Genomic DNA, 102,924 nt, shown 5'->3' with positions numbered 1-102,924 from the left:
CTTGACCAATTCACTGCGCGATTTTCCTTGCTGATAAAGTTTAACCATTTGTGCTTTGAAATCAGCACTAAAAGAGCGTCGTGCGCGTTTTTGTTGATTCATCATTTTTTCTTTTTTAGAGTTAAGTTTACCTTACCCCCTAAAAAAGTTGTATGAATTAGTGTAGCCTATCCATTGTCTGTGCTTTATAAATTAAGGGATGAGTTTGAACCTTTCGATGAGTTGAATACTTCGATTGAAATTTTGGAAAATTTAAAATCAAAATTATAAGTTTTTGAAATATGTTTGATATGAGTATTTTATTTGGCATGAATTCTGAGATTTATGTTTACTGGTGCGATAAAGGGATAGTATTTGAGTCGCTTTGTTTTAAAAATTTTGATATTGAATAGGTTAATATTTTCTGCTCTTATTCTGTGGTTGTACTCTTAGGGCTATTTATAAGTCTGATACTGTTGCATCAGGCTGATTTCTGTGCTGATATAAATGGAAATATTTTGCCGGTATGGTTTGGGTTAGCCATACGCCATTATCGGCCAGATAGAATTTATAGCCTGCTTGAAACATGGTTAAAGCGTTTATTTGCAAAATAATGGGTTTTCCATGACGCGCGCCGACTGTGGCTGCGGTTTCGGCATTGGTAGACAGATGTACATAATGACGGCTCCCCGGTAGCAGCCCTTGCTGGTTTATTGAGTTTAAGAATCTTGTAGCTGTACCGTGATATAGAAATTCAGGGGGTTTCTGCTCGCTATATGCTATATCAACCTGTTTGGTGGAGTGTCCTTGCGCTGCGCGGATGTTCTGGCCATTTTCGGAAATGGTGAAACGTTTTTTATCGCTGGTCTGTACTATTTGGTCAATTATTTCTCTGTTTAATGTTTCTCCGTGTAGATTTGCCTGTTTTATTAGGATATCGATGTTTACCCACCCATCTGGATTTAGGGTAAGACCTATGGCTTCGGGCTGGTGTCTTAATATGTAGCTTAGAAATTTACTGGTCTGGTTGGTTTTGTTCGTCATTTTGGTTTTCCATTTGTTGATGTTACTGATATTGATTTTATTGCGGAGATAATACATGCTTTGACAAGTGGCAGCCATATGCAGATGCTGCAATGTGTTTCGGATATTGTTAATGATGATAAGAAGTTTATGCGGTATGTGGATTCATATAAACGGGAATATCTGCAATTTGCTTTGGCTTTTGGGATGAGTTCAATTAGTGGTGTTATGAACGGATAGATGTGTAGTTTATCTGGAGTTGAATGAACAAGTTATGTAACTGTGGGTAAGCTATGTTTATAGAATATAAGGTTTTGTTGAAATATAATGATTGTTTATGTTGAGCAAATATTATTGAATGATTAGGTGAGCACTAGTTTGCTGTGGTGACGCTGGATTATATTTATGAAGATGATGTGATTAAGAATATTTTAGATCAGAAACAATAATATTCCGAACAGGTTATTGCGGAAATAGACTCGCTTTTTCTGGCGTGGCTTCTTTCTATACAAGATGCACTGGATGATTTTTTGGATGGTGAGTGGTAAATGATTCAGTTTAAATGGTTATAAGCGGGTGGATGTTTTATATGTAAAACGGGCTGAGGTTGATAAAATCTCTCAGCCCGTTTGTTGTTAAGGAGGTTAAGGAGTTAGTACGGCTCTGCCTTTGATTTGTCCTTTAGCGAGTTTGTCGTATATTTCTAGGGCTTGAGACAAGGGATAGGTGGTGTATTCGATGTCGATAAGGCCTTTTCTTTTCAAATCCAGTACTTCCATTAGTTCGACGCGTGAACCCCAGTAAGGGGTACTGAGTGATGCGCCCCATGGCTGGTTCATGCAGTGCCAATCGAGTTTGCCGCCTCCCAGTCCGACTACTGTCCAGTCTCCGTTTAAGCCGACTGTTTGTGCACCTAAGGCCAGAGTTGGATTATTACCTACAAAGTCGAGTACAACGGCACATTTTTTGACGCCAGTGATGTGGGTAATTTCTTCGACGATGCTATTGGTGTCTCTATCGGTACGGACTACGTAATCTGCACCGTATTTTTTGGCTAATTCCAGTTTGTCGTCGGCAATATCACCCGCAATAATGGTGGCAGAATATACTTTTTTCAGGATTTGTACGGCCATATGTCCTAAACCGCCAATACCTATGACGAAGACGAAAGATGAGGGTGTTATTTTGCTGCTGGAACGTTTGATTGCATGGTATGGGGTTAGTGCTGCATCGGAAAGGGGGGCAACTTGTTCTGGTTGCAATTCATGCAGGGGGATCAGTAAACGACTGGACGGGACAATCATGTATTCGGCCATGCCGCCATTGGTACCCAGACCGCCACCGAGAATGGGAGATTCGGACTGGTGTTCACAGTAGTTTTCCATGGATTGTTGACAGGGTGCGCAGTGGCCGCAGCCCCATGGTCCATAGACCATGACGGCTTCGCCTATTTGAAAGTCTGTAACTCCTTCGCCCAGCTCAGCAATCCAGCCGGCGTTTTCGTGCCCGAGGGTAAATGGTGGTGCTCCATCAGGTATGCCCATATGAATCAGGTGTAAATCGGAATGACAAACACCTGCTGCGCCGATTTTAATTAGTATTTCACCAGCTTTGGGCTTTGGTTTTTCGATTTCGTCTATGCGTATATCATTTTTGGCGTGTAATCTGACGGCTTTCATGGTTCCTCTCTTTCATCTTATTGAGATAGGTATGTAGATAATTAGTTAAGCAATTTCTTTAATTAAAGTCAAGTATTGAATAATTTTATTAGTTATATTTAATGTGTTCACTATTGACAGATGGCGGTTAATTATTTTTATTGCTTGTTAAGCAGATGTTTTGGTAGGAGTTGAATAAAGACAGGGCTGCCGGATAAATCCGGCAGCCCTGTCTAATTGGTTTTGTTTATTTTCTTGCAATGATTATGAGTTAATGCTGATAGCCTTTATTGTATTTTTTCTCCAGCGATGAGAAGAACCAGCTTAGGGCTATGGTCATAATCAGGTAAATGATGGCAATTGTGTAAAGCGGGGTGTCGTAGGTAAGGTAACGTCCGGCTGCGGCTCGGGCGGCAAAGGCGAGCTCGGCAACGGCGATGGCTGAAAGCAGGGAGCTGTCTTTAAGTAGGGTGATGAATTCGTTCCCAATCGGTGGCAGCATGCGACGGATGGCTTGGGGCAGGATGACGTAGCGCATGGCTTGTGTGTAGCTGAGACCAAGGGAGCGAGATGCTTCAAACTGGCCGCGATCAATTGATTGGATGCCTGCGCGGAAGATTTCGGTGATGTAGGCACCAGAGTTAACGGAAAGTGCCAGTATACCGGCAATGAGTGCACCATAGTTGCGGCGCAGTTCGATGGCGAGATCGCCGCTGATAATCAGGCCGTCGGTGGGGTTGATAAGGAGCGGAAACCAGACGAAGTACCAGATGAAAATCTGTACGAATAAGGGTGTGCCACGAAAGATGGTGACATATAGTAGTGAGATCTGCCGCAATACCCATACTAGGGCTCGCACGGGTAAGCCGCCTTTTTCTATGCGGATTACGCGGGCAATGGCACATATTAGGCCAAGTAAGGTGCCCATCAATGTGGAGATTAAGGTGACGCCAAGGGTGGTAAGTGCGCCGTAATAAAACATTTCGCGGTATTCGTAGATGATGTCGAAACGAAAGGCCATTGTGTTACCTAATGTGGTTTTTGAGATGTTGCATGCAGTTGGCTGTGAGAAGCCTTAGCGCTAAATAACCGCTATTTTAGCAAGAAATGCTGTTTTATCTGTATGAAATTTGTTTGCTATTGAGAATAAAGCAGATTTGCAGGTTGATGGGGTGGGAAAATGCTGATTAATTACGCTGGCTAAGGTTGGCTGAAATGTTTACAATGGTGCGTTTTATTATTTGATTCATTCAAGAATTGTATGCAAGTTTGGTTGGGGAGCGGGCAGCAGCCGGGTTGGTCTGGCGGTACGGCAGTAACAATCGGTAATTTTGATGGGGTGCACTGTGGGCATCGGCATATTTTACTGCGTTTACGTCAGGAAGCCTGTCAGCGCGGGCTTGGTTCGGTAGTAATGATATTTGAGCCGCAACCTCAGGAGTTTTTTGCGCAGCAGGCAGGGAAAACTTTGCCTTTCCGGTTGACGCCTTTGCGCGATAAGTTGAATTTGCTTGCTGCAAGTGGTTGTGTGGATGCGGTATATGTGTTGCGGTTCAATCAGCAGTTTGCATCTATGCAGCCGATGGATTTTATCAGGCAGATGCTGATGAAACAGTTATCTGCGCGCTATTTGCTGGTGGGTGATGATTTTCGTTTTGGCGCACACCGCAGTGGTGATTTTGCTTTGTTACAGGAGCAGACTAGTTTTGTAACGGAGCGTACGCCATCTGTGCTGGTTGAGGATGTGCGTGCATCCAGTACGGCGGTACGGATGGCGCTGGCAGCTGGTAATCTGGCTTATGCGCGGTTGTTGCTGGGACATGACTATACGCTCAGTGGCCGGGTGAAGCATGGTGCTAAGCTGGGGCGTGAGCTGGGTTGTCCGACAGCCAATATACATTTGCCAGCTTTGCATTATGCGCTAAACGGGGTGTTTGTGGTGGATGTGGTTGGTGCTTTCGGGCGTAAGCGGGGCGTGGCCAGTTTTGGTAAAAATCCAACGGTATCTGCGGGTAGTCAGCAGAAGCTTGAGGTGCATATTTTTGATTGTGCTGATGATTTATACGGGCAACGTTTACAGGTGCATTTTTTGCACAAGTTGCGTGATGAGTTGAAGTTTGATTCGCTGACGGCGTTGCAGGCGCAGATTTTTGCTGATATGGATGCGGCGCGAATATGGCAGGCTACCTGAATTGCCAGATGGTATTTGGGTGGCCGTAAAAAATTGTTGAATTGTATTGTTATTGTATTATTAGATAATTAGATATATTTTGAAGAGAAGGTCATGACTGACTATAGTAAAACTGTAAATTTGTTGGATACGCCGTTTCCGATGCGCGGTAATCTGGCTAAGCGTGAAGGTAGCTGGCTGAAATCATGGTATGAGCAAAAACGTTATCAGAAGCTGCGCAAGCTGGCTGCCGGACGGCCAAAGTTTATTCTGCATGATGGCCCTCCATATGCCAATGGTGATATTCATATTGGTCATGCTGTGAATAAGGTGTTGAAGGATATTATTATTCGCAGTAAGACGCTGGCCGGATTTGATGCGCCTTATGTGCCGGGCTGGGATTGTCATGGTTTGCCGATTGAGCTGATGGTAGAAAAGAAGCATGGCAAGAATATTCCGGCGGCAAAGTTCCGTGAGTTATGCCGTGAGTATGCGCACGAACAGATTGCGCGGCAGAAACAGGATTTTATGCGTCTGGGTGTGCTGGGTGACTGGGAACATCCTTATCTGACTATGGACTATAAGACTGAGGCAGATATTGTGCGTACTCTGGGCCGGATTCAGCAGGGTGGTTATTTGTACCGTGGTGAAAAACCGGTGCAGTTCTGTCTGGATTGTGGTTCTTCTTTGGCGGAGGCCGAAGTAGAGTATAAGGATAAGGTGTCTTTTGCGATTGATGTGGCGTATCAGTTTAAGGATAACGCTGCTGTGGCGCAGGCTTTTGGTTTAAATGAGGTATTGGGTGAGGCTTATGGTGTTATCTGGACGACAACGCCATGGACTTTGCCAGCCAGTCAGGCAATTTGTGTAGGGCCGGAGGTGGTTTATCAGTTGGTTGATACGCCTAAAGGTAAGCTGGTACTGGCTAAGGAGCTGGCAGAAGCTGCTTTTGGTCGCTATGGCTTTGGTGCTGATGATACGGCGGTACTGGCTGAGGTAGCTGGGCGGAAGCTGGAAAATCTGCATTTGAATCATCCATTTTTGGATCGGGATATTCCGGTGTTGCTGGGTGAGCATGTGACTACTGAGGCTGGTACCGGTATGGTACACACGGCACCGGCGCATGGTTTGGATGACTATTTTGCCTGTCTGCGTTATGGAATTCAGTTGTATAACCCGGTGAATGCTGAAGGACGCTATATCAGTGATGTGCCACGCGTGGCTGGTATGACGGTCTGGGAAGGTAATCCGGTGGTGATTGACTGGGTGGCTGAAGAGGGTAAGTTGCTCTCTAACGGTAAAATTACGCATAGTTATGCGCATTGCTGGCGCCATAAAACGCCTTTGATCTATCGGGCAACCGGTCAGTGGTTTATCGGTATGGATAAGGATGGTGCTGATGGTAAAACGCTGCGTAATAAGGCCATGGATGCGGTTGATGCAACTGAGTTTTTCCCTGCTTGGGGTCGTGCACGTCTGGAGGCGATGATTGAAGGGCGTCCGGACTGGGTGGTATCTCGTCAGCGTTACTGGGGTACACCGATGGCGTTTTTTGCGCATAAGGAAACTGGCCAGCTGCATCCGCGTTCAGCTGAGTTGCTGGAAGAGGTAGCTAAACGGATTGAGCAGCACGGGATTGAGGCATGGTTTGCGCTGGACAAGCATGAATTGTTAGGCGCAGATGCAGACGAGTATGACAAGTTGCCGGATACGCTGGATGTATGGTTTGATTCTGGCAGTACTCATTATGCGGTATTGCGCCAGCGTCCAGAGTTGGCTTGGCCGGCTGATTTGTATCTGGAGGGTTCGGATCAGCATCGTGGCTGGTTCCAGTCTTCGTTGCTGACTGCCTGTGCTACGGTTGGCAGTGCTCCGTATAAACAGTTGTTGACTCATGGTTTTGTGGTGGACGGTAATGGGCAGAAAATGTCTAAATCTGTGGGTAATGTGGTCGCACCGCAAAAGGTGAATGACAGTCTGGGCGCGGATATTCTGCGTTTATGGGTGGCATCTACGGATTATTCTGGTGAGCTGGCAATTTCTGATGAAATTCTGAAACGAGTTTCTGAAAGTTATCGTCGCTTGCGTAATACGCTGCGCTTTTTGCTGGCCAATCTGAGTGATTTTAATCCGGATACGGATGCTGTGGCTGTTGCTGATATGCTGGAACTGGATCGTTATGCTCTGGTACTGGCACAGCAGTTACAGGAACGTGTGGCTGGTGATTATTTTGCTCGCTATGCATTCCATTTTGCGGTACAGGATATTGTGCATTTCTGTTCTGAGGATATGGGTGCTTTCTATCTGGATATTCTGAAAGACCGTTTGTACACGATGCAGGCTGATAGTCATGGCCGTCGTAGTGCGCAGACTGCGCTGTATCATATTACGCGTAATCTGGTGTTGTTACTGAGCCCGATTCTTTGTTTTACTGCTGAGGAAGCATGGGCGGTATTGACAGGTGATGATGAGGACAGTGTGCTGTACCATACTATGCATGTGTTCCCGTCTATGGCAGAAGCTGAGGTGGCTGGGCTGATGCAGAAATGGCAGGCGGTGCGTGCGGTACGGGATACGGTGAATGGGGCAATTGAGTCGTTGCGTGCTGACAAAAGTGTTGGATCTTCATTGCAGGCTGATGTAGCTATTCGGGTGCCGGCGCAAATGCTGCCTTTTGTAAGTGCGCTTGGTGATGAGCTACGTTTTGTGCTGATGGTGGCTAAGGTAACGGTGGAGGAGGGCGCTGAGCTATCCGCTACTGTGACTGTGGATCAGGGCACTAAATGTGAACGTTGTTGGCATTATACGGATGATGTTGGTACAGACCCGCAGCACCCGACTATCTGTGGTCGTTGTGCGCTTAATATTGATGGTGCTGGTGAACAACGGTTGTATGCTTGATGCAGGATGATGGCTCTTTTGTTGCCAGTTATGCTGGTATGATTTGAATAACTCAGGCGTGGCAGATTTGGTCGGTCACGCCTGTTGTGGTTTTGGGTAAGGTTATGCAACGTAAAAAAATGTTTTTGTATGGTGCAATTATCATTTTGGGTTTGATAGCTGATCAGTTGTCGAAGTATATGATTTTGCAGCATGTGCAATATTTGGAAAGAATGCCGGTCATACCGGGTTTTTTTGATTTGACTTTGGTGTACAACCCGGGTGCAGCGTTTAGTTTTCTTGCTGATGCGGGTGGCTGGCAAAAGTTCTTTTTTATGGGATTGGCGCTGATTATCTGTATTTACTTGCTGCAAGCTATTATCCGGGATGAATTCGGGGCGATGGGCAAGTTAGCTGCTGCGCTGATTATCGGAGGCGCTATTGGTAATGTAGTTGACCGGCTGGTGCATGGGCATGTGGTTGATTTTCTGCTGTTCTACTACCATAATTGGTTTTATCCGGCATTTAATGTTGCTGATAGTCTGATTTGTGTTGGGGCGGTGTTGCTGGTGCTGGAAAGTATTTTTCATCAAAAGAGAAAGGCAGTCTGATTGATTTGTCTGTGGTGAAATCGGCCAGATAACGGAAAGTTTAATGAGTAACAAGAAGATTTTGCTGGCCAATCCGCGTGGATTTTGTGCTGGTGTTGACCGTGCTATCAGTATTGTGGAACGGGCACTGGAGGAATATGGTGCACCGATTTATGTACGGCATGAAGTGGTACATAATAAGTTTGTGGTCGATAATCTGCGTAATAAGGGTGCAGTATTTATTGAAAATCTGGATGATGTGCCGCCGGAAGCAACGCTGATTTATTCGGCTCATGGTGTATCGCAGGCTGTACAACAGGAGGCGGTGGCACGAGGTTTTCGTATTTTTGATGCTACCTGCCCTTTGGTGACCAAGGTACACAAGGAGGTGTCACGGCTTGATGAGCAGGGCTATCAGATTGTGATGATTGGCCATAAAGGCCATCCCGAGGTTGAAGGGACGATGGGGCAATTGCCGCCAGGTGCGATGTTGCTGGTGGAAACAGTGGCTGATGTGGCCGGTTTAGAGGTTCGTAATGAGGACAAGCTGGCACATGTGAGCCAGACAACGCTTTCGGTTGATGAAACCAGTGGGATTATTGCTGCGTTGAAACAGCGTTTTCCTAATATTAAAAGTCCGCATAAAGAGGATATTTGTTATGCAACCACTAATCGTCAGGAAGCAGTAAAGAAGCTTGCTGCGATCTGCGATGTGGTAATTGTGGTGGGTTCTCCCAATAGTTCGAACAGTAATCGTTTGCGTGAGGTTGCAGCTTTACTTGGTGTTGATGCTTATATGGTTGACAATGCCGGTTGTCTGCAAACGCAGTGGTTCAGCGGGAAGCAGCGGGTAGGCATTACTGCCGGTGCTTCTGCACCGGAGGTGCTGGTGAATGATGTTGTACAGACTATTGTTTCTTGGGGGTACCCAACAGTGACTGAGGATGCCGGTGTGGAGGAAAATATTATGTTTGTGCTGCCGAAAGAACTGCGTAGTTCATCATGAGTACGCTTGTTTTATCCGGTAAGGGTGTGTATCAGCGCGCTCATGATGATGGCAGGATGCTATTGCAGGATATTGATTTTCAGCTTATGGCTGGCGCGCGTGTGGCTATCAGTGGTGCATCAGGGGCAGGAAAATCGGTTTTTTTGCGCACAATTTCCTTGCTGGATTTACCTGCTGCGGGTACGTTGTACCGTTATAATCAGCCTGTGCGCTTAAATGCACGCTGTATTGCGCAGCATCGCAGCCAGATTGCCTATGTCCGGCAACAGGCTATGCTGATTCCGGGTACTGTACGCGATAATTTGCGGCTGCCTTTTACTTTGCGTTTTTATCAGCAAAAGCAATTTCAGCCAGATTATGTGCAACAAGTATTGCAGAATTTGGGCAAGGATGAAAATTTTCTGGAGCGTGATGCAACGGATTTATCTGGTGGTGAAGCACAATTGGTATGTTTGCTGCGCATATTGCAGTTAAAGCCACCGGTTTTGTTGCTGGATGAACCAACCGCTTCGCTGGATGAAGACTCTGCCCGTGCGGTACAGAAACTGGTTAATCAGTGGCAGCAGGATAATCCTGAGGCTGCTTATATGTGGATTTCGCATAGTGAGCAGCAGGTGATGGAAGTAGGCGATGAAATCTGGTATCTGGATGCTGGTAGGATTACTCATACCCGAAAATCAGCACAGGCTGGGAGGTAATGATGCAAGGGGCTAATGATATTAGTATTGCGGAAATGGCTTTGGCTTCGCTACTGATTCTGGTGAGTGCCGGTGTTTCATTATGGCTGAGGCTGGGTCTGACCAAGCGTATTTTGGTGTCGGCAGTGCGGGCTGTGGTGCAATTATCGATTGTTGGTTTGCTGCTGAAATGGATATTTGCGGCTAATCAATGGTATTGGGTACTGCTGATTATTGTTGTCATGACTGTGATAGCCGGTTTTTCGGCGCGTTCGCGTGGTAGCTATGTTTATCGTGGTCTGACGCGGGATGCTTTATCTTCGGTTTGGCTGGCTTCGTGGCTGAGTGCGGCAGTAGGGCTGTATGCGGTGCTGCATATTCAGCCGTGGTATTCACCGCAATATGTGATTCCTATTTTAGGCATGGTGCTGGGTAATTGTTTGACGGCTGTAGCTTTGTGCTTGGATCGGTTAACGCAGGATTTACGCCAGCAACAGGCGCGGGTTGAAGTGATGCTGTCTATGGGGGCAACAGGCTGGGAAGCGTATAGGGATACTGCGCGCTCGGCGGTAGTGGCCGGTATGTTGCCAACGATTAATCAGTTAAGTGTGGTAGGGCTGGTAAGCCTGCCGGGTATGATTACTGGGCAGATTCTGGCTGGTGCTTCGCCGGATCAGGCAATTCGTTTTCAGTTGCTAACTATGTTTCTGATTTGTGCTGGTTCGGCTGGTGGCTGTTTGTTATGTGCGGTGTTGGTCTATCGCCATGTATTTAATCGCTGCTGGCAGTTTTGTAGCTGGCGTTTGCAACGCCGAAAAGTGGAAAAGGTTTAGGTTTTCCAGTTGGATAAGCTGGTTAGCTATGATGGCAGATCAATATTCTTTATTGTTAATCTAAACTCTAATTGATTAATTTTTGCAGGGTAAGTAGTGCACAAAATATGCTGTAATTTCGATTTTAGTTTCCATTTTTAGAAGTTAGTTGTTTAAAGCACTGATTATTAGTTTAGTCAGTGCCATTTATTTTGTTGTTAAGTGTTATCCGTCAAGTTTAAATAGTTAATTTGTAGCTATAGTCTAATAAACTGATTATTTGTTCGAATGGTACCGAACCGTCTAATAATATTGTAAGCCAGTTATTTTTATTCATATGATAAGCTGGAAATAATCCGGAACTATTTTTGATGGTAGAAATGAGTTCTGGATCGGATTTGATATTGAGTATTTCCACTTTGTCATTAGTGTTAATGCCTAATTTATTTTTCTCAACTACCATAATTAAGCCAAACCATTTACGATTACTCTTGTGTCGAAGTACTTTATAATCAGGAAATTTCTTAAACGGATGATCAATTTGAATATCAGTCAATGTTTGGGTGTATTCAATTAATCTGTTTTTAAGGCTCATGATTATTTCCTTTTTTCAATTCACTAAAGCTAATGTTTACTCCGTAGAATGGCTAATCGGTTTGGCTGCAAATAGTTGAGTGCTGTTGCCGAGATTAAATTGTTGCTGGCATTGTGGTGGTTGGATGTAGTTAGACTCAGGCAGTTTCGTCAATCCATGCTTGCTGAATTGCTTCAAGTATGCGTTCGCCACAGTGTTCAGGTTTGTCATCAAATTCTGGTAAGGCCAGTATCAGTTCGCGCAGTTGGGTAAAACGAATGTTGACAGGGTCAATGTCTTCGTGGCGGTCTGCCAGTTCTTCGGCAATGCGGTGTATATCAGTCCATTTCATGGTGTAAATCTGTATTGATGCGGATGATTGGCAAGGGAATATAAAGTTTCAGGGTGGTTTACCGATACGGTTTAATTTTAATGCTCTTCACGCGCGTGGTTAATGGTGTATTTGGGGATTTCAATTGTGACGTCATGGTCAGCCAGTTTTGCCTGACAGCTCAGGCGTGAATCTGCTTCCAGCCCCCAAGCCTGATCCAGTAAATCTTCTTCCTGTTCGGTTGGTTCAGGCAGGTTGTCGTATCCTGTTCGAATAAGAACATGACAGGTTGTACAGGCACAGGATTGCTCGCAAGCGTGTTCAATTTCAATATCATGCTCAAGTAATGCATCACAAATGCTGGTTCCTGAGGGAATGTTGTCTAATACTTTTCCTTCAGGACAGAGTTGAGGATGAGGCAGTACAGTAATTTTGGGCATGGTGGTTCCGTATTTCTAAATAATGCAGGCGTGGCTGGTTTTAAGAAGTGCAATTAGCCACGCCGAGGTTGGTATTAAATCAGTCTTTGAGCTTTCAATACAGCGGTGACGCCGTCATCAGCTTCTACGCGCTGATAAAATGCATTCAGGTTATGGTATTGGCTCAGGTCAATTTTACATCTTTGCGCCCAGCGCATTTCTATATAAACGTAAACATCGGCAATACTGATGCTGTTCCCGGTTAAGTAATCCTGTTGTGCCACAACTTGATCAATTCCAGCAAACATTTTGGCTACTGCATCACAGGCATTGGTTTTAAGCTTGTTTTGTGCTTCTTCGCCCTCAATCATTCTGGCTGCACCAAAAATAGGTTTGAATCCTGAATGTAAATCACTATTGGCAAAAGCTAACCACTGACGTGCTTTGGCACGGGCTTTAGGATCATTGTTGGCTGCGACACCATAAATACCTTTGTCGGGCGCAAGGTCATTAATGTAATCGATAATGGCTATGTTCTGGCTAAGTGCCCAGTTACCGTCTGTAAGTAAAGGTACTTGGCCTTGTGGATTCAAGGCCAGATATTGTGCCGATTTAACGGTGTCGCGACCTACTTCTTCAGCAGTGTATTGCAGCCCGCTCCATTGCAGGGCCACATGTGGGACGAATGAACAGGTACCAGCTATGTAATATAGTTTTAACATTTTGTTATCTCCTATGTATAGGCAAACATTTTGATGTGTCTGCGGGAAAATCTCAGATTTCACTGACGTTTTTGCCTTGTAGGGCGCGCTGAATATTGCGGTTCATGCGTCTGGCCGCAAACTCATCAGTTGCGTGACTCAGGCTATGTATGGCATCGCGGATATCCTGTGCATGGCCATGCTTAATCTGGTGTTGGGTTTGGTCAAGTGCTGTCTGAATGGCCTGCTGTTCTTCGCTGCTGAGTAAATCAGCATCCAGTGTCAGGGCGCTACTAACCGCTGCAATAATGCTTTCTGCTTCTACTGTGGCTTCAGCACGGGCACGCTGCTGGGCATCCGCCTGTGCATGAGTAAAACTGTCTTTCAGCATTTGGGTAATGACGGTATCGTCTAAGCCATACGATGGTTTCACTTCAATATGAGCTTGTACGCCTGTGGTTTGTTCGCGGGCAGATACCGATAATAAGCCATCAGCATCGACCTGAAATGTTACCCGTATGCGAGCTGCTCCGGCCGCCATTGGTGGAATGCCGCGCAGGGTAAATTGTGCCAGACTGCGACAATCGCTAACCAGTTCGCGTTCGCCTTGAACCACATGGATCATCATAGCCGTTTGGCCATCTTTAAAAGTTGTAAATTCTTGAGCACGGGCAGTGGGCAAGGTGCTGTTACGCGGAATTACTTTTTCTACCAGCCCACCATAAGTTTCTAGACCGAGTGATAATGGGGTTACGTCCAGCAGTAACCACTCATCATCATTTTTATTGCCGGCCAGTACATTAGCCTGCATGGCCGCTCCTAGTGCCACTACTTCATCGGGATTGAGGTTATTCAGTGGTGTTTGACCAAAGAAAGTTGCTACAGCCTGCTGCACATGTAGCATACGGGTAGCACCACCTACCATGATTACGCCTTTGATATCAGTTTTGCTGATATTGGCATCACGCATGGCCTGTTTAACTGGTTCCAGTGTTTTGGCCACCAGTGGCTGGGTTAGCTGATGGAAGGTATCGCGACTGATTTCAGTGAGAATCTGCTGGCCATTGGAGAGGGTAGCTGCAATGGTGGTTGACGCTTCATTGGTCAGGGCTTCTTTGGCTGCACGCGAGAGCGATTGTAATAGTGCACTGTCCTGCGCATTTAATTGAGATAGTTTATTCTGTTCCAGCAACCAGCAGAACAGACGCTGATCGAAGTCGTCACCACCTAAGGCACTGTTGCCATTAGTTGCTTTAACTTCAAATAAGCCGCGGCTTAGGGTTAAAACTGACACATCAAATGTTCCGCCACCAAGATCGTAAACAATGAATGTTCCTTCTGCGGCATTATCCAGACCATAGGCAATGGCAGCAGCAGTTGGCTCATTAAGTAACCGTAAAACATGCAAACCTGCCAGCCGGGCGGCATCTTTGGTTGCCTGACGCTGTGCATCGTCAAAATAAGCTGGTACTGTAATTACGACACCGGCAAGTTCTCCGCCTAAGCTATTTTCTGCCCGCGTTTTCAAAACACGCAGGATATCAGCGGAAACATCAATCGGGGTTTTATTACCGGCGCGAGTGTGAATACTGATGATGCGCTCATCATTCGTAAAATGATAAGGTAAATAGCGGGTTTCAGATTGATTTCTGATATCGTCTAGGCTACGGCCAATCAAACGTTTAGCTGAACTGATGGTGTTAGCTGGGTCAATGCGCTGGGCTTTTAATGCGTCTGTTCCTACTTCCGGAGGACAATCCTGTTGATAACGTACAACTGAGGGCAGTGTAATCCGCCCCTGTTCATCTGCAAGGCATTCTGCATGGCCACTGCGTATGGTTGCCACCAGACTATTGGTTGTACCTAAGTCAATACCAACAGCACGGCGGTGTTCATGCGGGGCAGAGGATAGGCCGGGCTCGGCAATTTGCAATAAGGCCATAATCTGAATTTTGTCCTGATTTTAAAAATGACTTAACGATTTGATTTTTTTCAAACCATGTTTGCTGCTATAACGATGATTATATCAGGGCAGTGCTGCCTGAATTTCTGTCTGTAATTTCTGTAAAAAACGCCCCAGACGTACCAGCTCGGCCGCTTTTTCCAGTTGATTCTGCGTGAAAGCGGTAATCAGCTCCTGATTCAATTTGTTTTGCTCCTGCTGAATCGTAGCAGCCAGCTCATGTAGTGTTGCTGCATCCGCTTCGGCTCGGGCGTCTTCCAATGTTTCACGCCATTGCATTTGTTGCATTAAGAAATCGGCTGGAAAATGAGTGTGTTCCGGTGCATCTGCGTCAATATTCTGCTGTTGTAACAGATATGCGGCACGATCTAAGGGATTGCTCAGGATACGATAAGCTTCGTTTATCGTAGTGGCCAACATCATTGCCTGTTTCTGTTCGAAAGCACTTTTGGCTGCAAATTTATCTGGATGGCACTGTGCGGCCAGCAGGCGATAATTCTGCTCCAGCTGTTTGTCGTCAATATCAAACTGTTCAGGTAATTGAAAAAGGGCAAAGTATTGGTTCATGCAGTTCACCTTGTGGTGACAACAGGGTTGGAGTAGAAATGGCCGAACGATAGTGGCTGTGGTTTTCTGGCAGATTTAATATCTTCAGAAAAAACAGCTATTGATTGCTTAAACGTGAAAGCTTTCACCACAACCGCATTCGTCTTTGGCATTGGGGTTGGCAAATTTAAAACCTTCCTGCAAACCTTCTTTGACGAAATCAAGTTCAGTTCCATCCAGATAGACATGGCTTTTGGGATCAATAAATACTTTGACGCCGTGTTGCTCAAAAAGTAAGTCTTCTGGCTGGATTTGGTCAACAAATTCCAGCGTATAAGCCATGCCCGAGCAGCCACTGTTTTTAACACCAAGACGAATACCTTCGCCTTTACCACGTTTGGTCAGATAGTTACTTATGTGCTGGGCAGCTTTTTCAGTCAGAGAAATCATGTTTTCTCCTGTTTAAAACTTTTCCTGAAATTTAACGCAAAGCATATTCAGGAATCGTTATGATTACGATTAAAACGGCGTTTATATGAAGAGAGAAAAAAGCGTTTAATTTCTATTTTCTCTTCACAATTAACGCAAAAGTGTGTACCAGAATATCGAAGCTGGTGTTCAGCTGATATCGGTTCACTGCATTCCAGACAAGACTGTCTGGTACGCATTTTGGCATAGTCTGGATTTACTGTATTGATTTCATGATCATCATTTTTTTCAGTAGAGGATTCATTATCATTTACGGTACTGCCAAAAATCATCATACTACTCGTTATGTTTTTTCCGATAATCAGCTACAGCAGCCTTGATCGCGTCTTCGGCCAGAATAGAGCAGTGAATTTTTACCGGAGGTAAGGCCAGTTCTTCAGCAATAGCACTGTTTTTAATGGCCAGTGCTTCATCCAGACTTTTACCCTTTACCCATTCAGTAATCAGGCTGGAAGAGGCGATGGCTGAACCACAGCCATAAGTTTTGAATTTAGCATCTTCAATGATACCGTTATCACTTACTTTGATTTGTAATTTCATCACGTCTCCACAGGCAGGTGCGCCCACCATCCCTGTGCCTACATTCTGGTCGTTCTTTTCAAAAGAACCGACATTGCGTGGATTTTCATAATGATCAATGACTTTATCACTATAGGCCATAAGAGTGTTCCTTATATTTTTGTCATTTTCGGCTTCGATAAAGATTCTTTGCCGTTAAATTATCTGTTAAGCACCAATCTGCCGATGTAAACACGGCAGTAGTCAGCTAATCAGTGAGCTGCCCATTCAACTGTATTCAAATCAATACCTTCCTGATGCATTTCCCATAATGGTGACAGCTCACGTAATTTACCGATTTTGGCTTTAATCAGTTCTGCGGCATAATCTACTTCGGCCTCAGTAGTAAAGCGCCCGAAAGTTATGCGCAGTGAACTGTGAGCCAGTTCGTCATTGCGCCCTAATGCACGCAGTACATAGCTTGGCTCTAGGCTGGCCGATGTACAGGCAGAACCACTGGAAACGGCAATATCCTTAACCGCCATAATCAGGCTTTCACCTTCAACAAAGTTGAAGCTGATATTCAGATTCTGATAAACACGATGTTGCAGGTCGCCATTGATATACACTTCTTCCACATCTTTAATGGCATTCAGAAAGCGCTCGTGCAGTGCCTTGGCATGAGCATTGTCCTTATCCATTTCCAACCGAGCCAGACGGAATGCTTCGCCCATACCGACAATCTGATGTGTGGCCAGCGTACCGGAACGAAACCCGCGCTCATGCCCGCCACCATGCATCTGCGCATTCAGGCGCACACGCGGCTTGCGCCGTACATATAAAGCACCAATACCTTTAGGTCCGTAAGTTTTGTGTGCCGACATGCTTAATAAACCAATCTGATTGGCTTTTACGTCGATGTGCACCTTGCCAGTAGCCTGTGCTGCGTCAACATGAAAAATAATGCCTTTTTCGGCACAGATGGCACCAATCGCCGCAATATCCTGAATCACGCCAATCTCATTATTCACCCACATGACGCTCACCAGAGTTGTATCTGGGCGAATAGCTGCCTCTAGTTCGGCCAGATCAATCAGACCATTTTCCTGTACACCCAGATAGGTAACTTCAAAACCTTCGCGCTCAAGCTCGCGCATGGTGTCCAGCACGGCCTTATGTTCCGTTTTGACCGTAATCAGATGTTTACCCTTACTGGCATAAAATTGTGCCGCACCTTTTATGGCCAGATTATCGGATTCAGTTGCGCCAGATGTGAAAATGATTTCTTTTGAATCAGCACCAATTAATGCTGCAATTTCATTACGCGCATTTTCTACTGCTTCTTCTGCTTGCCAGCCAAAACTGTGGCTGTTAGAAGCCGGATTGCCAAAGAACTCAGTCAGGTACGGAATCATTTTTTCTGCCACACGCGGGTCAACCGGTGTAGTGGCTGAATAATCCAGATAAATAGGAAGTTTTACGGTCATTGTCGTGTTCTCTTTAATTTAATATTCATGGCAGCGCAGGAGTTAATGCAGATTTATCAGAGTAATCGGCTGCTCAAGGCTGCTTTTTTGTTCGTTACTATTCTTACGGTAGGTTTCTTGGTTCAAAATACATTGCAAAGTAATCCCACGCAGATAGCTGTCTATGGTTTTGTTCAAGTTGGCCCATAAATCATGCGTTAGACAAGGAGTACCATCCTGACAATCAGCGCTGCCGCCACATAACGTCGCATCCAGAGTGTCTTCTGCCGCAGCAATAATGTCGGCAATATTAATTTGAGCAGCATCATGACTTAAAACATAGCCACCACCCGGACCACGAATACTTTCTACCAGCCCGGCACGGCGTAATTTGCCAAATAACTGCTCCAGATAAGACAGGGAAATGCGCTGGCGTTCGCTAATCGCCGTTAGGTTTACCGCACCAGATTGCGTATGCATGGCTAAATCCAGCATGGCAATAACAGCAAAGCGCCCTTTGGTGGTTAAACGCATGACAAAACCCGAAATAGATTGACAATAGATGAATTATCTAATACCCGACAATTTTAGTCAACTTTACTTATGGTTAAATCAAGGAATTATGCTGGAACTAATCTTATCTAAAATGAATAAAAGCTACTGAATATCCGCCAACTGTGGCCGCCAAAATGCTTTAGGCGATAACACTGGTCTGATGATTTACCGGTTACAGCCATTTAATCAGCGTGGTTAATCGCTTTTGCCCATTCTGATAAAGCCAACAAAATCGGACTAAGCGACAGGCCTTTATCAGTAAGCGCATAGTTGACCTGAATCGGCGGTTTATCCCCTTTTACTGTTCGAGAAATCAAACCATCTCTTTCCAGTTGTTTGAGCTGTAAGCTTAACGTCATCTCCGTAATATCGGGTATGTTTTTTCTGAGCTCACCAAATCTTTGTGACTTGTCACGCAAATAATAAAGAATCACGCCTTTCCACTTACCGCCAATCAAATTCATGGCCAGACTAATGCTGCAATGATAGTTTTTACTTAGATAAGAGATAGTACAGCTGTTTATCGAATTCATGATGCCATTCAACTCTCAAATTTGATAGTTATAGATTTTTTTGAAAAGAATGGATAATTATGGCACTTATGATTCTGGCTCACCCGGATTTTGATCATTCAATAGCGAATAAGGCAATCAGTGCAGAGTTAGTGTTAAAAATGCCTGATCTTGAAATCAGGAATATTCATCATTTATATCCTGGCTATCAGATTGATATCAGCGCCGAACAGGCGGCCTTACTCAGGCACAAACTTATTATCCTCCAGTACCCGATGTATTGGTTTAATATGCCAGCCATTTTAAAAATCTGGTTTGATCAGGTATTCACTTATCAATTTGCTTATGGTTTCAAAGAGGATAAACTGAAAAATAAAAAATTATTAGTAAGTATGACTGTTGGGCAGCCAGAAGAGAATTTTAAATTAGAAAATCATTTTCTTATCAATGATTTTCTGCAAACTGTGAAAAAAAATCAGCAGAATATGCGCAAATGGATTATTTAGGCTATATTGCTTTGTATGGTGTTTCTCCTGTAGCAGAGATAGCCAAAGAAGAAAGGATAGCAAAAACAAAACAGCATAGCCTGAAGTTATTTAATCTTATTCAGCAATACCGCTAAATATGTAAAGATATTTCTAATCGTGAATATGCTGAAGATAAGCTGTAATCAGCGGAACCACTTGCGCACAGTATCAAGGCCACCAAAGCGCACGCTGATTGAAGTAGCGGCCTGTGTTTTTGGTTTTGCATGATAAGCCACACCAAAGCCGGCCGCCTGTAGCATCGGAATATCATTAGCTCCATCACCCATGGCCACAACCTGCAATTTGTCCAATCCAAGTTTATCTCTATATTCAGCCAGTAAATCAGCTTTAGCCTGTGCATCGATAATCCTGCCAGCCAGTTCACCGGTTAACGCATCATTTTTTACCACTAACTGATTGGCAAAAGTGTAGTCAAGCTCGTATTGTCGCTGCAACCGTTCAGTAAAATAGGTGAACCCACCGGAAACCAGCATAAACTTCACGTCATACTCATGACACTGCTGTAACAGCCATTGAGCACCCGGTGATAATTTCAGCACATTTTCATATACACGCTGTAGCTCAGTAACCGGTAACCCTTTTAACAACGCTACGCGCGCACGTAATGATTGCTCAAAATCAATTTCACCATGCATAGAGCGTTCGGTTATAGCCGCAACCTGTGATTGCAAGCCCACACCGGCAGCAATTTCATCCACACATTCAATCGTAATCAGCGTGGAATCCATATCGCTGATAATCAAGCCCAAATCAGCAAAACTCTGGTCTGGCACAATGGCAAAATCAATCTGCTGCTCAAGTAATTGAGCCTGCACTGATTGAGCTAACTGAAAATCGGTACTTACCGGCAGACGCAGTACAGAATCATTAAATGTATACTCTGGTGTTGGCGGGATAATCGTATGTAAAGCGGATAAATCACACTGGCGCAAAGCAGCGTTTTGTAAAACCAGAACTAAAGACATGACAAATACACAGCTTGACAAAAATAGCTAGTATAGACACCGGCGTCATGGTTGACAATAAACAGCCAGAAAAGAAATCACCGTCGAAAAAGAAGAATGATAGTGAGGATAAATTTAAATTTAATTAACATATTAAAAAAATAAAAAAACATAATTTACACTACATTCTTAAAATCTAAAGAAAAAACACAAACCAATTTGTACAATGCAGCTTTTTGTCCAAAATGGCGGTCATGCAAGGATAAATTAATATCCAGAAATTTTAATATTATTGCTATCATTCTGGGTCGCATCTTTATGGAGTTATTACATGCAACACCCCTCAACCACCTCATCGGCGGTCGATCAATACCGGGAGCTTACCATTCGCGGTATGATCTTAGGTGCGTTAATCACAGTAATATTTACTGCATCTAACGTGTATCTGGGGCTGAAAGTTGGCCTGACATTCGCATCATCCATACCTGCTGCCGTGATATCCATGGCTGTACTGAAATGTTTTCAGGGCTCAAATATTCTTGAAAACAACATGGTGCAAACACAGGCATCCGCTGCCGGCACCTTGTCGTCAATCATTTTTGTTTTACCTGGTCTGCTAATGATTGGCTACTGGCAGGGATTCCCATTCTGGCAAACAACTCTTATTTGTATTGCCGGTGGTATTCTTGGTGTTATCTTCACTGTTCCATTACGCCATGTGCTCGTAGTCAACAGTGATTTGCCCTATCCGGAAGGTCTGGCGGCAGCCGAAATTCTCAAGGCTGGTGACCACAATCAACCACAGGAAAGCGAAGACGACACACCGCAAAGCGGGGTTAAACAGATTGTTGCCGGCGGCATACTATCAGGTATTTTCAGCTTTCTGGTTAGTGGCTTGCGTGTAGTCAGCGAAAGTGCCAGTGCCTGGTTTAAAGTAGGCAGTGCAGTGTTTCAGGTACCAATGGGATTTTCTCTGGCCTTATTGGGTGCCGGCTGGCTGGTTGGCATTACCGGTGGTATTGCCGTATTGCTGGGTATGTTTTTCTCATGGGGCATCGCTGTACCGTATTTCACCAGTACTACCCCTATGCCAGAAAATGCTACGATGGTGGATTTCGCCATCAATCTATGGGTCACCAAAGTGCGCTATATTGGTGCCGGTGCCATCGCTGTAGCCGCAATCTGGACATTAATCACCCTGTTCAAACCCATGCTTGAAGGCATGAAATTATCTTTTCAGGCCTTTAGCTCAGGCTCAGATACTAACCAGTCACAGGAACGGGTAAATCAGGATTTATCACCCAAAACCATGTTGCTGATAATACTGATAACCCTGATTATTCTGGTTGCTACCTTTTACAGTTTTATTGCCAGCGCCCCGATTTCTTTTGGTCTGGCCTGTGCTTTGGTGGCCTGTGCCACTGCTATGGCCTTTATCATTGGTTTTCTCGTGGCCGCAGCCAGTGGCTATATGGCCGGCCTGATTGGTTCCTCTTCCAGCCCGATATCCAGTATCGGTATCGTGTCCATCGTTATCATATCTCTGGTATTTATGGTAATTGGCCAGTCTAGTGGTATTTTTGCCATGGCTGGCGGCAATCAATTTATGACCGCACTGGCGCTGTTTACCGCATCAGTAGTCATGGCTATTTCCACTATTTCCAATGATAACCTTCAAGATTTAAAAACTGGCCATCTGATACAAGCCACACCGTGGCGGCAGCAGGTAGCACTGATTATTGGCAGTATTGTTGGTGCCATCGTTATTTCACCAGTACTGGAACTGCTCTACAATGCTTATGGTTTTACCGGAGCCTTGCCACGATCTGGCATGGATCCAACTCAGGCACTCTCTGCCCCGCAGGCAACCCTGATGACTACTATTGCCAAAGGCATTTTTTCGCATAATCTGGAATGGATTTACATCAAGGCTGGTGTATGTTTAGGTATATTCCTGATTGTTCTGGATATAGTAATAAAACGTCTTCGCCCAGGCTGGAGCATACCTCCACTGGCAGTAGGAATGGGTATTTACCTGCCTGCTTCCGTTAATATGCCTATCTTTATCGGCACCGTACTTTCATATTTCTGTATGCGGCATATCAGAAAACGTTATACAGATCCGAAAATTCAGGAACGTGAATTGAAAGCGACAGACCGTCGTGGTACCTTATTAGCAGCCGGTCTGATCGTGGGTGAAAGTATCGTTGGCGTAGCAATGGCGATGATAATTGTTGCTTCCATTGCCTTAGGAGAGGGTGAAGCACCTCTGGCACTGAATCTGCACAACTGGGATAAAATTGGTCAATTATTGGGATTGGTTTTCTTTGTTTCAGCTATAATGATACTAGTTAGACAAATTATGAAAAAATAATTGTGTTATTTAAAACCATAAAAAACAGCGCCTTAAAAGCGCTGTTTTTTATGGTTACTTACAAAAAGCTATTAATTCAATCTTTTATTACGGTTATAAATCGTTTCAAATATTAATTTATATAGTGCTCTATCCATTTGCACAAATAGTGTTATCAACTCAATTATTTCTGATCTTGAAAAGAATAACAATACTTAGTAAAAAATAAAATCCAATTTAATTCGATTTTGGCACGCCTACAGGGATTCGAACCCCGGTTGCCGCCGTGAAAGGGCAGTGTCCTCGGCCACTAGACGATAGGCGCATAAATATTAAATGGGTGTGGATTATTCCTTAAGTGCGCATATATGTGCCAATTAATTTATGTAGTCAGGCTTATATCTTCGATATCTGACATTCGGTAGATAATTTTAGCAGATTTAGCTACTACAATAAATAAGTTTTAATACAATTACTATATTGGCATTTTGTAGATTTTGATATTGCTTTATTTATCCTGAGGCAGAATTAAGAATTTTAAAATTATATTTAAATGAACTCTTTTTTCACAAATTAATAATTAACTTAAGGTAAATATAACTTAAATCTATTTAAATAAAAACTTGGCTTATTAGTATAAATTTGCTATTATATTATTAATATGTAAATATTAATTTTTAAAGGTGGTTGAAATGGTTTATTTTACAGTTACCGCAACTGATGGTAATAAGGCAATTATTAATGGTAATATGATTAATAAAGTGATTGATTATGGTTCCTATCGTGCCATATACCAAGGCAGTGATACTAATCACTATGCAGTTCGGGATAGTTTATCTAGCATTCAGGCTGCTTTGAACAGGTAAGCAAGAGCTATACAGGTTTAATTTTTATCTTTTGATGGGGGAATAAAGAGAATGAAAACTGGTTTAACTTACATTGCAATGATAATGTTGTTCTCATTCTCAATTAGCAATGTATTTGCATATAACCCCTCTCAGTTTGATAAAGTACGCTTAAAGCAGAGTTGTAAAAACGAGCTGGAATCACCGTTTAAAGATTTTGCCGGTACGCCCAGTTGCGATAAGCTGAAAAAAATCGAAGCTGAGGAAAATCAACCCACTTACCGGATAATACATGAACAGTAATTGTTAAATTTATTTCTGGTAAATCTGTTATTAATCGTAGCCTGATCAGATCAGTCAGATTACTACGCTACCAGAAATGTGCTACTGAAAGCGCATGACGTTGTAAGTTTGGTGCAGCTAGCTTTATTGATAAATAGGCTGATGAATTCAATACCCTACATGTGTTCAGCAGTCCGAAGGACTAGACAAATCAAGCGTTAATGTTTTATGTTTTATATGGTTCGTGTGTATAGGCTATTTAATGAGCTTTCAAATGGTAATCAATAGCAGTGAAGCTTCGTTCTGCTAGTTCTGGTCTTTCAATTCCGCTATTGTTTGCCACTACAAATTGGCAGTTGAGCTTAAATTGTTTTATTTATCATGTAATTTTGTCTATTGTGGCTATGTTTATCCTTGATTACAATTCAATAATGCATTTAAATTTTTTGCGAATATAGTAAATCACAAGTTGTCATACAAAGTGATTAGTTTAATACAATTATTACTGACATTATTTAGATTTATTTCATTTCTAAATGGCAAATTATACAAATCATCCAGCTTGCTAGATATTTTCAATGTTGCTGTTAGGCGAGTTGGAGCAATAATTTAAAAAGCTGGATAAAAAGAAATAATTTGTTTAAACTACTAGTGAAACAGAACGACAAGGTGTTGCAGCACCCTGTCGTTGTTGTTAGTACTTAAGAGAACTTACTGAATATGTAAATTAAAAATGATATAAAATTACTGATTGAATTGAAGAGTTTTCCTAATTCAATAAGGATTTGTATCAACATATTTACTTCCTTTCTTTTTTACTAAAGTTTCAATTGGGGTGGGGCAATTATTCATAACTTGCCCCTACTTCTTCAGCTCTTTCTTTAAATCGTGCATATAAATGTTTTAAACAAGTTTGTTGAAATTCTCCTTTTTCATTTAATTCGTTCATTACCTTTACTGGGTCTCTTAGCAATATATAATGGTATGGGCCTGTATGCCCTTCATAGCTTTTTATTAGGCCGTATTCAACTAATTTAGCCATTCTTGTTTTCCATGTATCTGTTGCTCTTCCACGAGTGAAACCTGCCTCAATAGCAAATGCTGTTGGATTATCAATTTTCATAAAGCTGAAATCTGGTTGTCTGGCCCATAAGCAAAAATATGTATGCCCAATGGGCCTCCCTTTAGTTAAGACATCCAAAATTTGCATCGTAATAGGTAATACTCTTGGAATAGTGGCAAAACCATTCATTGTTTTTCGATCCCAATAATCCTTTTCTTCATAAGATTTAATATCAGTTTCTTTAAATTTTTGCTCTAAACGCTCTCTTAAAGATTTCCTTGATCTTTTTTCAATAGCATGCCCCTTTAGTTGGCTGTCGACTTCTGGATTTGAATTTTCCATGTGTAAATCCTTGTTTTCCATATTAATAATTTCACTATTATTCATAGCTGCTCCTTATTCATATACATTTAATTTAGCACAAAATTTTGGTATTAATATTAAAAAGATGTTTCTACAATTGCACTATTTTTTATTAAAAAATACATCGAAATGTAATTTAAATTTATTTTTTTTGATTCGAATTGTAATATATATTGTAATATATATAATAAAATTTTAATCAATTCAAATTCTTATGAATTTTTTTGGTGCTCTAGTTATCTATGTACTCATTGATCTGTGCTTATTTACTCGGGGGATATTTAAGGGGGGAGTTGTTTTCTTAAAAATAATTTAACTGTATGTGCATGTGGCAATAAATTTTCTAAGTGGATTCATTTGGTTATGTATCTCTACTTGAAACCCAATCCTATGTTCCAACTTATTTTTAAGATTATTAATTTCTACTTTTAGCCCATGCAATTGCGCAACACTCTCCACAATAGACAATCCCAGTCCGCTGCCGCTACTTTTCTGTCCGGCCGGGCGGAAAAAGCGTTCGCGCAGGCGTTGCAGGTTTTCGGGGGCAACGCCGTTGCCGGGATTAGTGATAGTGATATGATCGGCAGCCAGTGTTATGTTGATGGCGCTGTATTTGGGGCTGTAGCGGATGGCGTTATCGAGCAGATTGCGGATAAGGATGGTAAGCAGAATATGGTCGCCGGATAGTGGTAGCACGGCTGCTGGTTCACTTTGAAACTGACGCTGGACGCGGCAATGGCGTTCGCGTGCATACAGGTTGACGCTTTCTATGGCCTCGCTGGTGATGTCTGTCCAGTTTACTGTAGCGGTGTAGGGCGGTGCAGTAAGGGGGTCGAGACGGGAAAGGGTGAGGAGCTGGTCGACCAGGTGGGTAGTGCGGTTTATGCTGTGCTCAATATTGCGTACGCGCTGTTGCTGGGTGTCGTCCAGATTGGTTAGAGCAAGGACTTCGGTTTGTACTTTGAGTGCAGTCAGCGGACTGCGTAGTTCATGGGCGGCATCGGCGGTAAAGCGTAATTCGCGTGCACGGGTTTGTTCGATGCGCTGGAGTAAGTCGTTCAGTGCGGTAATTATGGGCTGGATTTCGATTGGTACGGTGCCGGATATCGGGCTAACGCTATGCGGGTCGCGCTGGTACAGGGTTTGCGCTAGATGCTGGAGGGGTTTGGTACCACGGCGTACACCCCATGCGATTAGCCAGAGCAGTAAGGGCAGGGCAAGGATGGATACGGCCAGTTGTGACCACACGGCGCGTAATACGGTTTGCAGGCGTTCATGCATACTGAATGATACTGCCACTTGCAGTTGCAACTGCGGGTCATGCAGGTAAAAGATACGCCATGCATGGCTTTGCCACCAGTATCCCTGATTGACAAAGCCCTGATAATTACTTTTATAGGCAATGGTCTGGCCGGTTTGATCGGCATTAATTAGCTGCCCTTTATACCAGATGGCATAGCCAGATTCTTTGCTGTCGATAAGACCTCGCTGTGATTTGGGTATAGGTGGTAAGGTTGGGTTGTAGTTGCTATTAAGGTTAATCGGGGTATGCATCAGGCGCTGTGCCAGCTGGCTCATCTGAGTATCGCTGGCTTCGTTTATTTCGTGCATGACGGCTGCCGCGCTAATAAATGCGGTGACTATCCATAGTACGGGTAGGGTGATACCAAGATAAATAAGTAAACGCCGGCTAATGGCTGTGGTTGGTTTCATGGTACCTCTCCGAGCTGGTAGCCAAGCCCACGCCGGGTACGGATGATCGTGGTGCCGATTTTTTTGCGTAAATGGTGTACGTGGACTTCTACGGCATTGCTTTCAACTTCCTGTTCCCAGTTATACAGTTTGTCTTCAATCTGGGCGCGGCTGAATACCTGCTGTGGATGAGTTACAAGTAGTTGTAATAGCAACCATTCGCGCTGGGTAAGATTCAGTGGCTGGCCGTGTAAACTGGCACTACAGCTATTCAGGTTAATGCTAAGCTGGCCAAAGCTGATTTCTGCATGGCTGATACCTTGGCTACGACGGATAAGGGCATGTAAGCGGGCAATTACTTCGTCAAGGGCAAAGGGTTTGCCCAGATAGTCGTCAGCACCAGCATTGAGGCCGGCCAGCCGATCAGGTAAGGCATCGCGGGCGGTGAGAATCAGCACTGGTGTGTTAATTCCTTGATTGCGCCAATGCTGAAGCACTTCCATGCCGTCTGTTTCTGCCAGACTTAAATCGAGTATTACCGCATCATATGGTGCTGCACTTAAAGCCTGTTCGCCCAGCCGGCCAGATGCAAAGATATCACAAACCATGCCTTGCTGGTTCAGGCCTGCATTGAGGCCATCTGCGATATCGCTGTCGTCTTCAAGAATCAGTATACGCATGTTTTTTCAGATAATAATACCGATAATTCGTCCTATCATACTGGTGAATGCGAGTGCAAGGATGCCTAGTATGACTATTCGAATTACGGCAGGGCGTTTGGGTGCTCCTCCCAGATGGGCTGATATACAACCAAGAATACCAAGACCAATTATGGTCGTGATGGACAGTATGCTCATTAGCCATACGGTGGAGCTTAATAAAGATAGTAATACTGGTAATAAGGCACCGCAAGCAAAAGACAGGGCTGAGGCCAGTGCTGCCTGCAAGGGATTGGCTTTGCTAACTTCAGTGATACCGATTTCTTCCCGTGCATGGGCTTCAAGGGCATTGTGTTCAGTTAAGGCGACTGCAACCTGTTGCGCCAGTGTTTTGTTCAAACCACGCTGACAATAAATATTGGTGAGTTCTTCCAGTTCCACTTCCGGATATCGAATGAGAGAATCTTGCTCTTTACGTAAATCCGCAGCTTCAGTATCGCGCTGGCTGGAAACAGAAACATATTCACCAGCAGCCATGGATACTGCACCGGAAACGAGAGCAGCAATGCCGGATATGAGTAAAGTATGCTGATTTGGTTCAGCAGCAGCCAGTCCCATGAGCAGGCTGGCGGTAGAAATCAGGCCATCGTTTGCGCCCAGAACACTGGCGCGTAACCAGTTATTACGATTGGAAAAGTGCTGTTCCTTATGCCATGATTGACTCATTTCAGACTCCTGATAAGTACAGAATCGCACATTACAGACATATTGTGCTACGGTATCACAATGCTACTGTCTGGTGTTGCGCTTTACCTTAAGCTTTACTTAAGGCTGTTTATTTACACTAGCCATTGTTTAATCAACAGGGGCTGGCGATGCAGTCAAAGTGGGTATTAAGCAGTAATCAGATAGTGCTATTGCTGAGCGCTTATATTCTAGTGATATTAAATATGGGTTTCTGGCATTATCTGTTTCAGCATGTAAGTCTGAATCATAATGTCATTTTTTGGTTAACAGTGCCCATATTGATGTTGGCAGCAATGAATTTCTGTATGCAGTTGTTGTTCTGGCCATATCTGCACCGGTTCATGGTGCCACTGCTGTTATTACTGAGTTCTGCGGTAAGCTATGCAGTGATGATGCAGAATGTTTATTTTGATGCCAATATGCTGCAAAATATTCTTCAGACTAATCTCGGTGAAGCGGGTGCCTGGTTAACGCCGCAATTTTGGATGTGGCTGGGAATCACTGGTTTGTTACCGGCACAGTGGTATTGCTGGGGAATAAGTATCTGCTATGCCAATTTGTGGTATTGTGAGCTGGGCAAGCGATTGATTGCCATAACTGCTTCACTGGTTCTAGTTATCGCTATTATTCTGCTGGCCTATGGTAGCTATATTTCTTTTTTTCGTAATAATAAGGCAGTTAATCATTTAATTGTGCCCACAAATATTATTGGGGCTGCGCTGAAAACCGTTTACAACGTTTATGATGCACATCGACCCTTACAGCGTATCGGGCTGGATGCCAGCCATCAACGCCATGGGCAAAAGCGGTTGCTGGTACTGGTGGTGGGTGAAACCACGCGGGCGCAGAGTTGGGGGTTGAATGGCTATTCTCGTCAGACTACGCCAGAATTGGCAGCAATGGGAGAGAATGTAATTAATTTTCCGCAGGTAACTTCCTGTGGTACCGCCACAGCAATTTCCTTACCGTGTTTATTTTCTAATATGCCACGCCAGCACTATAAAGCCAATCTGGCCAAACATCAGGAAAGTTTGCTGGATATTTTGCAACGTGCAGGTGTGGATGTGCTCTGGCGTGATAATGATGGTGGCTGTAAGGGAGTATGCGAGCGTATCCGTCATGTGGATGTGCGGGATTGGGCTCCTGATTTAAAATGCACTGGCGATGGCTGTCTGGATCAAAGTCTATTGATTAATTTGCGTGCCGTCATTGCGAAATTACCTGATGATGCAGTGCTGGTGTTGCATATGATGGGCAGCCATGGCCCGGCTTATTACCAGCGTTATCCCGATGTATTCCGGCATTTTATGCCTACCTGTGATACCAACCAGATTCAGCAGTGTACGACTGAACAGTTACGCAATACCTACGATAATACAGTGCTGTACACTGACCATATACTGGCAGAAATCATTAGACTATTGCAAAGTCAAACCGGTTTGGCCAGTGCGATGTGGTATTTTTCTGACCACGGTGAATCACTGGGAGAAAATGGTATGTATCTGCACGCTACACCTTATACTATTGCACCAGCGGAACAAACCCATATACCTATGCTGTTGTGGGCTAATCATGATTTTGCCCGTACAAGCAAGCTGAATATGAACTGTCTGCGCCAGCATGCGCGGCAGCAGGCGTTTTCACACGATAATATTTTTCATTCGGTATTGGGATTAATGGATGTGAAAACCAGCGAATATCAGACACAACTGGATTTATTTGCACCGTGCCGGCAAAAATAATTTCGAGGATTTGATTGTAATATAAGCTGTTAAATGATCTTTTTAGCTGTGATTTTAATCGTTAAGATTTATGCTTGGCTGAGTTCAGGCTCGGTATCGGCAAATTGCTGTAACCATTTTTGGGTTGCCGATATATCAAAAGCCTGACTTGCATAGCCCATCAATTGCAGATTTTCAGGCAGATAAGAATCATATTTTTTCAGTTTTCTTACTAATACCATTTCCGCAAGTGTCCAGGCTTCACCCAATTGGGCTTGAGTAAGTTGTTGCAATACGGCTTTCACCTGTTCAATAGAAGTATCAGCTATGGTAATGATTCCCGCATTGATATCTACCGTTAGTTTCTCCCGTAGTAGTTAGACTATTACTTTCAAATATAGGCGGTATTCCGCCTATAGTATGCCGAACAAGAATGATATTCTCCTCGGTGCTGATATCAATTATTCGCCAGTGTTGTCCGGTAAAATGATATTTTTCCCGCTGGTAAGCAACTTTTAATGTACAGCAAACAATACAAAAATTTCTTACATATTAATTGATAAATATTATCTAAATTCAATTAGACCATCAATTTCTTCACTTATTACTTTCATGAGCTCTTGTATTTCATCATCATTATTAATAAATATGTAAAAAGTGTCTAAGCGTGGATAGTATTTTTTAAAAAATTTGCCTTTTGGAGTGCCTGGGGGGCAAAAATTAAATGAAAGTACAGTAGAATTTGCCATTATGCACATAAAATCATCCCAATGAAAAACCCCTTCCATATCATCAGCTTTAATTAAGAATCCTTCTGCAAAAAAAGCACAGTAACTTTCTATCGGCCATTCTAAATTGTTGTATAATTTTTTTAATCTTCTTATTTCCGAAAAGACAGCGAAGTAATGCGAGATAATCGAGATGACAAGTCCAATAATTGCAAATGCTAAAATGGCAAGACCTTGAACAGAAAGCTTATTTGGCCAGATAAAGAAAACACTTGCCAAAAAATATACAGGCCAGGCCACTAATAAACCAATCAATAACTTTATTCTTTTTTTGGGAAAATAAAGATGGCGTACCATTGCAGGAATTTGAGAAAAAAGAGTCTCTTTAGATTCTAATTTAATGTTACGTTCAAACAGAAATGTTGCCTCTTGGGGATCAAAGGCAACATACACATTTTTGACATATTTTTTTAACACTGTAAAATTTCCTTATATTATTTTAATTTTAATTATTAAAAGTCATATTATAAAAGATTTTGAATTGGATTGTAAAACTCAATTATTAAAATGCCAACTTATAAAAATTGATCAGAGAACTTGCATCCAGCTTGTTGCATATAGATATATATTTCATTAATTTAGAATAAAATTCTTCGTTTGTCTTCTATTGGCATGCAAATTTACAAATTTCTGTTCCAGAGCAATTGCGTGTACTACATTCATAAAAGACGTTTTGTCTGAAGTATAATCAATCTGAAAGCAGCATCACCACAAATATTCTGTATCATGGCGTTTAGTTCATTAACACTGCCTACCTAAATATGTAGTTTACCGATTTTCTGAGTAAATCCTGATTTCAGAAATAAAGTAACGGCTTCTCTTTTTTTGTACCGATTCTTTTTCAATCATTATTTTATCAGTGTAGTTTAATCAGTATTTTAAAATCTATATAAATATCATTATTATCTTTAATCAACAATGCATCTACATAGTCATAAGCCCATTCATTGGTGCTTTCAATCGCACAATCTGACAACAAATTAAACCGTTTACAGGGCTCTACATGCTTATTGTGTATTCTGGTGCTCTTTACAGCATTGTGCGGCTAAACTGGAATCATATTCCGGTGAGCAGTGCAACCAGTCCAGTGCCAAACTGGCTTTTATTGGCTTTTCATTTTTTACCGGTACTACCAGAATCAATTTAAAAAATAATTCATTTTTCAGTTGTGGGCAGTAATAGGCGTATCTAGTGCTAGCCATCGGCTTTCTACCGTATTCTCAAGACTAGAAATTTTGGTGCGGCTGCCAGAAGTAATCGTAAAAGTTGCCAGTTCATTATCTTCTGCTGTGTCCGCAGATTCATTATTCTGTACCATTAACCTAGCAATTGGAGCACTAACATTAGCTTGGGCAGAAGATTGTTGCGACAGGCCGTTAGCTACTGGATTGTCTGGTTTATTACCAGCACCGCGGAGTGTGGCGGTAGCTTTATTTTTATTCGTACGATTGCGAGGCTTAGGTGCTGGCTGTGTATGGTTTTTTTACTGGAGAATATCACCATTAAAATACCAACAATCACAATACAAGTAAACATGCCATTCCACTATAATCCAAAGGTTAAAAAACTATCTCAATTGAACATAACAGCTTGATAAAAAATTAACTGGAAAATACAAAATGATTGCAAGTATATTATCAGATAGTACAACAGTATTTATGCCTAAGCCAAATATATTGTCGATTTCAAAGTTGAAAATCGGATATTTAGAGTTCGTGCTGTTTTCTGTACAAACCGTTTACATGACCAGAAGCATTAACTAATAAATAAATTGTTAACAGCAATAACCATTGAAAAGTGTTAAATACACTTAATACCGGTGATGTAATCATATCGATGAATGATTATTGATTTTGCCAGACTGTATGGGTAGTACACTTATGCTCAAGCTGCCGTATAATCTCTCCTTTCCCTGTTGGATGTGAAAGAAACAACGCATGTGGTTTAAACAATTAAGTATTTATCCGCTAAATAAAGAAAATTTGCCGGAGCTGGAAACATTAGTAGACAAGCTGATTGAAGCTGAATTCAAACCCTGTATGGGACTGGACTGGGACAGTATTGGTTTTGCCAGCCCTGTGTCATTTAGTCCAGAAATGGTATTTCCGGCACAAAATATCTGGCGTATTGCGCTGAAAAAAGAAGAAAAAGTATTACCGGCAGCAGTAGTACGCGATATTCTCGAAGAAAAAATTAATGAAATCCGCGAAGCCGAAGGCCGCAATGTTGGCCGCAAAGAGAAGATGGAATTGAAAGAAACCATCACCGATGACTTGCTACCGCGTGCATTTACCAAAAGCAGCAAAACTGAAGCAGTGATTGATACCCAGCGTGGATTATTGTTGATTAATCAGGCTAATGCCAATCGGGCAGAAATGCTGCTTACCAAATTGCGTGATGCGCTTGGCGGACTGGAAGCAAAATTACCGCGTACCCAGCAATCACCGGGTAGTCTGATGACCGAATGGTTATTAAATGGCACAGCCGCCGGCCATTTTGAGCTGGATAGTGATTGTGAACTCAAAGGCCTTGGCGATGCAGCACCAGTAGTGCGCATTAGTCATCAGGATTTAACGGCTCAGGAAGTGGTTAATCTAGTCAAAAACGGCAAAGTTGTGACACAGTTAGGGCTATGCTGGCAAGATAGAGTACGTTTTGTATTGACACAGGACTTCACTTTGAAACGTATTCAATTTCTGGACGTGATTCAGGAAGAAGCGGCTGGGCAGGGCGATGATATGCAAAGCGTCACCTTTGCCTCGCAGATTCTAATGGCTGAAGCATTGGGTGACTTACTGGCTGAGCTAGTTCATCATCTGGGTGGCTGGTTACCTGAATAGTGGCGTAAATTGACGCAATTTGCCTGCAAAGACAGCATTGGCTTCGGTATAATGCACTAAATTTATCAAGAGTATTGTCATGAGTATTAAATCCGACAAATGGATACGCCGCATGAGCGAAGAGCATGGCATGATTGAACCGTTTGAACCAAATCAGATTAAACAGGTAAACGGTGAAAAAATCATTTCCTATGGTACTTCCAGCTACGGCTATGATATCCGTTGCGCACGCGAATTTAAAATTTTTACCAACATCAACAGCACCATAGTTGACCCGAAAAATTTTGATACACGTAATTTCGTTACCGTTGAAGACGATTTTTGCATTATTCCGCCGAACTCCTTTGCATTGGCACGTACCGTAGAATATTTCCGCATCCCGCGTAATGTTCTAACCGTGTGTCTGGGTAAATCTACCTATGCGCGTTGCGGTATTATCGTCAATGTTACTCCGTTCGAACCAGAATGGGAGGGATATGTGACACTAGAGTTTTCCAACACCACACCGCTGCCAGCAAAAATCTATGCCAACGAAGGTGTAGCACAAGTACTGTTTTTTGAAAGTGACGAAGAATGCGCCACTTCCTATAAAGACCGCGCTGGCAAATATATGGGGCAAACCGGAGTGACTTTGCCGAAAGCCTGATGGGTATTACCAGAAAAGGACGCAACAGCGTCCTTTTTCTTTAGCCAATTAGCGTTTGAAAGCAAAATACACCGCGCCAAGTATACAGCCAAAACTGAGCAGATAATTGAAGCGGAACTCATCTTTCAGATAAAGAACAGCAAACAGAGTAAACACCACCAGCGTCACTACTTCCTGAATAATTTTCAGCTGAAACGGCTTGATACCCCAATATGCCCCCAGATGATTGGCCGGCACAGCCAGACAATATTCAAATAAAGCCATTGCCCAGCTAATCAGAATAATTTGCCACAGTGGAAAACTATAGTTACTGGGTTTAATGTGCCAGTACCACGCAGTAGTCATTACCAGATTGGAAGCAGTGAGTAAGCCGATAACGATTAAGTAGGGCATATTAATATCAACAGTACAATTAAACAGATACCTTCAGTTGTAGCTGCCCTGAACATAAATATCAACCATTCTAGCTTAACTGCAACCAATATTTTTTGCAAAGATAAATAATCAATACGTTGTAATTTAGATTGTAATTAGCTCTCTTTAAAAGAGTACGGCATAAAAGTTGGAAGTTCTCTTTATTAACGCACAGAAGATTTAAACATGAATAGGATGACTGAGCATTAAATTGTATCTATATTAGATAGGTTACGCTAGTTCATATCATTTTTAGGTAGGTAGTTATATGTTGATAACTCAAATCCAATAAGAACTATTTCACCATGGACATAAACCACTCCACCGTTTTTGGATCCTGATGCGAGAAGAACAAGCTATGACTAGTATCTAGAGTAGCAATGAGCTTCATCTCTTGTTCTGAAAGGGTAAAGTTGAATACATCAAAGTTTTCTTTCATTCTGGCTTTTTGGGTGGATTTCGGAATGACAACAATACCATTTTGAATCAGAAAACGCAGTGCAACTTGCGTAACTGATTTTTGGTGTTTTTTGCCAGTTTCAATAAGTACTGGGTTTTGAAAAAAATTGTTTTTACCTTCGGCAAATGGTTCCCATGATATTATTTGTGTATTTAGCTTTTGCATCACTTCGCGCGCTACTTTTTGTTGTTGAAATACATGTGTTTCAACTTGATTCGCCGCTGGTTTTATATGAACAAAATGGTCTAAATCAATAAGGCGATCTGGATAAAAATTGCTAACGCCGATGGCTTTAGCCTTGCCTTGTTCGTAAGCTTCTTCCATTGCGTGATAAGCACCGTAGTAGTCATTAAATGGCTGGTGAATTAATAGTAAATCAATATAATCTGTTTTTAATTTGTGTAATGACTCTTATATTGATTGTTTGGCTTTGTCATAGTTAGTGTTGGTGATCCATATTTTTGTGGTAATAAATAGTTCTTGACGGGGAATGCTACATTTTTGTATGGCATTGCCAACCTGTTCTTCATTGCCATAAGCTTGCGCGGTATCAATTGCACGATAGCCAACAATAATTGCATCTAAGACACACTGCTCGCATTCTTCCGGATTTATTTGGTATACGCCATAACCAAGAATCGGCATTTTAATACCATTGTTCAATGTGATATATTGCATACACTCTCTCTTTTTTTAATCTATAACTATTTGATGTACTTTAAAAATTAATAACTATTTAAAATGAACGGTAAATCCATCTAACATTCATTATTTAGCCAAATTTAAAATAGTAGCAATGACCTGCTTGCTATAAATATTACTCATTTGCCAATCAATAGCGTTTTGTGCCGCATTGTCTACAATCAGTTTTAGATCCTGTTGGTTAATATTGAGTTGCTCAAGTGTGGTTGGTGTACCTATTTTGTTAAACCAGGCTCTTAATGCTTCAATACCTTGTTCAGCCGTTGATAAACCAAAAATCTCTTTAGAAAAACGTTGGAACTGTTTTGGATTACGATCGTGATACCAAGTCATCCAAGCTGGCATAACAACTGATAATCCAGCACCGTGTGGTACATCACAGATTGCACTCATTGCATGTTCGATCATATGGTTGGGGTAGCTAAAGCCAGCTGTACCTAGATAGGTTAAACCATTTAAAGCCAGTGTTGCCCAGGCAAATTCGCCACGTGCGTCTAAATCGGTAGGGTGTTGTAATAGTTGTTCGGTGGTGCGGATAACGGTTTTTATATTGGCTTCGATTTGCAAATTAATCAGTTCGGGTTGTATTGTTGCTGTGAGGTATCCTTCAATGGAGTGAGCAATGATATCGGCTGCCGAATATACTAGGTAATCCGCGCCTATGGTGGTTTGCAATTTAGGGTTGATTACTGAAACTTTGGGAAATAGGCTAAATCCATGAATTGGGTATTTTTGTTTAGTTTTTTCGTTTGTGATAACACCACCATTATTCATTTCGCTGCCTGTTGCTGCTAAGGTCATTATGTCGAATATGTTAAGTGCTTTTGTGACTTCAGTACCGGTAAAGAAATCCCATACATCTCTTTCATATAGGCTACCGGCTGCAATCGCTTTTGCACTGTCAAGGCATGAGCCGCCCCCGATGCTGAGTACGCTGTCAGCACCAAATTCTTTTGCGATGGCGATGCCTTCGCGAACTTTGGTTAAGACGGGATTACTTTTAATTTTGCTACATTCGGTGAATTGGATGTCGTTTTTACGCAGGCTGGTGGTTACGTCATTAAATAAACCAGATTGTTTGATGCGATCACTACCAAAGACAATTAATACTCTTTTGGCATCAAACTCCTTCATATAGCGACCCATGTTTTTTTCTTTATCGATACCAAATTCTATACGAGTTGGATTTTGAAAACTAAATTCATACATCGTGTTATTCCTTATACTAGACGTTTAATAAAAATTAGTTGGTTAGCTCCCACCAGAATTTTGCTGTGGCACCGCCATCAATTAACATATCACTACCAGTAATATAAGCTCCTTTTTCGGACATAATGAGTTCGGCTAGGTTGGCAATTTCATCTGGCGATCCACCACGACCTACGGGTAATTCTTTAAGCATTTTGCGGTAAAAATCTTTACGATCGCCATTGAGTTCTTCATTGGCTAAAGGTGTGTGGATAATACCTGCACTGATACAGTTTATTCTTGCACCACGATGCCCCCAGTTGACCGCTTCAGCCTGTACTCTTAAGGCATTTCCTCTTTTGGCCAGTTGATAAGCTTTTAAACTATCATTTACTTCTTTAATAAAAGGTAAATGGAGTAATGCTTCTGTGGGTGTTAAGGCTAGGGCTTTAGTTTGCTCCAATGTAAGCGGGTCTAAGCGATGTGATGATTGTGAACCAATGACTAAAGCCGAACTACCTTTTGCCATTACCCCACTAAATGCATCAAATAATAGAGCATTACCATATAAATCGACTTCAAATATTCGCTGTGCAGACGCTTGGGAGGGGGATACACCAGCCGTGTTGACTAAGCCCATGATTTTGCCTAATCCAGTGGCAGTCTCTACCAGTTTATTGACTGATTCTCGATTTGATACATCGCAAGCGATAGTATGGACATTAAATCCTGCATTACGCAGTTTTTGAGCTTGTTTTTCGGCTTGTTCAATTTTTAAATCGGCTAACAGCAGTACTTTACCTACTGCTATACGCCTGACAATTGCTATGCCTATTGCCCCAGATTCACTTAAAACGATAACTTCTTTTGACATCGTCGCTCTCCATTAATTTGTTATATCGCTAAGAATTAAACTCTGGCTCTACTTAAATTTCTACACGCGGAATATGCTGAATTTTTGATTAACTTACTAATTAAATTCGCCATACTACGCTAGATATTTGATTCTCTTGTGATGCGTTACTTTTATGTATTTGTTGATAGTTAATGTTGATTTAACATGATGATTTTTTGATAAAACAGGAACAGCGACTTTAGGTAAGCTGCTGCTGACATTAAGTATCAATGTATTTATCATTCAATTTATCTGTTGGATAAGGATAAATTTATTTTAGCGGGGGCTTCTGTTGAGATAAATGGGGAGGGTGTTTTATAGTGTAATGAATTAAATTCACTAATAAAATGTGATTATGTACAATCTTAATGAGTTAAGTTATTTTATTACTGTGGCACAGACCAGCAGTTTTGTAAAAGCAGGCCAATTGTTAGGCATTTCTTCATCGGCATTAAGTCATAGTATGCGAAAGCTGGAAACGCGGTTAAATTTGCGTTTATTTAATCGTAATACCCGTAGTGTGTCATTGACTGAAGCAGGAGAACAGTTATACCAAAAAATTTCTCCTTTGTTTGAGTCGATCAATCAAGAGGTGAACGCATTAAGCAATTTTATTAGTACGCCTTTAGGAACAATTAGGATTAATGCGCCCAGTATTGCTATAGAACACATTATCTATCCCAAAATACGTGATTTTTTACCTCGTTATCCGCAGATTAGGGTCGAAATTCAAGCCGATAATAGTTGGGCTGACATTGTTAAACAAGGTTTTGATATGGGATGTCGTTTAGGTGGTGATATTGCTAATGAGATGATTGCTGTAAAAATATCACCGCCTTTAAAGATGGCCTTAGTAGCAAGCCCTGAATATTTAATCGGGAAAGTGATACCAAAACAAATTAAAGAGTTAGATGAACATCGGTTAATTGGTATGAGGATATCCGCGCAGCATGGTACGGAATTGCCATGGGAGTTTACGCAAGCAGGAAAGACGATTAAATATCACCCTCATTCACAATTTATGATTAATAATCACTTGCGTAAGCAAGCAGCTTTAGATGGTTTAGGCATCACGTGGACTGCTCAAGCTGATGTTGAAAAGGAATTGGCATCGGGTGAATTAGTTGAGTTGTTAACTGAGTTTGCTATCACTTATGACTCTTTTTATCTTTACTATCCAAGTCGCAAAGGACATTCAAATGTGTTTAAGTTGATTATTGATACGTTGAGGTGTGATTGATGGGTTAGGGTAAATGTTGTTTTTATGGGTTTTTATTAGATTTTAGTCAAGATATTTGTTGCTTTTATAAGTTGTTTATTTTGCTATAACCAAGGTTAATATTGTTGCGGTACTATCCAGCTGTTGGCGATGTACCGGCAACTTTGATAATAGTTTTGAATATATTTAAGTGGTGTTTTGTTTCTCTGTTGTTGTACTGGTTAATAAGGGTGCGAATAATATGAATTTGGTATGTAAAAAAATTCTGTAATTGAGTTGCTGCAACTATTTTTTGTTTGGCTGATATTGGGTTGTGCACACACTGATGCAAATGGTTTTTTATTTGGCTGCCAGTTGCCACAGGGAGGTGATTTCGCGGTTACGGGCATAGGCGAGAGGGTGGTGCTGTTGGCGTGCTTTGGGGTGCTGAGGCTGAATATCGGTTTTGTGAATTAGCTTTAGTCCGGCGTTGCTTATCCATTCTGGTAATGCTTCTGCTGGGCGTAAACCCAGATGTTCGGCGATATCGGACATGATTAGCCATACTTGTCCATGTGGGGTAAGGTGGTTTTTGGCTTGGGTAAGAAATGTTTGTAACATTTGGTGTTCTGGGTCGTACAGTGCGGTTTCGATGTCGCTGCTTGGTTTGGCAGGTAGCCATGGCGGGTTACAGATGATGAGATCTGCGCGACCTGCGGGAAAAAGGTTGATATGCTGGATGTGAATTTGTTCGTTGAGTTTTAGGCGTTGTATATTTGCTTGGGCGCAGGCGATGGCGCGAGTGCTGTTGTCAGTAGCTGTGATATGGGGTATGCCGCGCTGTGCCAGTATGGCTGCCAGTACGCCGCTGCCGGTACCGATATCCCATGCGGTATGGCAGGGACTGGGTAGTTTGGCCTGAGCAACGAGTTCGAGATATTCTCCGCGTACCGGTGAAAAAACGCCATATGGAACGTGGATTTTTTTTCCGTTCAGTGCCGGAATGGCGACGCCGGCTTTATGCCATTCATGGGCGCCGATGTAGCCTAGTAGCAGATGCAGGGGTAAAAGCAGGGTGTGTTGATTGGGGCTGCCGAAAACGTCGTTAAGTGCGGCGGCAATATTGGGCGCACGGTTGTTTTTGAGCAGGCCATTGGGCTGGATTTCTATCAGTAGCTGCTGAAACAGTCGGCTGTGTTGTGCCTGTTGCAGACGGTGCTTGTGAAAATCGGTATGGGTGCGGGCTTTGCTGTGGACGCGCTTTTTGATGGCGGCCAGTAGTTGTTTGCCCTGATGGTAATCTCCGCGCCACAGTAGTGCTGTGTTCTGGCGCATGAGATGCAGTGCCTGTTCGGCGTTGATTTGGCTGATTGTCTGTATGTGGCTGGGTGCCGGATGGCGGCTGTCACCACACCAGATGCCATGCATGTTCTGGCCGTGTTCTGTCCAGTGAATGGTTTCGTTCATGTTAGTTGATTATGTAAAAGGTGGTGTCTATTATAAGAGAATGAGGTGTTAAATAGGGTGTATGGGTAAGGAGGTTGTTATGTGTGTTTGGCGATCATGGTTACGATTAAATAAAAAAACTGCCTGAATTTCTATTGGATTCAGGCAGTTTTTTGGTTGGTATGGATTGTTAACGATCATCCATAATAGACAGCAGGATGTGCACCAGGCTGACAAAGATGTTGTACAGGGAGATGAAGAGGGTTAATGCGGCGCTGGTTGCGCTGTCTTCACCACCAGCGATAACGGTGCGGATCTGCCACATAATCATCAGTGAGCTGAAGATAACAAAGCCGGCTGATATGGTTAATGACAGGGCTGGTATTTGCATGAACATGTTCAGAATCATGCCTATGATTAAGACAACTGCACCTATCAGCAAGAATTGGCCAAGGCCATTCATGCTGGATTTGGAACGGTGGGCAATGGTTGCCATGGTGAGGAATACACCAGCTGTCATCATGGCTGCCATGCCAACAATTTGGCTTCCGACAGAAGAGGACAGAGCAAATTGCAGCAAGGGGGAGATGAAAAATCCGATGCCGAAAGTAAATACCATCAGTAGACCAATGCCTACGTTATTGTAACGGTTTTTTTCAATGGCAAACATCAGGCCGTAAGCGAAGATGAAAAAGGCGACAGTGGGCAGCCATGAGTTGCTGAACAGGGAGTAGAAATTTATAGAGGCACCGGCGTAGGCACCGGCTGCACAAGGCAGGAATGATATGCCAAGCAAGGCATAGGCTTTACGCAGGACAGCTGTTTGCTGGCTTTCGCCTACTTGTCCCAAGTGGGTAAAATCGTAAGTATTGCGTGGTTGCATAAAAAGGATTCTCCTTAATTTTGTCAGTAAATAATTTCTCAGGTTGATTATATTGTAACAATTGTTGGTATAAATGCACAGTACGAATGCATTGCTACGATAAGATTATTGATTTTGGTTGTAATAAGTTGTGTTGCTTATGATATTTGGCTGATTTATGTTTTTTCAATGGTTTTGAATAATATGTATTTGAATTTTATAAGTTATTCAATATTGGCCAGTTTGTTTATTCAATATTGGCCAGTTTGTGGGTTTGGAGGCTGAGTAACCATTTGTTGTTGTACCGGTGCTGGTTGAGTTTGCCAAGTGTCTGTAGGGTGGTGAGGATGTTGAATTGGTTGTTTTGTTCGCATGGGGAGAGGAAGTAGTGTCTGGCCTGTATATGTTGTTCTATTTTCTGGCAGAAAGCGATGAATTCCGGATGGTCTTCAACGACGATGCGTACTTCATCAGCCCGATTCTGTGCCAGGAATGGATAGTGTTGGCGGTAGTGGAATTTCGGGCTTAAGGCGATGTAGTCGATATGTGGGTCTACGATGCCCAGTCCGTTGCTTTCAAGGGCGATATAGTAGTTTTTCTGTTTGAGTTTTTGTAAGAGTAAGGGAAGTTTTTTATGGATGGTGGGTTCGCCACCGGTAATGATGATGTTTTTACTCTGATACTGCTGGACGATGTCAAGAATGTGTTGCAGGGACATGCTTTGGTAGCGCATGAAGTCGGTATCGCACCACGGGCATTTGAGATTGCAGGCAGCCAGACGGATGAAAATGGCAGGCATGCCGGTATTGTAGCCTTCACCCTGTAATGATTCAAAAATTTCGACGATGTTAAACTGGGTCATGGTTTGGTATTCTGATATTCGCAATAGGAGGTGGGTGTTTCCCACAGGGTGATTTTGGATACTGGCAGATAGGCAGTCAATTGATTGAAAATGAAGCGGCTTATGCCTTCGGCGGTGGTGCGGCAAGGGAAAGCAAATACTTTACGCTGCATTTGTTTAAGCAGGGCAGCAATTTTGCGTTCGTTGTTATTGGTTTCGTCATACAGATAGGCGTGATCAAGCTGGCTGATGATGTGCTGGTTGATGATGGTTTTGATGTCTGCGAAGTCCATCACCATCTCTTTGCTGGAACCTTGTGGTTGCAGCGGGCTGCTGACTTCGACTATCAGGCGGTAGGTATGGCCGTGCAGGTTGTGACATTTGCCTTGATGGCCATCAAGCATGTGGCAGGCATCGAATTGAAATTCTTTAGCGATTTTGAACATATTTCCTCGGCTCTACTGGCTGATAAGATGGGGTTTGCAGGGTAAAAGAGGAAATATGGCTGTATGCAAATGATACATGTGTAGTAAGGCTCCTAGTTTTTTAGCGTGGGATGGATTGCGAACCACGTGGTTGTTTGGCTGTTAATAGCGCATGGTGCTGTTTGATGCCGCTGATTTTGTTTAAGTAGGTATTTTAATGGAATCCGCAGGTTTCTGACAGGGGGGCATGTTTGGTCGGTAAGTGTGATTCAGTGCCGTCCTGAACGCCAGATTGACCAGATTACCCACAGGCTGTTGCTGAAAGCCAGCAGGTAGCCAAGTAGTCCGAAAATTGGCAGATCAAATATTTTGGGACCGGCGTTGATACTCATGACTATGGACGAACCTATGATCAGTGCCGCAGTGACTATGCCCATGGTCAGGCGGTTGACAGCTTTGTCCAGCTGGTTGTTGAGTTTGTCGATGTGTTGAATATTGAGGCTGATAGGTAGCTGGCCGTGGTGGATGCGTTTGCTCAGGCGTAATAGGTTTTGCGGTAAGGTGTCTATTATCTGAGCTAATAAATGTAGCTGCATTTTGCTGTGGCGCCAGATGGTGTGTGTGTTAAAACGGTGACGCAATACGTTTTGGACGGTAGTCTGGGCATGGTTTAACAGTTCAAAGTCGCCATCTATCTGTTTGATGACGCCATCTAGGGTAATCAGACATTTGAACAGGATGATGAGGTCGGCAGGCAGGGTAAGGCCGTATTCGCGGACAATATGGGTGATGTCGTTGATGATCTGGCTGATACGCAGTTGGCTGCTGTTGAGCTGTTCATAGTTGAGCAGCATTTCCAGTACGGCACTACCAAGCTGATCTTCGTTGAGGGGTTCTCCCTGTGCCCAGTTGGACAGGACATATTGCAGGGCAAACTGGTCGCGTTCAAGCAGGGCGTGAATCAGGGTGATGATTTCCTGATGACGTTGCTGGCTGAGCCGGCCAATCAGTCCGAAGTCGATCAGGGTGATGCGACCATCATTTCGTACTAAAATGTTACCCGGATGCGGGTCGGCATGAAATAAGCCATGCTGTAATATCATGTCGAGTATGATGTCGACCAATGTGGCGGCGAGGTTATGCCGTTGTTGTTTGCTCCAGCTGCTGAGTGTAAGATTTTTAAGTAAAGTATCGTCAATATATTCTTGTATCAGTATTTGACGGTTAGAATATGTCGCATAAGTTTGGGGTATATGGATTTGCTGCTGTTGGTTGTAAATACGGGCGAAATGTTGCATATTGCGACGTTCGGCAGTCAGATCGGTTTCTTTTTCCAGTGAGCGGGCAAAATATTGCACCATTTGTACGGGATAGTAGCGTCTGGATTCGGGTATTTCCGATTCGAGTAGTTGTGCTATGTGGTTGAGAATGCGCAGGTCGGCTGTAACGGTTGATTCAATGCCCGGTCGCTTGACTTTAATGGCAACTTGTTCGCCACTAGTAAGTGTGGCACGGTGAACCTGTGCTATGGAGGCGCTGCCAATTGGTTGTGCTTCTATGTGACTGAAGATGGTGTCTAATGGCTGGCTTAGCTGAGCCTGTATGATGTCTCTAATGTCAGTTATGGGGAGGGGATGTGTGTTATTTTGTAGATGGGCAAATTCTTCTGTCCATTCTTCTCCGAAGACATCTGCACGGGTGGCCAGTATTTGTCCCAGTTTGATGAATGTTGGCCCGAGCTCTTCAAAAGCCAGACGAAATCGCCGTGGTGTACTCAGATAACGCTGATGCTGAGCTGATGGGTCAGAATGTTTGATCCGGCGTATCGGTAATTTGATACGAACAAGAAATTCACCGAGGCCGTGCTTGGCCAGAATAGTAAGAATTTCGCGCATACGCGCCCAATCGCTGATACGAGATGAATTGGGTGAAAACATATGATGATATCCCAGACAATGGCTGCTTACAGGATAGCAGAATTGTTTGATGAATAGATGGAATAATGTTGGCATGAAGTGGATTAAAAGATTAATGAAATCGGCAACGGTATGCCTGTGTGCCAATTTCATTTTGATTACGCCTGTGATGGCGGCGCCCGACGAGGGGCTGGATAATGCTGCACTGGAACGTTTGATTCGTGAGCGGACTGCTACGCCGGTTGTGCGCTCAGGTGATGACGCTAGTGATTTGATTATGAATGCGATGGGGCTGCTGGGTGTAGCCTATCATTTTGGTGGAAATTCTCCTACGAGCGGGTTAGATTGTAGTGGTTTTATGCAATATATTTTCCGGCGCAGTATGGGTGTTACATTGCCGCGTAGCTCGCGCCAGATGGCCACGGTAGGTGAATCAGTTAGCCGGACTAATTTGCAGCCGGGTGATCTGGTGTTCTTCAGTCCCGGTGGTGGCGGTATTTCGCATGTGGGGATGTTTATTGGTAATGGAAGGATGATTCATGCGCCGCGTACGGGAAAAAATATTGAAATTACCAGTATTGAACAGGGTTACTGGGCGCGTGCTTTTGTAACGGCGCGCAGGGTGAAACATTGATGAAGTCTTTACCTCCGATGCCTAAATGGGTGGATGATGCGGGTAATGTTGTCTCTTGCACTGAAAAAATTAAGGTGATGCAGCAGAATATGCAGGAGATTTATGAGCTGGCACAGGAAGCCTTTGAAGATGGGTTGCTGATGGGGTGTCAGGAACAGCAGTTGCGTGCTTATCTGACTGAGCTGATGGCAACGCTGGAAAACCCTTATCAATAATAAATATTGATAAGGGTCTGAATGGTTTCTGAGCTCAAGCTGGGGACTGCCTGACAATATTGGTATTGCAGCAGTTTTATCTGTGCTGAAGCGTTGTTGGATACAGTTGCACTGTGCAATTTGTGTTGTACTTTGCTGTGGGTTTTTGTTGTCTGTATTCGGATGGTTGAGGCGATTTTGCTATTTGTTCAGGTAAGCTGCCAGCCGGCTATGATTATTTGCATAATTAAGTTGGATGCAATTAATAATAACGCCCATCTTTGAGGATGGGCGTAGTTGTTTGTAGTAGTGTGTTTTTAAAACAGGTTATCTAATGGTTTGCCATTAGAACCATTGGCTGCCGGTTTTGGCTTTACTACTGGCGTTGGGGTGGCCGGTGTGAGCGGACTGCTGTCTTTGTTGTTGGTAGTTGTTACATTGGTTGGTACTAAAGGCTGTATTTCCTGTTCTTCTGGTGCTGCTGCTTTAGGTTTAGTACTGTCTTTGCTAGAAGTTTCTGCGATAGCTGGTGCAGAGGCGGTATTTATGTTTTCGCTGTCGGAAGCAGCGGTAACCGCTGGATTGGGAACAAATACTGGTGACTGGGTAGTGTTATTTGCACCTGCTGCGCCTGTTGGTGTGAGTACTTCGAAGCTGGTCTGGGAGGCATAATTGGTAGTTTCTTGTGGGGTATTCAGAACCTGCCAAGCGTGAAAAACAAACCAGACAACAAAGATGACCAGAATCAGAAACAGGCTTAGGAGAATTTTACTGAAGGTACTCAAACCAGTTTTGACCGCGCTTTTTTTATTTTTTGTTTCGGGTGCGGTGGGTTTAGTGCTCATGATTTTGTAATCCTTTAGGGATATGGTCTTGTATAAGACGGCTATTATACCCAAATTTTCGTTTATGCTAATCAGAGGCAGGCTATTTGCTGCTGCAACAGCATGAAGTGTATGACTTTATCGCAGTATGTCTGGATATCAGGGGTTTCCTGCGGTGCTGTTCGGGGTGTTTTCAAAGGTTTGGTACAGGGTAATTACTTTCTGTACGCCGGATGTTGTACTGATGGCTGCTGTGGCTGTCTGTTGTTCGGCAGGTGTCAATATGCCCATTACGTAGGTTACGCCATTGTAGGTAACTACTTTGATATGTTTCGGAAATACTCCTTTTGTGTGCAGCAGGTTAGAGCGGATTTTTGAGGTAACCCATGAGTCATCGGTTACATGATTGAATTTGCGGTTCTGGCTGGCAAGATCAATATAGTTATACACTTTCTGTGCCGCCGGCTGTGACCGGGCTACGCGTTCGACCAGATTTTTATCGTTTTCGTTGGCAACCTGTCCAAGCAGCAGGATTTGCCGGTTGTAGCTGATAACTGACAATGTGGGCTGGAATTTGCTTTGCTGTGCCTGACTGTTGAGATAGGACATGGCACCGTCAAGGATGCGAACTTCCATTATTTTGTCATCAGTTTGTGCGCCGGTTGAGCGCCTGTCGATGGCTGATAGTGTACCAACAGTGGCACCGCCAACTAGAACTGCCGGACACCCTGTTAGGGTAGTTGTTAGGCAAAGCCCCAATGTTAGGGCAGATAAGTATTTTTTCATGAGATACACCTGTGAATTGAGTTGTTGCTGGTTATAAACCATCCAGCAATAATTGGTCAATCTGTGCACATAGGGCATGAATGGTTACTTGATGTGCTTCCAGTACGCGCAGGGGATGATCACCGGGTATATTCAGCCAGAGGTCGTCATCGCGTAATAAGCTAGCTACTTCGCCACCGCTTCCGCCGGTGATGGCTAATACACGCATATCGCGCTCATGAGCGGTTTTGATGGCATTAACTAGATTGGTACTTTGACCATCTGCTGATAATACACAGAGCATATCATGCTGTTTGCCGAGTGCATGAATCTGTTTGGCAAACAGGTCGTTGGGTTCGCTGCTGGTTAATGCGCTGAGTACGGAGGGGTTATTGCATAGGGATAATGCAGCCAGTGCCATGCGCTCTTGTTGTAAGCGAGTAATCATGTAAGCTGCCAGTGTATTGGCTAAAGATGCATAGGCACCATTGCCGGCAATAAGCAGTTTGCCATCACTCATTAATGCCATCAGGATTCCCTGGGCAACTTCGACGATGGGTTCTGCCAGTAAATCTGCACATTCATTCAGTAGCTGGGCGCTATCGGCAAAATGTTGATGGATTGAGGTGGATTCTGTCATATAAATTAATGTGTTAATGGATGCGAATGCAGGCAATATGCCGGGTTTCAGGCAAGCTGGCTGCTGAAACAGTATCTGGACTGTGTATGGGCTCTGCTGTTATGCATTAACACTGGAATACCGAGACATCGTGGTATAGTAATAACTTCGGGCTGTCTGCTGCTAAGTTGTCAGCTGGACGCCTTTATTTAAAATTGAACCAGATTACGGATAGATGAATGCAAGCCCATTATCAGAAAGCTGTTACCAGTATTGTACCGCAAACCCTCTATGTGGTGGCTACTCCGATAGGTAATCTGGCTGATCTGAGTTTTCGTGCTCTGGCTGTGCTGTCCCGTGCTGATTTGATTTGTGCGGAAGATACGCGGGTAACGCAACAATTACTGCGGGCTTATGGTTTGTCTGCACGGCTGATTAGTGTACGTGAGCAAAACGAGCAGAGTATGGCGGAGAAGATCATTGCAGCTTTGGCTGCGGGTCAGGTTGTGGCGCAGGTTTCTGATGCGGGTACGCCGGCTGTTTGTGATCCTGGTGCACGGCTGGTGACGCGAGTACGCGAGGCCGGTTATCAGGTTTTGCCAGTTGCAGGACCCAGTGCGGTGATGACGGCATTGAGTGTGGCAGGAGTAACGCAGTCTGATTTTTATTTTGCTGGTTTCTTACCGGCAAAAAGTGGTGAACGACAGCAGCGTCTACAGGACTGGCAGGAGGTATCTTATCCGGTGGTGATGTTTGAAACACCACACCGGATTACTGATACGCTGGCTCAAATGGCATTATTGTTTCCTCAGCGTAGTCTGATGCTGGCACGTGAAATCAGTAAAACTCATGAAACTTATTTATGTGGAACGGTGGCGGAAATTCAGACGGTTCTGGATAAAGATGCTAACCAGAAGCGTGGTGAGATGGTGCTGGTGCTGCATCCTGCACAGTTAGAGAAGAATGTTGATTTATCATCCGAGGCTGTTCGGGTGATGCAGATTCTGGTGCAGGAGTTGCCAACTAAGCAGGCTGCTGTGCTGGCAGCACAGATTAGTGGTGAAAATAAGAAAGCTTTGTATGACTGGGCAATTGCTGCTAAAAAATTATGAGAATAAACAAAATTATTTGGGCATGTTAAAATAGTTTATGTTTATTGTCATTTTACACAATGCTGAGCATTGTTTATGATACTGTCTGAATTAGCTGTTGCCGCCGCTGTGGCGCTGGCTTCCCCTGAATATTGCAATGATTTAAGGTAAACCGTTATGTTGAAAAAAAACGTAATTCGTTCCGGCTGGTGTTTGCTGGGGCTGGCACTGAGTGCCTGTACTCTTTTCAAACAACCGGCAGCACCGACAGAAACGGGCAGCAGTGAAGCCGGTGGTACTGCCACTACCTCTGCCGATAATCCATATGGCTCCGCACCTTATACTCCTCCGGCAAATACTGCTCCGGTCTATACACCCAATGCTGATACTTCTGCTGGTTATGTAGGCAATTATTCTCCGGTAGATATTAATGCCGCCACTCATACGGTACAACGTGGTGATACGGTATTTAATATATCTAAGCGTTATCAGATTACTCAGGATAATCTGCGTTCATGGAATAATATTATTGATAATAATATTAAGCTGGGACAAATACTGCGTGTAAAACCGGCTGGTTATGTGGCACCTGCTGGCAGCAAAAATACAACAACTGTGACTACTCCGGTCAATACATCCAGTGTAACTACGACTACCAGCACTACTACGACAACTACGCCATCTAGCTCTACTACAGTATCGACCAGTAAAACTGTCAGCACTGGTGGTGTGCGTAGTGTAAGCGGTATTGAATGGCAGCGTCCAACCGCTGGCAGTATTTTGCAAAGCTATGGCGGTAGTAGTAAAGGGATTGATTATGGCGGCAGTGCCGGCCAGTCGGTAGTGGCTGCGGCCTCTGGTAAGGTGGTATATGCCGGTAATGGTTTGCGCGGTTATGGTAATCTGATTATTGTGCAGCATAATCAGACTTATCTGACGGCTTATGGTAATAATCAGAGTATTCTGGTGAAAGAAGGCCAGCAGGTGAAACGTGGCCAGCAGATTGCCACGATGGGTAATACTGATGCCAAACGTACTCAATTGCATTTTGAGTTGCGTGAGAATGGTCAGCCACAGGATCCGAGTCGCTTCCTGCCGATGTAAGTATAAGACAGCTTAATAATTCTATTTATTTTAAAAGCACCATGTCTACTGAATACTGTATTCAGTGACTGGTGCTTTTTTATTAGAAATCTGTTATCTGGCTGAAGTGATGCAATAATGAGGTGTAATTTTTATAACATAGGTTACTTACGAAAACAAAATGGTGAATTATTAGTGTATAAATTGTTCCGCAGATTGTACTTTGGCAAAAGTGGTGAGTGCTGCTAGAAAGCTGTTCTGAACATCTGATGCGTTGGTAAGTGTGCCATTGAATTCTTGATCACGGGTGGTACAACCATCTGCAATCAAAATGGGGTGATAACCAAGTTCTGCTGCGCAACGGGTAGTGGAGTCAATGCACATATGCGTCATCATGCCACAGATAACCAATTGTTGGATATTCTGCTGCTGAAGCTGTTGATGCAGATCTGTTTGCCAGAAGCTGTTAGGGTGGTTTTTAAGAATGATAAATTCGTTTTGGCTGGCTAAGGGCAGCAATTGCGGATGTAAGGCCACTCCGTGGCTTTCAGGTAGGAAAAAGGTTGTGTTTTTTCTGATATTGATATGCTGGATATAGAAAACAGGTAGCTGTTGCTGGCGAAAATGTTCACGCAGTTTTAATATTTTTTCTAATGCTCTTTGCGGCTGATACAGCTCCATTTTACCCTGTTCAAAATAGTCGTTTTGTACATCAATGATTATAAGTGACTGTTTCATTATTTTTTCCGGTTGTTTTTGGTGATTCAATTATGCGCTGCTATGGCTGTTGACGGAACAGGCTGATGAAAACAGTTAATACTATTTTTTTTCAGGATGAAAGTATGGATAAAAAGGACAGGGCAATTCTGGATTTGCTGAAAAGCAATAGCCGTTTATCGTGGAAAGAAATTGGTGAAAAGGTTTTTCTGAGCGGGCAGGCGGTAGGTTTGCGGGTACAGAATCTGGTAGATAGGGGGGTGATTGAGCGATTTACTGTGGCCGAACATTATCCTTCTGAGCAATTTATAACGATTTACATGGATAACAGCCGGTTTGCTGAATTTGAACAGCTGGTAAGTAGTTTTGCTGCGGTACAGGCCATTTATAAAATTACCGGTGATGGCTGTTATTTTATCCATGCAAGTTTCGCGGCGCAGGAGTTGGAACAATTTTTGCAACAGATTACGATTTATGCTCGTTATAAGGTGAACCACAGTCTGCGCAAAGTGCTTTAGGTTGATAAAGCAGGAGCGTTGGTTTATGGTCTGTTGCAGGCTGCCAGTATAGTATCTTCTGTCAGACACAGGTTATGGGCAAAATGCTGGCTGTTTTGTACCCAGCCTTTATCTTCTTTGCACTGGGTTTGTGTCTCTATAATCAGCATCTGTTCGGGACGGCTGGCGTGCAGGCTCATGCGCATTTGAGCCTGAGTAAAGGGCAGATTATGTTTTTGCGCAAAGCTGCGGGCACGGCTATTGGCTGTTTTCAGCATCGGGATTAAGGTAATGTCGAGATGAAAAACTCTCACTCCCATTACCAGAATGCGTGCGGCAAACCAGTCTGCTTCTTCACTAATGATATCCGGAGTAGGTTGGTCAAAGCCAAGCCGTTGTGCGGCAATTAATATGGCTACCAGTCGCAGCTGTGGAATGAGTGCTTCGCTGAGCATATAGGGAGCCTGAAACTGAGGCTGTAGCTGGCATAGATCACTGCGGTGCTGGTTGCCATCAACAATCATGTACCAGCGTTGAAGTTGTGATACCGGCGATGCTGATTGTGGTAGCTGTTTTAATGATAAAGCAGACATTTTATTCTCCAGTAGTTGTTGATACATTTTAATGCCTTTTTGTTTGAGGCGTTTATGGCAATAAAAAAACCGCCTCGGGTTGGCCGGGCGGTTCACTTTTTATTTTGCTAACAGGTTTTCAAATAAACGCAAAAAAGCACCGCACCGAGGTGTGGTACCAATAATAAGCAAAAGAGAAAGTGATTACGTTTTTCATATCTATACCATAAAGCATTCTGTGTGTGGTGTCAAGAATTATTTTCTGCACCCCAGCGTGCAATTAATTGATGCGGTATCCGCAGTTGATCCAGAATGCGCGCCACTACAAAGTCTATCATGTCTTCGATGCTTTGGGGATGCTGGTAGAAAGCTGATACTGGTGGCAGGATGCATACGCCTAGTCGTGATAGTTTGAGCATGTTTTCCAGATGAATCGCTGATAATGGTGTTTCACGTGGTACGATAATCAGCGGACGGTTTTCTTTAATGGAAACGTCGGCAGCGCGTTCAAGCAGATGGTCTGAGGTACCGGCGGCGATGGCTGCTACGCAACCCATGCTGGCCGGACAGATAATCATGGCATCAGCTGGATTGGATCCGGAGGCAGGCGGAGCAAACCATTCATCGCGTCCAAACACGGTAAGCATGGATGGGTCGACTGCGTATTCTGCGCATAGTGCTGCGGTACACTGTTTGGCGCTGGTAGGTAAATGCCAGTTGATTTCCTGCCGGGCAACTATCTGCGCTGCCTGTGAATACAGTAGCCATACTCTGATATTGGCCTGTAACAGGCAGGACAGCAGCCGTCTGGCGTAGGGCATGCCCGAGGCGCCAGTTAAAGCCAATGTGACGGTTTTGACGGTAGGGAAAGTCATGATAAAACTGGTATGTGTTTAAATATGGCTGTTATTATAGCGGTTTGTTTGCGTTATAGCATTTGGCATACTGCGGTTTTCAGTTAATGCAATTATCAATTAAGCGGGAATTATTGTTCTGAAATGACAATAGATTGTTTGAGTTCAGAGAAGCAGTGATGATCTGCTGGCACGAAGATGTTATTAGTCTGAATGATTGAAACCTAAATACATATAATGGAAATGTTAAATATGTTGTGGAAAAAAATAGTGAGTTGGCCATGTCTGTGCGCCAGTCTGTTGGTGGGGTGCGTTCAGGTAACGCCTTATGTTGCGCAAGAGCGCGAATGTGATTCACAGGCTGTGGCAAATGCTCTATTGCAGTCTAGCCAGTCGTCTGGTGCAAATCAGTTTCGCTGTGTAGTAGTATCGAAAGATGTTCCGGTGCTGAAACCTGAACGTACGGTTTTACCAGATGTCAGCCTCAGTATTGAGCGGCCAGCCATTGAGGTGGGTAAGTGTTTACATGATAAATTACAGTTACGCTTTAATTTACCACGGGAATTTTACAAAATCAGTGCTTATCCTGATGGTAGTCAGACTCTGGCGTTGGTCAATCCGTTTACGAAGATAGAAGGCTTGCAAATTGATGTGGTTAAAACGGGTATGTCACAAAGTATGGTAAATGTTTATTCTAATGGTACGACATTATCACAGGCATGGAAGAAGTTTCCTGAGCTGTGCCGTTAGACAGCATTATGCTTTTTGTAAGACTGAAATAAATACAGCAAACTCTCATTACTGAGGCGTTTGCTGTATGGTTGATATTATTCAGAACAACTATTTACCTGCCTTGAGGTTTTGCCATAAGCGCAATTCATATTTTAAGGTGTCGGATTTTGCCGGTAAAACCAGATAACTGTTGGCCAAAACTTCATCTGACGGGAAGATGCTGTTGTCTTCACGGTATTCTTTTTTCATCAGTTCTTTAGCTGGCATGCTGGATGGCGCATAGGTAACGTAGTTGGCATTTCTGGCCGCAATCTGTGGTTCCAGAATCCAGTTCAGGTAGCGATAGGCATTTTTGAGGTTGGCGGCATCCTGCGGAATGGTAAGTGTATCCACCCAAAGGGAAACGCCCTGAGTGGGTACGAGCACTACGATATCTTTTTTGCCAGTTGCTTCCTGCCGGCGTCGTTTGGCGATATTCAAATCACCACCAAAGCCGATGGCCACACAGACATCGCCACGCGCCAGATCGTCGATATAGCCAGAAGAAGAGTAGCGCAATACATTGCTGCGGTTGGCTTTGATGATATTGGCAGCAATGTCGATATCATCTTTACTCTGACTGTTTGGGTCTTTGCCGGCATAGTGCAGAGCCAGTGGAATCATTTCTACTGGGCTATCCATATAGCTGATACCACAATTTTTCAGCTTGTCTGTGTATTCAGGATTGAAGACTAAGTCCCAGCTGTTGTCTGGCATTGGGGTGTCACCAAGAGCGGCATTGACTTTTTCAATGTTGATTGCGATGGTATTCATACCCCAGTAATTAGGTACAGCATACTGGTTGCCCGGATCTACGTCTTTTAATAAATTGAGCAATTTTGGGTTGATGTATTTCCAGTTCGGTATCTGGCTTTTGTCCAGTGGCTGATAGGCACCGGCTTTAATCTGGCGACCAACAAAAGAGTTGGATGGCCCGACAATATCGTAGCCGGATTGTCCGGTAAGAATTTTACTTTCCAGCGTTTCATCACTGTCATAAAAGTTATAGGTGACTTTTATGCCATATTTTTTTTCGAATTCACCAATAATTTTTGGATCGACGTAATCCGACCAATTATATATTTTTAATGCTTTGGTATTGCTTAAAGTGCCAGTATTGCTGGCAGCAGCAGAAGCGGGTTGCTGATTGCTGTTATCATGTGAGCCGCTGCATGCGGTCAGAAGACATAAAATCAAACCGGATAAACTCAGGCAAGCTGTGTTTTTCATGTTTGTCCTTTTCAAAGATGCGCCAATTACAGGCCGACATGGTTATTTGTTACTACTGTTTTTGTAACTTCATTCTGTTTGCTTTGGGCTAACTATACCGTATATAGGGCAGCACTGTGGTTGGAAATGTTATTTTGGCATGGAATTTGGTCTGTTCAGGTAGGCTTATGCGTAAAACTGCGGTAAGATATGCAGATGATTTTAACGAGGGTAATGGTTGTAATAGCTTAACTAAGCCAGTGTCCTCTTTTTTAGTATACATATTCAGGCAGTCTGTTTTTATACAGACTGCCTGAATACGATTATTCGCCCGTTTAATTGAAACTAACATGAAAACAGCAGAATTACGTTCTAAATTTCTTCAATTTTTTGCAAGTAAAGGCCATCAGGTAGTGCCATCTTCTTCACTGGTACCATCTCAGGATGATAAAACCCTGTTGTTTACCAATGCGGGTATGAATCAGTTTAAAGATGTGTTTCTGGGCTTTGATAAGCGGCCGTACAGCCGCGCGACTACTGCACAGAAATGTGTGCGCGCCGGAGGTAAACACAATGATTTGGAAAATGTCGGTTATACCGCGCGCCATCATACTTTTTTTGAGATGCTGGGCAATTTCAGCTTTGGTGATTATTTTAAACGCGATGCTCTGTGTTTTGCCTGGGAATTTCTTACCAGCAAGGACTGGTTGAATCTGCCGCCGGAAAAACTGCTGGCGACGGTGTATGCTGAAGATGATGAAGCTTATGATATTTGGTTAAATGAGATTGGGTTGCCGCCAGAAAAAATTATTCGTATTGGCGACAACAAGGGTGCTCGTTATGCTTCGGATAATTTCTGGCAGATGGGTGATACCGGTCCTTGTGGTCCTTGCTCAGAAATCTTTTATGACCATGGTGAGCATATCTGGGGTGGCCCTCCGGGCAGTGCTGAGGAAGATGGTGACCGTTTCATCGAAATCTGGAACTGTGTATTCATGCAGTATAACCGTGATGAAAACGGGCAGATGAATCCGTTGCCCAAGCCTTCGGTTGATACCGGTATGGGACTGGAGCGGATATCAGCAGTATTGCAGCAGGTACATAGTAATTATGAAATCGACCTGTTTGTCCATTTGCTTCATGCTGTGGCGCGGGTGGTAGGCATATCGTATAGTCAGGAAGTTCCAAGTCTGAAAGTCATTGCCGACCATATCCGTTCCTGTGCCTTTTTGATTGCTGACGGTGTATTGCCCAGTAATGAAGGTCGTGGTTATGTGTTGCGGCGTATTATTCGCCGTGCCGTACGTCACGGCTATAAACTGGGCTGTAAACAGGCATTTTTCCATTTGCTTGTAGCTGATCTGGTGCAGGAAATGGGTGCTGCCTATCCTGAGCTGGTTGAAAAGCAGACGCAAATCAGCGATGTTCTGAAACAGGAAGAAAGCCGCTTTGCGCAAACGCTGGAAACAGGGATGGCTCTGCTAGAAAATGCTTTGCAGGATGGTGTTCAGACTTTGGACGGTGAGGTGATTTTCAAGCTGTATGATACCTATGGTTTTCCATATGATTTAACCGCAGATATTGCGCGTGAACGTGATATCAGTCTGGATGAAGCTGGTTTTGAGCGCGCGATGGCTGCGCAACGAGCCCGTGCCCGTGCTGCTCAGAATTTCAAGGCCAATACGCAGTTGGCCTATGAAGGTACTGATACAGAATTTACTGGCTATCAGCAGCGCCAGAATGAAAGCAGAATTCTGGCCTTGTATAAGGACGGTGAGGCGGTTGAGCAGCTGAATGCTGGTGAAACTGGGGCTGTCGTGATTGATTTTACTCCGTTTTATGCAGAATCCGGCGGTCAGACTGGTGATATGGGCTATATTTTTGCCGGTGAAAACCGTTTTCAGGTGGATGATACCCAAAAAATCAAGGCTAAGGTATTTGGTCAGTTTGGGGAAATGCTGTCTGGCAGTTTGAAAGTGGGTGATGCGGTTACGGCTCAGGTAGATAGTGTGTTGCGGGAAGCCAGTATGCGTAACCACAGTGCTACCCATCTGATGCACCGTGCCTTGCGCGAAATATTGGGTACCCATGTTGAGCAGAAAGGTTCGCTGGTAAATGCGGAACGTACCCGTTTTGACTTCTCTCATTCACAGCCGGTAAGTGCTGCACAACTGGCGGAAGTTGAACGCCGTGTTAATCAGGCTATTGTGGCCAATGTGGCTGTATGTGCGCAGAATATGAGTTTTGATGAGGCGATTGCCGCCGGTGCAATGGCACTGTTTGGGGAAAAATACGGTGATGAAGTACGTGTACTGAGCATGGGTGAATTTTCCACTGAGCTGTGTGGCGGAACGCACGTTGCACGTACTGGTGATATCGGGCTCTTTAAAATTATATCGGAAAGTGGTATCGCCGCAGGTGTGCGGCGTATTGAGGCAGTTACCGGATTAAATGCCTTACAGTTTGTACAGCAGCAGGAAGAATTGCTGAAAGCAGCGGTAGCTGAAGTAAAAGCACAGACAGCGGAGGATTTGCTATCCAAATTACAGGCTATGCATAACCAGAGTAAGCAGCTGGAAAAGGCGTTAGGCGAAGCCAGAAGCGAACTGGCCAGACAAGCTGGTAAGGCTTTGCTGGCGCAGGCACAAACTGTGGGTACGGCGCAACTGGTACTCAGCCAGATTGAAGCAGACAGCAGTGCTTTACGTGATATTGCTACTGATTTAACCGCTCAGGGTGATAATATTGTGGTGTTATTGGCGGCGGTAAATGATGGTAGAATTGCTATTACTGCCGGTGTATCAAAAGCACTCAGCAAAACAGTTAAGGCTGGCGAGCTGGTCAATTATGTAGCCACGCAGGTGGGCGGTAAGGGCGGTGGCCGACCTGATTTGGCGCAGGCAGGCGGGCAGGATATCGCTGCACTGCCACCAGCTTTGGCCAGTGTCAGGGACTGGTTAGCAGCTAAAGCTGTATAAAGAATTTTTGCAGATGAAAGATAGCAGGCGGTTTATGGATGAAGAAGTACATAAACCGCTTTTTTTGCTTATTAACAGGAGAAAGAAAATGCAGAAGTATGTAAGAGTTTACATGACTGCATGGATGTTGCTGTTTTCAGTATACACGTTTGCTGCAACGCAGGAACAGCTGGCACAGCAACAATTACAGCAGAATGTAGATGCGGTGCTGTCGGTAGTACGGGATAAAAGTTTGAACGAGCAGCAACGAATCAGCCAGATTGAGCGTTATGCAGATCAATATCTGGACTATGAGCGGATTTCCGCCTTAGCGGTGGGGTTGCCTTGGCGGCAGTTTACGGCGCAGCAAAGACGGGATTTCAGTGCGGCGTTTAAAAATATGATTGTACGAATTTATGCCCACTCAGCATTAATGGGTGCCAGCAATGCTACGGTAAAGGTATTACCGAAAGTTGTGAATCAGGGAAATAATAAGCTGGAAACGTTTACTGAGGTTGTTAGTGGCAGTAATAAACATTATACCGTTGGTTACCAGATGTATTACTCTGATGGTGTATTCAAGATTTACAATTTTCGGGTGAATGGTACCAGTTTGGTCACGGTATACCGAAGCCAGTTTGATCAGTTAATTCAGCAGCAGGGCATTGACGCCACAATTGCTCAGTTGCGCGATAGAGGGGTGGGAAAAATACAAACTAAAAAGTAATATTGCTGTTATTTGGAAAAAGGTGATGGATTTAAAATCCATCACCTTTTTTTTATATCTGACGGTTTTTGATTTTGCCGTAGATAAACAGAATGATGCAGGCAAAAATAATTGAAGCTATCAAACCGGCTTTTTGCCCTGCCTGATACCAGCCAAATGCCTGTCCTACATAACCTGCGAGCAAGGAGCCACCAATACCCAGTAGTGTGGTCACAATTAAGCCTAGCTGTTGTCTGCCGGGATAAACCATTTTGGCAATCAGACCTATAATAAAACCTACTATAATCGTCCAAAGTAAACCCATGTTGTACTCCTGAGAATAATGAAGTTTTATCTTAATCCTGTGGCAATGGTAGGAGTATAGCGCTGAGGTAAAATTAATATTAATAAGTGAATTTTTAAATAAAATTTTGTAATCAAAATGTTGTGTTTGATTTTTGTCAGTTGGGAATAATATAAATGGATAATTCCTACTGTTAAGTTAATGGCCAGATCGCTGGAGCATTATCTTTATTGAGTGTCTAAAGGCATCTTATTATTATTCTGTAGTAATAAGATAATGAGTGATAAGTATATTGGTAAAGGATTGAGCATAAATAATTTAATATTTTTTCCAAAATTGAAACCATTTTTTTACTATATAAGTATCTGTATCTATATTGAGAATGGTCTCATTTGTTAATTTGAAATAAATCAGACAACTATTTAGCTGATATAATAAATTACTGTATTTATCTTCTTGGGTGATTTTGTTGGCAATAGCCTGATAGTATTTGAGCAATCTGCTGTCGGTAATTCCTTTCAGTGCTGATAGTGCCTCATAGATTACTTGCTGATTTGAATCAGTAAGCCCGGCAATGAAATAGTTGATTATTGTTTTTTTAGTTTTATTGTTCAGGGAACCTAAGGCATAGAAGGCGGTGGCACGTATTTCACTGTTTGCATGTGTGGTAAATGGCAGGATTATTTGAACATAATTGGTTTTGCTTTCTTCCAATAAATATACAAAGTACCTGAAAGCTTGAGCATCTTTGAATTGTGGGGTGGAAGTATGTAATATTTCTATCCACTCGTTTATTTTGTGTTTGCCATACCAGTACAGCAGTTTAATAACAAACTCTGGTTCAATATCAAAGTATTCATGGAGATAATTTTTGGCTTTCGAGTAAGAAAAGTTAGCTATGACTTGTAAACTGATGCGTTTCAAATCGGCATTATTCAGGTGATACTGATTTTCCAGTATTTTATATGTCTTTGATGAAATGTTGGCTTGATGCAATAATGCTTCTAAACAGTGGTATTTATATTCTTCGCAATCTGATATAAAAAATTTTTCAAGTAATTGCTTTTCAGAACCGGCAACGGTATGGCCAAACCAGCCAGATTCTCGGTTTGATAACTTACCCGAAATCACTTCATCCAGCCAGCGTTCGTACCAGTCAAGAAAGTTATCTTCAAAAGTAAACGTTGGCAGTTGATGATCAAATGAGAGGTTAACAACTTTGCCTGTGTGTTCGCCCTGCAAAACTAGGCCGTTTATATAAGCACATCTTAAGTTCATTAAGATAAACAATTGTTTGCTAATGCTGTTAATATTTTAAGTGTATTTGAACGAAACGAAATAGATATATGATTTGTGGTTATTTGGTGACAATACACTTGTTGATTATGGTGGTTATAAGAAGATTATATTTATTGAGTTAGTTAAGACTGGTTGTATTAAAATTTTACTGATAGATGGCAATTATAGCTACTGCCAGATTAAAAATAAAAAAGCATAACTTTTTGTTATGCTTTGTACTGTGACAGCCTATGGATATTAGTGGTTACCGGAATAGGTATCCAGAGTACGGTACGGGGTATTTTCTGGGGTGGATGCAGAAACATGGTTGTTCTGGCCATTCTGAGCAGTAGCCTCGCTGAAATTGTGAATATCAGTGGAGTCATTGTTACTATTAGCCAATGCAAAACCGGCAGTCATGGTTAAAGAAGCAGCCAATAAAGCGGTAGAAACTAATTTTTTCATTTTGTTTCCTTTCAAAATTAATTATTGAGGTAAATTAAATTGTTAAAAGCAGGTCATGTATACTGCTTTTGTTATGTACACATGTTAATACATTATCAGTAATTAGATAATGCTTGATTGGTTAAAGCTAGGTTTCCTGTAGGGAAACAAATAGCAATGTTTCTTTCAATAGAAAAACAGACTAATACATCATTGAATTGATTGTGTATTAGTCTGTTATGAGTATAGGTAGTCTTTAGGTGCTAATCAATAATAACTATATTAATAATTTAATGTTGTTGTTTATTTGCCATAGACAGGTAATCGTGTGCAGATTTCCTGTATTTTTTGAGCAACTTCTGAGATTACTTGCTCATTATCTGCATTGTCCAGTACGTCGGCAATCAGGTGTCCCAGTGTGCGAGTATCGGCTTCGGTGAAACCACGGGTAGTAATAGCTGCGGTGCCCAAGCGAATACCTGAGGTAACAAATGGTTTTTCTGGATCGTTAGGGATAGCATTCTTGTTAACGGTGATATGCGCCTGTCCCAGAATAGCTTCAGCAGTCTTACCGGTAAGTTTTTTCGGTTGTAAATCCACCAGAAATACATGGCTTTCGGTGCGGCCGGAAACAATACGCAAACCGCGCTCAATCAGTGTTTCAGCCAGTACTTTGGCATTGGCTTTAACTTGGCGAGCATATTGTTTGAATTCAGGCTGCAATGCTTCTTTGAATGCTACTGCTTTGGCGGCAATGACATGCATTAATGGCCCGCCCTGCAAACAAGGGAAGATGGCTGAGTTTAGTGCTTTGGCATGTTCGTCACTCCGGCACATTATTACGCCACCGCGTGGACCACGCAGGGTTTTATGGGTAGTGGTGGTGACAAAATCAGCAAAAGGGACGGGATTCGGGTATTCGCCACCTGCTACCAGTCCGGCATAGTGTGCCATATCTACGAACAGATAGGCACCCACTTTGTCTGCAATAGCACGAAAACGTGCCCAGTCTATTTCCAGTGCGTAGGCAGAAGCACCTGCAACAATCATTTTTGGTTTATGTTCCAGCGCCAGTTGTTCCACTTGATTGTAGTCAAGGATTTCGTTTTCATCCAGACCGTAGGTGATGGCGTTATACAGGCGGCCGGAAATATTGACATTGGCACCGTGAGTCAGATGGCCACCATGGGCAAGTGACATGCCCAGAATGGTGTCGCCCGGTTGCAGTACGCTGGCGTATACTGCCTGATTGGCCTGGGAACCGGAGTGTGGCTGAACATTTACATAGCTGGCGCCAAATAATTCTTTCAGGCGGTCAATGGCTAACTGTTCTACTTCATCTACATATTCACAGCCACCATAATAGCGTTTGCCCGGATAACCTTCGGCATATTTATTGGTTAACTGGCTGCCCTGAGCTTCCATCACAGCACAGCTTACATAGTTTTCTGATGCAATCAGCTCCACGTGATCTTGCTGACGCTGATTTTCACGGGCAATGGCTGAGGCCAGTTCCGGGTCGAAATTTTCAATGGTTAATGCTTTGGAAAACATGACAGTCGTTCCTTTATGAAAGTAAAGAGTCTGTGGGAATGTAGCAGAAGGTTTGTTTATGTGGCTATTTTAACTGATAGTAGGGTATATGTGGCTGAATTTGATAATGCGTCTGGATGAAACTGATTCATAGATACAAGTCAGTTGTTTGTTGTCGGCAATGATGCTGAAAATTATATGCAGATGGGAATCACTGCAATTGGTTTGTGGCTGAAACTGAAATGGAAACAGGATATGCTTTTGGAAGGGGTAATAATTGCTTATGTCTGTACTGAAGATAAATGGATCATAAGAATAATAAAAAAGAAACCAGCCCTGTTTAATAACAGGGTTGGTTGGTTTTAATATCCGGGCTGAATTACATTTTCATTGAGCCGGTTTTCAGGAAGTGTTCATGCCAACTTAACGCTTCAGTCAGAATATGAGGTGTATGAATACCTTTTGCGGTTTGTACAGCACGATCATAATAATCTTGTAACTGGTCGCGATAATCTGGATGAGCACATTTTTCGATAACAACTTTGGCTCTTTGTCGTGGTGCCAGACCGCGCAAGTCTGCCAGACCCTGTTCGGTAACGATAATCTGGGTGTCGTGTTCGGTATGGTCGACATGAGATACCATTGGCACGATGCAGGAGATTTTGTCATCTTTGGCGGTAGACGGGGTAACAAAGAAGTTCAGGAAGCTGTTGCGTGCAAAGTCACCAGAACCACCGATACCATTCATCATGCTGGTGCCCATTACATGGGTAGAATTGATGTTACCGTAAATGTCCGCTTCAATCATTGAATTCATGGCAATAATACCCAGACGGCGTATTAATTCTGGATGATTAGAGATTTCTAGTGAGCGGAGAATGATGCGTTCGCGGTAAAAATCAATATTATCAACAAAGTCTTTAAATGCTTTGGCTGAAAGAGAAATTGCTGTGGCAGAAGCGGTTACCATTTTACCTGCACGCACTAAATCCAGCATGCCGTCCTGTAGTACTTCGGTGTAACCATACAGATTTTCAAACGGACCAGTTAGTAAGCCCGCCAGAACTGCATTGGCTACGTTACCTACACCAGACTGGATTGGCAACATTTCTTTCGGTAATCGTCCCTGTTTAATTTCGTGAGACAGGAAGTCAACGATATATTCAGCAATCTGTTTGGATTTTTCATCAGGTTCGCTGAAAACGTTATCACGGTCTGGCGCATTGGATTCAACAATGGCCACCACTTTGTTCAGATCCACTTTAAGATATGGGGTGCCAATACGGTCATCTGCACGATTGATGTTAATCGGTGAGCGATGTGGAGGAAGTGCATTGTTATGATAAATATCATGCATACCTTCTACCTGAATGGGCATGCCCATATTCACTTCCAGAATAACTTTATCCGCCATGTTCAGCCATGTCTGGTTATTACCAATACCGGTAGAAGGAATCAGCATACCGTCTTCTGTAATAGCCACAACTTCAACAATAGCGACATTCATATGGCCTAGAAAACCAAATTCAGCCTGTTGTGCTACGTGTGACAGGTGCATATCAATAAAATTAACATCACCATTGTTAATTTCTTGACGCATAATGCGGTCACTGTTAAAAGGTAAACGCTGACTGACGGCATGAGCTTCCGCCATTACGCCATCACATTCCGGTGCAGTAGAAGCTCCGGTCCAGACATTAATTTTATACGGGCGACCTGCACTGTGTTCGCTACGAGCATAATCTGCGATGGCTTGAGGTAGGACTTTAGGGTAGCTGGCTCCGGTAAATCCGCTCATACCGACGTTAGCACCATTTGGGATCAGTGATGCGGCCTGAGCGGCAGACATAAGATGGGAATGAAGTGAGGTATAACGAATGCGATCCTGTACGGACATCGTGTTTTCTCCTTAATTAAATCGAAAATGCCTGACTCTTACCTAGCCAGAGTGAGGCGTAGAGAATAAGTGTTTGTCTTTGCCGTTTATTCAAATTTGTATGAATGCAATGACATGATGACCAACACAACAGGCTGCATTTTACTGTAAATAATTGTCTTTTGCTGTTCTGTCTTTGTATGAGCAAGGTAATAAAAGGCTTGCAAAAGCGAATAGTTATAGGTTAATAATCTATAAATTTAATTAATACATCATGTTGTGCGAGAATTGGCTTATCAGGCAGAAGGATGTTTACATAATATTTTAAAATTATTGCCTAAGCTGCCATTGCAGAAATCTTTTCTAAAATAAATAAGATTAGGAAAAAAACTGCTGTATTAACTGCGCAGTCTTCTCATACAGGCCAGCCGGATTAAACGGATCAAGCTGATGTTCTGGATTCAGTTTACGCAGCCAAGTTAGTTGACGTTTGGCTAATTGTCGGGTGGCGACAATACTCCGTTCGACAAAGGTGTTGTAATCGGTTATGCCATTGAGGTAGTCGAATGCCTGCCGGTAGCCAACGCAGCGAATTGATGGCAGATCAGGATGCAGGTCAGGGTATTGCAGACGCAATGCTTCAACTTCTTCCACAAAACCTTGTGCCAGCATCAGATGAAAGCGAGTAGCTATTTGAATGCGCAGATGGGCACGGTCGGCTGGTACCAGCGCCAGTGTACATACATTTACTGGTGCCTGCTGGCTTTCCTGTTTGGCCAGATGGCTGCTCATGGGAATGCCGGTAATATGATAAATTTCCAGAGCACGCTCAATACGCTGGCTGTCACCTGCGGGCAGACGTGCTGCGGTAATCGGGTCTACCTGCTGTAGCTGTGTATATAAATAACCTATACCATGTTGCTGTTTCAGCTTATCCAGTTCTGTACGTATTTGGATATTGGCTTCGGGTAGGCTATTCAATCCTTGTGTGAGGGCGTGGTAATACATCATGGTGCCACCTACCAGTAGAGGCAGATGGCCGCGGGCATGGATTTCCTTTACTAGGCGCACACAATCACTAACAAACTGTGCCGCACTGTAGCTATCTAGTGGTGAGATGATATCAATCAGGTGATGGGGCACTGCCTGTAGTTCTTCTGTGTTTGGCTTGGCTGTGCCAATATTCATGTCACGATATATTAGTGCAGAATCCAGACTGATGATTTCAATCGGAAACTGTTTGGCCAAGCTTAGGGCAAGGCTGGTTTTGCCGGAAGCGGTAGGACCAAGCAGGGCGAAAACTTTGGGCAGAGATGTAGCCATGACAGCAACCATATTTTTAAACAGTTATTGTAGCGGTATCTGCTCAATTCAGCGACTCATGCTTAATGTGGTAAGCAGGGCGTATTGCTGCTGGTTTTCACGCTTATTGAGCAGATACATTAACAGGGAATAATACACGGGTAATAGGGGCACGGGGTAACAGGGTGAATAATACATGTACTTTTACTGTATAAATATAAAGGAGCATGTTGGGTTCGTAACTAATCGCATATAAATAGTTAGGTGTGAAATTTATTTCCTGTTCTTTCTTGATAAACTTAAAATTAGAATAATTTGATTTTGCTGTAATGAGTGATTATGTTATTTGTATTGAAATTTTACCCATGATAAATAATAATTTATTTGTTATCTGATGGTAATGAGCTAGCTTGATTTTGATTCACGGCAGGTAGTGGGCTAGTTATATCTTTGAATGCAGGAAATTAGTCTTTTTGCTTAAGTTGCTACTGATGCATGAGGCAGAAATGCAGATTCTGGTTTAAGTTGAGAGTGGTGTGTTCAGACTGATTTGGTAGGTGGCTGAGGTAATCGGCCATGTTTTTAGGCTGCTAATTTTCTCCGTTTTGCGACGGATATGCTCTGTATTCTGCTTCGATTTCACGATACAATGTGAAGGTTTTTTCAAGAAATTGCATCATGGGTGTTCGCTCTAAATCTTCCAGTGCATGGCTCAATGAGCATGTTAACGATCATTATGTTCATCTCGCTCAGAAAGAAGGCTATCGTGCACGTGCAGCCTATAAGTTGCTGGAAATCAATGATAAGGATCATCTGATTCGGCCGGGTGCTGTGGTAGCAGATCTTGGTAGTGCGCCCGGGAGCTGGTCGCAGGTGGCGGCTAAGCTGGCCGGTAAGCAGGGACAGGTGTTTGCACTGGATATTTTGCCAATGGAACCAGTAGCCGGCGTGCGTTTTATTCAGGGTGATTTTCGTGATAACGATGTCCTGATGCAGTTTGAAACTTTGCTCAATGGCTGTGAGTTAGATCTTGTAATTTGTGATATGGCACCCAATATGTCAGGCAATAATATTACTGATCAGGCGCGCAGTTTGTATCTGGCAGAATTGGGGCTGGAATTTGCGCAGGCTCACTTGAAACAGGGTGGTGATTTTCTGGTAAAGGTGTTTCAGGGAAGTGGTCTGCAAGAATTTCAGCAGGTAATGAAGGATAGCTTTGCGCAGGTATTGATTCGCAAGCCGAAAGCTTCACGTGACCGCTCCAGTGAAATTTATCTGCTTGGTCGCAGTAAAAAATAGTTGTGATGCCAATAAGCTTTGATGGTATTGGCTGTGATGACTATTCTGAACAACAATTATTTAACCTCCTTAGGAGTTTCTGACAGTGCGGAATACCGTAAAGAATCTTTTAGTCTGGCTGGTGCTGGCGTTAGTTTTAATGGCAGCATTCAATGCCATAACTGAGAAAAAAGAGAGTAAGAAGCAGATTGAATACTCTCAGTTTATTCAGCAGGTTAATAAGGGTGAGATTGCCAGCGTAAATATCGAAGGTTCGGTAGTTAATGGCTTTCAGCTGAAAGGTTTACGCAATGATAAATCATCTTTTACTACTAATGCTCCTACTCCGCTGGAGAATGGTTTAATTAATAACCTGTTGGCGAAAAATATCCGGGTTAATGTGATTCCGGAAGAAAAGCCAAGTATTTTAACTAATCTGCTTTACAGTATGCTGCCTATGCTGTTGCTGATTGGGGTGTTTTTCTATTTTATGCGCTCGATGCAAGGCGGTGGTGGTAAGGGCGGTGCTTTTTCTTTTGGTAAAAGCCGTGCCCGTCTGCTGGATAAGGAAGCCAATAAAGTTACTTTTGCCGATGTGGCTGGTTGTGATGAAGCCAAGGAAGAAGTACAGGAAGTGGTGGATTATCTGCGCGCTCCGCAGCGTTACCAGACGCTGGGTGGTCGTATGCCTCGTGGTATTTTGATGTGCGGCAGCCCGGGTACGGGTAAGACTCTGCTGGCCAAGGCTATTGCCGGCGAGGCGCAGGTACCGTTTTTCAGTATTTCCGGTTCAGATTTCGTGGAAATGTTTGTTGGTGTAGGTGCTTCACGTGTGCGCGATATGTTTGAGCAGGCGAAGAAGAATGCACCCTGTATTATTTTTATCGATGAAATTGATGCGGTAGGTCGCCAGCGTGGTGCTGGTCTGGGGGGCGGTAACGATGAACGTGAGCAAACTCTGAATCAGCTTTTGGTTGAAATGGATGGTTTTGATAGCAATACGACTGTGATTGTGATTGCAGCCACTAACCGCCCCGATGTGCTTGATCCGGCACTGATGCGTCCGGGTCGCTTTGACCGGCAGGTGGTAGTGCCATTGCCGGATATACGTGGTCGTGAACAGATTCTGAAAGTACACGCAACTAAAGTGCCTTTGGATAAATCAGTTGATTTGCCGGTGCTGGCACGTGGTACGCCCGGTTTCTCTGGTGCTGATCTGGCGAATCTGGTTAATGAAGCGGCACTGTTTGCCGGCCGTCGTAATAAGACTAAGGTTGATATGAGCGACTTTGAGGACGCCAAAGATAAAATTTATATGGGTCCGGAACGTCGCTCTATGGTGATGCATGAGGATGAAAAGAAAGCCACTGCTTATCATGAATCTGGTCATGCGGTTGTTGCTGAGACGCTGGAATTTACTGATCCTGTGCATAAAGTAACGATTATGCCTCGTGGTCGTGCACTGGGACTGACTTGGCAATTACCGGAACGTGATCGCATCAGTATGTATGAAGACCAGATGCTGAATAAGATTTCGATTTTGTTTGGTGGCCGCATCGCTGAACAACTGTTTATTGGTCGTGTTTCTACTGGTGCTTCGAATGACTTTGAACGTGCAACCCAGCTTGCCCGTGATATGGTAACGCGTTATGGCATGTCTGCTAAGATGGGGCCGATGGTATATGGCGAAAATGAAAATGAAGTATTTCTTGGCCGTTCAGTAACTCAGTCGAAAAATATTTCTGAAAAAACCATGCAGGAAGTGGATGCTGAGGTGCGTCGTATTCTTGATGAGCAATATGCTGTTGCTTATAAAATCTTGGATGAGAATCGCGACAAGATGCATGCTATGGCCAAAGCCCTGATTGAATGGGAAACAATTGACCGTGATCAGGTATTGGAAATCATGGCAGGCAAAGAACCTAGTCCACCGAAAGATTTCAGTGAAAATGTGGCTAAGGATGCTCAAGCAGAACAGTCTGTTGCTGAATCAGCTACTGCAACTGATTCTGAGGCAGAAGCGGTAAGTGATGCTGAAGCTAAAGCACCAGAATCAGAGCAGAAATCACAGGAATAATGTGTAATTGAGTTTTCAACGGCAGCAATAGCTGCCGTTTTTTATATCCTTTTTTTCTGTATGACCATGATAGTATGATAAGAATGGTTGGGTTAATGTATGATATTGTGGCTAGTAATATGAATGCTAAAGCAAGATATCAGGGCAATGATGACGCTCAAATGCTAACTTCTTTTTAGTTCTGTATTCGCTGTATGGACGCAAATACTCTGTATATAAGCACAGTGTTGGTGAAGATAGTGGCTGTCAGATTTATCGTAGCTTAAATCAATATTGCTATGGAATGATGCTGATACTGTGCTGTTTTGGTATAGACAGGAAATTGTGCTCTGTATGATGTGAAAGATGAGCAATGTTTGATATCAGGTAAATGTTATTTGTGATGTAAAAGCATAGGGCAGATGTTTGGTATTAAATATATGACTTTGTGCGTTTTCTAGATGGTTACCACGGTGATGCAATTAGGGGTATGTGATATTTTGCTGGGTATATAGTTAGTTTAGGTATTTGTTTGACTGATAACGGATTTGATGGTGAGAAAGGCCACAGGCTGGTTCAAGGTAATTTACAATTGATACCGGTATTACTGGTGTGGGTACAGGTAAATACAGCTGTATGGGCTATAGTTGAAAGATGATGATTGATATGGATAGTTCTATGCCAATATGCTGGCAGTGTGGCCGGTTTCAGATTGATCTGGCTAAGCCAAAAATTATGGGGATTGTCAATTTAACACCGGATTCGTTTTCTGATGGTGGCCGTTATAACGCTTCGCTGACGGTAGCATTGAATCATGCAGAGCAGTTGCTGAAAGATGGGGCTGATATTCTGGATATTGGCGGGGAAAGTTCACGACCGGGTTCTGCCTTTGTATCACCGCAGGAGGAGTGGACACGGATTGAACCGGTATTGCGTGAGCTGATCAGTTGGAATGTGCCCATAACGGTAGATACGCGGCGTGCATGGGTAATGCGTCAGTTACTTGAACAGCAACTGGCAGACGGTATTAATGATATTCAGGCGCTGGAAGATGCGGATGCGGTGGCTTTGCTGGCGCAGCATCAGGATGTTGGGGTATGTCTGATGCATATGCAGGGGCAGCCAGAGAATATGCAGCATAATCCGGTATATGAGGATGTGGTGCTAGAAGTTGGTCGGTATTTGCAGCAGCGGGTGCAGGTGTGTGTGCAGGCGGGTATTACACGTAAGCGGCTAATGGTAGACCCGGGTTTTGGTTTTGGTAAAACCCTTGAGCATAATATTGCTTTGATGCAGCATTTCGCTGGATGGCAGACGCTTGCAGATTGTCCGGCTTTGATTGGTGTGTCGCGTAAGACGATGATTGGTTTGCTGACTGCTGAAACGGATCCCAAGCAGCGGGTTGCCGGTAGTGTGGTGGCCGCAGTGGCAGCGGTGGCACGCGGGGCGGCGATTGTACGGGTACATGATGTACGTGAAACTCGCCAAGGTTTGCAGGTGTGGGCTGCTTTGGGTACTCGTGTGCTGTGAAAGAGAATGAATTTTTCGGTGTAAGCTGTTATTGTGCTTTTGTCATTAGGGCAATATTCGGGAAATGGCCAGAATGTATAGGTATTCTGGTTATGAATAGATGTGGCTGTGAGATGTGGATGACTAGGATTGGTATGCGATCAAGTGTCTGGGTTCGGGCTTTAACTGGTAATAAGATGCGGTATTTGGGGATATTGGCTGAATGAATTCTCAAATACCATTTTATTTACTGACTGAATGGCTGTGCCTGTTCTACAATAACAGTCTTTGTTTAATTGGTTGGAGTAGGTGATGGCAAAGAAATATTTCGGTACGGACGGGATACGTGGCGAAGTGGGGAAGTTTCCGATTACGCCTGAATTTGTACTGAAATTGGCTTATGCTGCCGGTCATGTATTGGTGCAGCATGGAACTGATCATCAACCTACTGTGCTGATTGGTAAGGATACGCGTATTTCCGGCTATATGCTGGAGGCGGCGATGGAGGCCGGTTTTACAGCAGCAGGGGTGAATGTGCTGCTTACGGGACCATTGCCTACGCCGGGGGTAGCGTATTTAACCCGCGCGTTACGTCTGGATTGCGGGGTGATGATTTCTGCTTCACATAATGCCTATCATGATAATGGGATTAAGTTTTTTGCTGAGGGCGGGGTGAAGCTGAGTGATCATCTGGAGCTGGAAATTGAGGCTGAACTGGAAAAGCCGGTGCAGACTGTACCGTCCAGCCAGCTTGGTCGTGCTCGGCGTATTAATGGAGCGGTTGACCGTTATATTGAATTCTGTAAGTCTACTTTTCCAAGTAATCTGAATTTACGTGGTTTGACGCTGGTGGTAGATACTGCTAATGGTGCTGCTTATGATGTTGCGCCCAAGGTATTCCACGAGCTGGGTGCGGATGTTGTATGCATTGGTGATAAACCTAATGGCTATAATATTAATCAGAAAATTGGTGCTACTTATACTAAATCGTTGCAGGCAGCGGTATTACAGAATGAGGCTGACTATGGTATTGCGCTGGATGGTGATGGCGACCGGCTGATGATGGTAGACAAGGTTGGCAAGGTTTATGATGGTGATGCGCTGATTTATGTCATTGCTAAGGCTCGTGCTGCAACCGGTAGTCTGCATGGCGGTGTGGTCGGTACGGTTATGACTAATCTGGCGATGGAGCAGGCATTTAAACAGCTGGACATTGATTTTATCCGTGCTAAGGTGGGTGATCGTTATGTGCTGGAACAGCTGCATCAGCACCGTTGGTCGCTGGGAGGAGAGGCTTCTGGCCATATTGTTTGTCTGGATAAACACAATACGGGCGATGGGATTATCGCAGCTTTACAGGTCTTTGCAGCCTTGCAGGATTTGCAGCAGGATTTGGCCAGTATACTTAGTGATTGGCAGCCTTTTCCGCAAACCATGATTAATGTCCATATTGAGCCGGATCAGGATTGGCAGAGTATTGCCACACCGGTGGCTGATGAGGTGGCGGCACAGCTGGGAGAAAATGGACGTGTGGTACTCCGTCCATCAGGAACAGAACCGGTGGTGCGAGTGATGGTGGAGGCACGCCAGATTGAGGTTGCGCGACAGGCAGCTGAAAAAATTGCTGATGCGATTATGGCGGGTTTGGCGGATTAGATCTGTTCGGCCGCAATGAGAAGAGAAGAACGGGCATTTTATGTTTGCATTGCTGGAAGCTTTTTTTACTGAATATGGCTATGCAGCGGTATTTCTGGTGTTGGTGGCCTGTGGCTTTGGTGTACCCATACCGGAAGATGTAACGCTGGTTACCGGTGGTGTGATTGCCGGTTTGGGGCACGCAAATGTGCATACGATGTTTGTGGTGGGTATGGCTGGTGTGCTGGTAGGGGATGGTTTGATGTTTACTGCCGGACGGGTATTCGGCCATCGTATTCTGAAATTCCGTTTGATTCAGCGGGTAATGACGCCGAAGCGTTATGCTCAGGTACAGGACAAGTTTGATAAGTATGGCAGCCGGTTGCTGTTTATCGCTCGTTTTCTGCCGGGGTTGCGTACGCCTATTTATATTACGGCGGGTATCAGTGGTAAGGTTTCCGTGCCCAAGTTTCTGCTGATGGATGGTCTGGCGGCGATGATTTCGGTACCTGTATGGGTGTATCTGGGTGAATATGGTGCAGAGAATATTGATTGGCTAATGCATAAGGTGCATCAGTTTCAGGCAGTTGTGTATATTGTTATTGGTATTGGTGTGCTGGCTTTGCTGTATTACTGGTGGAAGAAACGCCAGCGTGCACAGTTTTTTAAACGCAAGATTGCTGAAATTCGTCAGCGGCGACATGCCCGCAAGCAGCAAAAGCAGAATTTAAAATAAATCTAGAAATGTTTGTGTTAATAAAAAAGACAGTTGTGATAACTGTCTTTTTTATTGGCTGTTGCTGTGGGTTTTATTTGCTTTCGCCGATTTTGCCTTCACGTCCGCTGAACAGGTTTTTAATATTGCTTTTGTGCCGGCACAGCACGAGTAAATCAATCACAATGACGGCAAATACCCAGCTTGTCTGAGGCATAAACCACCAAGCGATAAACGGGCTGATCAGAGTGGCAATCAATGCAGCTAGTGAGGATACTTTAAAGCCAAAGGCCATAATAAGCCAGACAGCAGCGCAAATCAGTGCTGTTGGCCATGATAAGGCCAGTAATACGCCCAGTGCGGTAGCCACGCCTTTGCCACCTTTAAATTTGAAAAACACCGGCCACATGTGGCCGATAAGCACTGCTACAGCTGCGATGGCAATGGTGTTGTTGTCTAACTGCCATGTGGCTTGATAGTGTTCTGCCAGCCAGACGGCTAGCCAGCCCTTGAGTGCATCACCAAGCAGGGTAAGGGCAGCGGCACTTTTCCTGCCACTGCGCAGGACGTTGGTGGCACCGGGGTTGCCGGAACCATAGCTGTGCGGATCGGGCATGCCCATGCAGTGTGAAACGATAACGGCAAAAGACAGGGAACCCAGCAGATAGGCGCCGATAATTGCAAAGTAGTTAGCCATGAAGTGGTTTCTTTAGTCTACAATCTAAGGGTTTGCATTTTAGCCCAGTGAGTTGGACATGGATACTATCTTTTTACATGGCATGAGTGTACAGACGCTGATCGGGGTATATCAGTGGGAACGACAGCAGCAGCAGACTTTGTTGCTGGATTTGGATATTGGTACTGATTTTCAGCGGGCTGCGCAAAGCGATAATATTGACGATACGATTCATTACGCCCGTGTGGCTGAGAATTTGTGCGAGGCATTAGCTGAACAGGAATTTCTGTTACTGGAGGCACTGGCTGAATATGTGGCGCAATTTATTCTGACCCGTTATGGTGCGCTGTGGGTGCGGGTTAAGGTAGTGAAACCGGGTATTCTGGCTGGTGTTAAGGAAGTTGGTGTGCTGATTGAGCGTGAAGGTACTTAAGCGTGATAATTGCCCGTCTTGCAGGGAAAGGGACGTGATATGGATACGCCAGTTTTGACTGTGGCGCAGATGAAGGCATGGGAAGATGAGCAGAATAAGGCCGGTCTGAGCTATGCCAGAATGATGGAACATGCGGGAAGCCGCGCCGCAGAGGATTTGATGCGGCGTTTTCCGTCTCCTCAGCATACGCTGGTGCTTTGTGGTAAGGGTAATAATGCCGGTGATGGTCTGGTACTGGCACGGATACTGGTACAACATAACTGGCCGGTAACCATTATGTGGCTGCAGGGGCAGCAGTTGTCTGTTTTGGCTGCGACTAATCGGGCTTGTTTACCTGCTACGGTGGCTTGTATGGATGTTTCGCATCTGGATAGTTTGTTGCCAACTATGCAGCTTGTGGTGGATGCGGTGTATGGCACCGGTTTTCATGGGGAGCTGCCACAGGTTGTCGGGCAATGCTTTGCAGCGGTGGCTCAGGCGGATGTATTTCAGGTAGCGTTGGATATGCCCAGTGGTGTGGCCGGTGATGGAGATATGGTGGCCAGTGGCAGTTTTCAGGCGCAGCTTACCTATGCTTTTCAGGCGTTGAAACCTGCACATTGTCTGGCACAGGTGCGACAGTTGTGTGGTGAGATACTGTGTATTAATTTACGGGATTGATGTCATTGCTGATACCATGCTTCGTAGCATTGTGCCACGTGCAGTAACATACAGGCGGTGGCACCCCAGATATGCCAGTGTTGGTAATGTAAATGATAAACGGGGAGCTGGTGCTGCTGAAAACGCATGATGCTTTGCTGATATTGGCTGCTATCCAGAACGATGGACAGGGGAATGGCAAATATTTCGCTGACTTCAGTATGGTTGGGCTGCCATTGCAGGTGTGCATTACTCCAGGCCAGAACTGGCACAACTCTAAAGCCGCTGGGAAGATAGCATGGTGGCAAGGTTCCGGCCAGATGCCATTGATTGCGAATCAGGCCAGTTTCTTCTGCGCTTTCGCGAAATGCAGCTGTGATGCTGTTTTCACTATCTTCAAGTTTACCGCCGGGAAAGGCGATTTGTCCGCTGTGCTGGCGCAGTTGCTTGCTGCGTTGGTTGAGCCAGATTTGTGTGGCGCCATGATTCCAGTCAAAAGGCATGAGTACCGCAGCTCGCCGAAAGGTAACTGGCAGTTGTTGCAGTAATTGTTGGCGCTGATTGAGTATCGCCGGGGTAGTGGTGGTACTGGCATAATGCAGAAACTGGTTCAGGCTATCTGGTGAGGTAAACATATTAATAAATATATAAGGATATTGATCTTTTGATATATTTATATATTGATTAGGCGTAAATGACCAGAATAATTGCTAAAGGATGGGGTGATGGTAACTAGAGAAATGATGAAGTTATGGGTAATTTAAGCTTTAAATGATTTAGGTGGAGCTGGTTGGCCTAAAGATGTAAGTAAATATGTTTGGGATAAATATGAGCAGGAATTGAAAGCATCAGGCAGCTTTCTTTATTCTTGGCAATATGATGTGCGTTGGGCTGCACAACAGTTGCGTAATGAAAATAAATTAAAACCAGTTCATAAACGGCGGGATTTGCCATGGGAACTGGTTTAGTTTTTAACTGTCAATATGATTGGTTGTTAAATAAACGACATAATAGCTGCTTATGCCGTTTATCAGTTCGCGGTATTATTTAATACAGTCAAACAGGTGGTAGTTGTTATTTTATCGTTATAATGTACGTGAATACTGGGCGTCGGTGCGTTTCTGGCGCAAGTAATAGTCAAATACCATAGCGATATTGCGAATCAGTAGACGTCCTTTCGGGGTAACTTGTAATTGCTGATCGGTGAGGTTGAGCAGGCCAAGCTGTGCCAGTTGCTGTAAATCAGCCTGTTCAGCAGCAAAATAGGTCTGAAAAGGTTGTTGCATAGCTGCGCTATAGTCGTGATAGTTCAGTTGGAAGCGACACATTAGATCCTGTATTATTTGCCGGCGCAGTAAATCATCTGCGTTGAGCTGGTAGCCACGCATAACCGGCAGACGGTTTTCATCCAGTGCCTGATAATAGGCATTTATTTCTTTTTCATTCTGGCTGTAGGTATTGGCTATTTTGCCAATACTGGATACGCCAATGGCAATTAAATCGCAGTCGGCATGGGTAGAATACCCCTGAAAGTTGCGTTGCAGGCGTCCTTCTGACAGGGCAATAGCCAGTTCGTCATCCGGTTTGGCAAAGTGATCCATGCCAATAAAGATATAGCCTTGCTGTAACAGGTATTGTACGGTGTTTTGCAAGATATCCAGTTTGACGCTGCTGTCTGGTACGGCTGCGGTATCAATCCGTCGTTGAGGTTTGAACAGGTGTGGCAGATGGGCATAGTGATACATGGCAATACGGTCTGGCTGTAATTCCAGTACGTGATCCAGTGTACAGCGCATGGATGCTTCTGTCTGATGTGGCAGGCCATAGATTAAATCAACGCTGACTGACTGAAAGCCATTATTGCGTGCGGCTTCAATCACGCTACGGGTTTCAGCTTCGCTCTGAATGCGGTTGACTGCCTGCTGTACGGTGGGGTTGAAATCCTGAATGCCGACACTCATGCGGTTAAAGCCGAGTCTGCCCAGATGGGCAACTGTGCTGGCAGTAACTTTGCGCGGATCGATTTCAATGGAATATTCACCCTGACTGGTGAGGGTAAAATAGTGGCGGATGCTGGCAAAGATGTGGCTGAGTTGGTCATCGCTAAGAAAGGTGGGCGTACCGCCACCGAAATGCAGCTGTGCTAAAAGGGGTTTGCCTTGCCAGTTTTGAGCCAGAAGTGCCAGCTCTTTATCCAGATACTGGATATAGCGGTCTGCACGGCTGGTATCTTTGGTAATGATTTTATTACAGCCGCAATAGTAGCAGATGGTATTGCAAAAAGGTATGTGTACATACAGGGATACGGGCTGGCTGCCAATGTGTTGTTGCAAGGCGGTCTGCAAGTGTGCAGCCGTGAATGTGGTACTGAAACGGTCCGCAGTTGGGTAGGATGTATAGCGCGGGCCTGAAGTGGGTAAGGAAGCAATAAGATGCCGGTCAAATTCTATGTTGATGTGTGGTGTGTTCATTGGATGATAATGATTATTCTTTTTGAATGGCTTAGTGAAATAGGCAGGAGTAGTTACTATTTGTGATAGAATAAGCACATGCGGCAGTAAAGTAAAGCAGTGCCGTTATAATAAGTCTATTTTTATTTGAGCAGGGATTGAAGGAAAATTCAATTATCTCTGTTAATAATGTATAGAGTTGTTTAGAAAATTTTTGATTTATATCAATGTATTTGTTAGGTGATATTGTTTGGCAAAATGTAACAGGTAATTATTAAATATATTATGATTAGATTGCATAAGCAGGGTGAAATAGTACAGAAATTATGTGAGAAATGTTCTTTGAAGATTCTTTGTATGCCGGTGATGCTGAAAGAACGGGAATTAACTGATTTAGGTGCAGTTATTCGTCAGAGTCGTCGCCTGAGAAAAGGTGAGTATCTGTTTCGTGCTGGAGAACCTTTTAATGCAATATTTGCAGTGCGTACCGGTTTTTTCAAAACTATGGTGAATAGTCAGGATGGTCGTGACCAGGTGACTGGCTTTTTTATGTCTGGTGAGCTGCTGGGACTGGATGGTATCTGTAATAATACTCATGGCTGTGACGCTATGGCTCTGGAAGACAGTGAAGTATGTGAGTTGCCTTTTGCGAATCTGGAAGAGGCTGGTAATGTGTTACCTTCATTGCAAACACATTTTTATCGTCTGATGAGTCAGGAAATACTGCGCACACAGGAACTGATGTTAATGCTGGGTAATATGCGTGCGGAGGAACGTTTGGCGGCATTTCTGGTCAATCTGTCCCATCGTCTCAGTTTCCGGGGTTTTGCGGCTAATGATTTTATTCTGCGTATGTCACGTGAAGAAATTGGCAGTTATCTGGGGCTGAAACTCGAAACAGTAAGTCGCATGTTATCCAGATTCCAGAATGAGGGCTGGATTAAAGTTGAACATAAGCACATACAGTTATTACAACCGTGGATGTTGCAGAAAATGGTAATGCAGTGTCAGAGGGCAGAAGTAGATTAAATTTTGCCTGCATTGAAAACAAACAGGCTGTAGCACACGATTGTTGCTACAGCCTGTTTGTTTTTGATAACTGTTGGCTCTGTGTATCTAATGTACTGTGCATGAGCGGTGGTTTACTGATAGCTGGCTATGTCAGGCATAACTGGCCATAGCTGCCAGTTTGAGGGTGTCTTTGCCATAAATTCTGGCGGTTAAATGGCGCATCCAGTGGATTTTACGCAAGCTATTGGTCACGATGGTATGAACTTCGTGTGGCTGATGGTGCAGCATACTTTCCCACAAGGCTTTGGCCTGATTGGCCACGTTATATTCCTGCATTAAACGTGCGCCTGAATGCAGATAACACAGCCAGTCGCGGGCATGGCAGTGGGGCAAAGTCATAACTGACAGCGGATCGTCTTCAAAATCAATGAAGCCTATGCTGTGTTGATTCACGTAAATCATGTTACGGGCAAATGTTTCGCTCAGGTATTGTTTGCGTTTGTGCACATCTGCGATAGCATTAAGACCAAGCTGCCAGCGTTGCAGCAGAATTTCTGGCTGGTGTTTATGCTGTTTCCATTCGTTTTCCAGATTGTGTTCACCAATATGGCTAATCATTAGCGCGTTTGGCTGCTGTGCCAGAATGACGGGTACCTGAACACCTGCTGTCGCCAGAGCCTGTAAACGGGCTGCTTCGGTTTGTAAGGAAGGAATACCGCCCAGATTGGGTACGGGTTGAAGCATGTGAATGCCGCTGATTTGCTGAGCTATTTTTAATAGATGATAACGCCAAGCACTGTTGCGTGCGCCTGCCTGCCGAACCCAGACTTTTTCTCCGTTTTCCAGTGTGTGGTTTTGCATCAGGCTGGTCTGGACAAGCAGACACTGTTGCAAGGCATGTTGGTAAAAGGTAGTGGAATCGGAAACGGTCATGTAGCTTGTTGCTGAAAATTCGAAACAGAATATTGATTGTACTATAAGTTGTGTTCAATACTCTTAATTTTAAGGTAATAAATCTTTCAGGCGGTAATAACTTGCGCCAAGCCATTGTGTCGGCAGGCGCAACAGCTTGCCACCGGGAAAATTGTGATGCGTTATTTTTTCAAACAGGCGCAGGCGACTGTCATCACCGCTGATGGCTTCGGCAACAATCTGCCCGCCCAGTCCGGTAGCGGCCACACCATGTCCGGAAAATCCCTGTAAAAAGTATAGCTGCGGATTAAGACGGCCAAAATGGGGAATCCGGTTCATGCTGATGTCAACTTGTCCGCCCCAAGCATAGTCTATGTGAACGTCTGCCAGCTGTGGAAAAACTTTTAACATATCACGGCGCATACCTTGGATTAATTGCTGCTGGCTGGGTTCACGGCCAGAATAGTTAACTTTGCCGCCAAATAACAAACGCTTGTCTGCGCTGAGGCGGTAATAATCGAGTACAAAACGGGTGTCACATACAGCCATGTTGTTGTGTATGAGTTGCTGAGCACGTTCGCCTAATGGTTCTGTTGCAATCATATAAGTGCCTACTGGCAGGATTTTGGCAGCCAGTGACTGGATGGGCGCCTGTTGTAAGCTATGGGTAAAGGCGTTAACGGCGATAACAAGGTTTTTGGCTATAATACAGCCGTTCGGCGTGGTAATCCGGTAGCCATGCTGCCATGGTTCAAGGGCAAGCATGGGGGAGTGTTCGAACAGCAAGGCACCTGCAGCTGCCGCAGCACGTGCCAGTCCCAGCGTGTAGTTGAGTGGATGCAAGTGGCCGGCCTGCTGGTCGAATATTGCACCTGCATAGCGTTCACTAGCCAGTTGTTGTTGTAGCTGGTGTTGATTCCATATCTGGTAGTCGTGAAAATGATAATGTGCAGCAGCTTCTTTCACCCATTCAGTTAGGGCGTGCAGATGTCGTGGCCGGATGGCAACATGGGCATAGCCACGGTGCCAGTCGCAGTCTATCCGGTAAGTTTGTATCTGTTGTTCTACCAGAGCAACCGCTTGGAGACTCCACTGCCACAGGGTCTGGGCATTTTTCAGACCAATCATGCTGGCTATGCTGCTCATTTCGGCAGCATAGCCATAAATCACCTGACCACCATTGCGACCGGAGGCACCGTAACCAATCTGTGCTGCTTCGATAAGCGCCACGCTGTGCTGTTGTTGTGCCAGTGGCAATGCTGTACCGATACCGCTCAGTCCACCACCGATGATGCATGTTTCAACTTCTACCGTACCCTGCAAACAGGGGTAGTGAGTGTGATCATTGCGGCTGGCAGCGTAATAGCTGAGAGTGGGTTCTGTATGTGTGAATGACGTAGCCATGGCGCTGGGTTAAACAGGACTGAAAGATAAAAAATTGGCAGCTATCGGGAATCAGATAGCTGCCATTGTAAACGGATGTTATTTGGTTGTCTCAAGTAACTGGCTTTGGCGGTAAGCTTCGGCCATTTCCCGTTCGCGTCTGGTATTCTGTCGCATCATGCAGTAGTTGATGCCGATAGCTAACGTACCTACCAGTGTGATGATGATGGTGGCCAGTACGTTCATTTGCGGATCCAGTCCCAGTTTGATTTTGGAGAAAATAATCATGGGTAAGGTGGAAGAACCCGGACCGGACAGGAACGAGGTAATCACCAGATCATCCAGTGATAGGGTAATGGATAGTAGGAAGCCGGAAGCAATCGCAGGAGCAATAGAGGGCAGGGTAATCAGAAAAAATACCTTTAATGGACGTGCACCAAGGTCTTTAGCGGCCTCTTCCAGTGACTGGTTTAGCTCAGACAAACGCGAACGAATGATAACAGTCACATAAGCCATACACAGGGTAGTGTGTCCAAGCCAGATGGTAAAGAAGCCACGTTCAAAATACAGGAAGCTAAAAGCACTGTTTTGCAGCAGCATCTGTACCTGAATAATCAGCAGTAACATGGACAGGCCGGTGATAATATCCGGCATAACCATCGGTGCAGACACCATACCGGCAAACAGGGTGTTGCCGCGAAAACGCTTGATACGTGCCAGTGCATAGCCGGCCAGTGTGCCCAGAATAACGGCTGCTGCGGCTGAACACAAGGCGATACGAACAGATAGCCATGCTGCATCCAGTATCTGTTCGTTCTGTAGCAGTTTGCCATACCATTGGGTTGAGAAGCCACCCCAGACGGTCACCAGACGTGAGTTATTAAAAGAGTAAATAACCAGAATCACTAAAGGCATGTACAGAAAGGCCAGTCCCAGAATCAGCACACTTCTGAGGAACCAGGATGATTTGTGGTTAGGCATGACTGGCTCCTTCTTCAATTTCTCGGGTTTCGTAGCGATGGAACAAGGCAATCGGTATCACCAGTAACAGCACCATGATTACGGCTACAGCAGAAGCCAGTGGCCAGTTGTTCTGGTCGAAAAAAGCTTGCCATAATACTTTACCAATCATCAGGTTTTCTGGTCCGCCTACCAGCTCAGGTATCACAAATTCGCCTACTGCTGGAATGAATACCAGCATTGAACCGGAAATGATTCCGGCTTTGGACAAGGGTAGGGTAATGGAAATAAAAGCCTTAATCGGACCGGCTCCCAGATCTGCTGCTGCCTCCAATAAGCGGTTATCTAGCTTCACCAGCTGGGTGTATAGTGGCAGGATCATAAAAGGCAGATAAGCATACACCATTACCAGATTCAGGGAGAATGAGTTGTAAAACATATCCAGCGGCTGGCTGATAAGCCCCCATTTCGTCAGATAGGTGTTGATGATGCCGTTATGGCCGAGCAGGCTCATCCATGCATACACACGTAACAGGAAAGAAGTCCAGAAAGGCAGCATAATCGCGAGCAGCAGGCCATTACGGATTTTTTCCGGCGCCCGGGCAATGGCGTAGGCTATCGGATAGCCAGCCAGAAGGCAGATTAGTGTGGTGGTAAAGGCTGTTTTAATCGACAGCCAGTAAGTCAGCAGGTAGATGTTATCGCCACGATTACCGGTGAGCATCTGTTTGAGAGAAAGCCAGAAATCGTTGAAGATATCAGCATAATTCTGATAGCTGATCAGAATATTGATGCGCCCCAAGTCGGTATCAAGGTTGTATAACGGTGTATAGGGTGGGATGGCAATATCCTGTTCACCAAAACTGATTTTGAGTACGATAAAAAATGGTATCAGAAATAGTCCCAGTAGCCAGATGTAGGGTATGCCTATTACCAGTCCCTGCGTTGGGCGCAAGCCTTTTAGGTGGTTAAACCAGTTCATGTTTAAGCTCCCACGGCTGTTAATGGGTCAAAGGGCTGGCCTGATTGTCAGGCCAGCTGATGTAAACTTTTTCTTCCCATGTAGGCATGGGGATATTGTATTGTTCCCAGTATGAGGATAAAACTTGGCTTTTGATGATTTTGCCTGATGGGAGCTGGATATGAAAAATGCCAAAGCTGCCCAGATAGGCAATCTCTTTCACGATACCGGCTGACCAGTTATATTCCAGCGGTGGCTGCTCACGATAGATATTGATATCTTCCGGACGAATAGACAGCCAGATATTCTGATCTTCCGGCCCGCTGATGCCATGCCCAAGATAAACCAGCTGTTGCAGATCAGGACACTGAATAATGGTATGGTCGGCACCATCTTCAGTAACTTTGCCGGCCAGAATATTGGTTTCGCCCATAAATTCAGCGGTGAAGCGGCTGTTTGGGTAGTCGTAAATATCAGAGGGCGTACCTACCTGTTGCAGTTGTCCGTCAGACATAATGGCAATTCGCGAAGCCATGGTCATGGCTTCTTCCTGATCATGAGTAACCATGATGCAGGTGGCACCTACTTTTTCGAGTGTATTAACCAGTTCGAGCTGGGTTTGTTGGCGCAGTTTTTTGTCCAACGCACCCAGTGGTTCATCCAAGAGCAGCAGCTTAGGTCGTTTAGCCAGACTGCGTGCCAGTGCAACACGCTGCTGTTGTCCGCCGGAAAGTTGATGTGGTTTGCGTTTGGCGTATTTGCTCATCTGTACCAGACGCAGCATTTCTTCTACACGGGCGCTGATTTCGCCCTTAGGCAGTTTGTCTTGTTTCAGGCCGAACGCAATATTCTGTTCAACACTCATGTGCGGAAACAAGGCGTAACTCTGAAACATCATATTGATGGGACGATCGTAGGGTTGCAGTTTGGTAATGTCATCGCCATCCAAGATAATTTGCCCCTGAGTCGGTGTTTCCATACCGGCCAGCATACGTAACAAGGTGGACTTACCGCTACCGGAGCTACCAAGCAAGGCGAAGATTTCATTTTTTTTAATAGTCAGATTGACATGGTCAACGGCGTAGTTGTCGCCATAGGTTTTGACGATGTCTTTAATCTGTAAGTAATGTGCGGGATCGGCACCTGGCTTGGTGGTTGCGTTTTCGCTCATGATAAGGGGGTACTCCAGAAAAAATCGTTCCAGCCAATGCTCGGCATATGGATGTTTACTGTAATGTGTAAAGAACGGTGCAAAAACGATTCTGCTCCTGCTTTAGGGTGGGCATTGTATGCAAGCATTTTGCGTGGGGCAATGAAATTTAACTGTTAATACATTTTAATTCTCCAGTTGATGTATAACTTTTCATATAAACAAGTATTTAATGTTGCTTCTAACTTGAATTAATTTTTGTTAGGATGAGACTAAAGTGCGGTTTTTTTAGTCATGGTCTGTCTGGTAAACGCGGCAGTGCCTAGTGTATCATGTAATAATTGTCTGTTATATTCGTTCAGGTCTGACTTGCCACTCTGGCTTTGTCTGCTGCTGGATAAGCTACTGTCTGCATAAATATCTGTTTACCAAAACAGATGGATTGTGCAAAAAAAATTTCCATTTAATCAAATAGTTTGCATCATTTTACTGAGTGATGAAGTGGATTGAAGGTGAATATCTGTTACAGGCTGATTTTTGGTTATAGATGGTATAGGTAATGAAAAAAAAGGTATTGCTGGGTATTTGTGGTGGTATTGCCGCATATAAAAGTTGTGAGCTGGTGCGGCTGCTGAAAAAGGCAGGGCATCAGGTAAATGTGGTGATGACTCAGGCGGCTACTGATTTTATCAGCCCAACTACCTTTCAGGCTCTGAGTGGAGAGCCGGTATTGCTGGATACGCATGATGGGTCTGGTGGTCATGGTATGGCGCACATTAATTTAAGCCGGCAGGCAGATGTGATGCTGATTGCACCCGCTTCTGCCAATACGCTGGCCAAAATAGCTCAGGGCATGGCAGATAATCTGCTGACCACTCTGGTGGCCGCGCGCAATTGTCCTTTGGCAGTTGCACCTGCGATGAATGTGCAGATGTGGAATAATCCAGCCAATCAGCGCAATCTGGCGTTATTACAGCAGGATCAGATAAGAATACTGGGGCCGGCCGTTGGTGAACAGGCCTGTGGCGAAGTTGGCAGCGGGCGTATGCTGGAAGCGGCAGATCTGGCTGATTTGCTGGTTGATGTCTGGACACCACCTGTGCTGGCGGGTAAAAGGGTATTGATTACTGCCGGAGCCACTTTTGAAGCAATTGACCCGGTACGGGGTATTACCAATATTTCCAGTGGGCAGATGGGAATGGCACTTGCACGTGCATGTCGTGCTGCCGGAGCTAATGTGTCATTGGTATATGGACAAGTGCAAACAGCGCTGGCAGCCGGACTGGCTTATACAGAACAGGCCATCAGTGCGGATGCAATGCTGGCGGCTGTGCAGCGGTTATTGCCCGGACAGGATGTGTTTATATCTGTAGCAGCGGTGGCTGATTACAAGGTTAGAAACCGTAGTGAACAGAAATTGAAAAAACAGGCCGGACAATCCGTGCCGGTGATAGAACTTGCTGAGAATGCTGATATTCTGGCTACTGTGGCTGCCCGGGCTGATGCGCCGTTCTGTGTGGGTTTTGCTGCTGAAAGTGAGCATGTGCTGGATCATGCACGTGCCAAACGGTTGAAAAAAGGGGTACCGTTATTAGTGGCTAATGAAGTGAGTCAGGCAATGGGTAAAGCCTCTAACCAAGTAGTCTTGCTTGATGACGAGCAGGAAACTGCCTTACCGCAAATGAGTAAGGATGATACGGCTACTGCTATTGTTGTCCGGCTAGCGCAACTGCTGGCGCGCTTATAAGTAAAGCTGTATATATCTGGGGCATACTGCCCTGATTTTGTTAACTGTGATTGATATAAAGACTGGTTTATGAGTTCTACTGAGTTATCTGTACAAATTAAGGTATTGCATCCGTTAATGGCGGAACAGTTACCACAATATGCAACTATTGGTTCGGCTGGTCTGGATTTACGCGCCTGTATTGAAGCACCCGTTACTTTACAGCCGGGAGAAAGCTTTCTGCTGCCAACAGGGCTAGCCGTCTATCTGGCCGACCCAGGCTATGCCGCCTTAATCTTACCGCGTTCCGGTCTGGGGCATAAGCATGGTATTGTGCTGGGTAATCTGGTAGGGCTGATTGATTCAGATTATCAGGGTGAATTAAAAGTATCACTTTGGAATCGCAGTCAGGAAGCATATGTAATTGAACCACTGGCACGGATTGCGCAGATGATTATTGTGCCGGTGATGCAGGCGGCTTTTACTGTTGTTGATGAATTTGTGCAAAGCAGCCGCGGTGAAGGGGGCTTTGGTAGTACCGGACACCACTGATTTTTGGTCTTCAATAAACGAAAAGCAAGGCATCCAGATGGATAAACCTTGCTTTTTTTGCCATGGCACTGGCTAAACTGCCTATTGTAAATTTATTTTTCCATTCTGATCGGCCACTCTATATTATGGCTGATAAGCACATTACTGTTGGCGATAGCGCTCAATCAGCATATTTTGCATATTGGTTACGGGTTCATTATCTGCTGTCTTAATTCGCCGGTACTGACCATCAGGCTGCATCAACCAAGCACACTGATTATCAGCCAGAGCGAACATCAGTGTCTCTTTGATTATACGTTGTTTTAGCTCAGGTGTTTCAATTGGTGTACAAATTTCTACGCGCCGGAACAGATTGCGCCCCATCCAGTCGGCACTGGATATCCATACTTTGGTATCACCGCCGTTTTCAAAATAAAATACTCGTGCATGCTCCAGCAGGCGGCCGACAATAGAACGAACCCGAATATTTTCCGATAGCCCTTTAACACTCGGCCGCAATACACACATTCCGCGTACAATAAGCTCTATCTGTACGCCAGCCTGACTGGCTGCATACAGGGCATCAACAATACTGGGTTCAACCAGCGCATTCATTTTGGCAATAATACGCGCAGCCTTGCCAGCTTTGGCCTGTTCGATTTCACCGTTAATACTCTCGAGTAGCATTTTGTGCAGTGTGAATGGGCTTTGGGCTATCTTATTCAGATGGTTGGGCTGTCCCAATCCGGTAATTTCCATAAACACTGTGTTGACATCAATACAAATGTCCCGGTTACAAGTCATCAGTCCCAGATCGGTATAGGTGCGACTGGTGCCCTGATGGTAGTTGCCAGTGCTGACATGAGCATAGCGTTTCAGTTTACCGTCTTCACGGCGCACAATCAGTGCCATTTTGGCATGAACTTTGTAGCCGAATACGCCATAAACCACATGGGCACCAGCAGTTTCTAACTGGCTGGCCCAGTTCAGATTGGTTTCTTCGTCAAAACGTGCCATTAGTTCAACCACCACTGTAACCTGTTTACCAGCCAGTGCCGCTTTCATCAGTGCCTTTACTAGATCAGAATTACTACCGGTGCGGTAGATAGTCATTTTGATGGCAATAACCTGAGGGTCATCTGCTGCCTCCTGAATCAGGCGCACTGTTGGTTCAAAGGACTGATAGGGATGATAGAGTAAAATATCGCGCTGATTGATAATACTGAACAGATCGCGATTTTTAGTCAGTATGGTTGGTGTGCCGGGAATAAATGGCGGAAATTTTAAATCATTGCGTTCAACCATATCCGGTACGGCCATCAGGCGTACCAGATTTACCGGACCATTCACTCGGTATAACTCATCGCGCCCCAGATGAAAGTGGCTGAGGAGAAAATCATAAACATGTGCCGGACAATTGTCTGCTACCTCCAAACGTACACCTTCTCCATACTGTCGCCCCTGTAATTCGCCGGCAATGGCGGTGCGCAGATTCTCTAAATCCTCTTCGTCAACACTTAAATCGCTGTCGCGGGTAATGCGGAACTGATAACAGCCTTTGACACTCATACCAGTAAACAGCGTATGTACATGGGCATGCAAAATGGAAGACAGGAATACAAAACCATCGTGCCCATTGCATAACTCTTTAGGCATCTTCAATACCCGCGGCAGAATACGCGGTGCCTGAACAATGGCCATGCCTCCAGTCCGGCCAAAAGCATCTTTACCTTCCAGCTCTACGGCAAAATTCAGTGATTTGTTGAGTAAACGTGGGAAGGGATGTGATGGATCCAGTCCGATAGGCGTGAGAATGGGTAATAATTCATGCTTGAAATAATCAGCCACCCACTGACGCTGTGCTTCGCTCCAGGCACTGCGCGGATAAAACGAGATGCCTTCACTGCGCAAGGCTGGAATCAGCTCTTCGTTAAACAGGCGGTATTGTTCGGCAATAATGGCATGTGCTTGTTTGGTTACATTAGTGATTACGGTTTCCGGCAGTTCACCGTTAGCCAGTGGAATATGAGGCGAGAGTTGACGGGTACGTCGCAGCCATGCCATGCGTACTTCAAAAAACTCGTCCAGATTGGAAGAAACAATACATAAAAAACGTAAACGTTCGAGCAGGGGAACCTGTGTGTCTTGAGCCTGTGCCAGTACACGACGATTGAATGCCAGTAGGCTGAGTTCGCGGCAAAGTAAGTGTGGCTGAATTTCGGACATGAGATACACCTGTGACTGTCATTATGGGTAAGCGTGTGTCAGCTTGGGTTTAATTTATTAACATTGGCACTGTTTTGCATACAGGTCAAGTGTCATGTGTATTCATTGGTGGCCAGCGGTTGTGAATAAACCGCCCGGGATTCTGATAATTTAATACCTTAGCGTAATTACCTGCCGCAGTTGCATTTGCCGGGATATTTTTGGTAACGACACTGCCGGCGCCAATAGTAGCATTGTCACCGATGCAGACGTTTTCAATCAGATTACAATTGGGGCCGATATAGACATTGTCACCAATGATGGCAGCTGCCCCATTGTTGGCACCGATTACTGTGTAGGGTGAAAGATTCACATTATTACCCAGCCGGGCATTGCTGTTAATAATCAGCGGCCCGCCATGGCCGATATACAACCCGTAGCCAACAGATGTACGCGGGCTGATGATGATACCACTACAGCGTTTCTGCCATGCATACATCGGGTAGGCCAGTTTGCGCCAGATTCCCGTTGCGGAAGCCAGTCTGAACCAGCAGGAAAAGCGAAAGCCACGGTTACAAAAGTAGTGGCGTATGAATGTGCGCCAGTCAGTACGGCCACTATAACGAAATAAATCACTTTTAATAAGCCGGATTACCATAAAAGCTGTAATAAGATATGGGGTAAATAAAAAAGCTGTTCATCTGCAAACAGTCGAACAGCCATTGGATGTTATTCTTGTGGCGGAGTATAGCCACTGATGTGGTCAGCACCATCACCGAAGAAATAATTTTCCATTTGTTGGGTAATGTACTGGCGGGCTCGCGGGTCAGCCAGACTGAGACGATTTTCATTAATAATCATAGTCTGATAACGTAACCAGCCGTCCCATGCTTCCTGCGATACATTATCGTAAATACGTTTACCCAGTTCATTGGGAAATGGTGGGAATTTCATTCCGGGTGCTTCTTTGCCCAGTTTAATGCAATGCACCATATGACTCATGTGACTTCCTTTATGCCAATCAGGGGGGAAAGAATAGATTGTAAAAGATTTTTCGCCGGTTGCGTTTAAAGTTGGCGACGAAATATTTTCGACTGGCGTTTATTGCTTGTGTACTGCTGCTGTCGTTTTAACGGTAATTGCGCCAGTGTGGCACTGGTAAAGCCACGTTCAATAAACCAGTCGCCGGTATTGGTGCTCAAAGCAAACAGAACCTGTAGCTGTAATTCTTGTGCTTGTTTGATGACATGTGATAGTAGCAGCTCTCCATAGCCACGCGTACGTGCATTTGGTGAGACAATCAGACAGGCCAGCTCGCCAGCTTTTTCCTGTGGATAGACATGCAGAGCTACGCAGCCATAAACATAGCAATCCTGTTCCAGCACTGAAAATTCATGAATATGATTTTCCATATATTCGCTGTCGCGCGGCAGGAGAATACCCGCAGCTTCCAATGGGGCAATCAGTTGCAGAATTTCACCAATATCCTTGTTCTCGGCTGGGCGGATACGCATGAACGGCGCTTTGGCCATGGCAGTGCCACTGCCTTCGCGGGTAAATAATTCCAGTAGCAGACTGCCATCGTGCAGACCGGAAAGCACATGTACGCGTTGTACGCCATGTTCGAGTACATGTACCGCAGTTTGCAACAATTCTGTCTGGCGTTTATCGGTAATGTTTCTGGCCAGAAGCTGACGGATTTCAATACAGTTCAGTTTGCTGATGGTTTGCTGTTGTTCATCCAGTATACCTTGCTGCGTGCCCAGAAAAATCAGTTTTTCTGCATTAATGGCTTCCGATACAGCCTGAGCAACTTCATTTACCGGCAGACGATAAGACTGGCCACTGAGTGAATGACCAATCGGGCTGATGAATACCAGCTGATTGCGTACCAGATGCTCTTCAATGGCGGCGGCATCTACTTTGCGTACACTACCGCTATATCCCATATCAATACCATTAATCACACCTAGTGGTTTAGCGCGCAGAAAGTTGCCACTACTAATGCGTACATTGGGAACACTGTGATCCATTACCTGTGTCGGCATCATGGATAAAGCTGCCTCCAGATCGAAGCGAGCTATACCACAGGCCTGTTTGACCAGCCTGAGAGCAGCCTCATCGGTAACAGGATTTTCATCAATGCTGATGGCAGTATGGCAATCAGCTATGGCTCGAATAAACTGGCTGCAACCGTGAATGATGACCAGTCGCATGCCAAGACTGGTAAGTAACAATATGTCGGCAGCCAGCGCCGCCAGTTTGTCGCTTACCAGAACATGGCTACTAATGGCCAGTACCAGAGTTTTACCATTAAAATGGTGAATATAAGGAGAAGCCTGCCGAAAATCGTGAATAAAACGATTATTGTAAAAAAAATCCTGATTACCTGTTACAGGGGTGCTCATTTGATAGCCATTAAATAAAATAACTGCATCATCAGTACCGTTAACGCAACAATTGTGGCCAGAGTCCAGTTAAATTCTTTGGATAACTTGTCCTGCTGGTGGTGCAGAAATTCAGTTTTAGCATGGATGGCATCAGTTTTTTCGATGGCATCATTGAGCAGTAATGGTACATCTGCGTGATTTTGATTGTCATTAGGCAGTAAAGTAAATACAAGATTATTCAAGTTATTCACATTGCTGTTCATGGAAATATTGGTGGTGTTTTCCTCCGGTACAGGTACTGGTACGTTGGCAGGAGCCGATACTTCTTTTACTGCATTATGTGCAGAAGCACGGTTGAGCAGCAGTTCACTGCTAGCCAATTGCGGTTGTGGCGTGGATAAATGTTCCGGTTCCTGTTCAGCCACTTTGGCGGCGCGGATTTCAACTTTTTTAGCTGCTTGATTTAACAGAGTATTAAAATTCGGCCGCTTGTCGATGACTGAGGTATTCCTTGGTGAGGGCGCATTGGTATAAATTTTTTCCTGCGCACGCTTCTGGCTGGCAGTCTGCTTCAAATTCAGAGCGTTACTCAGTATATCCATAACTTCATCAGCACTTGGTACCTGCTGGTTAGCATCCTTGCCGGTTGCTGCCCGCGGGGTAACATTTTTATTAGCGCGGATTTTGGATACAACAATAAATCTGTGCTGACACTGGCGACACACAACACGTCCCCCATCGCGTGGCGGTGTCGTTACAGTGTTTTCTGCATGGCATTTAGGACAAATAACAGTGATAGTTTTAGACATGATATTTCAGTAAACCAAAATAGTTAAAGAGGGAGGAAATTCCGTACTGTCAAAAAAGGATAGTTGTTATATTGCGTTAGCATGCCGTATTAGTGCTATCAGGCAAATGGTCAAGCCAGATGTCTAGGCTCTTTTCCGACCACTAATGCATACCCAGCCATCCAAAGTTATGGGTGAATTCAAGTCAAACCACTGGCGATAAATTTCACTCAGTTCTTCTGTCTGTTCAGCCAGAATACCCGACAAGACAATCTCGCCACCAGTGCGGGTACGTTCAGCCAGCATTTGCGCCAGCATACGCAGCGGATTGGCCAGAATATTGGCAATGACAATATCAAACTGCTGTGCAGCCGGCAGGTCGTCTGGCAGAAAAAATTCAGCATCTACCTGATTCTGAAGCGCATTATCCTGACTGGCACGTATGGCCTGCGGGTCAATGTCAACACCACAGGCACGGCCAACACCCAGTTTCAGTGCTGCGATGGCCAGAATGCCTGAACCACAACCATAATCAAGCAGCGTTTCACCACCATGCACATGTTTATCCAGCCATTGCAGACATAAGTGAGTAGTGGGATGACTACCCGTACCAAATGCGAGCCCGGGATCTAGTTGCAGATTAATTACACCCGGCTCAGTTGGCTGATTATGCCACGACGGTGTAATCCATAAACGGGAAGAAATCTGAATCGGGTCAAACTGCGATTGTGTCAATCTTACCCAGTCCTGCTCGGGAATGGTTTCCAGATAATAATGAGGCATATCGATGCCGCAATCGTGTGCAGCAGCAGACACAATGGCTTCAATATCGGCATGTTCACTAAACAGTGCCACAATGTTGCTTTGTTGCCAAACCTGCTCGGTGGGCATATCCGGTTCGCCAAAAATTGGCTGCTCATCATCATTACCGGCATTGGCGTCTTCAATAGCAGTACTCAATGCGCCGTTTTCTATCAGCGCATCAGAGAGCTTATCAACCTTATCCTGTGTAACTGTAATGACAACTTGTTGGTAGTGCATGGCTTTTTACCGTGTGTAGATGTTCTATAAAACTTCAGGCAGCCACTGCGGCTGCCTGTGAATAAAAGCGCAATGTATGCGTATTGTAAATTATTTTTGTGCTTCTTTGTGTTTTTGTAACCATTGCTCAAGATAGTGAATACTCTCACCACCATGAATAAAGCCCGGGTCAGCAAAAATATCGCGATGCAGATTGGTATTGGTTTTAATACCTGTAATGGCCAGTTCCCGCAAAGCGACACGCATTTTGGCAATGGCTTCTTCGCGGTTGCGGCCGTGGGTACACACTTTACCAATCATACTATCGTAGTAGGGTGGTACAGTGTATCCCTGATATATGTGGCTGTCGATGCGTACCCCGTTGCCACCGGGCTGGTGGCAACTGGTAATCAGGCCAGGACTGGGGACAAAAGTATAGGGATCTTCGGCATTAATCCGGCACTCAAAAGCATGTCCCAGCAGGCGGATATCGGCTTGGGTATAGGATAACGGCAGGCCGGAGGCCACACGGATCTGTTCCTGAACAATATCGACACCAGTAATCAGCTCAGTTATGGCATGTTCTACCTGTACGCGGGTATTCATTTCAATGAAGAAAAATTCACCGTCTTCGTACAGAAATTCAAATGTACCGGCACCGCGGTAACCGATGCGCTTACAAGCAGACACACAGGCAGTACCGATGCGTTCCCGTTCTTCAGGCGTGATAAATGGTGCTGGTGCCTCTTCAATCACTTTCTGATGGCGTCGCTGCATGGAGCAGTCACGTTCACCCAGATAAATAGCATTGCCATGTTCATCACACAGTATCTGAACTTCAATATGGCGCGGTTTTTGCAGATAGCGCTCCATATACACGGCCGGATTACCGAAAGCTGCGCCAGCTTCTGTGCGCGTCATTTCTACTGCAGCAAGCAGGTCTTCAGCCTTTTCTACCACACGCATACCACGACCGCCACCACCACCGGAAGCTTTAATAATTACCGGATAACCAACTTGCGCACCAATTTTTTCAATTTCATGCGCGTCTTCCGGCAATGCACCATCTGAACCGGGCACACAAGGTACTCCCGCAGCCTGCATCGCCTTTTTGGCTGAAACCTTGTCTCCCATCTGACGGATGGTTTCCGGACGCGGACCGATAAATACAAAGCCAGACTGTTCCACCTGCTCGGCAAAGCCATCATTTTCAGCCAGAAAACCATAGCCGGGATGAATCGCATCAGCATCGGTAACTTCGGCTGCGGAAATCAGAGCGGGAATATTCAGATAACTCTGAGCAGAGCTGGCCGGACCAATACATACTGATTCATCTGCCAGCTTCACATGTAGGGCATCACTGTCTGCTTCTGAATGCACAGCCACGGTTGCAATGCCCATTTCATGGCAGGCGCGCAGAATGCGCAGCGCAATTTCACCACGATTGGCAATAAGAATTTTTTTTAACATAAGGCAGTACCTTGTAAGAAACGGGAAGTATTACTGATATTGAGCATTACTCAATAATAAACAGCGGTTCACCGAATTCAACAGGCTGCCCGTTGGCTATAAGAATTTCTTTCACCACACCACTGTGATCAGCTTCGATTTCGTTCATCAGTTTCATGGCTTCAATGATACACAAGGTATCACCGGCATTAACCGTCTGACCAACTTCAACAAACGGCGCAGAATTAGGGCTGGCTGCTCGGTAGAATGTACCGACCATGGGTGATTTCACTGCTTTGCTGAGATCAGGAGCAGCCGCTTCCGCTGTGGAGCCCGCTGCTGCCGTTTCTGTTGCAGTCGCTGGTGCTGCTGCCATTATGGCAGGTTGTTGCTGCATCGGTGCTGCATATATAGGCTGAGTTGCAGCAGTGGTACGGGTAATGCGTACCTTTTCCTCACCTTCAGTAACTTCGATTTCGGCAATGCCGGATTCTTCTACCAGATCAATGAGTTTTTTTAGTTTACGTAAATCCATATTATGAACCCTTGTGTGATTGGACTTAGCCGCAATAAGTATTAGTGTTGGCGGCTAGTCTCTTGAATGTATTCTATTGCCCGATGTAATGCCGCTTCGTAGCCATATACGCCCAGACCACAGATTACACCCATAGCAATATCGGACAGATAAGAATGACGCCGGAAAGACTCGCGGGCATGTACATTGGAAATATGCACCTCAATAAATGGTTTGCCGGCAGCAGCAAAAGCATCACGAATGGCGACACTGGTATGCGTAAATGCACCCGGATTAATGATAATAAACCGGGTATCATCAGTTAAAGCCGCCTGAATACGTTCTGTCAGAACGTGTTCAGCATTGCTTTGCAATGTTTCCAGCGTCATACCGGCCGCCTGTGCCTGTACCAGCAGTTTCTGATTGATGTCTGCCAGTGTAGTAGAACCATATATATGCGGTTCACGCACACCCAAAAGATTCAGATTAGGGCCGTTTAAAACCAGAATAGAGGCACTCATAAATTTATTGGTTTTAGCAAAATTGCGTCATTTTTGCCGAAAATGCGCGCAGATGTCCAGTGTTTTCGTATTTATTTCACAGTGTAAATAATGTTTTTTTATACCGGGTGTAGTCTGGCAGCCTTATTTTGCGTGCTCACTGCCATCACCATCACTTAAATAAACTAATTCTTTATGTTATAAGCATTCAACGTTTTTATAGCTTGCTGGTGCTTATATTTTATCTTCCTGCCAGGTAGCAACTGAAATTTTATCTTAACCAAGATAAGATCCAGTGGTTTTAAGTCTGCTTTGTAGTGCCATTCCTGCCAAATTGGAAGCCATTAAATTCCAACCTACCAAATTAATGATTAAAAAGATTAAGGAATCAATATCCCTGATAGTCAGAACAGAACCTTAAGCAGTTATAAAATCGCAGTAATCACTACTTTTATAACGATATTTTATTTACCGGTAAAGCCTACGATTATCGGGATAATCAGCTTTATCAAATATATGAAATCACCGATGGTATTACTACTAATAGTCGGAATTATGGAGCTTTACAAGCTGAGGGAATGATTAAAATTGACTATGATTTGTTAACCAGTGGTGAATATGTTGATTATGAGATGAATCAATTACCATACTATTTTCAAGGACAACCATTTACCGGTATTGCATACTAATACAGATTGAGTTTTGTATTGGTTGAAGCAATATGTATTAACAGTTGGTTAATTGAATATATCAGTTTTTTTGCTGATGGTACTGGTAGATTCAAACGTTAGGAATGGCGATAGGATTTGGTATCTGGAATGGGAAAATAATACATGTAAACGGATTGAATCTCGCTATTCCGATTATGCAGGAACACATCATTCGGGCGATTTAGAGTTGCATTTCAATGAGCAAAAATAAATCAGTCGTGCAAATATTGAGGTTGATTATGCGAGTGCAAGCACTCGCATTATTTACCCTGCAACAGAATAGCAATATCAAAATAACCTTTAATGACGGCAAAATTGATTATTTTCAGGCATTTTTACCAGATGATTTGAAACAGCAGTTAATTTAAGCTGATAAAAACTATGCCAGATAAAATAAAGCTCTGATTTAAGTTTATATTTGATTATTGAAACCAAATTAATTATAAAAATACGCTAGATAACCTTGATTTTCGGAAAGCCGGCTGTTTGAACTATCTTCAGCCTGCTATCGTGTGCTATGGCTTCGCAGCTTACCGCAGCAGGCATATAATATGTATTTTGCCGTTTTCAGGCACTAGTACATGCATATTAATGATTTTGATTTTGATTTACCGCCAGAGCTGATTGCGCAACATCCGCCGGCCGTGCGTGGCAGCAGCCGTCTGCTGGTAGCACTGCCCGGGCAACAGCCGGCAGACAGTGAATTTACCCGGCTGGCAGACTATATTGCAGCCGGTGACGTATTGGTATTCAACAATACCCGTGTTATGAAAGCCCGCCTGTTTGGCCACAAGGCTAGTGGCGGCCAGATTGAAGCGTTGATTGAGCGCGTGCTGGATGCGCATACTGCGCTGGCACATGTGCGTTCATCCAAATCCCCCAAACCGGGTACAGAACTGATTTTTGAAGGCGGTATGCATGCACAGATGCAGGCACGTCAGGGTGAGCTGTTTATATTGCACTTCGCAGGTGAACAGACAGTATGGGAGCTGCTGGCCGCTCACGGGCATCTGCCTTTACCGCCATACATTACCCGTTCAGCCGATAATGACGATGATGAACGTTACCAGACAGTGTATGCCAAGCATGAAGGTGCAGTGGCTGCGCCGACAGCCGGTTTGCATTTTACTGATACTATTATGCAACAATTGCGCGACAAGGGTGTGCATCTGGCTGAGGTAACTTTGCATGTCGGTGCAGGTACTTTTCAGCCGGTACGGGTAGAGAATATTGCCGAGCATCACATGCACAGTGAATGGTATGACGTGAGCGAAAAAGTAGTGGCAGAAATAGAAGCTGCACATGCACGTGGTAATAAAGTCTGGGCAGTGGGTACTACCGCAGTACGCGCACTGGAATCTGCTGCGCGCAGTGGAAAATTGCAGGCTGGGCAGGGGGATACCAATATATTTATTACCCCCGGTTATCAGTTTAAGGTTATCGACCGCATGATTACCAACTTTCACCTGCCCAAATCAACGTTACTGATGCTGGTGAGTGCCTTTAGCGGTTATGATGAAATCCGTGCCATTTACCAGCACGCCATAGCAGCAGAATATCGTTTTTTCAGTTATGGCGATGCCATGCTGCTGGGTAATCTGGCGCAAACAAAAACAGAATAAAGGAACAAATCATGAGAATGTTGCATACTATGCTGCGCGTAGGCGATCTGGATAAATCACTGGCGTTTTATCAGGATGTGTTAGGCATGAAACTGCTGCGACGTGAAGATTTTCCCGGCGGCCGTTTCACTCTGGCTTTTGTCGGCTATGGTGAAGAATCCAATAGCACCGTGCTGGAATTAACCTATAACTGGGATACCCATGCTTATGAGCTGGGTACTGGATATGGCCATATTGCTATTGAGGTAGAGGATGCCTATGCTGCCTGTGATGCTGTGCGTGCCAAGGGCTGTCGGGTAACACGTGAAGCCGGTCCCATGCAGCATGGCACGACAGTAATCGCATTTGTAGAAGATCCGGATGGCTATAAAATTGAATTTATCCAGAAAAACAAATCTGCATAATCAGCCGGTGGTGCTTTAAGCCCTAAAGTGCCACCAACTGCTAAGATTACGCCAGATGGCCGCGATGCCGTCTGTTGCTGCACCATCATGGTTTCTCAGTGCTTGACGCTGGCTTTGTCTGCCTACTATGATGCGGTTATTCACATGCTTATGCATCTGGTCTGGGACGACCCGACCGGTCAATTTTCACGCAGGACGGCCTGCATCAGCCTGTACAGGGACAATTATGGCTTGGCTGTCATTATTACTGGCCGGATTATTAGAAGTAGTCTGGGCGATCGGTCTTAAATATTCACAGAATTTCACTAAACTGACACCCAGCATCATTACGCTGGTGGCATTGGTGGGCAGTTTTCTGCTGCTGGCGCAGTCGATGCGCTCCTTGCCGGTAGGAACAGCTTATGCCGTCTGGACAGGGATTGGTGCAGTGGGTGCAACCATTGTAGGTATCATCGTTTTCAAGGAACCGGCCGGCAGCTTGCGCCTGATTAGTCTGGGGCTGATTATTATCGGTATCATTGGCCTGAAATTTGGTGGGCACTAAAGCCCTAAGCGCATTTGGCTATTTGCCAGTATCTGCTAAAAATCATCTGTTTATACCCTATAGCCATTAATGACAACCTACAGGCTGGACTTTTGCCTTAATATAAATAATAATAATTATCATTATTTAATAAAAAGAGGTAGTTTGTGATGAAAAAAATTCTGGCGATGGCTGTGTTATCTGCATTAGCTTTGGGGCTGAGTGCCTGTCAAAGTACAACACCAGTTACGGTAACGCAGACAGGTGAAGAATTAAAACTGGCGGCCGCACCACAAAAAATTGTGGTAATGGATTTCGGTGCTCTGGATACTTTGGATGCACTTCATGTCGGTGACCGGGTAGTTGCTGTGCCTGAGCAAAGTATACCCAGTTATCTACACCAGTATCAGAACGATCAGGTACAGAATGCAGGCCAGATGAAAGAGCCGGATCTGGCAGCCATTCAGGCACTCAAGCCAGACCTGATTATTATGAGCGGACGCCAGAATGCTTTTTATAAAGATTTAAGTGCGATTGCTCCTACCCTGAATTATTTTGTTAATCCCGCAGACGGGCATTACTATGAAGATGTGAAAAAGCATATCCGCCTGTTGGGAAAAATTGCCGGTAAGGAAGCACTGGCGCAACAGCAACTAAAAGCACTAGACCTGAAAATGAACGCTGCCCGCGAGCTGGCGCAGCATTCAGCACAGAAAGCTATTGTGGTATTGCATAATGACGGCAATGTTATACTGGTGAATCAGGGCGCTTTTTCGGCACTGATTTTTGATGAACTGAAGATTAAACCGGCTGCAACTAAGGATTTACTGCCCACGCTTATTAGCAGTAATAATGACAAACCTACTCGAATAATGGTGGATAACCGGTTTATTGCCCAATACCAGCCGGATATTGTTTATGTTATTGACCGCAGTAAAGCCATCGGCAAAACACCGATGCGCAATGACTATTTTGATGACAAAATATTGCAGCGTGCCGGTACAAAATTAGTCTATCTCAGTGCCGATTTATGGTATTTGTCTGGTAATGGGCTGGAAAGTCTGAACCGGCAGATTGATGAAGTCATAAAGCCTTTAAATGATGTTAATTAACATCATAGAATGCCATGCAAAAGCCAGCCATTTTTTTGACGGCTGGTTTTTTTTGTTTCAAATACCTGACTGTTCTTTCTGACATAGATATTTAACTTTTATCTACGTCAATTTGATGTTATTGTTAATTTTTTTAAGTCAGAGTGAAATAACGCCATCACTGCGGTTTATCGCTGTATTTTGCTACCACAGCCGTTGTAAAAACAGTAATAGAATATTGCTGGCTTGGCGGCCAGTGGTCTGATGGCATATCACTTTCAGTCAAAAATTGTTTTTTACGGCATCTTCCTTGGAAAGGAATAAGCATGAAGATAGGTATTCCACGCGAATCTCTTGCCGGTGAAACCAGAGTAGCGGCTACGCCGAAAACCGTTACCCAACTGATTAAATTGGGGCATGAAGTTATTATTGAACATGATGCCGGCAAAGCGGCCAGTCTGTCTGACGGACTGTACCATGAAGCCGGTGCAACAGTGGCTGATGCGACTACCGTCTGGCAGTGCCCGCTGATATTTAAGGTAAATGCGCCCAATAAGGATGAAATCGCCGCCATGAATGAAGGTACGATTCTGGTCAGCTTTATTATGCCGGCACAGCAGCCAGAACTGCTTGAACAGTTACAGGCGAAAAAAATTACTGTGCTGGCGATGGATATGGTGCCGCGCATTTCGCGTGCGCAGGCGATGGATGCATTGTCTTCAATGGCCAATATCAGTGGCTATCGCGCCGTCATTGAAGCTGCGGAAAATTTTGGCCGTTTTTTTACCGGTCAGATTACTGCTGCCGGTAAAGTACCACCGGCAGAAGTGCTGGTTATCGGTGCTGGCGTGGCTGGTCTGGCTGCCATTGGCACTGCGCGCCAGCTTGGTGCCGTAGTCAATGCTTTTGATACCCGACCGGAAGTGGCCGATCAGATTGAATCTATGGGCGGTAATTTCCTGCGTTTAGATTATCAGGAAGAAGAAAGTAGCAGTGGGGATGGCTATGCCAAAACCATGAGTGCTGCCTACATTGAAGCAGAAATGAAACTGTTTGCCGAACAGGCCAGACAAGTTGATATCATCATTACCACCGCCGCGATTCCGGGCAAACCAGCTCCAAAACTGATTACCCGCGAAATGGTAGACAGTATGCACGAAGGTTCGGTAATCGTTGATCTGGCTGCTGCAACTGGCGGTAACTGCGAATATACCGAGCCCGGTAAAATCATTACTACTGCCAATGGCGTGAAAATAATCGGCTATACCGATATGGCCAACCGGCTGGCTGGTCAGTCTTCACAGCTTTATGGCACCAATCTGGTTAATCTGGCTAAATTACTCACGCCTAATCAGGATGGCGAATTAGCGCTGAACTTTGAAGACGTGATTATCCGTAACATGACTGTAACCCATGAAGGCAACAGCATGTATCCGCCACCACCAATTCAGGTATCTGCCACACCCAAAGCGGCGCCCAAAGCCGCAGCGTCTACTACTACTGCTGCACCGGCTGTACCGCCGAATACGGCAAAGAAAAAATTAATCTGGGCAGCTATTGCCGTTATTCTGGTGTTATGGGTTGGTGCCGTGGCTCCGGTGGCCTTTCTTAATCATTTTATGGTGTTTGTACTGTCCTGCGTAGTGGGCTACTTTGTGGTATGGAATGTTAACCATGCCCTGCATACGCCGTTAATGTCGGTAACCAATGCCATCTCCGGCATCATTGTGCTGGGTGCATTGCTGCAAATCGGACAGGGACATGGCTTTGTGTCGTTACTGGCCTTTATTGCGGTGGCTATTGTCAGCGTCAATATCTTCGGCGGGTTTGCTGTTACCCGTCGTATGCTCAATATGTTTCGTAAATAAGGGAGAAACAGGATGTCTCAAGGTATCGTAACTGCCGCCTACATCGTTGCTGCCGTATTGTTTATTCTGAGTCTGGCCGGACTGTCGCAGCAGGAAAGTGCCAGACGTGGCTGCTATATGGGCATAGCCGGCATGGCCATCGCCCTGATTGCTACCGTTTTCAGCCAAGATGCGCACGGATTGGGCTGGGTGATTATCGCCATGGTGATAGGCGGTGCAGTTGGCCTGCAACAGGCTAAAAAAGTAGAGATGACTCAGATGCCGGAGCTGATTGCCATGCTGCACAGCTTTGTCGGTCTGGCTGCTGTATTGGTGGGCTTTAATAGCTATATCGACCCGCACGATGTAGATTCAGATATGTTCACCATTCATCTGATTGAAGTTTTTCTGGGTGTATTTATCGGTGCGGTAACATTCAGCGGTTCTCTGGTGGCATGGGGTAAACTAAATGGCAAAATTGCCAGCAGCCCCTTACAACTGCCACACCGACATCTGCTTAATCTGGCTGCGCTAGTATTATCTTTTTTGCTGATGCTGTGGTTTGTAGGAGTTGGTGGCTCCAGCTTTGCGCTGATTGTGATGACTCTGATAGCGCTGGCCTTTGGTTATCATCTGGTAGCCTCGATTGGCGGAGCAGATATGCCGGTCGTGATTTCCATGCTCAATTCCTATTCCGGCTGGGCTGCTGCCGCTGCCGGTTTTATGCTCGACAATGATTTACTGATTGTTACCGGTGCACTGGTGGGTTCTTCTGGTGCTATTCTGTCGTATATCATGTGTCAGGCCATGAACCGCAAGTTTCTGGCAGTGATTGGCGGTGGCTTTGGTGCAGCACCCGTAGCGGCCAGTGGCGACAATACCCCTGCCGGTGAGGTGCAGGAGACCAAGCCGGAACAGGTGGCTGAAACACTGAAAAATGCGCATAGTGTCATCATTACCCCGGGCTATGGCATGGCAGTGGCTCATGCTCAGAATGCTGTGGCCAGTATCACGGCTAAATTGCGCCAGCAGGGTGTGAATGTACGCTTTGGCATTCATCCGGTAGCTGGTCGATTGCCCGGACACATGAACGTACTGTTGGCTGAAGCCAAAGTACCCTATGATGTGGTACTGGAAATGGACGAAATCAATGATGATTTCAGCGATACCGACGTGGTATTGGTGATTGGAGCTAATGATACTGTTAATCCGGCAGCCGTTACCGATCCGGGCAGTCCCATTGCCGGTATGCCGGTATTGCATGTCTGGGAAGCCAAAAATGTAATTGTTTTCAAGCGTTCTATGCAGTCTGGTTATGCAGGTGTTGATAACCCACTATTTTATGAAGAAAATGTCAAAATGTGTTTTGGTGATGCCAAAGCAACACTGGACGAAGTGGATAAGAATATCTAAGCAGTAGTTAAAAAAACAGTCTGGAAACTTTCCAGACTGTTTTTTATTGCTAAAAAGATTATCCGTAGCGGCTACAGTACAATCACAGCTTTAGCAGCCAACATAACCACTATAATGCGCTAATACACCAAAAAACATCAGATGGTTAATTGAAAATCAGCGCTTGGGCAACACTACCGGGCAGAAATCTGCATCAGTCTGAATCAGCGGGCCACCAACGGCATCTACCGCAATGGGTATCGAAGCAAAGATCCCCGGAATCAGTGTTTTACCTTGCTCATCTTTTACTCCGCCTAATGTTTCGGCAATTGCTGATGGTTTACCGGGTAAATTCAGAATCAGACTGTTACCACGCAATACACCTACCTGACGTGACAGAATAGCTGTAGGCGTAAAGTGTAAACTAATCTGCCGCATCAGTTCACCAAAGCCGGGAATCACCCGGTCGGCCACGGCCAGTGTTGCTTCTGGTGTGACATCGCGCAGATAGGGGCCAGTGCCGCCCGTAGTCAGAATCAGTGGGCACAACTCATCATCGGCCAGCCGAATCAGCGTTGATTCAATCAGTGCCTGCTCGTCTGGTATCAGCTGTTCAACCAGCTCCAATGGATTCAATACCGCTCGCTGCAACCATTTTTTTAATTCCGGCAAACCCTGATCAGCGTAGATACCGGTTGAGGCACGGTCACTAATGGAAACCAGACCGATTTTTAATAAAGGCAATGTGTTCATATTCAGAGTATACCCAGCAGCAAAAAGACAATTATTGTAATATAGACCTTTTAAGCTGTCAGTGAAGCAAGATGAATTCAGACGAGTTAACCCATTTTAATAGCCGTGGCGAAGCGCATATGGTAGACGTAGGCGCCAAGCCACACAGTAAACGCATCGCTGTTGCAAGCGGTATGATTAGTGTCAATGACAACGCCTATAGCAAAATACTTAGCGCAGACAGTAAAAAAGGCGATGTGCTTGGTGTAGCCCGAATTGCAGCCATACAGGCAGCTAAACAAACCAGTAATTTAATTCCGCTGTGTCACCCCATCGCCCTAACCAGAGTCAAAGTGGATTTTAGTCTTGATGACGAAAAGCGCACGATAAGCATCTGTGTACAAACCGAAAACACCGGTCAAACTGGCGTGGAAATGGAAGCCTTAACCGCAGCCAGCATCGGTTTGCTGACTATATACGATATGCTCAAGGCCGTAGATCGCAGTATGATCATTAGTGATATTTGTCTGCAACATAAAGAAGGTGGCCAGTCTGGCAGCTGGCAACGTCTGCCATAAAACAGTTATCAGCATTTGCAGCCAGTGAGTATCACTGGCTGTATTTGTTTTGTAATACGGATAATTTGTTGGAATTGAACCAATCTGCAACAGGGCAAACCGTTTTTAGTCTTTCAAGTATTTTTCATAGCTGAAAGTATTATCTGTTTTAACTGATAAAACAGTATGTTGTATATTTATTAATTTAAATTAAAAAAAAACAATATGTTATGTATTG

At 44.4% G+C, this 102,924-nt stretch carries 106 protein-coding genes, 1 tRNA gene, 1 pseudogene and 1 riboswitch; of the genes and pseudogenes, 42 read left to right on the top strand and 66 right to left on the bottom strand.

Annotated features, from left to right (window positions below; genetic code table 11):
- Window positions 1-438: 438 nt before the first annotated feature.
- The 3 genes from MJ761_RS05240 to MJ761_RS05230 form a co-directional block, all read right to left on the bottom strand.
- Complete coding sequence (locus MJ761_RS05240) at window positions 439-1,023, bottom strand: RNA 2'-phosphotransferase (protein WP_093092277.1); 585 nt, start codon at window positions 1,021-1,023, stop codon at window positions 439-441.
- A 623-nt stretch (window positions 1,024-1,646) separates the two neighbouring features.
- Window positions 1,647-2,681, bottom strand: coding sequence for an NAD(P)-dependent alcohol dehydrogenase (locus tag MJ761_RS05235; RefSeq protein WP_093092256.1), 1,035 nt, complete (start codon window positions 2,679-2,681; stop codon window positions 1,647-1,649).
- A 250-nt stretch (window positions 2,682-2,931) separates the two neighbouring features.
- Window positions 2,932-3,681 (bottom strand): amino acid ABC transporter permease, encoded by a 750-nt coding sequence (locus MJ761_RS05230; RefSeq protein WP_093092254.1) that lies wholly within the window; start codon window positions 3,679-3,681, stop codon window positions 2,932-2,934.
- 240 nt (window positions 3,682-3,921) lie between these two features.
- Here MJ761_RS05230 and ribF point away from each other — a divergent pair, with 240 nt between their 5' ends.
- The 6 genes from ribF (at window position 3,922) to MJ761_RS05200 (ending at window position 10,816) form a co-directional block, all read left to right on the top strand.
- A complete protein-coding gene (gene ribF, locus MJ761_RS05225) occupies window positions 3,922-4,851 on the top strand; it encodes a bifunctional riboflavin kinase/FAD synthetase (protein ID WP_093092252.1) in 930 nt (309 codons plus the stop codon).
- A 93-nt stretch (window positions 4,852-4,944) separates the two neighbouring features.
- Window positions 4,945-7,731 (top strand): isoleucine--tRNA ligase, encoded by a 2,787-nt coding sequence (ileS, locus tag MJ761_RS05220; protein ID WP_093092250.1) that lies wholly within the window; start codon window positions 4,945-4,947, stop codon window positions 7,729-7,731.
- 104 nt (window positions 7,732-7,835) lie between these two features.
- Complete coding sequence (gene lspA, locus MJ761_RS05215; RefSeq protein WP_037404887.1) at window positions 7,836-8,321, top strand: signal peptidase II; 486 nt, start codon at window positions 7,836-7,838, stop codon at window positions 8,319-8,321.
- Between the two features lie 43 nt (window positions 8,322-8,364).
- Window positions 8,365-9,306, top strand: coding sequence for a 4-hydroxy-3-methylbut-2-enyl diphosphate reductase (gene ispH / locus MJ761_RS05210; RefSeq protein ID WP_093092248.1), 942 nt, complete (start codon window positions 8,365-8,367; stop codon window positions 9,304-9,306).
- Window positions 9,303-10,004: an ABC transporter ATP-binding protein gene (locus tag MJ761_RS05205; protein ID WP_093092246.1), complete on the top strand. Its 702-nt coding sequence runs from the start codon at window positions 9,303-9,305 to the stop codon at window positions 10,002-10,004. Before ispH ends, MJ761_RS05205 begins: the two co-directional genes overlap by 4 nt.
- Window positions 10,004-10,816: an ABC transporter permease gene (locus MJ761_RS05200; protein WP_218060214.1), complete on the top strand. Its 813-nt coding sequence runs from the start codon at window positions 10,004-10,006 to the stop codon at window positions 10,814-10,816. Before MJ761_RS05205 ends, MJ761_RS05200 begins: the two co-directional genes overlap by 1 nt.
- Window positions 10,817-11,033: 217 nt before the next feature.
- Here MJ761_RS05200 and MJ761_RS05195 read toward each other — a convergent pair whose 3' ends face one another.
- From MJ761_RS05195 to MJ761_RS05140, 12 genes are all read right to left on the bottom strand, one after another.
- Window positions 11,034-11,390: an MmcQ/YjbR family DNA-binding protein gene (locus MJ761_RS05195; protein ID WP_093092244.1), complete on the bottom strand. Its 357-nt coding sequence runs from the start codon at window positions 11,388-11,390 to the stop codon at window positions 11,034-11,036.
- A 136-nt stretch (window positions 11,391-11,526) separates the two neighbouring features.
- On the bottom strand, window positions 11,527-11,721 hold the full coding sequence (iscX, locus tag MJ761_RS05190) for a Fe-S cluster assembly protein IscX (RefSeq protein WP_037404892.1): 195 nt from the start codon (window positions 11,719-11,721) through the stop codon (window positions 11,527-11,529).
- Between the two features lie 77 nt (window positions 11,722-11,798).
- Window positions 11,799-12,140 (bottom strand): ISC system 2Fe-2S type ferredoxin, encoded by a 342-nt coding sequence (gene fdx / locus MJ761_RS05185; protein WP_093092242.1) that lies wholly within the window; start codon window positions 12,138-12,140, stop codon window positions 11,799-11,801.
- A gap of 74 nt (window positions 12,141-12,214) precedes the next feature.
- Entirely contained in the window at window positions 12,215-12,841 is a 627-nt protein-coding gene (locus MJ761_RS05180; RefSeq protein WP_093092240.1) for a glutathione S-transferase family protein, read from the bottom strand.
- Between the two features lie 52 nt (window positions 12,842-12,893).
- Window positions 12,894-14,762, bottom strand: a complete 1,869-nt coding sequence (gene hscA / locus MJ761_RS05175; protein WP_093092238.1) for a Fe-S protein assembly chaperone HscA — start codon at window positions 14,760-14,762, stop codon at window positions 12,894-12,896.
- Window positions 14,763-14,846: 84 nt separating this feature from the next.
- Window positions 14,847-15,350: a Fe-S protein assembly co-chaperone HscB gene (gene hscB, locus MJ761_RS05170; RefSeq protein WP_093092235.1), complete on the bottom strand. Its 504-nt coding sequence runs from the start codon at window positions 15,348-15,350 to the stop codon at window positions 14,847-14,849.
- Between the two features lie 108 nt (window positions 15,351-15,458).
- A complete protein-coding gene (iscA, locus tag MJ761_RS05165; protein ID WP_037404897.1) occupies window positions 15,459-15,779 on the bottom strand; it encodes an iron-sulfur cluster assembly protein IscA in 321 nt (106 codons plus the stop codon).
- A 47-nt stretch (window positions 15,780-15,826) separates the two neighbouring features.
- Window positions 15,827-16,093 carry a TraR/DksA C4-type zinc finger protein gene (locus MJ761_RS05160; protein ID WP_093092233.1) on the bottom strand — a complete coding sequence of 89 codons (267 nt, stop codon included), beginning with the start codon at window positions 16,091-16,093 and terminating at the stop codon, window positions 15,827-15,829.
- Window position 16,094: 1 nt separating this feature from the next.
- Window positions 16,095-16,478 (bottom strand): Fe-S cluster assembly scaffold IscU, encoded by a 384-nt coding sequence (gene iscU, locus MJ761_RS05155; protein ID WP_093092231.1) that lies wholly within the window; start codon window positions 16,476-16,478, stop codon window positions 16,095-16,097.
- Between the two features lie 110 nt (window positions 16,479-16,588).
- Window positions 16,589-17,803, bottom strand: coding sequence for an IscS subfamily cysteine desulfurase (locus MJ761_RS05150; protein WP_093092229.1), 1,215 nt, complete (start codon window positions 17,801-17,803; stop codon window positions 16,589-16,591).
- Window positions 17,804-17,845: 42 nt separating this feature from the next.
- Entirely contained in the window at window positions 17,846-18,316 is a 471-nt protein-coding gene (locus MJ761_RS05145; RefSeq protein ID WP_093092227.1) for an Rrf2 family transcriptional regulator, read from the bottom strand.
- Window positions 18,317-18,519: 203 nt separating this feature from the next.
- Window positions 18,520-18,870: a winged helix-turn-helix transcriptional regulator gene (locus tag MJ761_RS05140; protein ID WP_218060213.1), complete on the bottom strand. Its 351-nt coding sequence runs from the start codon at window positions 18,868-18,870 to the stop codon at window positions 18,520-18,522.
- Between the two features lie 59 nt (window positions 18,871-18,929).
- On the opposite strand from MJ761_RS05140, the gene MJ761_RS05135 reads away from it, so the two are divergent.
- Window positions 18,930-19,355: an NAD(P)H-dependent oxidoreductase gene (locus MJ761_RS05135; RefSeq protein WP_218060212.1), complete on the top strand. Its 426-nt coding sequence runs from the start codon at window positions 18,930-18,932 to the stop codon at window positions 19,353-19,355.
- Window positions 19,343-19,471, top strand: coding sequence for a hypothetical protein (locus MJ761_RS10865; protein WP_255356352.1), 129 nt, complete (start codon window positions 19,343-19,345; stop codon window positions 19,469-19,471). The genes MJ761_RS05135 and MJ761_RS10865 overlap by 13 nt, the downstream gene beginning before the upstream one ends.
- Before the next feature lie 48 nt (window positions 19,472-19,519).
- Here the strand turns inward: MJ761_RS10865 and serB are convergent, their stop codons facing one another.
- A complete protein-coding gene (gene serB / locus MJ761_RS05130) occupies window positions 19,520-20,362 on the bottom strand; it encodes a phosphoserine phosphatase SerB (RefSeq protein ID WP_093092225.1) in 843 nt (280 codons plus the stop codon).
- Window positions 20,363-20,672: 310 nt separating this feature from the next.
- Between serB and MJ761_RS05125 the strand changes: the two genes are divergently transcribed.
- Entirely contained in the window at window positions 20,673-22,715 is a 2,043-nt protein-coding gene (locus MJ761_RS05125; protein WP_093092223.1) for an OPT family oligopeptide transporter, read from the top strand.
- A gap of 228 nt (window positions 22,716-22,943) precedes the next feature.
- Here MJ761_RS05125 and MJ761_RS05120 read toward each other — a convergent pair.
- A tRNA-Glu gene (locus tag MJ761_RS05120) sits at window positions 22,944-23,019 on the bottom strand.
- Between the two features lie 367 nt (window positions 23,020-23,386).
- On the opposite strand from MJ761_RS05120, the gene MJ761_RS05115 reads away from it, so the two are divergent.
- Both MJ761_RS05115 and MJ761_RS05110 read left to right on the top strand, forming a co-directional pair.
- The gene (locus MJ761_RS05115; protein ID WP_176715071.1) at window positions 23,387-23,560 is read left to right on the top strand and encodes a hypothetical protein; all 174 of its coding nucleotides are present in this window, start codon (window positions 23,387-23,389) and stop codon (window positions 23,558-23,560) included.
- Window positions 23,561-23,611: 51 nt separating this feature from the next.
- Window positions 23,612-23,842 (top strand): hypothetical protein, encoded by a 231-nt coding sequence (locus tag MJ761_RS05110; RefSeq protein WP_093092221.1) that lies wholly within the window; start codon window positions 23,612-23,614, stop codon window positions 23,840-23,842.
- A gap of 823 nt (window positions 23,843-24,665) precedes the next feature.
- Here the strand turns inward: MJ761_RS05110 and MJ761_RS05105 are convergent.
- From MJ761_RS05105 to MJ761_RS05090, 4 genes are all read right to left on the bottom strand, one after another.
- Entirely contained in the window at window positions 24,666-25,271 is a 606-nt protein-coding gene (locus MJ761_RS05105) for a DUF503 domain-containing protein (RefSeq protein WP_093092219.1), read from the bottom strand.
- A gap of 288 nt (window positions 25,272-25,559) precedes the next feature.
- Window positions 25,560-26,960 carry an ATP-binding protein gene (locus tag MJ761_RS05100; protein ID WP_093092217.1) on the bottom strand — a complete coding sequence of 467 codons (1,401 nt, stop codon included), beginning with the start codon at window positions 26,958-26,960 and terminating at the stop codon, window positions 25,560-25,562.
- On the bottom strand, window positions 26,957-27,619 hold the full coding sequence (locus MJ761_RS05095; protein ID WP_093092215.1) for a response regulator: 663 nt from the start codon (window positions 27,617-27,619) through the stop codon (window positions 26,957-26,959). Before MJ761_RS05095 ends, MJ761_RS05100 begins: the two co-directional genes overlap by 4 nt.
- A gap of 6 nt (window positions 27,620-27,625) precedes the next feature.
- Complete coding sequence (locus MJ761_RS05090; RefSeq protein WP_037492094.1) at window positions 27,626-28,324, bottom strand: VIT1/CCC1 transporter family protein; 699 nt, start codon at window positions 28,322-28,324, stop codon at window positions 27,626-27,628.
- Window positions 28,325-28,473: 149 nt separating this feature from the next.
- Between MJ761_RS05090 and MJ761_RS05085 the strand changes: the two genes are divergently transcribed.
- Window positions 28,474-30,087: a phosphoethanolamine transferase gene (locus tag MJ761_RS05085; RefSeq protein ID WP_093092213.1), complete on the top strand. Its 1,614-nt coding sequence runs from the start codon at window positions 28,474-28,476 to the stop codon at window positions 30,085-30,087.
- A gap of 68 nt (window positions 30,088-30,155) precedes the next feature.
- On the opposite strand, the gene MJ761_RS05080 is transcribed toward MJ761_RS05085, so the two are convergent.
- The 4 genes from MJ761_RS05080 to MJ761_RS05070 form a co-directional block, all read right to left on the bottom strand.
- Window positions 30,156-30,359, bottom strand: a complete 204-nt coding sequence (locus tag MJ761_RS05080; protein ID WP_141683423.1) for a hypothetical protein — start codon at window positions 30,357-30,359, stop codon at window positions 30,156-30,158.
- A gap of 273 nt (window positions 30,360-30,632) precedes the next feature.
- A complete protein-coding gene (locus MJ761_RS05075; RefSeq protein WP_093092209.1) occupies window positions 30,633-31,271 on the bottom strand; it encodes a hypothetical protein in 639 nt (212 codons plus the stop codon).
- 439 nt (window positions 31,272-31,710) lie between these two features.
- A complete protein-coding gene (locus MJ761_RS10930) occupies window positions 31,711-31,872 on the bottom strand; it encodes a tellurite resistance TerB C-terminal domain-containing protein (protein ID WP_141683424.1) in 162 nt (53 codons plus the stop codon).
- The gene (locus MJ761_RS05070) at window positions 31,862-32,056 is read right to left on the bottom strand and encodes a hypothetical protein (protein WP_141683422.1); all 195 of its coding nucleotides are present in this window, start codon (window positions 32,054-32,056) and stop codon (window positions 31,862-31,864) included. Before MJ761_RS05070 ends, MJ761_RS10930 begins: the two co-directional genes overlap by 11 nt.
- Window positions 32,057-32,791: 735 nt before the next feature.
- On the opposite strand from MJ761_RS05070, the gene MJ761_RS05065 reads away from it, so the two are divergent.
- Entirely contained in the window at window positions 32,792-33,694 is a 903-nt protein-coding gene (locus MJ761_RS05065; RefSeq protein WP_093092207.1) for a recombination-associated protein RdgC, read from the top strand.
- Window positions 33,695-33,773: 79 nt separating this feature from the next.
- Window positions 33,774-34,340 carry a dCTP deaminase gene (gene dcd, locus MJ761_RS05060; protein ID WP_037408187.1) on the top strand — a complete coding sequence of 189 codons (567 nt, stop codon included), beginning with the start codon at window positions 33,774-33,776 and terminating at the stop codon, window positions 34,338-34,340.
- Window positions 34,341-34,388: 48 nt separating this feature from the next.
- Here the strand turns inward: dcd and MJ761_RS05055 are convergent, their stop codons facing one another.
- The 4 genes and pseudogenes from MJ761_RS05055 to MJ761_RS05040 form a co-directional block, all read right to left on the bottom strand.
- Complete coding sequence (locus MJ761_RS05055; RefSeq protein ID WP_093092205.1) at window positions 34,389-34,733, bottom strand: DMT family protein; 345 nt, start codon at window positions 34,731-34,733, stop codon at window positions 34,389-34,391.
- 316 nt (window positions 34,734-35,049) lie between these two features.
- Window positions 35,050-35,859, bottom strand: a pseudogene (locus MJ761_RS05050) (aldo/keto reductase).
- A 123-nt stretch (window positions 35,860-35,982) separates the two neighbouring features.
- Complete coding sequence (locus MJ761_RS05045) at window positions 35,983-37,125, bottom strand: iron-containing alcohol dehydrogenase (protein ID WP_093092203.1); 1,143 nt, start codon at window positions 37,123-37,125, stop codon at window positions 35,983-35,985.
- 34 nt (window positions 37,126-37,159) lie between these two features.
- Complete coding sequence (locus tag MJ761_RS05040) at window positions 37,160-37,978, bottom strand: SDR family oxidoreductase (RefSeq protein ID WP_093092201.1); 819 nt, start codon at window positions 37,976-37,978, stop codon at window positions 37,160-37,162.
- 376 nt (window positions 37,979-38,354) lie between these two features.
- On the opposite strand from MJ761_RS05040, the gene MJ761_RS05035 reads away from it, so the two are divergent.
- Window positions 38,355-39,239 (top strand): LysR family transcriptional regulator, encoded by an 885-nt coding sequence (locus tag MJ761_RS05035; protein WP_093092198.1) that lies wholly within the window; start codon window positions 38,355-38,357, stop codon window positions 39,237-39,239.
- A 318-nt stretch (window positions 39,240-39,557) separates the two neighbouring features.
- Here the strand turns inward: MJ761_RS05035 and MJ761_RS05030 are convergent, their stop codons facing one another.
- The 5 genes from MJ761_RS05030 to MJ761_RS05010 form a co-directional block, all read right to left on the bottom strand.
- Window positions 39,558-40,664 carry a methyltransferase gene (locus MJ761_RS05030; RefSeq protein ID WP_093092196.1) on the bottom strand — a complete coding sequence of 369 codons (1,107 nt, stop codon included), beginning with the start codon at window positions 40,662-40,664 and terminating at the stop codon, window positions 39,558-39,560.
- 169 nt (window positions 40,665-40,833) lie between these two features.
- A complete protein-coding gene (locus tag MJ761_RS05025) occupies window positions 40,834-41,526 on the bottom strand; it encodes a Bax inhibitor-1 family protein (protein WP_093092194.1) in 693 nt (230 codons plus the stop codon).
- Window positions 41,527-41,752: 226 nt separating this feature from the next.
- Window positions 41,753-42,367, bottom strand: a complete 615-nt coding sequence (locus MJ761_RS05020) for a 7-carboxy-7-deazaguanine synthase QueE (protein ID WP_093092192.1) — start codon at window positions 42,365-42,367, stop codon at window positions 41,753-41,755.
- Window positions 42,364-42,792 carry a 6-carboxytetrahydropterin synthase QueD gene (gene queD / locus MJ761_RS05015; protein ID WP_093092190.1) on the bottom strand — a complete coding sequence of 143 codons (429 nt, stop codon included), beginning with the start codon at window positions 42,790-42,792 and terminating at the stop codon, window positions 42,364-42,366. Before queD ends, MJ761_RS05020 begins: the two co-directional genes overlap by 4 nt.
- An 86-nt stretch (window positions 42,793-42,878) precedes the next feature.
- Window positions 42,879-42,924: riboswitch (PreQ1 riboswitch) on the bottom strand.
- A 116-nt stretch (window positions 42,925-43,040) separates the two neighbouring features.
- On the bottom strand, window positions 43,041-44,708 hold the full coding sequence (locus tag MJ761_RS05010) for an ABC1 kinase family protein (protein WP_093092188.1): 1,668 nt from the start codon (window positions 44,706-44,708) through the stop codon (window positions 43,041-43,043).
- A 73-nt stretch (window positions 44,709-44,781) separates the two neighbouring features.
- Here MJ761_RS05010 and MJ761_RS05005 point away from each other — a divergent pair, with 73 nt between their 5' ends.
- Window positions 44,782-45,321 (top strand): C40 family peptidase, encoded by a 540-nt coding sequence (locus MJ761_RS05005; RefSeq protein ID WP_093092186.1) that lies wholly within the window; start codon window positions 44,782-44,784, stop codon window positions 45,319-45,321.
- Window positions 45,321-45,536, top strand: a complete 216-nt coding sequence (locus MJ761_RS05000; RefSeq protein WP_093092184.1) for a hypothetical protein — start codon at window positions 45,321-45,323, stop codon at window positions 45,534-45,536. The genes MJ761_RS05005 and MJ761_RS05000 overlap by 1 nt, the downstream gene beginning before the upstream one ends.
- Before the next feature lie 296 nt (window positions 45,537-45,832).
- Here MJ761_RS05000 and MJ761_RS04995 read toward each other — a convergent pair whose 3' ends face one another.
- The 3 genes from MJ761_RS04995 to MJ761_RS04985 form a co-directional block, all read right to left on the bottom strand.
- Window positions 45,833-46,360 (bottom strand): hypothetical protein, encoded by a 528-nt coding sequence (locus tag MJ761_RS04995; protein WP_093092182.1) that lies wholly within the window; start codon window positions 46,358-46,360, stop codon window positions 45,833-45,835.
- 138 nt (window positions 46,361-46,498) lie between these two features.
- Window positions 46,499-47,125: a BON domain-containing protein gene (locus MJ761_RS04990; protein ID WP_176715070.1), complete on the bottom strand. Its 627-nt coding sequence runs from the start codon at window positions 47,123-47,125 to the stop codon at window positions 46,499-46,501.
- Between the two features lie 31 nt (window positions 47,126-47,156).
- Complete coding sequence (locus MJ761_RS04985; RefSeq protein WP_093092180.1) at window positions 47,157-47,744, bottom strand: D-sedoheptulose-7-phosphate isomerase; 588 nt, start codon at window positions 47,742-47,744, stop codon at window positions 47,157-47,159.
- A gap of 218 nt (window positions 47,745-47,962) precedes the next feature.
- On the opposite strand from MJ761_RS04985, the gene rsmI reads away from it, so the two are divergent.
- Both rsmI and MJ761_RS04975 read left to right on the top strand, forming a co-directional pair.
- Window positions 47,963-48,835 (top strand): 16S rRNA (cytidine(1402)-2'-O)-methyltransferase, encoded by an 873-nt coding sequence (gene rsmI / locus MJ761_RS04980; protein WP_093092178.1) that lies wholly within the window; start codon window positions 47,963-47,965, stop codon window positions 48,833-48,835.
- Between the two features lie 156 nt (window positions 48,836-48,991).
- Window positions 48,992-49,918: a peptidoglycan DD-metalloendopeptidase family protein gene (locus tag MJ761_RS04975; protein ID WP_093092176.1), complete on the top strand. Its 927-nt coding sequence runs from the start codon at window positions 48,992-48,994 to the stop codon at window positions 49,916-49,918.
- Between the two features lie 171 nt (window positions 49,919-50,089).
- Here the strand turns inward: MJ761_RS04975 and MJ761_RS04970 are convergent, their stop codons facing one another.
- The gene (locus tag MJ761_RS04970) at window positions 50,090-50,635 is read right to left on the bottom strand and encodes a cysteine hydrolase family protein (RefSeq protein ID WP_093092174.1); all 546 of its coding nucleotides are present in this window, start codon (window positions 50,633-50,635) and stop codon (window positions 50,090-50,092) included.
- Window positions 50,636-50,700: 65 nt separating this feature from the next.
- Here MJ761_RS04970 and MJ761_RS04965 point away from each other — a divergent pair, with 65 nt between their 5' ends.
- Entirely contained in the window at window positions 50,701-51,132 is a 432-nt protein-coding gene (locus tag MJ761_RS04965; RefSeq protein ID WP_093092171.1) for an Lrp/AsnC family transcriptional regulator, read from the top strand.
- Window positions 51,133-51,155: 23 nt separating this feature from the next.
- On the opposite strand, the gene MJ761_RS04960 is transcribed toward MJ761_RS04965, so the two are convergent.
- Together MJ761_RS04960 and MJ761_RS04955 are read right to left on the bottom strand one after the other, a co-directional pair.
- Window positions 51,156-51,731, bottom strand: a complete 576-nt coding sequence (locus tag MJ761_RS04960; protein WP_176715069.1) for a hypothetical protein — start codon at window positions 51,729-51,731, stop codon at window positions 51,156-51,158.
- Between the two features lie 200 nt (window positions 51,732-51,931).
- The gene (locus tag MJ761_RS04955; RefSeq protein ID WP_093092169.1) at window positions 51,932-52,558 is read right to left on the bottom strand and encodes a flavin prenyltransferase UbiX; all 627 of its coding nucleotides are present in this window, start codon (window positions 52,556-52,558) and stop codon (window positions 51,932-51,934) included.
- Window positions 52,559-52,789: 231 nt separating this feature from the next.
- Between MJ761_RS04955 and MJ761_RS04950 the strand changes: the two genes are divergently transcribed.
- Window positions 52,790-53,287: a hypothetical protein gene (locus MJ761_RS04950; RefSeq protein WP_093092167.1), complete on the top strand. Its 498-nt coding sequence runs from the start codon at window positions 52,790-52,792 to the stop codon at window positions 53,285-53,287.
- A gap of 90 nt (window positions 53,288-53,377) precedes the next feature.
- Here MJ761_RS04950 and MJ761_RS04945 read toward each other — a convergent pair whose 3' ends face one another.
- Window positions 53,378-54,538 carry a polyamine ABC transporter substrate-binding protein gene (locus tag MJ761_RS04945; RefSeq protein ID WP_037407898.1) on the bottom strand — a complete coding sequence of 387 codons (1,161 nt, stop codon included), beginning with the start codon at window positions 54,536-54,538 and terminating at the stop codon, window positions 53,378-53,380.
- A 329-nt stretch (window positions 54,539-54,867) separates the two neighbouring features.
- Between MJ761_RS04945 and alaS the strand changes: the two genes are divergently transcribed.
- On the top strand, window positions 54,868-57,495 hold the full coding sequence (alaS, locus tag MJ761_RS04940) for an alanine--tRNA ligase (protein ID WP_093092165.1): 2,628 nt from the start codon (window positions 54,868-54,870) through the stop codon (window positions 57,493-57,495).
- An 88-nt stretch (window positions 57,496-57,583) separates the two neighbouring features.
- Window positions 57,584-58,201, top strand: a complete 618-nt coding sequence (locus tag MJ761_RS04935) for an MlaC/ttg2D family ABC transporter substrate-binding protein (RefSeq protein WP_093092163.1) — start codon at window positions 57,584-57,586, stop codon at window positions 58,199-58,201.
- Between the two features lie 52 nt (window positions 58,202-58,253).
- On the opposite strand, the gene MJ761_RS04930 is transcribed toward MJ761_RS04935, so the two are convergent.
- The 4 genes from MJ761_RS04930 to glyA all read right to left on the bottom strand — a co-directional run bounded on the left by MJ761_RS04930 (window position 58,254) and on the right by glyA (window position 61,760).
- Window positions 58,254-58,505 carry a GlsB/YeaQ/YmgE family stress response membrane protein gene (locus MJ761_RS04930; RefSeq protein ID WP_037407903.1) on the bottom strand — a complete coding sequence of 84 codons (252 nt, stop codon included), beginning with the start codon at window positions 58,503-58,505 and terminating at the stop codon, window positions 58,254-58,256.
- 297 nt (window positions 58,506-58,802) lie between these two features.
- Window positions 58,803-59,726 carry a HEAT repeat domain-containing protein gene (locus MJ761_RS04925; RefSeq protein WP_141683421.1) on the bottom strand — a complete coding sequence of 308 codons (924 nt, stop codon included), beginning with the start codon at window positions 59,724-59,726 and terminating at the stop codon, window positions 58,803-58,805.
- 294 nt (window positions 59,727-60,020) lie between these two features.
- Entirely contained in the window at window positions 60,021-60,227 is a 207-nt protein-coding gene (locus MJ761_RS04920) for a hypothetical protein (protein ID WP_093092159.1), read from the bottom strand.
- Between the two features lie 282 nt (window positions 60,228-60,509).
- Entirely contained in the window at window positions 60,510-61,760 is a 1,251-nt protein-coding gene (gene glyA, locus MJ761_RS04915) for a serine hydroxymethyltransferase (protein WP_093092157.1), read from the bottom strand.
- A 177-nt stretch (window positions 61,761-61,937) separates the two neighbouring features.
- On the opposite strand from glyA, the gene MJ761_RS04910 reads away from it, so the two are divergent.
- On the top strand, window positions 61,938-62,105 hold the full coding sequence (locus MJ761_RS04910; protein WP_239392866.1) for a hypothetical protein: 168 nt from the start codon (window positions 61,938-61,940) through the stop codon (window positions 62,103-62,105).
- 13 nt (window positions 62,106-62,118) lie between these two features.
- Here the strand turns inward: MJ761_RS04910 and MJ761_RS04905 are convergent, their stop codons facing one another.
- The 3 genes from MJ761_RS04905 to MJ761_RS10860 all read right to left on the bottom strand — a co-directional run bounded on the left by MJ761_RS04905 (window position 62,119) and on the right by MJ761_RS10860 (window position 65,115).
- On the bottom strand, window positions 62,119-63,636 hold the full coding sequence (locus MJ761_RS04905; protein ID WP_093092155.1) for an acetyl-CoA hydrolase/transferase family protein: 1,518 nt from the start codon (window positions 63,634-63,636) through the stop codon (window positions 62,119-62,121).
- 357 nt (window positions 63,637-63,993) lie between these two features.
- Complete coding sequence (miaA, locus tag MJ761_RS04900) at window positions 63,994-64,938, bottom strand: tRNA (adenosine(37)-N6)-dimethylallyltransferase MiaA (protein WP_093092269.1); 945 nt, start codon at window positions 64,936-64,938, stop codon at window positions 63,994-63,996.
- 48 nt (window positions 64,939-64,986) lie between these two features.
- Window positions 64,987-65,115: a hypothetical protein gene (locus tag MJ761_RS10860; RefSeq protein ID WP_255356351.1), complete on the bottom strand. Its 129-nt coding sequence runs from the start codon at window positions 65,113-65,115 to the stop codon at window positions 64,987-64,989.
- A 480-nt stretch (window positions 65,116-65,595) separates the two neighbouring features.
- Between MJ761_RS10860 and MJ761_RS04895 the strand changes: the two genes are divergently transcribed.
- The 5 genes from MJ761_RS04895 (at window position 65,596) to MJ761_RS04875 (ending at window position 72,131) form a co-directional block, all read left to right on the top strand.
- Complete coding sequence (locus tag MJ761_RS04895) at window positions 65,596-66,216, top strand: RlmE family RNA methyltransferase (protein ID WP_093092153.1); 621 nt, start codon at window positions 65,596-65,598, stop codon at window positions 66,214-66,216.
- An 85-nt stretch (window positions 66,217-66,301) separates the two neighbouring features.
- Complete coding sequence (gene ftsH, locus MJ761_RS04890) at window positions 66,302-68,272, top strand: ATP-dependent zinc metalloprotease FtsH (protein ID WP_093092151.1); 1,971 nt, start codon at window positions 66,302-66,304, stop codon at window positions 68,270-68,272.
- 645 nt (window positions 68,273-68,917) lie between these two features.
- Window positions 68,918-69,781 carry a dihydropteroate synthase gene (folP, locus tag MJ761_RS04885; protein WP_093092267.1) on the top strand — a complete coding sequence of 288 codons (864 nt, stop codon included), beginning with the start codon at window positions 68,918-68,920 and terminating at the stop codon, window positions 69,779-69,781.
- 291 nt (window positions 69,782-70,072) lie between these two features.
- Window positions 70,073-71,416, top strand: a complete 1,344-nt coding sequence (gene glmM, locus MJ761_RS04880; protein ID WP_093092149.1) for a phosphoglucosamine mutase — start codon at window positions 70,073-70,075, stop codon at window positions 71,414-71,416.
- Window positions 71,417-71,456: 40 nt separating this feature from the next.
- Entirely contained in the window at window positions 71,457-72,131 is a 675-nt protein-coding gene (locus tag MJ761_RS04875) for a DedA family protein (RefSeq protein ID WP_093092147.1), read from the top strand.
- A gap of 73 nt (window positions 72,132-72,204) precedes the next feature.
- Here MJ761_RS04875 and plsY read toward each other — a convergent pair whose 3' ends face one another.
- Window positions 72,205-72,807 carry a glycerol-3-phosphate 1-O-acyltransferase PlsY gene (gene plsY, locus MJ761_RS04870; protein WP_037407916.1) on the bottom strand — a complete coding sequence of 201 codons (603 nt, stop codon included), beginning with the start codon at window positions 72,805-72,807 and terminating at the stop codon, window positions 72,205-72,207.
- Window positions 72,808-72,865: 58 nt separating this feature from the next.
- Here plsY and folB point away from each other — a divergent pair, with 58 nt between their 5' ends.
- Together folB and MJ761_RS04860 are read left to right on the top strand one after the other, a co-directional pair.
- Complete coding sequence (gene folB, locus MJ761_RS04865; protein WP_093092145.1) at window positions 72,866-73,219, top strand: dihydroneopterin aldolase; 354 nt, start codon at window positions 72,866-72,868, stop codon at window positions 73,217-73,219.
- Window positions 73,220-73,258: 39 nt separating this feature from the next.
- Window positions 73,259-73,879 (top strand): NAD(P)H-hydrate epimerase, encoded by a 621-nt coding sequence (locus MJ761_RS04860; RefSeq protein WP_093092142.1) that lies wholly within the window; start codon window positions 73,259-73,261, stop codon window positions 73,877-73,879.
- A gap of 2 nt (window positions 73,880-73,881) precedes the next feature.
- Here the strand turns inward: MJ761_RS04860 and MJ761_RS04855 are convergent, their stop codons facing one another.
- Window positions 73,882-74,493: an NUDIX hydrolase gene (locus tag MJ761_RS04855; protein WP_093092140.1), complete on the bottom strand. Its 612-nt coding sequence runs from the start codon at window positions 74,491-74,493 to the stop codon at window positions 73,882-73,884.
- 450 nt (window positions 74,494-74,943) lie between these two features.
- On the bottom strand, window positions 74,944-76,329 hold the full coding sequence (hemN, locus tag MJ761_RS04850) for an oxygen-independent coproporphyrinogen III oxidase (protein ID WP_093092138.1): 1,386 nt from the start codon (window positions 76,327-76,329) through the stop codon (window positions 74,944-74,946).
- A 264-nt stretch (window positions 76,330-76,593) separates the two neighbouring features.
- On the opposite strand from hemN, the gene fnr reads away from it, so the two are divergent.
- Entirely contained in the window at window positions 76,594-77,337 is a 744-nt protein-coding gene (gene fnr, locus MJ761_RS04845) for a fumarate/nitrate reduction transcriptional regulator Fnr (protein ID WP_093092136.1), read from the top strand.
- A 132-nt stretch (window positions 77,338-77,469) separates the two neighbouring features.
- Here the strand turns inward: fnr and MJ761_RS04840 are convergent, their stop codons facing one another.
- The 5 genes from MJ761_RS04840 to MJ761_RS04820 form a co-directional block, all read right to left on the bottom strand.
- Window positions 77,470-78,252 (bottom strand): BUD32 family EKC/KEOPS complex subunit, encoded by a 783-nt coding sequence (locus MJ761_RS04840; protein WP_093092134.1) that lies wholly within the window; start codon window positions 78,250-78,252, stop codon window positions 77,470-77,472.
- A 69-nt stretch (window positions 78,253-78,321) separates the two neighbouring features.
- Complete coding sequence (locus MJ761_RS04835; RefSeq protein ID WP_093092132.1) at window positions 78,322-79,635, bottom strand: NAD(P)/FAD-dependent oxidoreductase; 1,314 nt, start codon at window positions 79,633-79,635, stop codon at window positions 78,322-78,324.
- A 78-nt stretch (window positions 79,636-79,713) separates the two neighbouring features.
- Complete coding sequence (locus tag MJ761_RS04830; protein ID WP_093092130.1) at window positions 79,714-80,595, bottom strand: ABC transporter permease subunit; 882 nt, start codon at window positions 80,593-80,595, stop codon at window positions 79,714-79,716.
- Window positions 80,588-81,556: an ABC transporter permease subunit gene (locus tag MJ761_RS04825; protein ID WP_093092128.1), complete on the bottom strand. Its 969-nt coding sequence runs from the start codon at window positions 81,554-81,556 to the stop codon at window positions 80,588-80,590. The genes MJ761_RS04830 and MJ761_RS04825 overlap by 8 nt, the downstream gene beginning before the upstream one ends.
- Window positions 81,557-81,575: 19 nt before the next feature.
- Window positions 81,576-82,706 carry an ABC transporter ATP-binding protein gene (locus MJ761_RS04820; protein WP_093092126.1) on the bottom strand — a complete coding sequence of 377 codons (1,131 nt, stop codon included), beginning with the start codon at window positions 82,704-82,706 and terminating at the stop codon, window positions 81,576-81,578.
- A 538-nt stretch (window positions 82,707-83,244) separates the two neighbouring features.
- Here MJ761_RS04820 and coaBC point away from each other — a divergent pair.
- The gene (coaBC, locus tag MJ761_RS04815; protein WP_093092124.1) at window positions 83,245-84,432 is read left to right on the top strand and encodes a bifunctional phosphopantothenoylcysteine decarboxylase/phosphopantothenate--cysteine ligase CoaBC; all 1,188 of its coding nucleotides are present in this window, start codon (window positions 83,245-83,247) and stop codon (window positions 84,430-84,432) included.
- 69 nt (window positions 84,433-84,501) lie between these two features.
- A complete protein-coding gene (gene dut / locus MJ761_RS04810) occupies window positions 84,502-84,963 on the top strand; it encodes a dUTP diphosphatase (protein WP_093092122.1) in 462 nt (153 codons plus the stop codon).
- Between the two features lie 141 nt (window positions 84,964-85,104).
- Here the strand turns inward: dut and ppk1 are convergent, their stop codons facing one another.
- From ppk1 to aroQ, 9 genes are all read right to left on the bottom strand, one after another.
- The gene (gene ppk1 / locus MJ761_RS04805) at window positions 85,105-87,168 is read right to left on the bottom strand and encodes a polyphosphate kinase 1 (RefSeq protein ID WP_093092120.1); all 2,064 of its coding nucleotides are present in this window, start codon (window positions 87,166-87,168) and stop codon (window positions 85,105-85,107) included.
- A gap of 85 nt (window positions 87,169-87,253) precedes the next feature.
- Window positions 87,254-87,805 (bottom strand): serine acetyltransferase, encoded by a 552-nt coding sequence (locus MJ761_RS04800; protein WP_093092118.1) that lies wholly within the window; start codon window positions 87,803-87,805, stop codon window positions 87,254-87,256.
- A gap of 71 nt (window positions 87,806-87,876) precedes the next feature.
- Entirely contained in the window at window positions 87,877-88,149 is a 273-nt protein-coding gene (locus MJ761_RS04795; protein WP_093092116.1) for an oxidative damage protection protein, read from the bottom strand.
- A gap of 65 nt (window positions 88,150-88,214) precedes the next feature.
- Complete coding sequence (gene argA / locus MJ761_RS04790; RefSeq protein ID WP_093092114.1) at window positions 88,215-89,555, bottom strand: amino-acid N-acetyltransferase; 1,341 nt, start codon at window positions 89,553-89,555, stop codon at window positions 88,215-88,217.
- Window positions 89,552-90,346: a zinc ribbon domain-containing protein gene (locus MJ761_RS04785; RefSeq protein ID WP_093092112.1), complete on the bottom strand. Its 795-nt coding sequence runs from the start codon at window positions 90,344-90,346 to the stop codon at window positions 89,552-89,554. The genes argA and MJ761_RS04785 overlap by 4 nt, the downstream gene beginning before the upstream one ends.
- A 123-nt stretch (window positions 90,347-90,469) precedes the next feature.
- Complete coding sequence (gene prmA, locus MJ761_RS04780; RefSeq protein ID WP_093092109.1) at window positions 90,470-91,366, bottom strand: 50S ribosomal protein L11 methyltransferase; 897 nt, start codon at window positions 91,364-91,366, stop codon at window positions 90,470-90,472.
- A gap of 90 nt (window positions 91,367-91,456) precedes the next feature.
- The gene (gene accC, locus MJ761_RS04775) at window positions 91,457-92,815 is read right to left on the bottom strand and encodes an acetyl-CoA carboxylase biotin carboxylase subunit (protein ID WP_093092107.1); all 1,359 of its coding nucleotides are present in this window, start codon (window positions 92,813-92,815) and stop codon (window positions 91,457-91,459) included.
- 46 nt (window positions 92,816-92,861) lie between these two features.
- The gene (gene accB, locus MJ761_RS04770) at window positions 92,862-93,329 is read right to left on the bottom strand and encodes an acetyl-CoA carboxylase biotin carboxyl carrier protein (protein WP_093092104.1); all 468 of its coding nucleotides are present in this window, start codon (window positions 93,327-93,329) and stop codon (window positions 92,862-92,864) included.
- A 41-nt stretch (window positions 93,330-93,370) separates the two neighbouring features.
- Window positions 93,371-93,829 (bottom strand): type II 3-dehydroquinate dehydratase, encoded by a 459-nt coding sequence (gene aroQ, locus MJ761_RS04765; protein ID WP_093092102.1) that lies wholly within the window; start codon window positions 93,827-93,829, stop codon window positions 93,371-93,373.
- Window positions 93,830-94,757: 928 nt separating this feature from the next.
- Between aroQ and MJ761_RS10855 the strand changes: the two genes are divergently transcribed.
- The 7 genes from MJ761_RS10855 to pntB all read left to right on the top strand — a co-directional run bounded on the left by MJ761_RS10855 (window position 94,758) and on the right by pntB (window position 101,418).
- Window positions 94,758-94,886, top strand: a complete 129-nt coding sequence (locus MJ761_RS10855; protein ID WP_255356350.1) for a hypothetical protein — start codon at window positions 94,758-94,760, stop codon at window positions 94,884-94,886.
- A gap of 213 nt (window positions 94,887-95,099) precedes the next feature.
- Window positions 95,100-96,140 carry a tRNA preQ1(34) S-adenosylmethionine ribosyltransferase-isomerase QueA gene (gene queA / locus MJ761_RS04760; protein ID WP_093092099.1) on the top strand — a complete coding sequence of 347 codons (1,041 nt, stop codon included), beginning with the start codon at window positions 95,100-95,102 and terminating at the stop codon, window positions 96,138-96,140.
- 11 nt (window positions 96,141-96,151) lie between these two features.
- A complete protein-coding gene (gene gloA, locus MJ761_RS04755) occupies window positions 96,152-96,544 on the top strand; it encodes a lactoylglutathione lyase (RefSeq protein WP_093092097.1) in 393 nt (130 codons plus the stop codon).
- A 226-nt stretch (window positions 96,545-96,770) separates the two neighbouring features.
- Complete coding sequence (gene sugE / locus MJ761_RS04750) at window positions 96,771-97,088, top strand: quaternary ammonium compound efflux SMR transporter SugE (protein WP_093092095.1); 318 nt, start codon at window positions 96,771-96,773, stop codon at window positions 97,086-97,088.
- Window positions 97,089-97,237: 149 nt separating this feature from the next.
- Window positions 97,238-98,179: a siderophore ABC transporter substrate-binding protein gene (locus MJ761_RS04745; protein ID WP_093092093.1), complete on the top strand. Its 942-nt coding sequence runs from the start codon at window positions 97,238-97,240 to the stop codon at window positions 98,177-98,179.
- A gap of 305 nt (window positions 98,180-98,484) precedes the next feature.
- Window positions 98,485-100,026: a Re/Si-specific NAD(P)(+) transhydrogenase subunit alpha gene (locus tag MJ761_RS04740; protein WP_093092091.1), complete on the top strand. Its 1,542-nt coding sequence runs from the start codon at window positions 98,485-98,487 to the stop codon at window positions 100,024-100,026.
- 12 nt (window positions 100,027-100,038) lie between these two features.
- Entirely contained in the window at window positions 100,039-101,418 is a 1,380-nt protein-coding gene (pntB, locus tag MJ761_RS04735) for a Re/Si-specific NAD(P)(+) transhydrogenase subunit beta (RefSeq protein ID WP_093092088.1), read from the top strand.
- Window positions 101,419-101,574: 156 nt separating this feature from the next.
- On the opposite strand, the gene mog is transcribed toward pntB, so the two are convergent.
- Window positions 101,575-102,150, bottom strand: a complete 576-nt coding sequence (gene mog / locus MJ761_RS04730; RefSeq protein WP_093092086.1) for a molybdopterin adenylyltransferase — start codon at window positions 102,148-102,150, stop codon at window positions 101,575-101,577.
- Between the two features lie 71 nt (window positions 102,151-102,221).
- Here mog and moaC point away from each other — a divergent pair, with 71 nt between their 5' ends.
- The gene (gene moaC, locus MJ761_RS04725; RefSeq protein WP_093092084.1) at window positions 102,222-102,707 is read left to right on the top strand and encodes a cyclic pyranopterin monophosphate synthase MoaC; all 486 of its coding nucleotides are present in this window, start codon (window positions 102,222-102,224) and stop codon (window positions 102,705-102,707) included.
- Window positions 102,708-102,924 lie beyond the last annotated feature (217 nt).

This window comes from Snodgrassella communis (genome assembly GCF_914768045.1).
Classification (GTDB): Bacteria; Pseudomonadota; Gammaproteobacteria; order Burkholderiales; family Neisseriaceae; genus Snodgrassella; species Snodgrassella communis.
This window is presented reverse-complemented; position numbering and strand designations above follow the sequence as displayed.

Excerpts from the sequence above, each read along its gene's own strand:
- ppk1 (WP_093092120.1), bottom strand. The coding sequence starts at position 87,168 with ATGTCCGAAATTCAGCCACACTTACTTTGCCGCGAACTCAGCCTACTG.
- MJ761_RS05235 (WP_093092256.1), bottom strand. The coding sequence starts at position 2,681 with ATGAAAGCCGTCAGATTACACGCCAAAAATGATATACGCATAGACGAA.
- hscB (WP_093092235.1), bottom strand. The coding sequence starts at position 15,350 with ATGAACCAATACTTTGCCCTTTTTCAATTACCTGAACAGTTTGATATT.
- MJ761_RS04840 (WP_093092134.1), bottom strand. The coding sequence starts at position 78,252 with ATGACCGTTTCCGATTCCACTACCTTTTACCAACATGCCTTGCAACAG.
- MJ761_RS05020 (WP_093092192.1), bottom strand. The coding sequence starts at position 42,367 with ATGACCCAGTTTAACATCGTCGAAATTTTTGAATCATTACAGGGTGAA.
- MJ761_RS05240 (WP_093092277.1), bottom strand. The coding sequence starts at position 1,023 with ATGACGAACAAAACCAACCAGACCAGTAAATTTCTAAGCTACATATTA.
- MJ761_RS04945 (WP_037407898.1), bottom strand. The coding sequence starts at position 54,538 with ATGAAAAACACAGCTTGCCTGAGTTTATCCGGTTTGATTTTATGTCTT.
- MJ761_RS05205 (WP_093092246.1), top strand. The coding sequence starts at position 9,303 with ATGAGTACGCTTGTTTTATCCGGTAAGGGTGTGTATCAGCGCGCTCAT.
- ribF (WP_093092252.1), top strand. The coding sequence starts at position 3,922 with ATGCAAGTTTGGTTGGGGAGCGGGCAGCAGCCGGGTTGGTCTGGCGGT.
- serB (WP_093092225.1), bottom strand. The coding sequence starts at position 20,362 with ATGTCTTTAGTTCTGGTTTTACAAAACGCTGCTTTGCGCCAGTGTGAT.
- MJ761_RS05100 (WP_093092217.1), bottom strand. The coding sequence starts at position 26,960 with ATGAAACCAACCACAGCCATTAGCCGGCGTTTACTTATTTATCTTGGT.
- MJ761_RS04835 (WP_093092132.1), bottom strand. The coding sequence starts at position 79,635 with ATGGCTACGTCATTCACACATACAGAACCCACTCTCAGCTATTACGCT.
- MJ761_RS05025 (WP_093092194.1), bottom strand. The coding sequence starts at position 41,526 with ATGCAACCACGCAATACTTACGATTTTACCCACTTGGGACAAGTAGGC.
- ispH (WP_093092248.1), top strand. The coding sequence starts at position 8,365 with ATGAGTAACAAGAAGATTTTGCTGGCCAATCCGCGTGGATTTTGTGCT.
- MJ761_RS10855 (WP_255356350.1), top strand. The coding sequence starts at position 94,758 with ATGCGAGTGCAAGCACTCGCATTATTTACCCTGCAACAGAATAGCAAT.
- MJ761_RS04910 (WP_239392866.1), top strand. The coding sequence starts at position 61,938 with ATGCAGATGGGAATCACTGCAATTGGTTTGTGGCTGAAACTGAAATGG.
- hemN (WP_093092138.1), bottom strand. The coding sequence starts at position 76,329 with ATGAACACACCACACATCAACATAGAATTTGACCGGCATCTTATTGCT.
- folB (WP_093092145.1), top strand. The coding sequence starts at position 72,866 with ATGGATACTATCTTTTTACATGGCATGAGTGTACAGACGCTGATCGGG.
- MJ761_RS05180 (WP_093092240.1), bottom strand. The coding sequence starts at position 12,841 with ATGTTAAAACTATATTACATAGCTGGTACCTGTTCATTCGTCCCACAT.
- queD (WP_093092190.1), bottom strand. The coding sequence starts at position 42,792 with ATGTTCAAAATCGCTAAAGAATTTCAATTCGATGCCTGCCACATGCTT.
- pntB (WP_093092088.1), top strand. The coding sequence starts at position 100,039 with ATGTCTCAAGGTATCGTAACTGCCGCCTACATCGTTGCTGCCGTATTG.
- MJ761_RS04970 (WP_093092174.1), bottom strand. The coding sequence starts at position 50,635 with ATGAAACAGTCACTTATAATCATTGATGTACAAAACGACTATTTTGAA.
- MJ761_RS04825 (WP_093092128.1), bottom strand. The coding sequence starts at position 81,556 with ATGAACTGGTTTAACCACCTAAAAGGCTTGCGCCCAACGCAGGGACTG.
- MJ761_RS05145 (WP_093092227.1), bottom strand. The coding sequence starts at position 18,316 with ATGCGTTTAACCACCAAAGGGCGCTTTGCTGTTATTGCCATGCTGGAT.
- MJ761_RS05195 (WP_093092244.1), bottom strand. The coding sequence starts at position 11,390 with ATGAGCCTTAAAAACAGATTAATTGAATACACCCAAACATTGACTGAT.
- MJ761_RS05135 (WP_218060212.1), top strand. The coding sequence starts at position 18,930 with ATGGCACTTATGATTCTGGCTCACCCGGATTTTGATCATTCAATAGCG.
- MJ761_RS04875 (WP_093092147.1), top strand. The coding sequence starts at position 71,457 with ATGTTTGCATTGCTGGAAGCTTTTTTTACTGAATATGGCTATGCAGCG.
- MJ761_RS04740 (WP_093092091.1), top strand. The coding sequence starts at position 98,485 with ATGAAGATAGGTATTCCACGCGAATCTCTTGCCGGTGAAACCAGAGTA.
- MJ761_RS05010 (WP_093092188.1), bottom strand. The coding sequence starts at position 44,708 with ATGTTTTCACCCAATTCATCTCGTATCAGCGATTGGGCGCGTATGCGC.
- MJ761_RS05150 (WP_093092229.1), bottom strand. The coding sequence starts at position 17,803 with ATGACCGTAAAACTTCCTATTTATCTGGATTATTCAGCCACTACACCG.
- glmM (WP_093092149.1), top strand. The coding sequence starts at position 70,073 with ATGGCAAAGAAATATTTCGGTACGGACGGGATACGTGGCGAAGTGGGG.
- MJ761_RS05090 (WP_037492094.1), bottom strand. The coding sequence starts at position 28,324 with ATGAGTCAATCATGGCATAAGGAACAGCACTTTTCCAATCGTAATAAC.
- MJ761_RS04985 (WP_093092180.1), bottom strand. The coding sequence starts at position 47,744 with ATGACAGAATCCACCTCAATCCATCAACATTTTGCCGATAGCGCCCAG.
- MJ761_RS05065 (WP_093092207.1), top strand. The coding sequence starts at position 32,792 with ATGTGGTTTAAACAATTAAGTATTTATCCGCTAAATAAAGAAAATTTG.
- dut (WP_093092122.1), top strand. The coding sequence starts at position 84,502 with ATGAGTTCTACTGAGTTATCTGTACAAATTAAGGTATTGCATCCGTTA.
- MJ761_RS05125 (WP_093092223.1), top strand. The coding sequence starts at position 20,673 with ATGCAACACCCCTCAACCACCTCATCGGCGGTCGATCAATACCGGGAG.
- MJ761_RS05115 (WP_176715071.1), top strand. The coding sequence starts at position 23,387 with ATGGTTTATTTTACAGTTACCGCAACTGATGGTAATAAGGCAATTATT.
- MJ761_RS04955 (WP_093092169.1), bottom strand. The coding sequence starts at position 52,558 with ATGACTTTCCCTACCGTCAAAACCGTCACATTGGCTTTAACTGGCGCC.
- MJ761_RS05085 (WP_093092213.1), top strand. The coding sequence starts at position 28,474 with ATGCAGTCAAAGTGGGTATTAAGCAGTAATCAGATAGTGCTATTGCTG.
- glyA (WP_093092157.1), bottom strand. The coding sequence starts at position 61,760 with ATGTTTTCCAAAGCATTAACCATTGAAAATTTCGACCCGGAACTGGCC.
- prmA (WP_093092109.1), bottom strand. The coding sequence starts at position 91,366 with ATGCACTACCAACAAGTTGTCATTACAGTTACACAGGATAAGGTTGAT.
- MJ761_RS04895 (WP_093092153.1), top strand. The coding sequence starts at position 65,596 with ATGGGTGTTCGCTCTAAATCTTCCAGTGCATGGCTCAATGAGCATGTT.
- moaC (WP_093092084.1), top strand. The coding sequence starts at position 102,222 with ATGAATTCAGACGAGTTAACCCATTTTAATAGCCGTGGCGAAGCGCAT.
- MJ761_RS04785 (WP_093092112.1), bottom strand. The coding sequence starts at position 90,346 with ATGTCTAAAACTATCACTGTTATTTGTCCTAAATGCCATGCAGAAAAC.
- MJ761_RS04745 (WP_093092093.1), top strand. The coding sequence starts at position 97,238 with ATGAAAAAAATTCTGGCGATGGCTGTGTTATCTGCATTAGCTTTGGGG.
- fnr (WP_093092136.1), top strand. The coding sequence starts at position 76,594 with ATGATTAGATTGCATAAGCAGGGTGAAATAGTACAGAAATTATGTGAG.
- MJ761_RS04800 (WP_093092118.1), bottom strand. The coding sequence starts at position 87,805 with ATGGTAATCCGGCTTATTAAAAGTGATTTATTTCGTTATAGTGGCCGT.
- MJ761_RS05110 (WP_093092221.1), top strand. The coding sequence starts at position 23,612 with ATGAAAACTGGTTTAACTTACATTGCAATGATAATGTTGTTCTCATTC.
- MJ761_RS04920 (WP_093092159.1), bottom strand. The coding sequence starts at position 60,227 with ATGAAAAAATTAGTTTCTACCGCTTTATTGGCTGCTTCTTTAACCATG.
- MJ761_RS05070 (WP_141683422.1), bottom strand. The coding sequence starts at position 32,056 with ATGGCTAGCACTAGATACGCCTATTACTGCCCACAACTGAAAAATGAA.
- MJ761_RS05160 (WP_093092233.1), bottom strand. The coding sequence starts at position 16,093 with ATGATGATTTTTGGCAGTACCGTAAATGATAATGAATCCTCTACTGAA.
- coaBC (WP_093092124.1), top strand. The coding sequence starts at position 83,245 with ATGAAAAAAAAGGTATTGCTGGGTATTTGTGGTGGTATTGCCGCATAT.
- MJ761_RS04905 (WP_093092155.1), bottom strand. The coding sequence starts at position 63,636 with ATGTCCGTACAGGATCGCATTCGTTATACCTCACTTCATTCCCATCTT.
- MJ761_RS04975 (WP_093092176.1), top strand. The coding sequence starts at position 48,992 with ATGTTGAAAAAAAACGTAATTCGTTCCGGCTGGTGTTTGCTGGGGCTG.
- MJ761_RS10860 (WP_255356351.1), bottom strand. The coding sequence starts at position 65,115 with ATGTATTATTCACCCTGTTACCCCGTGCCCCTATTACCCGTGTATTAT.
- MJ761_RS05045 (WP_093092203.1), bottom strand. The coding sequence starts at position 37,125 with ATGTATGAATTTAGTTTTCAAAATCCAACTCGTATAGAATTTGGTATC.
- fdx (WP_093092242.1), bottom strand. The coding sequence starts at position 12,140 with ATGCCCAAAATTACTGTACTGCCTCATCCTCAACTCTGTCCTGAAGGA.
- MJ761_RS10865 (WP_255356352.1), top strand. The coding sequence starts at position 19,343 with ATGGATTATTTAGGCTATATTGCTTTGTATGGTGTTTCTCCTGTAGCA.
- plsY (WP_037407916.1), bottom strand. The coding sequence starts at position 72,807 with ATGGCTAACTACTTTGCAATTATCGGCGCCTATCTGCTGGGTTCCCTG.
- accB (WP_093092104.1), bottom strand. The coding sequence starts at position 93,329 with ATGGATTTACGTAAACTAAAAAAACTCATTGATCTGGTAGAAGAATCC.
- queA (WP_093092099.1), top strand. The coding sequence starts at position 95,100 with ATGCATATTAATGATTTTGATTTTGATTTACCGCCAGAGCTGATTGCG.
- sugE (WP_093092095.1), top strand. The coding sequence starts at position 96,771 with ATGGCTTGGCTGTCATTATTACTGGCCGGATTATTAGAAGTAGTCTGG.
- MJ761_RS05200 (WP_218060214.1), top strand. The coding sequence starts at position 10,004 with ATGATGCAAGGGGCTAATGATATTAGTATTGCGGAAATGGCTTTGGCT.
- MJ761_RS05000 (WP_093092184.1), top strand. The coding sequence starts at position 45,321 with ATGAAGTCTTTACCTCCGATGCCTAAATGGGTGGATGATGCGGGTAAT.
- MJ761_RS04935 (WP_093092163.1), top strand. The coding sequence starts at position 57,584 with ATGCAGAAGTATGTAAGAGTTTACATGACTGCATGGATGTTGCTGTTT.
- aroQ (WP_093092102.1), bottom strand. The coding sequence starts at position 93,829 with ATGAGTGCCTCTATTCTGGTTTTAAACGGCCCTAATCTGAATCTTTTG.
- lspA (WP_037404887.1), top strand. The coding sequence starts at position 7,836 with ATGCAACGTAAAAAAATGTTTTTGTATGGTGCAATTATCATTTTGGGT.
- MJ761_RS05030 (WP_093092196.1), bottom strand. The coding sequence starts at position 40,664 with ATGAACGAAACCATTCACTGGACAGAACACGGCCAGAACATGCATGGC.
- MJ761_RS04990 (WP_176715070.1), bottom strand. The coding sequence starts at position 47,125 with ATGAAAAAATACTTATCTGCCCTAACATTGGGGCTTTGCCTAACAACT.
- MJ761_RS04950 (WP_093092167.1), top strand. The coding sequence starts at position 52,790 with ATGTTGTGGAAAAAAATAGTGAGTTGGCCATGTCTGTGCGCCAGTCTG.
- MJ761_RS04830 (WP_093092130.1), bottom strand. The coding sequence starts at position 80,595 with ATGCCTAACCACAAATCATCCTGGTTCCTCAGAAGTGTGCTGATTCTG.
- ileS (WP_093092250.1), top strand. The coding sequence starts at position 4,945 with ATGACTGACTATAGTAAAACTGTAAATTTGTTGGATACGCCGTTTCCG.
- MJ761_RS04995 (WP_093092182.1), bottom strand. The coding sequence starts at position 46,360 with ATGAGCACTAAACCCACCGCACCCGAAACAAAAAATAAAAAAAGCGCG.
- MJ761_RS04820 (WP_093092126.1), bottom strand. The coding sequence starts at position 82,706 with ATGAGCGAAAACGCAACCACCAAGCCAGGTGCCGATCCCGCACATTAC.
- argA (WP_093092114.1), bottom strand. The coding sequence starts at position 89,555 with ATGAGCACCCCTGTAACAGGTAATCAGGATTTTTTTTACAATAATCGT.
- MJ761_RS05040 (WP_093092201.1), bottom strand. The coding sequence starts at position 37,978 with ATGTCAAAAGAAGTTATCGTTTTAAGTGAATCTGGGGCAATAGGCATA.
- MJ761_RS05140 (WP_218060213.1), bottom strand. The coding sequence starts at position 18,870 with ATGAATTCGATAAACAGCTGTACTATCTCTTATCTAAGTAAAAACTAT.
- miaA (WP_093092269.1), bottom strand. The coding sequence starts at position 64,938 with ATGGCTACATCTCTGCCCAAAGTTTTCGCCCTGCTTGGTCCTACCGCT.
- MJ761_RS04960 (WP_176715069.1), bottom strand. The coding sequence starts at position 51,731 with ATGTATCAACAACTACTGGAGAATAAAATGTCTGCTTTATCATTAAAA.
- MJ761_RS05105 (WP_093092219.1), bottom strand. The coding sequence starts at position 25,271 with ATGAATAATAGTGAAATTATTAATATGGAAAACAAGGATTTACACATG.
- MJ761_RS05095 (WP_093092215.1), bottom strand. The coding sequence starts at position 27,619 with ATGCGTATACTGATTCTTGAAGACGACAGCGATATCGCAGATGGCCTC.
- gloA (WP_093092097.1), top strand. The coding sequence starts at position 96,152 with ATGAGAATGTTGCATACTATGCTGCGCGTAGGCGATCTGGATAAATCA.
- iscX (WP_037404892.1), bottom strand. The coding sequence starts at position 11,721 with ATGAAATGGACTGATATACACCGCATTGCCGAAGAACTGGCAGACCGC.
- iscU (WP_093092231.1), bottom strand. The coding sequence starts at position 16,478 with ATGGCCTATAGTGATAAAGTCATTGATCATTATGAAAATCCACGCAAT.
- MJ761_RS05230 (WP_093092254.1), bottom strand. The coding sequence starts at position 3,681 with ATGGCCTTTCGTTTCGACATCATCTACGAATACCGCGAAATGTTTTAT.
- hscA (WP_093092238.1), bottom strand. The coding sequence starts at position 14,762 with ATGGCCTTATTGCAAATTGCCGAGCCCGGCCTATCCTCTGCCCCGCAT.
- MJ761_RS04860 (WP_093092142.1), top strand. The coding sequence starts at position 73,259 with ATGGATACGCCAGTTTTGACTGTGGCGCAGATGAAGGCATGGGAAGAT.
- iscA (WP_037404897.1), bottom strand. The coding sequence starts at position 15,779 with ATGATTTCTCTGACTGAAAAAGCTGCCCAGCACATAAGTAACTATCTG.
- MJ761_RS04965 (WP_093092171.1), top strand. The coding sequence starts at position 50,701 with ATGAAAACAGTTAATACTATTTTTTTTCAGGATGAAAGTATGGATAAA.
- mog (WP_093092086.1), bottom strand. The coding sequence starts at position 102,150 with ATGAACACATTGCCTTTATTAAAAATCGGTCTGGTTTCCATTAGTGAC.
- MJ761_RS04855 (WP_093092140.1), bottom strand. The coding sequence starts at position 74,493 with ATGTTTACCTCACCAGATAGCCTGAACCAGTTTCTGCATTATGCCAGT.
- accC (WP_093092107.1), bottom strand. The coding sequence starts at position 92,815 with ATGTTAAAAAAAATTCTTATTGCCAATCGTGGTGAAATTGCGCTGCGC.
- MJ761_RS05005 (WP_093092186.1), top strand. The coding sequence starts at position 44,782 with ATGAAGTGGATTAAAAGATTAATGAAATCGGCAACGGTATGCCTGTGT.
- alaS (WP_093092165.1), top strand. The coding sequence starts at position 54,868 with ATGAAAACAGCAGAATTACGTTCTAAATTTCTTCAATTTTTTGCAAGT.
- MJ761_RS05035 (WP_093092198.1), top strand. The coding sequence starts at position 38,355 with ATGTACAATCTTAATGAGTTAAGTTATTTTATTACTGTGGCACAGACC.
- MJ761_RS04795 (WP_093092116.1), bottom strand. The coding sequence starts at position 88,149 with ATGAGTCATATGGTGCATTGCATTAAACTGGGCAAAGAAGCACCCGGA.
- rsmI (WP_093092178.1), top strand. The coding sequence starts at position 47,963 with ATGCAAGCCCATTATCAGAAAGCTGTTACCAGTATTGTACCGCAAACC.
- MJ761_RS04930 (WP_037407903.1), bottom strand. The coding sequence starts at position 58,505 with ATGGGTTTACTTTGGACGATTATAGTAGGTTTTATTATAGGTCTGATT.
- folP (WP_093092267.1), top strand. The coding sequence starts at position 68,918 with ATGGATAGTTCTATGCCAATATGCTGGCAGTGTGGCCGGTTTCAGATT.
- MJ761_RS05055 (WP_093092205.1), bottom strand. The coding sequence starts at position 34,733 with ATGCCCTACTTAATCGTTATCGGCTTACTCACTGCTTCCAATCTGGTA.
- dcd (WP_037408187.1), top strand. The coding sequence starts at position 33,774 with ATGAGTATTAAATCCGACAAATGGATACGCCGCATGAGCGAAGAGCAT.